This is a genomic window from Polaromonas sp. P1_F2 (assembly GCF_056405735.1).
The window spans coordinates 1-111,368 of sequence record NZ_JBFUBN010000007.1 but is presented as its reverse complement, the minus strand read 5'-3'; the positions used below and the strand labels follow the sequence as shown (position 1 = coordinate 111,368).

The 111,368-nt window shown below is 62.4% G+C and carries 109 protein-coding genes and 1 pseudogene (1 of these 110 running past the window's edge); 71 read left to right on the top strand and 39 right to left on the bottom strand.

The annotated features are described in order from the left end of the window. Window positions 1-344, top strand: partial view of an N-acetyltransferase family protein gene (locus AC1D0O_RS15425; RefSeq protein ID WP_477654386.1) — the 3' portion only. The gene continues 160 nt to the left of window position 1, outside the view; only the last 344 of its 504 coding nucleotides appear in the window; the start codon falls outside the window, past its left edge; its stop codon occupies window positions 342-344. A gap of 266 nt (window positions 345-610) precedes the next feature. Here the strand turns inward: AC1D0O_RS15425 and AC1D0O_RS15420 are convergent, their stop codons facing one another. Beyond that, on the bottom strand, window positions 611-1,147 hold the full coding sequence (locus tag AC1D0O_RS15420) for a thermonuclease family protein (RefSeq protein ID WP_477654385.1): 537 nt from the start codon (window positions 1,145-1,147) through the stop codon (window positions 611-613). Window positions 1,148-1,169: 22 nt separating this feature from the next. After that, window positions 1,170-1,610, bottom strand: a complete 441-nt coding sequence (locus AC1D0O_RS15415) for a hypothetical protein (protein ID WP_477654384.1) — start codon at window positions 1,608-1,610, stop codon at window positions 1,170-1,172. A gap of 36 nt (window positions 1,611-1,646) precedes the next feature. Here AC1D0O_RS15415 and AC1D0O_RS15410 point away from each other — a divergent pair, with 36 nt between their 5' ends. Next, entirely contained in the window at window positions 1,647-1,880 is a 234-nt protein-coding gene (locus tag AC1D0O_RS15410; RefSeq protein ID WP_477654383.1) for a hypothetical protein, read from the top strand. A gap of 894 nt (window positions 1,881-2,774) precedes the next feature. Here AC1D0O_RS15410 and AC1D0O_RS15405 read toward each other — a convergent pair. Then, the gene (locus AC1D0O_RS15405) at window positions 2,775-3,530 is read right to left on the bottom strand and encodes a hypothetical protein (protein ID WP_477654382.1); all 756 of its coding nucleotides are present in this window, start codon (window positions 3,528-3,530) and stop codon (window positions 2,775-2,777) included. 484 nt (window positions 3,531-4,014) lie between these two features. On the opposite strand from AC1D0O_RS15405, the gene AC1D0O_RS15400 reads away from it, so the two are divergent. From AC1D0O_RS15400 to AC1D0O_RS15380, 5 genes are all read left to right on the top strand, one after another. Next, window positions 4,015-8,913: an NACHT domain-containing protein gene (locus AC1D0O_RS15400; protein ID WP_477654381.1), complete on the top strand. Its 4,899-nt coding sequence runs from the start codon at window positions 4,015-4,017 to the stop codon at window positions 8,911-8,913. Between the two features lie 56 nt (window positions 8,914-8,969). Next, on the top strand, window positions 8,970-10,343 hold the full coding sequence (locus AC1D0O_RS15395) for a hypothetical protein (protein WP_477654380.1): 1,374 nt from the start codon (window positions 8,970-8,972) through the stop codon (window positions 10,341-10,343). 122 nt (window positions 10,344-10,465) lie between these two features. Then, the gene (locus AC1D0O_RS15390) at window positions 10,466-11,338 is read left to right on the top strand and encodes a DUF4145 domain-containing protein (RefSeq protein WP_477654379.1); all 873 of its coding nucleotides are present in this window, start codon (window positions 10,466-10,468) and stop codon (window positions 11,336-11,338) included. Between the two features lie 288 nt (window positions 11,339-11,626). After that, complete coding sequence (locus tag AC1D0O_RS15385) at window positions 11,627-14,281, top strand: AAA family ATPase (RefSeq protein ID WP_477654378.1); 2,655 nt, start codon at window positions 11,627-11,629, stop codon at window positions 14,279-14,281. A gap of 27 nt (window positions 14,282-14,308) precedes the next feature. Next, entirely contained in the window at window positions 14,309-15,082 is a 774-nt protein-coding gene (locus tag AC1D0O_RS15380; protein ID WP_477654377.1) for an HNH endonuclease, read from the top strand. Between the two features lie 59 nt (window positions 15,083-15,141). Here the strand turns inward: AC1D0O_RS15380 and AC1D0O_RS15375 are convergent, their stop codons facing one another. Next, the gene (locus AC1D0O_RS15375) at window positions 15,142-15,582 is read right to left on the bottom strand and encodes a hypothetical protein (RefSeq protein ID WP_477654376.1); all 441 of its coding nucleotides are present in this window, start codon (window positions 15,580-15,582) and stop codon (window positions 15,142-15,144) included. 127 nt (window positions 15,583-15,709) lie between these two features. Beyond that, a complete protein-coding gene (locus AC1D0O_RS15370; protein WP_477654375.1) occupies window positions 15,710-16,879 on the bottom strand; it encodes a GIY-YIG nuclease family protein in 1,170 nt (389 codons plus the stop codon). 136 nt (window positions 16,880-17,015) lie between these two features. Between AC1D0O_RS15370 and AC1D0O_RS15365 the strand changes: the two genes are divergently transcribed. After that, window positions 17,016-17,843: a restriction endonuclease gene (locus AC1D0O_RS15365; protein WP_477654374.1), complete on the top strand. Its 828-nt coding sequence runs from the start codon at window positions 17,016-17,018 to the stop codon at window positions 17,841-17,843. Window positions 17,844-17,872: 29 nt separating this feature from the next. On the opposite strand, the gene AC1D0O_RS15360 is transcribed toward AC1D0O_RS15365, so the two are convergent. After that, window positions 17,873-18,304 carry a helix-turn-helix domain-containing protein gene (locus AC1D0O_RS15360; RefSeq protein WP_477654373.1) on the bottom strand — a complete coding sequence of 144 codons (432 nt, stop codon included), beginning with the start codon at window positions 18,302-18,304 and terminating at the stop codon, window positions 17,873-17,875. Between the two features lie 477 nt (window positions 18,305-18,781). Here AC1D0O_RS15360 and gmtY point away from each other — a divergent pair, with 477 nt between their 5' ends. The 3 genes from gmtY to gmtX all read left to right on the top strand — a co-directional run bounded on the left by gmtY (window position 18,782) and on the right by gmtX (window position 24,085). After that, on the top strand, window positions 18,782-20,200 hold the full coding sequence (gene gmtY / locus AC1D0O_RS15355) for a gamma-mobile-trio recombinase GmtY (RefSeq protein WP_477654372.1): 1,419 nt from the start codon (window positions 18,782-18,784) through the stop codon (window positions 20,198-20,200). 221 nt (window positions 20,201-20,421) lie between these two features. Continuing rightward, a complete protein-coding gene (gmtZ, locus tag AC1D0O_RS15350) occupies window positions 20,422-23,463 on the top strand; it encodes a gamma-mobile-trio integrase GmtZ (protein ID WP_477654371.1) in 3,042 nt (1,013 codons plus the stop codon). Continuing rightward, window positions 23,447-24,085 (top strand): gamma-mobile-trio protein GmtX, encoded by a 639-nt coding sequence (gene gmtX, locus AC1D0O_RS15345; protein WP_477654370.1) that lies wholly within the window; start codon window positions 23,447-23,449, stop codon window positions 24,083-24,085. Before gmtZ ends, gmtX begins: the two co-directional genes overlap by 17 nt. A gap of 114 nt (window positions 24,086-24,199) precedes the next feature. On the opposite strand, the pseudogene AC1D0O_RS15340 reads toward gmtX, so the two are convergent. Continuing rightward, window positions 24,200-24,427, bottom strand: a pseudogene (locus tag AC1D0O_RS15340) (magnesium chelatase domain-containing protein); the annotation flags it as partial. Window positions 24,428-24,737: 310 nt separating this feature from the next. Here AC1D0O_RS15340 and glnK point away from each other — a divergent pair. From glnK to AC1D0O_RS15300, 8 genes are all read left to right on the top strand, one after another. Next, complete coding sequence (gene glnK, locus AC1D0O_RS15335; protein ID WP_007873831.1) at window positions 24,738-25,076, top strand: P-II family nitrogen regulator; 339 nt, start codon at window positions 24,738-24,740, stop codon at window positions 25,074-25,076. Between the two features lie 32 nt (window positions 25,077-25,108). Then, on the top strand, window positions 25,109-26,656 hold the full coding sequence (locus tag AC1D0O_RS15330; protein ID WP_477654369.1) for an ammonium transporter: 1,548 nt from the start codon (window positions 25,109-25,111) through the stop codon (window positions 26,654-26,656). 164 nt (window positions 26,657-26,820) lie between these two features. Next, complete coding sequence (locus tag AC1D0O_RS15325) at window positions 26,821-27,747, top strand: SMP-30/gluconolactonase/LRE family protein (RefSeq protein ID WP_477654368.1); 927 nt, start codon at window positions 26,821-26,823, stop codon at window positions 27,745-27,747. A gap of 86 nt (window positions 27,748-27,833) precedes the next feature. Beyond that, entirely contained in the window at window positions 27,834-28,919 is a 1,086-nt protein-coding gene (gene glcE, locus AC1D0O_RS15320; RefSeq protein WP_477654367.1) for a glycolate oxidase subunit GlcE, read from the top strand. Between the two features lie 8 nt (window positions 28,920-28,927). Beyond that, a complete protein-coding gene (locus tag AC1D0O_RS15315; RefSeq protein ID WP_477654366.1) occupies window positions 28,928-29,704 on the top strand; it encodes a YoaK family protein in 777 nt (258 codons plus the stop codon). 4 nt (window positions 29,705-29,708) lie between these two features. Continuing rightward, window positions 29,709-30,938: a glycolate oxidase subunit GlcF gene (gene glcF / locus AC1D0O_RS15310; protein ID WP_477654365.1), complete on the top strand. Its 1,230-nt coding sequence runs from the start codon at window positions 29,709-29,711 to the stop codon at window positions 30,936-30,938. 80 nt (window positions 30,939-31,018) lie between these two features. Then, window positions 31,019-31,393, top strand: a complete 375-nt coding sequence (locus AC1D0O_RS15305; RefSeq protein WP_477654364.1) for a VOC family protein — start codon at window positions 31,019-31,021, stop codon at window positions 31,391-31,393. A gap of 6 nt (window positions 31,394-31,399) precedes the next feature. Beyond that, window positions 31,400-31,909 carry an EVE domain-containing protein gene (locus AC1D0O_RS15300; RefSeq protein ID WP_477654363.1) on the top strand — a complete coding sequence of 170 codons (510 nt, stop codon included), beginning with the start codon at window positions 31,400-31,402 and terminating at the stop codon, window positions 31,907-31,909. 4 nt (window positions 31,910-31,913) lie between these two features. Here the strand turns inward: AC1D0O_RS15300 and AC1D0O_RS15295 are convergent, their stop codons facing one another. The 6 genes from AC1D0O_RS15295 to AC1D0O_RS15270 form a co-directional block, all read right to left on the bottom strand. Further along, entirely contained in the window at window positions 31,914-32,447 is a 534-nt protein-coding gene (locus tag AC1D0O_RS15295) for an N-acetyltransferase family protein (protein ID WP_477654362.1), read from the bottom strand. A gap of 5 nt (window positions 32,448-32,452) precedes the next feature. Next, entirely contained in the window at window positions 32,453-33,037 is a 585-nt protein-coding gene (locus AC1D0O_RS15290) for a helix-turn-helix domain-containing protein (RefSeq protein ID WP_477654361.1), read from the bottom strand. 50 nt (window positions 33,038-33,087) lie between these two features. Continuing rightward, window positions 33,088-33,438, bottom strand: coding sequence for a hypothetical protein (locus AC1D0O_RS15285; RefSeq protein ID WP_477654360.1), 351 nt, complete (start codon window positions 33,436-33,438; stop codon window positions 33,088-33,090). 7 nt (window positions 33,439-33,445) lie between these two features. Next, the gene (locus tag AC1D0O_RS15280) at window positions 33,446-34,024 is read right to left on the bottom strand and encodes a GNAT family N-acetyltransferase (RefSeq protein WP_477654359.1); all 579 of its coding nucleotides are present in this window, start codon (window positions 34,022-34,024) and stop codon (window positions 33,446-33,448) included. A 57-nt stretch (window positions 34,025-34,081) separates the two neighbouring features. Then, entirely contained in the window at window positions 34,082-34,744 is a 663-nt protein-coding gene (locus tag AC1D0O_RS15275; protein ID WP_477654358.1) for a penicillin-insensitive murein endopeptidase, read from the bottom strand. A 559-nt stretch (window positions 34,745-35,303) separates the two neighbouring features. Beyond that, window positions 35,304-35,684: a hypothetical protein gene (locus AC1D0O_RS15270; RefSeq protein ID WP_477654357.1), complete on the bottom strand. Its 381-nt coding sequence runs from the start codon at window positions 35,682-35,684 to the stop codon at window positions 35,304-35,306. Window positions 35,685-35,874: 190 nt separating this feature from the next. Here AC1D0O_RS15270 and AC1D0O_RS15265 point away from each other — a divergent pair, with 190 nt between their 5' ends. Next, complete coding sequence (locus AC1D0O_RS15265) at window positions 35,875-36,570, top strand: helix-turn-helix transcriptional regulator (RefSeq protein WP_477654356.1); 696 nt, start codon at window positions 35,875-35,877, stop codon at window positions 36,568-36,570. Window positions 36,571-36,583: 13 nt separating this feature from the next. On the opposite strand, the gene AC1D0O_RS15260 is transcribed toward AC1D0O_RS15265, so the two are convergent. From AC1D0O_RS15260 to lplT, 3 genes are read right to left on the bottom strand one after another with little or no spacing between them, the layout of a single operon-like run. After that, entirely contained in the window at window positions 36,584-37,078 is a 495-nt protein-coding gene (locus tag AC1D0O_RS15260; protein WP_477654355.1) for a glutathione peroxidase, read from the bottom strand. A gap of 29 nt (window positions 37,079-37,107) precedes the next feature. Beyond that, the gene (locus AC1D0O_RS15255) at window positions 37,108-38,043 is read right to left on the bottom strand and encodes a DMT family transporter (RefSeq protein WP_477654354.1); all 936 of its coding nucleotides are present in this window, start codon (window positions 38,041-38,043) and stop codon (window positions 37,108-37,110) included. After that, window positions 38,043-39,323: a lysophospholipid transporter LplT gene (lplT, locus tag AC1D0O_RS15250; RefSeq protein ID WP_477654352.1), complete on the bottom strand. Its 1,281-nt coding sequence runs from the start codon at window positions 39,321-39,323 to the stop codon at window positions 38,043-38,045. The genes AC1D0O_RS15255 and lplT overlap by 1 nt, the downstream gene beginning before the upstream one ends. A 179-nt stretch (window positions 39,324-39,502) precedes the next feature. On the opposite strand from lplT, the gene alr reads away from it, so the two are divergent. From alr to AC1D0O_RS15230, 4 genes are all read left to right on the top strand, one after another. Further along, window positions 39,503-40,597 carry an alanine racemase gene (gene alr / locus AC1D0O_RS15245; protein WP_477654351.1) on the top strand — a complete coding sequence of 365 codons (1,095 nt, stop codon included), beginning with the start codon at window positions 39,503-39,505 and terminating at the stop codon, window positions 40,595-40,597. Window positions 40,598-40,653: 56 nt separating this feature from the next. Then, complete coding sequence (locus tag AC1D0O_RS15240; RefSeq protein ID WP_477654350.1) at window positions 40,654-41,115, top strand: RDD family protein; 462 nt, start codon at window positions 40,654-40,656, stop codon at window positions 41,113-41,115. A 12-nt stretch (window positions 41,116-41,127) separates the two neighbouring features. After that, a complete protein-coding gene (locus AC1D0O_RS15235; protein WP_477654349.1) occupies window positions 41,128-41,595 on the top strand; it encodes an N-acetyltransferase family protein in 468 nt (155 codons plus the stop codon). A 182-nt stretch (window positions 41,596-41,777) separates the two neighbouring features. Continuing rightward, the gene (locus tag AC1D0O_RS15230) at window positions 41,778-42,191 is read left to right on the top strand and encodes a Cif family virulence factor (RefSeq protein ID WP_477654348.1); all 414 of its coding nucleotides are present in this window, start codon (window positions 41,778-41,780) and stop codon (window positions 42,189-42,191) included. Window positions 42,192-42,197: 6 nt separating this feature from the next. Here the strand turns inward: AC1D0O_RS15230 and AC1D0O_RS15225 are convergent, their stop codons facing one another. From AC1D0O_RS15225 to AC1D0O_RS15210, 4 genes are all read right to left on the bottom strand, one after another. Beyond that, on the bottom strand, window positions 42,198-43,091 hold the full coding sequence (locus tag AC1D0O_RS15225; RefSeq protein WP_477654347.1) for an NAD(P)-dependent oxidoreductase: 894 nt from the start codon (window positions 43,089-43,091) through the stop codon (window positions 42,198-42,200). Between the two features lie 61 nt (window positions 43,092-43,152). After that, a complete protein-coding gene (locus AC1D0O_RS15220; protein ID WP_477654346.1) occupies window positions 43,153-44,127 on the bottom strand; it encodes a 2-dehydropantoate 2-reductase in 975 nt (324 codons plus the stop codon). A 143-nt stretch (window positions 44,128-44,270) separates the two neighbouring features. After that, a complete protein-coding gene (locus tag AC1D0O_RS15215) occupies window positions 44,271-45,257 on the bottom strand; it encodes a Bug family tripartite tricarboxylate transporter substrate binding protein (protein ID WP_477654345.1) in 987 nt (328 codons plus the stop codon). A gap of 79 nt (window positions 45,258-45,336) precedes the next feature. Continuing rightward, window positions 45,337-45,744, bottom strand: coding sequence for a 5-carboxymethyl-2-hydroxymuconate isomerase (locus AC1D0O_RS15210; protein WP_477654344.1), 408 nt, complete (start codon window positions 45,742-45,744; stop codon window positions 45,337-45,339). 86 nt (window positions 45,745-45,830) lie between these two features. On the opposite strand from AC1D0O_RS15210, the gene radA reads away from it, so the two are divergent. The 6 genes from radA (at window position 45,831) to waaF (ending at window position 50,867) form a co-directional block, all read left to right on the top strand. After that, on the top strand, window positions 45,831-47,210 hold the full coding sequence (gene radA / locus AC1D0O_RS15205) for a DNA repair protein RadA (RefSeq protein WP_477654343.1): 1,380 nt from the start codon (window positions 45,831-45,833) through the stop codon (window positions 47,208-47,210). 23 nt (window positions 47,211-47,233) lie between these two features. Beyond that, a complete protein-coding gene (locus tag AC1D0O_RS15200) occupies window positions 47,234-48,031 on the top strand; it encodes a metallophosphoesterase family protein (protein ID WP_477654342.1) in 798 nt (265 codons plus the stop codon). A gap of 69 nt (window positions 48,032-48,100) precedes the next feature. Next, window positions 48,101-48,514, top strand: coding sequence for a glycerate kinase (locus AC1D0O_RS15195; protein ID WP_477654341.1), 414 nt, complete (start codon window positions 48,101-48,103; stop codon window positions 48,512-48,514). Window positions 48,515-48,596: 82 nt separating this feature from the next. Next, entirely contained in the window at window positions 48,597-49,535 is a 939-nt protein-coding gene (locus tag AC1D0O_RS15190; RefSeq protein WP_477654340.1) for a branched-chain amino acid transaminase, read from the top strand. Window positions 49,536-49,544: 9 nt separating this feature from the next. Continuing rightward, entirely contained in the window at window positions 49,545-49,760 is a 216-nt protein-coding gene (locus AC1D0O_RS15185; protein ID WP_477654339.1) for a zinc-finger domain-containing protein, read from the top strand. A gap of 99 nt (window positions 49,761-49,859) precedes the next feature. Next, the gene (gene waaF / locus AC1D0O_RS15180; protein ID WP_477654338.1) at window positions 49,860-50,867 is read left to right on the top strand and encodes a lipopolysaccharide heptosyltransferase II; all 1,008 of its coding nucleotides are present in this window, start codon (window positions 49,860-49,862) and stop codon (window positions 50,865-50,867) included. On the opposite strand, the gene AC1D0O_RS15175 is transcribed toward waaF, so the two are convergent. From AC1D0O_RS15175 to AC1D0O_RS15160, 4 genes are all read right to left on the bottom strand, one after another. Beyond that, the gene (locus AC1D0O_RS15175; RefSeq protein ID WP_477654337.1) at window positions 50,864-51,481 is read right to left on the bottom strand and encodes a carboxymuconolactone decarboxylase family protein; all 618 of its coding nucleotides are present in this window, start codon (window positions 51,479-51,481) and stop codon (window positions 50,864-50,866) included. The two genes, waaF and AC1D0O_RS15175, sit on opposite strands and share 4 nt — an antisense overlap. Window positions 51,482-51,781: 300 nt before the next feature. Further along, the gene (locus tag AC1D0O_RS15170) at window positions 51,782-53,026 is read right to left on the bottom strand and encodes an ATP-binding protein (protein ID WP_477654336.1); all 1,245 of its coding nucleotides are present in this window, start codon (window positions 53,024-53,026) and stop codon (window positions 51,782-51,784) included. A gap of 6 nt (window positions 53,027-53,032) precedes the next feature. Then, entirely contained in the window at window positions 53,033-53,749 is a 717-nt protein-coding gene (locus AC1D0O_RS15165; RefSeq protein WP_477654335.1) for a response regulator, read from the bottom strand. A gap of 196 nt (window positions 53,750-53,945) precedes the next feature. Beyond that, window positions 53,946-55,565: an AmpG family muropeptide MFS transporter gene (locus tag AC1D0O_RS15160; RefSeq protein WP_477654334.1), complete on the bottom strand. Its 1,620-nt coding sequence runs from the start codon at window positions 55,563-55,565 to the stop codon at window positions 53,946-53,948. Window positions 55,566-55,590: 25 nt separating this feature from the next. Between AC1D0O_RS15160 and AC1D0O_RS15155 the strand changes: the two genes are divergently transcribed. From AC1D0O_RS15155 to AC1D0O_RS15135, 5 genes are all read left to right on the top strand, one after another. Next, the gene (locus tag AC1D0O_RS15155; protein WP_477654333.1) at window positions 55,591-56,433 is read left to right on the top strand and encodes a M48 family metallopeptidase; all 843 of its coding nucleotides are present in this window, start codon (window positions 55,591-55,593) and stop codon (window positions 56,431-56,433) included. A 27-nt stretch (window positions 56,434-56,460) separates the two neighbouring features. Continuing rightward, complete coding sequence (locus AC1D0O_RS15150; protein WP_477654530.1) at window positions 56,461-57,618, top strand: HPP family protein; 1,158 nt, start codon at window positions 56,461-56,463, stop codon at window positions 57,616-57,618. Between the two features lie 302 nt (window positions 57,619-57,920). Next, window positions 57,921-58,262: an Hpt domain-containing protein gene (locus AC1D0O_RS15145; protein WP_477654332.1), complete on the top strand. Its 342-nt coding sequence runs from the start codon at window positions 57,921-57,923 to the stop codon at window positions 58,260-58,262. Window positions 58,263-58,283: 21 nt separating this feature from the next. Then, the gene (locus AC1D0O_RS15140; RefSeq protein WP_477654331.1) at window positions 58,284-61,181 is read left to right on the top strand and encodes a PAS domain S-box protein; all 2,898 of its coding nucleotides are present in this window, start codon (window positions 58,284-58,286) and stop codon (window positions 61,179-61,181) included. Window positions 61,182-61,187: 6 nt separating this feature from the next. Further along, window positions 61,188-61,571 (top strand): response regulator, encoded by a 384-nt coding sequence (locus AC1D0O_RS15135; protein WP_477654330.1) that lies wholly within the window; start codon window positions 61,188-61,190, stop codon window positions 61,569-61,571. A 310-nt stretch (window positions 61,572-61,881) separates the two neighbouring features. Here the strand turns inward: AC1D0O_RS15135 and AC1D0O_RS15130 are convergent, their stop codons facing one another. Next, the gene (locus tag AC1D0O_RS15130; protein WP_477654329.1) at window positions 61,882-62,748 is read right to left on the bottom strand and encodes an exodeoxyribonuclease III; all 867 of its coding nucleotides are present in this window, start codon (window positions 62,746-62,748) and stop codon (window positions 61,882-61,884) included. A 10-nt stretch (window positions 62,749-62,758) separates the two neighbouring features. On the opposite strand from AC1D0O_RS15130, the gene pyrE reads away from it, so the two are divergent. Both pyrE and AC1D0O_RS15120 read left to right on the top strand, forming a co-directional pair. After that, window positions 62,759-63,511 (top strand): orotate phosphoribosyltransferase, encoded by a 753-nt coding sequence (pyrE, locus tag AC1D0O_RS15125; protein ID WP_477654328.1) that lies wholly within the window; start codon window positions 62,759-62,761, stop codon window positions 63,509-63,511. A 9-nt stretch (window positions 63,512-63,520) separates the two neighbouring features. After that, complete coding sequence (locus AC1D0O_RS15120) at window positions 63,521-64,177, top strand: DUF4124 domain-containing protein (RefSeq protein ID WP_477654327.1); 657 nt, start codon at window positions 63,521-63,523, stop codon at window positions 64,175-64,177. 36 nt (window positions 64,178-64,213) lie between these two features. On the opposite strand, the gene gatB is transcribed toward AC1D0O_RS15120, so the two are convergent. Genes gatB through gatC form a run of 3 tightly spaced genes read right to left on the bottom strand, consistent with a single transcriptional unit; the run spans window position 64,214 to window position 67,531 of the window. Further along, entirely contained in the window at window positions 64,214-65,674 is a 1,461-nt protein-coding gene (gatB, locus tag AC1D0O_RS15115) for an Asp-tRNA(Asn)/Glu-tRNA(Gln) amidotransferase subunit GatB (protein WP_477654529.1), read from the bottom strand. A gap of 49 nt (window positions 65,675-65,723) precedes the next feature. Beyond that, entirely contained in the window at window positions 65,724-67,235 is a 1,512-nt protein-coding gene (gene gatA / locus AC1D0O_RS15110) for an Asp-tRNA(Asn)/Glu-tRNA(Gln) amidotransferase subunit GatA (RefSeq protein ID WP_477654326.1), read from the bottom strand. After that, entirely contained in the window at window positions 67,232-67,531 is a 300-nt protein-coding gene (gene gatC / locus AC1D0O_RS15105) for an Asp-tRNA(Asn)/Glu-tRNA(Gln) amidotransferase subunit GatC (RefSeq protein ID WP_477654325.1), read from the bottom strand. The genes gatA and gatC overlap by 4 nt, the downstream gene beginning before the upstream one ends. A gap of 283 nt (window positions 67,532-67,814) precedes the next feature. Here gatC and AC1D0O_RS15100 point away from each other — a divergent pair, with 283 nt between their 5' ends. From AC1D0O_RS15100 to AC1D0O_RS15075, 6 genes are all read left to right on the top strand, one after another. Then, window positions 67,815-68,858 (top strand): rod shape-determining protein, encoded by a 1,044-nt coding sequence (locus tag AC1D0O_RS15100; protein WP_007872262.1) that lies wholly within the window; start codon window positions 67,815-67,817, stop codon window positions 68,856-68,858. A 61-nt stretch (window positions 68,859-68,919) separates the two neighbouring features. Then, window positions 68,920-69,843 carry a rod shape-determining protein MreC gene (gene mreC, locus AC1D0O_RS15095; RefSeq protein WP_477654324.1) on the top strand — a complete coding sequence of 308 codons (924 nt, stop codon included), beginning with the start codon at window positions 68,920-68,922 and terminating at the stop codon, window positions 69,841-69,843. Then, window positions 69,840-70,358 carry a rod shape-determining protein MreD gene (gene mreD, locus AC1D0O_RS15090; protein ID WP_477654323.1) on the top strand — a complete coding sequence of 173 codons (519 nt, stop codon included), beginning with the start codon at window positions 69,840-69,842 and terminating at the stop codon, window positions 70,356-70,358. The genes mreC and mreD overlap by 4 nt, the downstream gene beginning before the upstream one ends. A gap of 189 nt (window positions 70,359-70,547) precedes the next feature. Next, a complete protein-coding gene (gene mrdA / locus AC1D0O_RS15085; protein WP_477654322.1) occupies window positions 70,548-72,614 on the top strand; it encodes a penicillin-binding protein 2 in 2,067 nt (688 codons plus the stop codon). Between the two features lie 434 nt (window positions 72,615-73,048). After that, window positions 73,049-74,524, top strand: coding sequence for an ammonium transporter (locus AC1D0O_RS15080; protein ID WP_477654321.1), 1,476 nt, complete (start codon window positions 73,049-73,051; stop codon window positions 74,522-74,524). Between the two features lie 32 nt (window positions 74,525-74,556). Further along, entirely contained in the window at window positions 74,557-75,015 is a 459-nt protein-coding gene (locus AC1D0O_RS15075) for a hypothetical protein (RefSeq protein WP_477654320.1), read from the top strand. 10 nt (window positions 75,016-75,025) lie between these two features. Here AC1D0O_RS15075 and AC1D0O_RS15070 read toward each other — a convergent pair whose 3' ends face one another. Continuing rightward, entirely contained in the window at window positions 75,026-75,412 is a 387-nt protein-coding gene (locus AC1D0O_RS15070; RefSeq protein ID WP_477654319.1) for a hypothetical protein, read from the bottom strand. Window positions 75,413-75,556: 144 nt separating this feature from the next. On the opposite strand from AC1D0O_RS15070, the gene AC1D0O_RS15065 reads away from it, so the two are divergent. The 8 genes from AC1D0O_RS15065 (at window position 75,557) to AC1D0O_RS15030 (ending at window position 83,567) form a co-directional block, all read left to right on the top strand. Continuing rightward, entirely contained in the window at window positions 75,557-76,405 is an 849-nt protein-coding gene (locus tag AC1D0O_RS15065; protein WP_477654318.1) for a phosphate/phosphite/phosphonate ABC transporter substrate-binding protein, read from the top strand. Window positions 76,406-76,639: 234 nt separating this feature from the next. Next, on the top strand, window positions 76,640-77,413 hold the full coding sequence (locus AC1D0O_RS15060) for a crotonase/enoyl-CoA hydratase family protein (RefSeq protein ID WP_477654317.1): 774 nt from the start codon (window positions 76,640-76,642) through the stop codon (window positions 77,411-77,413). A 94-nt stretch (window positions 77,414-77,507) separates the two neighbouring features. Then, window positions 77,508-79,367 (top strand): feruloyl-CoA synthase, encoded by a 1,860-nt coding sequence (locus AC1D0O_RS15055; protein WP_477654316.1) that lies wholly within the window; start codon window positions 77,508-77,510, stop codon window positions 79,365-79,367. A gap of 49 nt (window positions 79,368-79,416) precedes the next feature. Next, entirely contained in the window at window positions 79,417-80,667 is a 1,251-nt protein-coding gene (locus AC1D0O_RS15050) for a thiolase family protein (RefSeq protein ID WP_477654315.1), read from the top strand. Between the two features lie 30 nt (window positions 80,668-80,697). Then, the gene (locus AC1D0O_RS15045) at window positions 80,698-81,483 is read left to right on the top strand and encodes an SDR family NAD(P)-dependent oxidoreductase (RefSeq protein WP_477654314.1); all 786 of its coding nucleotides are present in this window, start codon (window positions 80,698-80,700) and stop codon (window positions 81,481-81,483) included. A 5-nt stretch (window positions 81,484-81,488) separates the two neighbouring features. Then, complete coding sequence (locus AC1D0O_RS15040; protein ID WP_436155774.1) at window positions 81,489-81,908, top strand: acyl-CoA thioesterase; 420 nt, start codon at window positions 81,489-81,491, stop codon at window positions 81,906-81,908. Between the two features lie 92 nt (window positions 81,909-82,000). Beyond that, complete coding sequence (locus tag AC1D0O_RS15035) at window positions 82,001-82,987, top strand: Bug family tripartite tricarboxylate transporter substrate binding protein (RefSeq protein ID WP_477654313.1); 987 nt, start codon at window positions 82,001-82,003, stop codon at window positions 82,985-82,987. A gap of 121 nt (window positions 82,988-83,108) precedes the next feature. Further along, window positions 83,109-83,567, top strand: coding sequence for a MarR family winged helix-turn-helix transcriptional regulator (locus AC1D0O_RS15030; RefSeq protein ID WP_477654312.1), 459 nt, complete (start codon window positions 83,109-83,111; stop codon window positions 83,565-83,567). Window positions 83,568-83,594: 27 nt separating this feature from the next. Here AC1D0O_RS15030 and AC1D0O_RS15025 read toward each other — a convergent pair whose 3' ends face one another. Beyond that, window positions 83,595-85,328 carry a GMC family oxidoreductase gene (locus AC1D0O_RS15025; protein ID WP_477654311.1) on the bottom strand — a complete coding sequence of 578 codons (1,734 nt, stop codon included), beginning with the start codon at window positions 85,326-85,328 and terminating at the stop codon, window positions 83,595-83,597. Window positions 85,329-85,668: 340 nt separating this feature from the next. Between AC1D0O_RS15025 and AC1D0O_RS15020 the strand changes: the two genes are divergently transcribed. The 6 genes from AC1D0O_RS15020 to creD all read left to right on the top strand — a co-directional run bounded on the left by AC1D0O_RS15020 (window position 85,669) and on the right by creD (window position 91,482). Then, window positions 85,669-86,799, top strand: coding sequence for an MlaE family ABC transporter permease (locus AC1D0O_RS15020; protein WP_477654310.1), 1,131 nt, complete (start codon window positions 85,669-85,671; stop codon window positions 86,797-86,799). Window positions 86,800-86,916: 117 nt separating this feature from the next. Beyond that, window positions 86,917-87,705 carry an ABC transporter ATP-binding protein gene (locus tag AC1D0O_RS15015; RefSeq protein ID WP_477654309.1) on the top strand — a complete coding sequence of 263 codons (789 nt, stop codon included), beginning with the start codon at window positions 86,917-86,919 and terminating at the stop codon, window positions 87,703-87,705. A gap of 12 nt (window positions 87,706-87,717) precedes the next feature. After that, entirely contained in the window at window positions 87,718-88,650 is a 933-nt protein-coding gene (locus AC1D0O_RS15010) for an MlaD family protein (RefSeq protein ID WP_477654308.1), read from the top strand. Then, a complete protein-coding gene (locus tag AC1D0O_RS15005) occupies window positions 88,647-89,321 on the top strand; it encodes an ABC-type transport auxiliary lipoprotein family protein (RefSeq protein WP_477654307.1) in 675 nt (224 codons plus the stop codon). The genes AC1D0O_RS15010 and AC1D0O_RS15005 overlap by 4 nt, the downstream gene beginning before the upstream one ends. Window positions 89,322-89,334: 13 nt before the next feature. Then, entirely contained in the window at window positions 89,335-89,901 is a 567-nt protein-coding gene (locus AC1D0O_RS15000; RefSeq protein ID WP_477654306.1) for a Crp/Fnr family transcriptional regulator, read from the top strand. 204 nt (window positions 89,902-90,105) lie between these two features. Then, entirely contained in the window at window positions 90,106-91,482 is a 1,377-nt protein-coding gene (creD, locus tag AC1D0O_RS14995; RefSeq protein WP_477654305.1) for a cell envelope integrity protein CreD, read from the top strand. Between the two features lie 14 nt (window positions 91,483-91,496). On the opposite strand, the gene creC is transcribed toward creD, so the two are convergent. Genes creC through AC1D0O_RS14975 form a run of 4 tightly spaced genes read right to left on the bottom strand, consistent with a single transcriptional unit; the run spans window position 91,497 to window position 95,021 of the window. Further along, window positions 91,497-92,888, bottom strand: a complete 1,392-nt coding sequence (creC, locus tag AC1D0O_RS14990; protein WP_477654304.1) for a two-component system sensor histidine kinase CreC — start codon at window positions 92,886-92,888, stop codon at window positions 91,497-91,499. A 1-nt stretch (window position 92,889) separates the two neighbouring features. After that, window positions 92,890-93,588 carry a two-component system response regulator CreB gene (gene creB / locus AC1D0O_RS14985; protein WP_477654302.1) on the bottom strand — a complete coding sequence of 233 codons (699 nt, stop codon included), beginning with the start codon at window positions 93,586-93,588 and terminating at the stop codon, window positions 92,890-92,892. Between the two features lie 13 nt (window positions 93,589-93,601). After that, complete coding sequence (locus AC1D0O_RS14980) at window positions 93,602-94,234, bottom strand: MarC family protein (protein ID WP_436155785.1); 633 nt, start codon at window positions 94,232-94,234, stop codon at window positions 93,602-93,604. Between the two features lie 40 nt (window positions 94,235-94,274). Next, entirely contained in the window at window positions 94,275-95,021 is a 747-nt protein-coding gene (locus AC1D0O_RS14975; protein ID WP_477654301.1) for an SDR family oxidoreductase, read from the bottom strand. Window positions 95,022-95,160: 139 nt separating this feature from the next. On the opposite strand from AC1D0O_RS14975, the gene AC1D0O_RS14970 reads away from it, so the two are divergent. The 4 genes from AC1D0O_RS14970 to AC1D0O_RS14955 all read left to right on the top strand — a co-directional run bounded on the left by AC1D0O_RS14970 (window position 95,161) and on the right by AC1D0O_RS14955 (window position 98,082). Beyond that, window positions 95,161-95,769 (top strand): DsbA family protein, encoded by a 609-nt coding sequence (locus tag AC1D0O_RS14970; protein ID WP_477654300.1) that lies wholly within the window; start codon window positions 95,161-95,163, stop codon window positions 95,767-95,769. Window positions 95,770-95,829: 60 nt separating this feature from the next. Further along, a complete protein-coding gene (locus AC1D0O_RS14965) occupies window positions 95,830-96,519 on the top strand; it encodes a dienelactone hydrolase family protein (protein ID WP_477654299.1) in 690 nt (229 codons plus the stop codon). 93 nt (window positions 96,520-96,612) lie between these two features. After that, a complete protein-coding gene (locus AC1D0O_RS14960; protein WP_477654298.1) occupies window positions 96,613-97,314 on the top strand; it encodes an SDR family oxidoreductase in 702 nt (233 codons plus the stop codon). Window positions 97,315-97,419: 105 nt separating this feature from the next. Beyond that, window positions 97,420-98,082: a glutathione S-transferase family protein gene (locus AC1D0O_RS14955; protein ID WP_477654297.1), complete on the top strand. Its 663-nt coding sequence runs from the start codon at window positions 97,420-97,422 to the stop codon at window positions 98,080-98,082. Window positions 98,083-98,212: 130 nt separating this feature from the next. Here AC1D0O_RS14955 and AC1D0O_RS14950 read toward each other — a convergent pair whose 3' ends face one another. From AC1D0O_RS14950 to hemB, 5 genes are read right to left on the bottom strand one after another with little or no spacing between them, the layout of a single operon-like run. Beyond that, window positions 98,213-98,755 carry a DUF1003 domain-containing protein gene (locus AC1D0O_RS14950; protein ID WP_477654296.1) on the bottom strand — a complete coding sequence of 181 codons (543 nt, stop codon included), beginning with the start codon at window positions 98,753-98,755 and terminating at the stop codon, window positions 98,213-98,215. Between the two features lie 36 nt (window positions 98,756-98,791). After that, the gene (locus AC1D0O_RS14945; RefSeq protein WP_477654295.1) at window positions 98,792-99,550 is read right to left on the bottom strand and encodes a DUF72 domain-containing protein; all 759 of its coding nucleotides are present in this window, start codon (window positions 99,548-99,550) and stop codon (window positions 98,792-98,794) included. Window positions 99,551-99,564: 14 nt separating this feature from the next. Further along, a complete protein-coding gene (locus AC1D0O_RS14940) occupies window positions 99,565-100,173 on the bottom strand; it encodes a DUF2799 domain-containing protein (RefSeq protein WP_477654294.1) in 609 nt (202 codons plus the stop codon). 40 nt (window positions 100,174-100,213) lie between these two features. Then, complete coding sequence (locus AC1D0O_RS14935) at window positions 100,214-101,332, bottom strand: magnesium transporter CorA family protein (protein WP_477654293.1); 1,119 nt, start codon at window positions 101,330-101,332, stop codon at window positions 100,214-100,216. Window positions 101,333-101,335: 3 nt separating this feature from the next. Next, on the bottom strand, window positions 101,336-102,352 hold the full coding sequence (hemB, locus tag AC1D0O_RS14930; RefSeq protein ID WP_477654292.1) for a porphobilinogen synthase: 1,017 nt from the start codon (window positions 102,350-102,352) through the stop codon (window positions 101,336-101,338). 526 nt (window positions 102,353-102,878) lie between these two features. Between hemB and AC1D0O_RS14925 the strand changes: the two genes are divergently transcribed. The 10 genes from AC1D0O_RS14925 to AC1D0O_RS14880 all read left to right on the top strand — a co-directional run. Further along, window positions 102,879-103,307 carry a CopD family protein gene (locus AC1D0O_RS14925; protein WP_477654291.1) on the top strand — a complete coding sequence of 143 codons (429 nt, stop codon included), beginning with the start codon at window positions 102,879-102,881 and terminating at the stop codon, window positions 103,305-103,307. 192 nt (window positions 103,308-103,499) lie between these two features. Next, window positions 103,500-104,564, top strand: a complete 1,065-nt coding sequence (locus tag AC1D0O_RS14920) for a VanZ family protein (protein WP_477654290.1) — start codon at window positions 103,500-103,502, stop codon at window positions 104,562-104,564. Window positions 104,565-104,738: 174 nt separating this feature from the next. Continuing rightward, on the top strand, window positions 104,739-105,011 hold the full coding sequence (locus tag AC1D0O_RS14915) for a DUF2798 domain-containing protein (RefSeq protein ID WP_477654289.1): 273 nt from the start codon (window positions 104,739-104,741) through the stop codon (window positions 105,009-105,011). Between the two features lie 43 nt (window positions 105,012-105,054). Next, window positions 105,055-105,393 carry a (2Fe-2S) ferredoxin domain-containing protein gene (locus AC1D0O_RS14910; RefSeq protein ID WP_477654288.1) on the top strand — a complete coding sequence of 113 codons (339 nt, stop codon included), beginning with the start codon at window positions 105,055-105,057 and terminating at the stop codon, window positions 105,391-105,393. Window positions 105,394-105,416: 23 nt separating this feature from the next. Then, a complete protein-coding gene (locus tag AC1D0O_RS14905) occupies window positions 105,417-106,058 on the top strand; it encodes an alpha/beta hydrolase (RefSeq protein WP_477654287.1) in 642 nt (213 codons plus the stop codon). Between the two features lie 51 nt (window positions 106,059-106,109). Continuing rightward, the gene (locus tag AC1D0O_RS14900) at window positions 106,110-107,327 is read left to right on the top strand and encodes a D-alanyl-D-alanine carboxypeptidase family protein (RefSeq protein WP_477654286.1); all 1,218 of its coding nucleotides are present in this window, start codon (window positions 106,110-106,112) and stop codon (window positions 107,325-107,327) included. Between the two features lie 250 nt (window positions 107,328-107,577). Next, window positions 107,578-107,955: a 30S ribosomal protein S12 gene (gene rpsL, locus AC1D0O_RS14895; protein WP_092130055.1), complete on the top strand. Its 378-nt coding sequence runs from the start codon at window positions 107,578-107,580 to the stop codon at window positions 107,953-107,955. Between the two features lie 225 nt (window positions 107,956-108,180). Next, window positions 108,181-108,654, top strand: coding sequence for a 30S ribosomal protein S7 (gene rpsG / locus AC1D0O_RS14890; RefSeq protein WP_011481226.1), 474 nt, complete (start codon window positions 108,181-108,183; stop codon window positions 108,652-108,654). Between the two features lie 221 nt (window positions 108,655-108,875). Continuing rightward, entirely contained in the window at window positions 108,876-110,978 is a 2,103-nt protein-coding gene (fusA, locus tag AC1D0O_RS14885; RefSeq protein ID WP_457281667.1) for an elongation factor G, read from the top strand. A 146-nt stretch (window positions 110,979-111,124) separates the two neighbouring features. Then, the coding region (locus AC1D0O_RS14880; protein ID WP_477650650.1) for a GTP-binding protein at window positions 111,125-111,368 on the top strand (244 nt) is incomplete at its 3' end.

Genomic DNA, 111,368 nt, shown 5'->3' with positions numbered 1-111,368 from the left:
GCGCCTTTGTCTCCGACGAGTTGGTTGGATCTGCCTCACTGTGTCGAATGCCAGAAAGTCCGATTGACCCGGAGTTGATAAATTGGTTTGGTCTTTCAGCGGTCATTGTTCATCCAGACTTCCGTGGACAAGGGCTCGGAAGGGCGCTAGTACGCGAGTGCTTGTCGCGTGCCGAACAGCAGGGTGGGAAGGGCATGTTGCTTGAGGTGAATGTTCCAAATCCTGCGAAGGCGCTGTACCATTCTCTCGGCTTCGAGGTGTGGAACGTCTACGAAGGTGTATACCAGCGCAATGGCCAGCGTATTGACCAGGTTTCAATGAAGAAATTGCTAAATGTGGTCTAACCGATCGTTCGAGCTGACGCTCTTCGGCAAGCCTGAGTCCGCAGCTCAACTTCAACGTTATCCCCATGAAGTGCGATCGGCTAGTCGAGGCAGAAGCAAATCATCTGGATTTGTGATTTCTGTTGGAGCCAGGCGCTCAACATACTCGCGAAAAGTACCGGTTGGAGTTTCAGGGTCCGAGTCAGACTTAGCTGTTTCTTTCTTACAGGGAATGTGAGCCTGACACTAGCACGGCCATAAATGGCTGGAAAGTCAGAAAGTAACTGTCAAGACTTCCGCCCTTTGGACGCCAGTGATTTATCTCGCCGAAATTCCCAAGGTGGTGTGGGATCGGCATCGCGCCAGATCCCGATTTTCTGAAAGCGTGCAGCTTCCTCCGCACGGGCATAAGTCAGTCGATCTTCTGGCTGCTGTTCTTTTTCGTAGGCCTTGTAATGCCAAGCCATCCCGGCCTTGACCTGCTCCAGGTTGGCATCGATGCCTCCCACCGTGATTTTCCCCACCAGGCGGCCGTAGCGGTCAGATTTGTTGTATTCGACCTCGACCTCGCGATTAAAAATCCTGGCTGACAGGGATTCTTTGGAGGCGTTGCCAAAAAACTGATGTTTTTCCGGGGCGTCGATGCCGGAAAGTCTGATCTTGTGCTGCGCTTTCGCACTATCGAGCACAGTGACGGTATCGCCATCAGATATGCCCACCACCACGCCACTCAGCGTGGCAGTCCACGCGACGGTAGACGCCAAGAATAAAAAGCCGGCACTCAGGACTTTCTTTAGCGCGGTCATGGTTGTCGAGTTTTGCATGTGAATGACGGAGCCAGGTAGCTCATGGGTCAAGATCGGACAATGGGAGGTCGGGTGCGTCGTCATGGGCCGGATCAAAACCGTTGACGCGGGCGGCATTGAGACGCGCCGCGCTTCGCATCAGTAGCTTTTCGGTGTTCAGTACAGCCTTTGCGCCTGGTGTCTTGCAGAGCCATCTCTGGGTTGTCGATTGCACCTTGGCCCTGGTGGTCTTTCGCTCGCTCCAGGCGATGGTGCCTTCAATGGTCATACCTAGGCTGTTCATGGCCACGATCCGGGCATAACGCAAAGCCTGTAGCAGTTCCTTGTCGGTGCCGGGCTCCAGGAGCATCGCCACGAGATCGGTTTCGGAGCTAGTGACAAACCGCTTTTTGATAATCAGCTCCCCGCGACATGGCCCGGCCCGCAGTGCGTCTACCGGGTCGCCATGCTTTCCATTGAGTACATAAATATCAAAAATCACTGGATAAGCATACAGTGTTTCTGGTACTATTTCTCTATGGAAACGCTTTTACCTACCCAGTGGATTGCGCAGTTTGCTGAACGCCTGCATGGGCGCTGGAAAACCATTGACCAGGCGGTGCTGGAGGAGGTCGCCATGGACCTGTGGAAGCGCACGGAGTACCGCGTCATGTCGCCCAGCGAGGCTGCCGACCTGTGGTTGAACCCGATATCACAGGGCAGGCCAGGCGACGTTGGCAATCAGACAAAACCTGGAGCTTCTTACGTATGAGGCCGACCGTCGCATCCTTAGTAGATGATGGCTCGTGCGCGCAGGAGCTAGATTTCAGCCGTCGGCCATGAGCAAGCTCGAGTCGCATGGCCAACCCTGCCGCAGCCGCTACTGACGCGTCTAGTCAACCTCAGAGTCGAGGTGCGGTGCATCAGAGAACCTCTTTCAATTTCAGGATGCAGTCCTGCCCAATCAGTCTAGTTGAACCATTCAATCTCTTTACACGGTATGACTTGGGCGTCTTCTTGATGCAGGTCACGCCATTCTCATACTCGATCTCATAGGCACCAGCTGAGAAGACGACATCGTAGGTCTTGCCAATTTCCATCTGGACTCTCCATGTTCAGGCTGAAAGTGAGGTGCTCGCGCGGCGCAGGTTCCGGCCTCTGCAGCACAACTCAACCTTATCAACAAACCATTCGTTATTCAATTGATGCCGGTTCCAGATAGTAAAAATTTCCGAGATGAAGACAAATTCTTCCAAGTATGCTTGTGAGAACATTCAAGGCATCAATTTCTAACCCGTGCGTAAAACAGCTGTCCCCGTTATTAGCGCGCTTATGGCAATCGCTGCCGCGCTCCTCTTCAGCACTGCACTTTTAGGCAGGCCCGTTGGAATATGGGAATTGCTCCTATCTGGGACAGGCGGGCTGATCCTCGCGCTCATTGTCTTGAAGTTCCGTCAGCGCCAGGAACGCAAACATTTGGACTCTATCCGCGATTCAGCTCTTTGGTAATACAGCGCCCTCACATGCCCACTCTTCCGAACCGGAGGCTCCCGCTGGAGCGCAATTTTCCGCCGCGGCTCTCAGAAATAACCGGTTAGCTCAAACTCGAACCTATCCGATGGCGATATGCGTTGAAAAGCGATGAACCAACCGCCGTCTGGATGACTCATGCAGGTTGCGAATCTTGAAAATCTTCGTCGTCGCTGGAAAAGACGGGAGTCAACAGAGAGTCCCTGCTCGGTGAATAGCGAAAGCCGTCCGCTTTCATCTGCAAGAGCTGCTCTTCACTGTAGCCCTTTTTTGCCATCTGTCTCATTACCTCAGGCGTCATCTCGACAGTGTCGAACTGGCCAATGGTCTCTGCCATCCTAATGTCAACCGGCTTGACCTTTTCCAAGACTGGACGCAGCTCAGACAACGGATAGCCACCGATTGCCCTGTCTCCGATCTGCTCATGAGGACTGTCAACGTGGAAGAAATCCCCCATCAGCTCGTACCCGCCATGAAAGCCTATCGCCAAATTCGTTGGATCTTCACTGAGGGTTAGGCCCATTCGCTTGTGGTGCAACACCAAGCACATGGCGACCTGGTCTTGCGCGTCCAAAAGCCAAGCGTCTCCAACGCCAGTGGAGAAGAGCACGAACGGGCCGGCTCCAACCTCGGTGCCGGTCATCACAATCTTGATCTGGCCCGCGAGTTCGGCGGAAATGATCGCCTCACACTCGCGCCGCAACACAGCCAAGCCGACAGCGGCCTTGCCTCGGCCGTTGCATTCGACCACGTGGTGCCAATGATCGTAATCCGCCTGCTTGGCGACCTTGTCCAAGAGCTCGGTGTGCTTACCCCCGAGCTTGCGTTGTAGCTTCTTGGCTTGTTTGCGGAGTTGTTCGACTGTATCGTCGGACGTGAATATATAGCGCATGACAGACTCCTTCTGCACGCGAATCACAGGTGCCCACTGCCAGGATTCGCCTGCAAAGGGAATCAGGGATGGAAAGTTTGAATGGGCGTCCCGTGAGGGTTTGCCGAGGTGGGCAGCGGGCGTAGTCCTAGCGCCTGTTCGAATTTTGCGTCTGAGAAACCCTGGCTGTCAAGCCCGCGCTCGACGAGCTTGCAGCGGTCAAGAGTTCTCTGTCACAACGACACCTCGGGGCCGAGATCGGATTTTGTGAAAATTACCAATCCGATAAGGAGCAGGCGGTGAACGGCTTTGCAACTGTAGTTCTTCATCGTGCCTTTCCCCCTCCGTCCGCCATGGCCCGATAGGGCACTCAACCTACTTCAGAATTCATCGGATTAGACCTCTGCCAGTAGATAACCGAAAAGTTTGAGCTAAGAGACATGCGTAATGAGAACGATAATCGCATCTGAGCTTTCCAGGAACGCACATCAATCGAGAGGTAAATATGGCCGGCGGTCACGCGACATTTGGGGGAGTAACCTTCCAAAGCGAAGTTGGCGCATGGATGGCCGCATTGGTTCTCACCGAACGTGCAGCGCCATCAATCGGGCCAGGAGTTCCAGTCTCACTTCAACTCGAAGCAGTCTCTGCCGTTGACGATGTGATTGTTAAAACCGACCTGCTTGGTGGATGGTTCATCAACGTAAAAACTGAAGTGACCGTCTCCAAAGGAGTTGATTCGCAGCTTTCGAGCGTAGTGGATCAATTTGTGAGGCAGTGGATACTCGGATGGCCCGATGACACCAATGAGCAGCGGCAATTTCGACGAGCCGATGCCTCTCGCGACAGACTCGTCTTGGTACTCAAAGAAGGCCGTAGCCGAAATTTCATCGAGTCAATTACACCTGTTCTGCAGCGAATCACGGATAACGCCGACGGTAATCACCTCAATCAAATAGCTCACACCAATACCGAAAGATCTGTTCTTGAAGCACTCCAGTCGCTGATTGAGCATCATTGGCAAAGGCAAGTTGGCAGCCAAATCTCAGCGCAGGAGCTCAGACAGTTCCTCTCGATCATAAAAGTGATTCCTTTCGCATTGGTAAATGCAACAAGGACTTCGCTAGAAGTGCTCCTCTCAGAAGTTGTTCCGTCGGAAAGCTCATCCGCCGCCGTGGATGCTCTCGTCCAGGTGTGCGCCGCTTACGCAACAAATCGTTCAGGTGGAACCGCACCCGCCCTTCGAGCCGAATTGCGTGCAAGGAGTATTCCAACCAAGGGACTGCCGAAATATCAAAGCGACATTGCGAGACTGCAGAGTATCTCTAAGCGAACTCTTGATGACATCGCTCACTATGGCTTTATCAACATAGCCGATGACAATAGCGCAGTTGGGGGATTGATAGTACTAAAGCGAGATTGCATTGAAGCATTAGCAGCAGCCGCCAAGACCAGGTCTTTTTTACTGATTGGCGACCCCGGTTCAGGAAAATCGGGCGCCCTGCAAGCCGCCGCGCGCAAACTGGCCAGCGACGGGCATCCCGTGGTAGTGCTCGCGGTGGATCAGCTTCTCACTAGCTCCTCTTTAGAGCTTCTTCGTGCCGAGTTGGGGTTAACAAATCCCGTGTGTGATGTCCTAGCTGAATGGGAATCAGACATTACACCAATCCTTCTAATTGACGCCTTAGATGCGAGTCGAGGAGGTGGATCGGAAGCCGCGATTAGCCAATTGTTGCGAGAGATTAAAAGGCGCGCGCCACATTGGAACGTAATTGCTTCCATCCGGAAATTCGATCTCCGTTACGGAGCTAAATTTCAAGGAATTTTCGAGGGTGATGCAGTCGATAAGAATTTTGTTGACCCAGAATTCAAGCAGATTTCTCACCTCAATGTGCCTCAGCTTACTGATGCCGAAATATCCCAAGTTTGCCTGGACTGGCCGAAGCTCCAACAAGTACTTAACGCCAGCGGGCAAGCGTTCAGGAGTCTTCTTAGAAGTCCCTTCAATCTCTACTTACTCGCGCAAATTCTTCGAAGCGCCACCGCCGCGGAGAACTCCGCAAAAACGCAACTTGATCTGCTGAGGCAATATTGGCGGCGCAGAGTGGAAGGCTCAGATGCGGAAGGTTCGCTTAGAAATTTTGCTGTTCTGAGTCGCCTCGTCGATGCGATGCTTAGAGATCGGCGCCTCACATCAAATAGATCAGAAGTACCTAGCACCGAGCTTGGCGATCTCGCCAGGATGCTTCATGAAGGTGTGCTCTATCAGCCAACCGGAACACAGCGGGTGGCCTTCGCACACCACATGCTGTTCGATTTCTCGCTTGCGAAGTTAAGACTTCTCTCGGATGGACCAACCTCCATAAATAAGGAGCTTGCTAAAAGCTCGGAGGACATGCTGCTGGTAGCTCCTGCAGCAATACTAGCCTTTCGAATGACCTGGGAAGATGACAACACACGGTCCGTATTTTGGGCAGTTGCCACTGATCTCGCTAACGATCTTAATACCGGTGCGTTTATCCGAGCGTTGCCGGCAAAGGTTGCAGTGGAGTCGGCTCAAACATTACGTGATGTTGAGGTCGTAATAGAGTCGTTGCGAGACGCGTCGAAAGCGCGCGCCGCGACCTTTCTACTCAAGCACATGTTTGGGGTAATACTGGCTCGCATTATTCCGGACGTGCCCAGATACGGAAGCGAGAGCGATCCTTGGGGCCAGATCGCGCAGGCTGTATGTCAATCGGCAATCCAGACGTTTATCTGGCCAATAAATGCGATCATTTCTCAGTGGTCGGAAAACGCACATCTACTCACGCATAGTCAGCTCACCCAACTAAATGTCTGCGCAAGGCTTTTACTAGATCATCAGACAGAAACTATCGATTTCTACAATGAAGGAGCGGTCTCCGCCGCGATCAGCGGAATAGTAGCGAGCTTTTCGACGAACCCTTCTGCATCCTCAACCAGTCTACGAAGATTGCTCGTCCCAGACCGCGTGGCGGCACGCGGTCATAAAGAGCTGTTTTGGCTGGCAAGCAACTTTCGAAAGCTAGCAGTCCAAGACGCTCAGCTGGCAGCGGACTTTCTTATTTCCGCTTACTTAACGCCCCTGCCCTCGGCAGACGAGACGACATCTATTGGCTCTAGCAGAATAATGAGCCTGACTTCCAACAAGCGGCAGGACTTCCAGGGCGTTCTCCACATGCTCCATAAATGCATCGGTTGGTTCCTGCTATCTGCACCTAATGTGGCGGGAAAGGCCTTACGAGATGTCCTCGATACCGTGATTCCTACCGAAAGTGGTATTACCGAGCGACATGTTGAAAGTGCGGCTATCGGTGGTAGATCTGTCAATATTCTTCGCGACCATAGTTGCGTGTGGTGGAATGAAGACGCCCGTCACCATGAGGGACGGGCTGCGCTTCTAGATGAGCTGTCTACCGCATTGAAGGAGTCGCAGGCAAATCCTAATAAGGTAGTGTTTACGACGCTCACAGAAATCTTTCTGAGAGACGACGTCTGGTCAGCTGTGGTTTCAGCTTTTCTAAAAGCACTTCGCTCAGATAAGTTACTTGATTTAGCCCTGACAACCGACCTACTGGCATCGGACGCGGTGCTGACAATGGTGGATACGTCGTACCAAGCGGGCGAGCTTCTCAAAAGCGCATTCCCACAGCTATCACCGCAACAACGAACCCGGATCGAGAGCGCAATACTCCTCGTAGAGGACGATCATCGGAAGACCGTTCTAGCTGGCTGTCTTCAGATATCTCTTTTAGAGAATGCGAAACTTCGGGCATATGTGGCCGAGCGGGCGGCACATGACGAGCTCTCGGTCAATCGCCCTGCGTTCTCCTTGACTACAGGCTGGGGCGCGCCCGAGGACAATTGGTGGCTAAAAAGTGAAGGAGTGGATCTCAACGATCCCATCGTAATAAAACTCCTCAATGCAGCAGAGTTGGTATCAATCAAAGATATCCCGCAAAACGACGATGAAGCACTTGAATGGCTAAAGCCGAGATGGCCTCTGGCGTTGAACTTGATCGAACTCCTAGACGCCAACGTCGAGATTCATCATCAGCTGAGAAACCAGGTTGCAGATGCAGTGGCAGAGACCTGCTTGCAGATCTGCAATCGCTGTGAAAGTTCGGAGCAGATAAACAATTTTCAGAACCTTCGGGCGTCTATAGAAAGATGCCTCCGGGGCGACCTGGCCCCAGCCCTAGAAATTGATGAGGAAACTGAGGAGCAGTTCGCGAAGTCGGCCTCATGGGGTCGCCCCGCCGCGCGCATCCCTGCTGCCGGGGCATTGATGGCATTCATAAGGGCTAATGGGTCTGCGTCACCAAGAGATTTTGAAGAAGTGGTTCGCTTGGCTCGAGACCCGGCAGTTGCCATCAGACACACAATTTTGTCGCGGGCGAATGCAGTTTGCATCGCCTCCCCCGAGCTTGCTCGAGCGCTGGCTTCCATTGCTTTTGATGAAGAGAGGAACGAGGGGGTTTTAACGTTCTTTCTGGGCGCGTTCCAGAAGTACATGGGAAGAGACGTCGAGTGGGAGGCTTCGAAGATTCTAGATCTCGAGGCAAGTCTGCCAGCGAATGCTAAGTTGGGCAGAGACTCACTAATGGCACAACTTGTCGGATTGATTCTTCGGCTTTGGCTTACCTGGGATATTGGTGACGCGGAGAAGCGAATTTTCGTATGGGCCAACAGTCCCCTTGAGTTTAGCTCTCGCGTAACCGAGCTAATTGGTGACTTGAGAAATCTAGTAACTCTTGGTGATATTGAAGCGCCATCGTCTAGAGATAGCATGGCTCGCGCAAAGGGTGTTCGCCTCTTTGAGGCGATCATTTCTAATTTGAGTGCACTTCACCAAGGGATGATTCGCTTGGCAAAAGATGGCGACGAAGTGGGGGCCCCTCTTACCGAGGTAACGAGACTTCTCGATTCGGCTGCGCATCAGCTCTATTTCGGCTCCGGCGCATACGCGCTTTCAAATACGAATGACAAGGACGAGAATGCGACGAGCGTGGAGGTACGAAAGCGCTTCATACGAGAGTATCTTCCCTCTCTCAGAATTCTTGCCCATGTCCCTTATCCCTCGGTAACTCATCCCGTGCTGGAAACCGTTGAGGCTCTTGTGCAAGATGGCCCAGCAGAAGCACTAGAGATATTTTTTCGAGCTACTCGCGTCGGCGGTCAGGACGGTGGTTACGTTTTTGAGAGTCTTGGAGCTGATCTTGTAGTGAAGATGGCACGGCGGTTCCTTGCGGACTATCCCGCCATGCTGAGCAATGATGCGGATAATCGTCGTGGGATGGTCGAGGTTCTAGATCTGTTTGCCGACAAGGGATGGCCTGAGGCGCGAAAACTTGTCTATGAGCTTCCGGAGATGCTCCGATGAGTCGGTCTGGGGCGCTTGCATTTCACAATGAGCTGCGGCGTCTCAACACCCATCTTTTGGGCGATTTTCTTCCGCGATTGACTGCGGACTACGAAGTAGCATCAGGTCTGCCGGCGGGCAGCCTTTCCATGCGCGGCAAAGAGCTAGTTAATGAAGCTCAAGTCCGAAGATATATCCTCGATCCGGTACTTAATTGTTTGGGCTGGGATGTAAACACTCCGACTCGCGCTCTTGTAGAGGCACCCGCCGAGTCAAACGAAGCCGGCGCACATCGGCGTTTTCTGGATTATTTTGGCCGATCAACCGATGAGAGTGCATCGGCATCTTTGCTCATTGTCGAAGCTAAAAGGCTGTCGCTCGATATTCCCTCGCATGATCCAGGAATCAGCTCCAAGGATGCAGTGCTCGCAGCTCTTCGAACCTATAGGAACTCAATCTCGGACGTGTCGGTCGAGTGGAAAAAAATATTTGATGCCGCCACCGACTATGTGAATCGACTCATCGACGCGTCTAGCGCCGGTCCGCCCAAACGATTTATGCTGACCAATGGAAGTTGGTATATCGTTTTTCTGAATCCCGTTCGAACTTTGGCCAACCAGGTGATTGACCAAGGAGATATCCTTGTTGCCAAAGACACCGACGATGCCTGTTCAATGGCACAGGAGCTATACGAGAACTTGTCGTACGAAGCTCTTTGTGAAGTGGTTCCACGGCAGTCCTGCACGGATCTTCTCCGATTTATAAAAACCACTGGTAATCCTCTTTCAGTGTCATTGGCGGTGGAAGTCAGTACAGGAGATGTCGGGGTCAAGCCGATGATGAGTATGACGGTGGTGGCTAACGTACTTGTCCCGAGCGGCAGCTGGGTGCGATTTGGGCAAAACCCCGACACTGAAGATCCGGTCTATTTAATCAAGGAAGCGGAGATGCCGGCACATATGGCAGAACTTAAGCGACGTGCCGATGCTCTGCTTACTAGTCTCGAGGGACAACATCCCATCGCAGTGGTGGATGCCGCAAATTATGAAAGCACAAGAGGCGCCAGGGTGCCGACGTTTCCTGCAACGGTGCTATTGAGCAAGGACGGGATGAACAGGTATGTCCTGCATCTCGGCAACAGCGCGGAACCCTTGCTGCAGTCAACAGATTTCGACTCGTGTCCGTTTCATGCTCACGCAAATTCTCATGCGGCCGGCCTTGCCATCCCCGAGACGCCCATTTTGAGACCTAGCAGCACACCGTCAGCGTACTTCCCGAACGGATCCGTGTACCACTGCTCCCATCGAACGGTGCACTCAATCCGAGAGGACAGGTGCCCAATCAGAGCGCTCGAAGACTTCTTATGTTGCCGAAAATGCTCCTTGCAGACCCGCTGTTGGCCAACGGGATTCGATAGCTTCCCTTGCCAAGCCAATACCGAGAATACGTAGTACGCAAAATCATGCATCAACTCAGCGACGACGACAGAAGACTACTACTGGATCTATTTCAGTTCCAGGGCGTGCTGCGAGACGTCGACCCCTCAAGATTCCGTCTTCGTCATGAGGAGAGCATGGAAATAATCGATTCGCTAATTAACCGCGGATACATACGAGAACAGACGGGGCGATATAGCCTAAGCCTAGTTTCACTTGGAGAGCTAAAGTCACCAGCGGTCACCGAGCTTCTGGACGCTTGCGATGCTCTATGGAATGAACTGCAAACCCACTATCGGAAAAATCTCGGGGCTCAGGTGCCCCTGGGGTGGCTGGCACAAGAGGCCGGACTGACTATCGAAATAGTGCGCAAGGCGATGACCTATATGATTGAGTTTCCGTGGTACGCCGGGTGTTCATCAGGGTTTCCGAACCATGAAGACGCGGCGGTCGGACCGCAGGAGAAAGTTATTAGACTTCCGACATTTCGGCACGCGATCGCTGAACTTCGAAGTTGGAAGATAGCATTTCAACATAGCGGCACTGATCGTGGTCTGCAGTTCCCAATCAATAGACAGCCTGCTGGCACCAATCAACCGAGAAATGAGGAAGTAGCTCAATGGCACGCCACTCTTCAGGAGCCACTGGCGACCATTCTTAAGGAGATTGCTTTTGCCCGATCCGCAGGGCTCCGAACAATCGCAGCAATGGGAGCACGGTCAGTTATCGATCTGGTTTGTACCGACATTGCAGGTGATCGGAACACATTCAAGCAAAAGATAGATGAGATTGAGCGACTTGGCCATCTCAGTGCCGAAGAATGTAAGGCAGTCGCGGCTGCCTTTGACGCCGGCAGCGCCTCCGCACATCGAGGCTATTTGATCGACGATCAGAATCTGAGCAATCTCATCGAAATTATGGAACACCTGTTGCGCAGGAGATTCAGGATCAGCGAAGCTGCACGCAATATCGAGGCCAGTACTCCGCAGCGCATTCGACTCAAGAAATGAGATGAAATCTCGGGGAAGCTTGCTGCAGCTCTACGCGCGCCTGCAGCCCCGTCGGCACTACGAATTGATGGATTTGTCATGCTGTTGACCTACATTTCCATTTTTATTAAAGGCCAGGGAAGATTGCGTGCAAGAGTAAAGGCATTCTCACCGGGAAGGCACAGACCCGTAAAGTTGGCTGAAGCTTCGATTTTGGATAGTGGGTTAGCCTGCGGTCACTTAGAATTGTTCGGCAACAAAAGTGGTCGAGGACATAGACAAGGCCTTTGGCCCAAATAGGGGGGGGCAATGACATCGATTCACGAATTTGAGGCATTTCTCAAAGAGTTGCATGCGCGACCGAACCTCGATTCGGACGTAAAGCGATTGGCAAATGTCGTTCACAAGTATCACGCACGCTTAGAACGGCTTTCGGCGGCTCAATCTCAGCGCAGCCGCGCACTTATTCCGCTGCTTGAAAAGGAGCTGGATGTAATCACCCCCGACGAGCCAAAATTTGCCGACAAGCTGGCAGGACCGGCACGATCATGGGTGAGGCTCCGACGGCTTGAAGTCGGCCCATTTCGGGGCTTTAGGGCTCCTGAAATCTTCAATCTTGATCGGCGCATTATTCTTTTTTACGGACCAAACGGAACCGGCAAAACGAGCTTTTGCGAAGCACTTGAATATTCGCTCTTGGGAAGCGTGGAGGAAGCCAGTTCCAAACGTATTGATGCTCAGGAATACCTCAAGAACATTTACACAAAGAGTTTTTCTCCGCCATCGCTTGCAGGGTCAGACGCGGCMGGGTTACCAGTTGCAGTCAATTCCAACTTGGATGCCTTTCAGTTCTGCTTCATCGAGAAGAATCGTATTGAGGCGTTTTCCCGCATCGCTTCAAAATTACCAGCGCAACGCATACAACTCATTGCGTCGCTCTTTGGTCTGGAGGATTTCAATGATTTCGTCCAAGGGTTCAATGCGGAAATTGACCAGCACTTAAGGCTCACTGACGCCAAGGCCTTGGAGTTGATCCGCAAGAGAGCCGCTTTGGCAGCCGACCAAGCTACCGTGAATAACAAAGAGGCTCGCCAGGCTGAACTTCAAGCAGAGGCTGATGCGCTGGCAGCTGAGTACCAAGAAGGCCTCACCTACCTCCAACTTCGGGGTCTCATCGGAAGTCCAGAAAACCCGGGAAGAATTGACGAAATCCACAGAATTTTTGGCAAACCAATTCCGCCCCAGGTTGGCATTACTCACGCGGCATTGGTGAAGCTTTTAGATGAGGTCAAAGCTGATGCCCTAGTCGAGGCTGGACTAAATGATCAGCTACAGGCAAGACAATCCGATGTGAATTTCAAAAGCATTTACGAAGCTCTTCGAGGCCTGGAGTCGGATGGTCTTGATACTTGCCCTGCTTGTTCCACGCCGTTGGCTGGCGAGTATTGCGTTAAAGAGAACCCTTTTGATAAAGCACGCAGAGGCTTGGCAGACCTCGCAGAACTCGCGATATTGCAGGAGCGCCATACTGAGGCCAAACGCAAATGCCAAAGAGCTTCCGAGGCCCTAATCCAGTACGTCTATCGAACCGCCAAAATTTCAGTTGCACCACAGGAAGTTGTTCTACTTCAACAACTAAACGATCTGACTTTGCCTATGCTAGCTACTGGCGCCTGGTGGAACGATTTAGAGCAGCTTAGCCCATCGGGGGTAAGCCACTGGGCCACTTTGGAAGCGCTAGCTAAGTACTGTCAATCCAATGATGCGAATGCGGCTCTGGCCGAAAGCAACCGGAAAAGCCTCAATGATGAACTAGTTCGCTTGAAAGCTTTCGAGCGACGTGCCCTTTTGCTTGATGGCCAGGTGGGTATTGCGAATCAGAAGCTCATTACCGCCCAAGCAAATATTGACGGGTTCGAAGCGGAGAATAAAAAGCTTCTGGAGGAAGTTGAGGCAGAAAAACCAATTGTTTTACTACACCGCCGAATTAATCTAGCGTACTCAAGATTCTTAAAATACCTTCAAGCCTACAGAGCTAAGTTGCCTGAGCGGCTTACTCAAGATCTGAGCGACACTACGAAAGAGTTGTATAACGCCTTCAATCGACAAGATCCGGATGGTGATCTGCTCGACAAGCTCCAGCTCCCGTCCGGTAATAACTCTAAGATCTTGATCTCTTTCAAGTCACATCCAGAAAATTTTCACGATGCTTTGCACGTTCTAAGTGAAGGTCACATCAGGTGCTTGGGGCTGGCAATCTTGATGGCGAAGAACATCAAGCAGGAATGCCCCGTGCTTATTTTTGATGATGCAGTTAATGCCATCGATCACGATCATCGCATTGGCATTCGAGACACGCTTTTTGACAATCCACTCATTGGCGACAAGCAAATAATTGTCACGTGCCATGGGGAAGAGTTCATAAAGGACATCGAAGTAGCGATCGGCAACCGAAGAGCAAACCGTGAATGCTATTCATATGCCTTTTTGYCACACACCGGGAATCGGGAGATCAATGTAATAGCGGCCGATTCACACAATTACGTACTGGACGCTCTAACCGAATTCCAAGACGGGAAAATTCGCAAATCGATTGCCTCAAGTCGCAGAGCCATGGAGACGATTACAAATCGCACATGGACGATGCTTGAGAAACGCGGACTGGGAGAAATCCGCCCCAAGATGAATCGGCGCAGCTCACCACTAGAGCAGCATGATCTGGCAAGCCAACTTAAAGCTGTGATGGCTAAAGCAGCTTTCACTCACCCTCATAAAGAATACTTGCTTCAGGGCTACGAGGCGTTACTAGCCCAACGTAACTGGGGGTTCTTCAATACAGGTACTCATGAGCAAGACGGTATTGAGGACTTTCCGCGCGAGTCGATTAAGGAGGTAATCGAGAATCTAGTGATGCTGGACGACGTCTTGTCCGGCAACGCGCCAGCGGCTAAAGCCGCAGCATAAGATGTCCAAAACAATTTCAACTAACAGATGATTCCGTCTTCCCAGTTAGATGCGGCGGGTCAACAGCTTCTTGCACTTCTCGTCTCGAAACTGCCAGAGGTCATTCCAAATGATCCCCGCACATTTATTGGTTACAAAAGCGCGCATGCGGAGCTTGGCTTACTACAGGTGCGAGAGACGTTCGGAGAAAGCTTAAAGGCACAGGGCCTCACTTCACTTGCGAACTGGACTGCCGAAACCGCAAAACCAGGAATAACCGGCCTCATCATCGATCAAGGGCTCCTGATGCCAGGTAGAGGCTATTTCACACTGTTCGGCAAGAGAGAGGACGACTTCGAGTGGTGGGTGGCTGAGATTGCACGATCTAAGGCTTTTGATTGGTCTCCTTTCCTTCCGGTCGTCATGCCTCCTGCACCTCCAGTCGCGGTAGACATCGAGACCCCACCAGGAAGATACGAAACCACAACCTATCGCATCATCCGCGATAGCTTCATTGCTCGTCGCGTCAAGCAACTCCACAACTACGAATGCCAGCTGTGTGGACAGACCATCCTGTTATCAGATGGCCTGCGTTACGCAGAAGCGCATCATATTAAGCCTTTGGGTGAGCCTCACAACGGCCCTGATCATGCAGGGAACATTGTGTGCGTTTGTCCAAATCATCATGCTGAACTTGACTTTGGTGCCCGTCCCTTGGATTTGAGTACGCTGCGTCGAGTCGCGGGGCACCTAGTTGAAGAAAGATACGTGGCTTATCATAATCAGAGAGTTTGGAAAGCAGTCGAACAGCCAAGCAAGTGAAGTTCTTGCATTAGGAGCTATGAACCCTGGAACTCTTCCGTACTCAGACCTACCTGTACTTAAAGCAATTTCGCAGACTGGGTGGCAATCACGGTTACTACCGTTAGCACAATCCCAGCGCCAAAAGTCATAAGCTGCCAGATGAATCCCAACCAGGTTCGATCACCAAGTTTTTTAGATGCATCGCGCATCTTGCTTATTTCTGTTGAATCCACTTCTTGCTCTCGGCTTCTGGAAATTTTTGCAGTTAAGCGGAAATCTCTCAACCGATTGATCACTACAAAAATGCCTAAGCATGCCGACAGACAAAGTAGTACTAATGATGATGAGAACACACATTTCTGCCACGCCATCGGAGTAAATTCCTTATTTAGAAGGAGAGTCATCTGAAAACCGAGGGCAGCTACTGTGGAACCAAAGATTAGGTTTACCGCATATGTGAGTTGGTCAATGGTTACTTTTTGCCATCGAATAAAACCATCTTTCTTTTCGGGCTCCATCAGATACTCCCTTTTATGTTTGGCTTTTCAGTACTAAACAACGCCATTTCGACTCATCTCCGATCAGGAATCCGAGAGTACTCAAGAGACGTTACGCTGTCTATCATCAGATTGGAGGGGGCGTTAGTTACCTAACGCGGCCGTAAGTCGTTCCGCCCATCACGCGCTGAACCTGAAGCACATTCTTTGCACCAATCTGCACCGAAATAGCCGCTGCGGTTAAACCCCCTTCAGCCAGAACTCTGATTTGCAGGACTTGATCAATGCTAAGTCGCCCTTCGGGGCCACAAATGATTTTGAGAGCAAAGTCCTCGTCTTCCCAATTTTTTGCCACCCAAGGTGCCGGCAAACCCTTGCGCGGATGATGCCGCAACCAGCCCTCCAGCGCCGCCTCGACATGCTCAGGCATTGATGCTGCCTTGCGTGCCAGCATCACATGTTCATGCAGGTACTTTATGCCTGCTTTACCTCCTGGGATCATATTAAGTAGCCGAGCGTCGTCCCAGTGACCCGCGACGATGGCCTCCTCCAAATCCTGTACTTGGTCTAGCGCCGTGAACACGCCCATGACTTTGTGATGAACAAACGTAAGGCGCTTTTGGAGAAGACGATCGCCATAGGCTCGATGAAACTTTAATCGTGAGCCGCGCATAATCGCAGCCCTATGCTCCGCCCAGCGGCGTTTCCATTCACGTGAAGTGATACCTATATAGAACAGGCCATCATCCGGATATTCAAATCCATCGCCTAGGATATGCTGATACAGCGTGAACCGGTGAAGCCTAAATCGCTCCGCCGTTCCATTCTTCATTATGGCTAACGGTGCCGAGAACACCACGGCTGGATGCAGGGTAGTTTTTGCAATTTCGCTGAGTCGCTCCATCTCGGTCCTGCTATCGCTCTCGTTTGATCCAAGCAATTTCTTTGCACTGCTGACGTCAAACGCAGCTACCAAGGAAGGATCTGACACGACCTCAAGCCGCAGAAGGGGCTGCATTCCTTCCAGGCTGTCGCCGCCATCTTGACTCACAAAGCGATGGCCTTCCCTCCGCTTGTAAACCGAACTGCGACCGCTACTAAAGTAGTGCCACCGACCCGCGTTGCGTAATGCGGTGACGTGTACGATGGGAAAGACTTCTTGAGCGGGAAACAGAGCAAAAGGATTCTCAATTAAGTTTTTGACTGATGCATCCTTCTCTTTTAAATGAGAGAGGTAGTCATCAAAGTCCTTGATGTGCTCGTGCATCTCCTTCGGGGTGAATCGACGGAAGGCTTCCTTATCAAGAATCTTTGTCATAACTGAGACCGTTCTTCATTTCAGCGATTGTTCCGGATTGAAGAGCTTGCAGCAACAGTCGAGCTGAGGGCGTGCAACGCTGCATTCAGCTCCCACATTCAAAATAACAAGCAGAATAGCTCTAACTTCACGGCATATGACAACTATTTCTACCGCCTACGAAAATTTAGTAAAGCAGATTCATGAAGGTCTGCTAGTCGCCGATGGGGTGGATTCCATCGATGTGAGGCACAACGTTAAGATCATCGGGCGCAGCGGAGCAAGTCATCAAGTCGACGTGTATTGGGAATTTCGCCTTGCAGGCGTTACTTACAAAACCTGCATCGAATGCAAACACTACAGTGCCAAGGTAAAAAAATCTCACATTGCTGCTTTTGCAGCCATCCTGGACGACATTGGAAATGCCACGGGAATCTTTGCCACGACAGTAGGGTTTCAAGAAGGCGCTCTTCTATTTGCCAAGTCGAAAGGCGTCCGTCTTCTTTTAGTAAATCACCTGCTTAAGACAGTCGCAATAACGTCGCACATCACCGCTCCATCGACAGATATAACTTCAATTCGCTACAACAAGGCACAAGCATCAAAGTGCCTAGTCGCACTCGGACTTCAGAGCTTTAGTCTGCTCACAAGCTGGGATCCGAACACGCAGTTCTTCGATGAGGGAGGGAATCCGAAGATCACCTTTAGACAGCTTTTCAAAGATAAAGCACAAAGCGAGGGGAAGTTCACTCTAGTCAAACCCGGCATCTTTGATCTTACAGAGATCGGTTTGATCGAGGTCGAGGAAATTGAGTACCAGGTCCACATCTTCAGAGATGTGAGCACAATGGAATTTAGCGTCAACGAAACGCAGAAGGCGATTGTGGAGGATGTACTTCAGAACACCTCTTGCTATCTGAATGACGATGGCACCGTCACAAAGTTTGTTCCTGGAGGTATGGCCGAGCCACATCCGGAGGCATAACTTCGCCGCGAATCACCTGCATGCGACTGCTATGCCAACGTCTCGAGCTTTGCGAGAGCTTCTTTCTTACTCAACTTTCTGGCGACCGCAATAGCTGGCAGCTGTGAGGCTCTAGGCCTCGCCTTCCCCTGCTCCCATTTGTATACCGACTGTCCGGAAACGCCGAGCAGCGCTCCCATCTCGTTCGCAGAAAAGCCAAAGCGCCTCCTCAAAGTCGCGAACCCATCGGCTCTAAAGCGCAAACCTGATTCGCCGCCCTCGACCTCCGATGGATTAGCCTTTTGTGAAACACCTTTAGACATACGAGACAGCAACCTTTCAAGCTCTAGAACCCGGCGTTTTAGGGCTGCTATATCTGATCGGTACTGTGACGACGCCTTCTTCAGCGCCAAGCTTTCGCCTCTGAGCTCCTTGCGAGCGATTCGTGTAATTTCTGACTTCAGAGCAACAGCAATGTTCATGTCGACTTTCATGTTTTTAGAGAGGCTGGAGTAGCTCGCTTAGTCGCGCACCAATCCTTGATCCTTCAGACGCTGGAATTCAGCGTGGCTAATGTCAATAATCCGACCTGGAGGTCTTATCGATACGCCAGTACTCTGGTCCATCGTGAGATGCCTTCCCGCCGGTATTGTGGCCTGAGTGTTGGCAACCGTTGCGACTTCACATTGGTCGTATAGAAAATGTCCGTTCGGCATAAACCCTCTAGTTCTTGGGTGTTAAAAGTTCCTTTTTCAAGGTCATCGTACATCGCTCAAGATGCCGACGTGGCTATGCCTTGATCTCGCACGTTTTACAGGTTACCCATAAAAACCCAATGCTCGCACGATTAAGGCCCGCGTTCGTCTACCGCCTCTGTGGAATGTCATTTTTAGAGTGACATAGCGACTTGACAATAGGCGCCAGCCGCCTAGTATTGACACCCCACTTAGGCGTGCAAAATGGAAATTTCCTCTCTCACCCAGTGTGCCGGTCAGCCAATAGCACTTACGAAAGTGCGCGCAAAGGTCCTGACCGATCAGACGGGAGTTTTCACTGAAATCCCTGTTTTACTGACGCCTTATGGCGTGCTTGAACCGCTGCTGCAATACTGCATAGATCAGTCGCATGTCAGAAGTTTCGCCTGGATGAATAAACTCGTCAGGGCAGTCAAGCTCTTCCTTCAATACGCATCTGTACATCCGACTGACGTTGATAAACGTGCGCTATTTCGTGGATTCTCGCAGCGGCTCTACACCGGCACATTCGAAGGCGGAGTAGACCGCAGTAGTTTGTGCTGGCGACCTGCAAGCTACCAGGTGGCCAGCTACGCCATTCAACTTCTGTCGGAATTCTTCGAGTACCTGGGGACTGGGAATAAATTAAACCCGAGAACCACTGCAAGTAGTTGCGACCGTTTAATCGATGCATGCGCTTATCAGTATCGGCGGGACAGGGCATTCCTCGGTCATACCTGGGCAATCCGGGAAGAAGAACCGGCATCACGGGCGATACGTCCGGAGCGGCCACCTTCCACCGAACCTTCCGATCCCCCTGCGTTCCCAGAAGATCGCCTGGTGGACCTGCTGCTCATAGGCTTCAAGGTGGGCTCGCGGTATGACTACCGCAACATGCTCATTACGCTTTTGTTAAATGGCGCTGGCTTTCGGGAGTCGGAGCCATTTCACTTATATACGTCCGACGTCGTCGCGGATCCTGCAAACAGAGAGAGGGCTCTGGTATTTATCCACCATCCCTCGAGAGGAGCTGCACCGAGTCAGGTGAAAACAGTTCTAGAGCAGAAACCACCCAATCGAGCTACATATCTTCAGGGACGTTGGAATTTAATCCCCCGCGATCAGGTACTGGGCACTACTCATGCCGGATGGAAAGGGGGCGCACATGAGCAGGACTTCGAGAGCCTATTTTTTCGTAGTTATTGGTTTACACCGCAAATCGGTGAGCTATTCTTAAAACTGTGGCGACGGTATTTGGAACAAATCGTTCATTTGGAACGCCAGCATCCGTTTGCTTTCATCAATATGCAAGCAGGACTAATCGGCAGTCCTTACAAGCTGGGAGAGTTCAATAAAGCCCACGCGCGAGCGTGCAAGCGCATCGGATTGGAAGTTTCTAAGGCGATGGGAACTACGCCTCACGGGCACCGACATGCGTATGGTCAAAGGCTGGTTGAAGCAGAAATTAAGCCCGAAATTCGCCGGCGAATGATGCATCACGCTTCGCTTCAAAGTCAGGAAGTCTACACACAACCTTCGCGTGCGAAGATTCAAAGTGAGCTGACTGAAGCAGCTGAACGCTTGGCCTCCCAGAGAGCTCCACTATGGATCTCTCAACTCAGTTCTGAAGTGGACGCGCTATAGAGCGCAGGCGTATGGTCGACAGGAACTATAGATCATTCACGCCCGAGCTTAGAAAAGAGGCTGTGAGCTTAGCTAGCGAAATCGGAGCATTGTCCGCGTCGATCAGACTGGGGCTGTCCGAATCCTCCGTCAGGGTGTGGTGCCGTAAAGCGGGAGTCGGTTTACCTACGCGCGTGAGGCAGCGATACTCCGCAGAGGAAAAGACAAAGGCGTTGCAACGAATGTCAGAAGTCGGTACTGGCGCCGCAGCTGTAGAGCTGGATATTCCTACAACTGTTTTGGCAAAGTGGCACCTAAAGACATTTGGTGCCAGCAAGACAAATCCAAAATATACCGCCGAGCAAAAATCTCGAGCGTTAGATCTTTTGAGAGAGAGCGGCGGCAATGTTCACCTTGCAGCCGAGCAGTCCGGCATCAGCGTGGGCAAGGTGAGAGCTATTTGGACGGCTAACCGCGGCGATTCAGGCAGGGTCCGCCCAAAACGCTTCACGACGTATACGGCGGAGCAGCGCGAAGTTGCAGTTGAGCTTGCACTGAAAGTTGGGTCGAACAAAGCCGCCCGAGAGTTGAAGATTGGCAGGACGACTGTTTCCTGTTGGCTCCAAGAGGCCAAAAGGAACGGCGCTGTTTCTAAAGTAAAACGTACTACGACCGATCACGCAGATACTCGCCTTGAATGGGTTGCAAGAAATCACCCAGAGCTAGAGGTGTGGCGCGGTCACGCTTTGATATGGCTCAGCGGATGCCTGTCGAGTATGGGCCTACGTCTTCATGCCATTCGAAATTTCTTCAGGGACTATTTACTGGGCCCAGTGAAAGCGCAGATGGGACTCGTTACCCCTGCTAAGTTTCTTTCGCGTGACCTCGTCCTGCCAAGCTTCTTCGACTTGTGTTGTTCGCGATCCAACTACGGGCGTGGTCTGAACAATGTAGTTCACGAATTTTTGCAATGGCTTCTTATCGAAGAATTCAGTATCGAAGATGACTATGGTCGACCCGTCGTAAGCCCAGCCTTTCACAACCCAATTCCCCGTATTGGGGGCTTTAGAGACTTGCGAGAGGAGAGCGTGTACTCACCGCTTCCCTATGGGTATATCGATGAGTTGCGCAATATGCTTGCTGAAGGTCCCCATTTTAGGGATTGGAAACTGGCGCAAAGCTTTTTCACCAAGAATCCGCTAACTCGACATAGAGGTTCTGATGGCACTGATTGGTTTTCAGTCACCGAAGAGCAAATCGATTATTCAGATCCGGATTGTGTTTGGAGAATCCGAAAGCGCAACACGGATACGGCAGCGTTGGAGATGTGGTCACCCGTACGCTGGGTGGGATTGCTTACCAAGCTCATCCTTCCACTACGGACATTCCAGGTGCGTATGTTGGACTCGGGAGAGGCTGACACTTGGAGATATTCAAATGGCCAGTGGGATATCAATACCAACAAACTAAAAGAGGGAACTGAACGAAAGCCGCTTGAGCAAGGCGTATTTCGCCGTTTGTATTCCAACACGTCAGCACGTGTGGATTCGAAACATATTGCGCAACTCTACATAAATACCAACAAGACAAATGATTTGAACAAGAGTGGAGCAGCAAAGGGCTACATCATGCCTTGGGTAACGTTAGGGTCAATGGCCTCGGATATCTATTATTGGCTTGAAAAGCTACGAAACTGGCAAGAAAAATACAACCCGGTGAGCCGTAGAGCGCCTTGGACTGAACTCGTCCCTGGGCGACATCTGCACCCGAAGAGTGCAGTGCAACTAGCAACATATCCGGACGCTTGTTTCTTATTCAGGCTTGCAGAGGCCAAGGACGATGCGCGCCACCTTCCACCCGCGTCTTTCATACTCGAGGTACCGTGGTACTACCTGCTTCGTGCGTTTCAGGACCGTTTGGCCAAGCGCGGGGAATCTCACGCCGATGGCAGTCCAATCACTCTGGTGTACTTGCATGATTCATTTGCAAGCGAAGAGAGTAGTGAGGGGGCGCGACTCATACGGAAAAATGTGAAGAGAACCCATTTCCCGCTGCATAGCTTACGAGTATCAATCATCACCGCGTTAGCAGTAGACGGTGATTTGCCTTTTCTCATTCTGCAGAAACTAGTAGGTCACAGCCGGTTGCTGATGACCCTCTACTACACAAAAATCAATGGCTTGAAGATTCAGACGGAAATTGACGCTGCGACAGCAAGGATGGAAGAGAACAAGCAGCGCAGCATCATAGATTTCTTGCGTCACACCGAGTATCAAGATTTATTGCGTCAGGCAATCTGTAACAACGAGGCCGCGCTCGGTGTCGCTATCCCAGAGCACCCGGCGGCACGAAATCCTGCGGGATGGATGCTCTTTCATCATGGTGCCTGTTTAGTGGGTGGCAATACTAGTCCCTTGGAAGAGAACAATGGTATTGGTGGCTGCTATAACGGCGGCCCAAGCGTGAGGAATGCTGGGGGTAGCTCGACCTATGCACCCGTGCCAGGTGGGTGCCGTAATTGCATTCGTTGCCGGTGGTTCGTCACTGCTCCTCAGCATCTTGCAGCGCTCGTTGCTCATGGAAATGTCATTGCCTATCACCTAGACGAGGCTAGAAATAGCTGCGCAAAGCTCGAACGACTTCTTGCTGATCTGCTTGCTGAGCGAGTAGATGCCGAATCGAATGGGTGGCCTTTTGAAAAGGCTTCTGAGATATCCGATACGGAGAGGCGCTTAGAGTCTGCTGCCGCACGTTTTAGCGATCGCATCGACGATTTTGCAGCCTGCTGGCGCCTGATTCAGCGGTGCAGAGATGTACTTAACCAGCGACACGAGGGATCTTCGGCAGCACTGGTTCTTGGGGGGAGCATCGGAGACTTTGAAGTTGCAATTCAAGACACAGACTCTGAGCTTCTTCAACTATGCATAGTGTGTGAAACGGTTGAACTGTATCCCGATCATGCTAGCGAAGACGCGGCGGTTATTCATCGCGGCCAACTGCTTGATGCCGCTCTTCTCGGAGAGAATATTCCTCCAGTGTTCCTCACTCTCGGCAAAGAGGAACAGCTTAGGGTCGGGAATGAATTTATACGCAACTTGGCGCACATTTGTAATCCGCAGTCCTGGCACCAAGGCCGCGAAGCTGTCGTCGCAGCCATAGATGGAAAAATCAAACTTTCGACTCTTCTTGGGGTCAACGTTGGCGAGGTACTTGCAGCATCTTTGAGTCACAAAACTGTTCAATTGACTACCTTAAGGCGAGTCACCGATGCCTCCAAAAATTGATCCCAAAACTGTTTTGGAGCGACTGCTTGCACGGAAACCTCGGCCAGAGCGCATAAAAAACCTCCGATTGCTGTACGAGGTTTGTGAGGTCCAAGCTAAAACCAGTCGCGATTTCAGCCAAGCGACGATTGGTAAGTTATCTGAGGTTCGGGGCGGTATTTCGTACCGCGCGCTATACAACGCATCTTCTGCGGATTACTGGGCGTTAATCGCCGCGTGGCAGGAGTGGTGCGAACAATCCGGCTTGAAGCCGAAGCACATAGAAGTTCGCACGACGGACGCTTTTCTTCTGCGAATTGACGATCCAGCAGCTAGAGGACTGGTCCAGGGAGTTATCAGTGAACGAGATCGCCTCCGAGCTGAACTTAACTTGCTGAAGTCTGCCACCCAATTAACACTTGACCGGCGCGAGGCGCCTCAATCCCTACCGCAACCCCAGACGGCTTCAGTTTTTACTGAATCAGAACGGGAGGCTCTAAAAAGAGCCATATCTCCTAAATTTTTCACGGATCAAGGATGGTCCGAGGGTTCAAGGGGAGAAGTGAACGCGAGTTCGGGGCGTCTGGTCTATTGGCACGGCTACGTCACCGCGATCAAGAAGATATTAGGCCAAAAGTCGTAATTTCTGACGAGGCACTATACATAGCTACTTTTCATAGTTGCCTAGAGCACTTTGCCTCTAGAGAGCGCACTTTTTTGGGTGATCGATGGAAGTATTGGGGTCAAGAGCACAATTGGGCAGGTCGGCCGGTGCGAGGTTGACGGTGATTCTCTTATTGGCCGGAAACTCCAGGCCGGTGTTCTGGATGGCCGAGCGCACGCGCTCCCGGGCCTCCTTGACCTCGGTTTCCGCCAGGCCGACCAGCGTGAAGCTGGGCAGGCCGTTGGCCAGGTGGACCTCGACGCAGACCGGCCGCGCCTCCAGCCCCAACAAGGCGCGGCTGTGCACTAAAGACAAGCTCATGAAGCAACTCCCCTGTTTTGCCCCAAAGTTGTGCGCGACATGCGCCCCAATTTGGTGCTCATTGTTTGCCTGGATTCTAGAACGCCCAATGCCTCGGGTGGAAAAACAGGCGGGCTTACGGTCCATAAGGCCGGCTGCTTTGGCACGGTACGTGCTATTGAACCCTGCGGAATCTGAAGACCTGTTGTGGCAACCCTCGGAATCCCTGAACCGGAGCGCTCCGATCTTCATGCGCCCAGAAAACCTGTAGAGCAGCCGGGGCGGTGCACCGAGGGGCCGCTTCCTTATTCATCCTTGGAGGAAACCTGAAATGAAACTCGTAACGGCCATCATCAAACCGTTCAAGCTGGACGAAGTGCGCGAGGCGCTGTCCGGCATTGGCGTGCAAGGCATCACCGTGACTGAAGTCAAGGGCTTCGGGCGCCAGAAGGGACACACCGAGCTGTACCGCGGCGCGGAATATGTCGTCGACTTCCTGCCCAAGGTCAAGATCGAGGCGGCTGTGTCCGACGACCTGGTTGACCGCGTGATCGAGGCGGTGGAGGGCGCCGCCCGCACCGGCAAGATCGGCGACGGCAAGGTCTTCGTCTACAACCTCGAGCAGGTCGTGCGCATCCGCACCGGTGAAACCGGCAAGGAAGCGCTGTAAGCGCTCAACCCAAATATAAAGAGAACATAGACATGAAAAAACTACTTGCCTCCCTTGTACTGGGACTGAGCCTGCTCACAACCGGCGCCGTGATGGCCCAAGCCCCGGCAGCCGCGCCCGCCGCCTCGGCCGCGGAAGCCAAACCGGCTGAAGCCGCGGCGCCTGCAGCGCCCGCAGCCGCGGCTGCGGCCGCCCCGGCAGCCGCAGCTCCGGCAGCCGCCGCAGCGGCCTCCGCGCCCGCACCCGTTCCCAACAAAGGCGACACCGCCTGGATGATGGTTTCCACGCTGCTGGTCATCATGATGACCGTGCCCGGCCTGGCGCTGTTCTACGGCGGCCTGGTCCGCAGCAAGAACATGCTGTCGGTGTTGATGCAGGTCATGGTGACCTTCTCGATGATCGTCGTGCTGTGGTTCATCTACGGCTACAGCCTGGCTTTCACTGAAGGCAACGCCTTCTTTGGCGGCTTCGACCGGCTCTTCATGAAGGGCATCTGGGACAACGTCGCGGGCACCTTCGCCAACGGCGCGACCTTCAGCAAGGGTGTCGTGATCCCCGAGATCGTGTTCGCCGCCTTCCAGGCCACCTTCGCCGGTATCACCTGCGCGCTGATCGTCGGCGCCTTCGCCGAACGCATCAAGTTCTCCGCCGTGCTGCTGTTCATGGCCATCTGGTTCACCTTCAGCTACGCACCGATTGCCCACATGGTCTGGTTCTGGATGGGCCCTGACGCCTACACCGGCAAGGAAGTCGCCGACGCCATGAGCGCCAAGGGCGGCTACATCTGGCAAATGGGCGCCCTGGACTTCGCGGGCGGCACCGTGGTGCACATCAACGCCGCTGTCGCCGGCCTGGTCGGCGCCTTCTGCATCGGCAAACGCATCGGCTACGGCAAGGAAGCCATGGCGCCTCACAGCCTGACCCTGACCATGGTCGGCGCCGCACTGCTGTGGGTCGGCTGGTTCGGCTTCAACGCCGGCTCCGCCCTGGAAGCCAACGGTTTCGCCGCCCTGGCCTTCATCAACACCCTCGGTGCAACGGCAGCCGCCGTGCTGGCCTGGTGCGTCGGTGAAGCGCTGATGCGCGGCAAGGCCTCCATGCTGGGCGCTGCATCCGGCGCCGTCGCCGGCCTGGTGGCCATCACCCCCGCAGCCGGCAACGTCGGCATCGGCGGCGGCCTGATCATCGGCCTGGTCGCCGGCTTCGCCTGCCTCTGGGGCGTGAACGGCCTGAAGAAGCTGCTGGGCGCCGACGACTCGCTGGACGTGTTCGGCGTGCACGGCGTGGGCGGTATCCTGGGCGCGCTGCTGACCGGCGTGTTCAACTCGCCGGCCCTGGGCGGCCCGAGCTTTGTGGGCGACTGGGTCACCGCCACGGCCGTGACGCCTGACGCTTACACCATCGCCGGCCAGGTCTGGATCCAGGCCAAGGCTGTGCTGATCACCATCGTCTGGTCCGGTGTGGTCTCCTTCATCGCCTACAAGGTGGTTGACCTGACCATCGGCCTGCGTGTCAGCGAAGAAGACGAGCGCGAAGGCCTGGACATCACGTCCCACGGCGAAACGGCTTACAACCGCTGATGATGCGGCGGTCAGGGCAGCCCTCAGGGGCAGCCTTGTTCCTTCCGATATTGAATTTTTACTGAGAGTCTCCTTTGGATGTTCAGCCCGCCGGCGCAAGCCGGTGGGCTGTTTTTTTTGGGGCGTTAAAGTGGCGGCTGTTCACACAAAACGAAGGCACCGTCATGACCTGGCAAACCCTTGTTGCACCGCCCAGCGGGCTCGGCGAGTCGCCGTTCTGGCATCCCGACGAGCAGATGCTCTACTGGATCGACATCCCCGGCCGGCAGATCCACCGCTGCAACGTTTTTATGGGCACGGTCGAGAGCTGGGCCATGCCCTCGGAGCCCGGCAGCATCGCGCCAGCGCGCACGAAGGGCAGCAACAGCGGCCTGGTGGTCGCGCTGCGCGACGGCATCTACCGCGCCAGGGAATGGGGCGGCGAACTGCGTCAGCTGATGCAAGCCGACCACGACACGGCGACCACGCGCTTCAATGACGGCAAGGCCGACCCGCTGGGCCGCTTCTGGGCCGGCACCATGTACGAGCCGCGCGACAAAGCCACGGCCGCGCTGTTCTCGCTGGACTGCCGCGGCGGCCGCGCGCCGATGCTCGAGCGCAAGGCCGGTGACGCCGTCATCGCCAACGGCCTGGCCTGGTCGCCCGATGCCGCCACCGTCTACTGGTCCGATACGCCGCGCCACATCATCCGAGCCTGGAATTGGGACAGCGCCAGCAACGCGATGACGCAGCCCCGCGTGTTCGCGCAGTGGCCCGGCAAGCCCGAAGGCTGGTTGCCCGGCATGGCCGGCTACGGCGGCCGGCCCGACGGCGCGGCGGTCGATGCCGAGGGCAATTACTACGTCGCCATGTTTGAAGGCGGGCGGGTACTCAAGCTGTCCCCCGCCGGTACGTTGCTGGCCGAGATTGCCGTGCCAGCGCGCTGCCCCACCATGCCCTGCTTCGGCGGCGACGACCTCAAGACCCTGTACCTCACCACCGCGCGCTACAACCGGCCCGCGCAGGAATTGCAGGACTTTCCCGATTCGGGCTGCGTGTTTTCCATGCAGGTCGACGTTCCCGGCCTGCCCGTGAACTTCTTCCAGGACTGATTCCCTGCCGGCGGCCGAAAAATCCGAACAAGCCGCGTTMAAAAAAATCAAACCGCCACCTGCGGCCGCCGCTTACCATCGTGGCCATGGCTCCAGATAACGACATCAGCGCCGCGCTGGCCGAGCGCGTGCGCGCCGCCGCTGCCGCGCGCACACCGCTGTGCCTGCGCGGCGGCGGCAGCAAGGACTTTTACGGCCAGGCCCTGGCAGGCGACATCCTCGACATCCGGCCGCACAAGGGCGTCACCAGTTATGAACCCAGCGAGCTTGTGGTCACCGCGCGCGCCGGGACCCCGCTGGCCGAACTTGAAGCCCTGCTGGCCGCGCAAGGGCAGTGCCTGCCTTTCGAGCCGCCGCATTTCGACGGCGCACAAGCCAAAGCCACCGTGGGCGGCATGGTCGCCAGCGGCCTGAGCGGCCCGGCCCGCGCCAGCGCGGGCGCCGTGCGCGACTACATGCTGGGCGTGGTGCTGCTCAACGGCAAGGGCGAGCGCCTGGTTTTCGGCGGCCAGGTCATGAAGAACGTGGCCGGCTACGACGTCTCGCGCCTGATGGCCGGCTCGCTGGGCACGCTGGGCGTCTTGCTCGAGGTGTCCCTCAAGGTATTGCCTGTTGCGCCCATGGAAGCCACACTGGTCTTCGACATGGATGAAGCCGCCGCCTTGCAACAACTCAATCGCTGGGGCGCCATGCCCTTGCCCGTCAACGCCTCCTGCTGGCGGGGCGGGCGGCTGTGGGTGCGGCTGCGCGGGGCGAAAGCGGCTGTCGCCGCCGCGCAAACCTCCATGGGCGGGGAAGTTCTGGACAGTGACGCGGCCCGCCATTGGATGGCCTTGCGTGAGCAGGCCCAGCCCTTCTTTGCTTTGCAAGGCGACGAATCGTTGTGGCGGCTCAGCCTGCCCGACACCGCGCCGCCGCTTGATCTCGGCGAGACCTTGGTGGAATGGGGCGGCGCGCAGCGCTGGCTCAAGCGGCCCGACAGCGACGCGGCGCTGGTCCGCCAGGCGGCGGCCCAGGCCCATGGCCACGCCACGCTGTTCCGCTCGGCCGGCAAATCTGTGCCGGTGTTCTCCCCGCTCAAACCGCCGCTGGACCGCATACACCGCGAACTCAAGAAGCAGTTCGACCCCGCAGGGATTTTCAACCCCGGCCGCCTGTACGCGGACTGGTAGGGCAGGACATGCGACGCCTTCGCCACTTGACCGGGCAGCACCGGACACCCTCCATCAATCGCCTGCTGGGTGGCTTGCTGGCCTTTAACGCCGGCGCCATCAATGCGGGCGGCTTTCTGGTGGTCGGCATGTACACCTCGCACATGACGGGATTTGCCTCCCTGCTGGCCGACAACCTTGTCCTGGGCCATATGACATTGGCACTGGGCGCCGTCGGCGCACTGCTGGCCTTTGTCACCGGCGCCGCCGTGACGGCCGTGCTGGTGAACTGGGCGCGCCAGCATCATCTGCGCAGCGAATACGCCTTGCCTCTGCTGCTGGAAGCCGTGCTGATGCTGTTGTTCGGGCTGCTGGGCGCGACGCTGAACCGCCAGACCCCGTTTGCCGTGCCGCTGACCGTGCTGGTGCTGGCCTTCACCATGGGCCTGCAGAACGCCCTGGTCAGCAAAATCTCTTCCTCGCAGATCCGCACCACCCACATGACCGGCGTGATCACCGACCTGGGCATCGAGTTCGGCAAGATGTTTTACTGGAACCGCACCGGCAGCCCGCCCGAGTCGCGTGTGCGCGCCAACCGCATCAAGCTGCGGCTTTTCGGTACCCTGCTGGCGATGTTCGTCACCGGCGGTGTGGTCGGCGCGGCCGGGTTCAAGTACGTCGGCTTTGTCTGGGTTGTGCCGCTGGCGCTCATGCTGCTGGCCTTGTCCTTGCCGCCCCTGTATGCGGACTTCCGGCGCGCCGCCCGGCGCAAGGCCCTTGCCGTGGCCCTGAAAGAGGCGCCCTGACTTTATGCAAACCCATCTCGCCCCCGAATTCAAGAACAGCGCCGAAGGCCGCGAAGCCGAAGCCATCTTGCGCAAATGCGTGCACTGCGGCTTTTGCACCGCGACCTGCCCGACCTACCAGCTGCTGGGCGATGAGCTCGACGGCCCGCGCGGCCGCATCTACCTGATCAAGCAGGTGCTCGAAGGCGAAGCGCCCACACGCAAAACGCAGCTGCACCTGGACCGCTGCCTGACCTGCCGCAACTGCGAATCGACCTGCCCCAGCGGCGTCGAATACGGCCACCTGGTCGACATAGGCCGCAAGCTGGTCGACGAGCGCGTGCCACGCCCCGCCGGCGAGAAGGCATTGCGCTGGGCGCTGAAGGAAGGCCTGCCTTCGCCGCTGTTCGCGCCCGCCATGAAAGCCGGCCAGGCCGTGCGCGGCCTGCTGCCCGCGGCCCTCAAGAACAAAGTGCCGCCAAAGCAGGACGCCGGCGCCTGGCCGCGGCGCACGCATGCGCGCAAGATGCTGATGCTGGAAGGCTGCGTGCAGCCGGCCATGATGCCCAACATCAATGCCGCGACCGCGCGTGTGCTGGACGCGGCCGGCATAGAAACCGTGCTGGCGCCCAAGGCCGGATGCTGCGGCGCGGTGAAGTTTCACCTCAACGACCACGAAGGCGGCAAGGACCAGATGCGGCGCAACATCGACGCCTGGTGGCCGCATATCTCTGAAGGTGGCGGCGTGGAAGCCATTGTCATGAACGCCTCGGGCTGCGGCGTCACCGTCAAGGAATACGGCCACATGCTCAAGGACGACCCGGCCTACGCCGGCAAGGCCGCGCGCATCAGCGAACTCACGCGCGACCTCAGCGAACTGATGCCCGAACTGGTCGGTGAGCTGCAGGGCAAGGTCAAGGCCCAGGCCGGCGCGCTGGTGTTCCACCCGCCCTGCACCCTGCAGCACGGCCAGCAGTTGCGCGGCGGGGTCGAGACGTTGATGGGCGCGCTGGGTTTCACGGTGACGCTGGCCGCCGCCGAATCGCACCTGTGCTGCGGCTCGGCCGGCACCTACTCGGTGCTCAACCCGGACATCGCCTACCAGCTGCGCGACCGCAAGCTCGGCAACCTGCACGTCTCGGCGCCCGAGACCATCATCTCCGCCAATATCGGTTGCATTACGCACCTGCAAAGCGGTACGGCGACGCCGGTGCGGCATTGGGTCGAAGTGCTGGATGAGGCGCTGACCCGGTAACGATTCCGGACAAGGCTACTGACATGACGTTGTCAGTAGCAGGTCCGCATCATCGAGGCTTCATCACTAAGGAGCCTCTAATGAAAAACGCTATCAGCTGGTTTGAAATCCCCAGCACCGAATTGAACAAGGCCCAGGCCTTTTACGAAGTCGTGCTCGAGTGCAAGATGCGCCGCGAGCCCATGGGCCCGTCCCAAGGCGCGGTGTTTCCCTATGACGCTGAGGAGGGCGTGGGTGGCGCGATCCTGGCCGGCCCCACAGCGCCTGCGCCGGCGTCCGGCGGCACCTTGATCTACCTCGATGCCTCGCCTTCGCTGGATGCCGCCCTGGCACGCGCCGTCAAGGCCGGCGGCAAGATTGCCTTGCCGCGCCAGGCGCTGCCGCCCGGCCTGGGATTCTTTGCGCACATCACCGACCTGGACGGCAACCGCGTCGGCCTGCACGCGCTGGCCTGAGCCGTGATGGGCCGCAAGAACTGGATCGCCGTTGCGAGCGCCGAGCATGCGCGGCGTGGCTGCGAGACGCCGGGTGCCGGCTACATGCAGGTGTGCCACGGCAAGTGTGGGCCGCTGAAAAAGGTGCTGGCCGGAGACCGCGTGGCCTATTATTCGCCCGCGCTGACCATGGGCGGCAAAGACAAATTCCAGCGCTTTGTTTCCATCGGCGTGGTGCAGGCCGGCGAGCCCTATGCCTTGGACATGGGCGGCGGCTTTGTGCCCTTCCGCCGCGACGTGGCTTATGTGGCCACTCGCGAGGTGTCCATACTGCCCTGGCTTGACGAGTTCGAGTTTGTGGAAAACCGCCAGCACTGGGGCTACAAGTTCCGTTTCGGCCTGTTCGAGGTCAGCGAGCACGACATGCGCCTGGTCGCCAGGGCCATGCGGGCCGACCTGGCGGCGCTGGGCTTTGAGGGAGCTGGCACAGCCACAGTCGCGCCTCCGCGCCCCATGGCGCTGTTCCCGGACTTGTAGGTAACTACCAGGCCAGTTCGCGGTAGAACACCGTCGTGCCCACCAGCCCGCCGCGCGGCAACAGCGCGTAGCCGGGAATCACGCCCACGCGCTGCCAGCCCAGGCGCTGGTACAGGCGTTCGCCGTTGTCGCCGGTCACCGTGTCCAGCACCAGCAGCGTCTTGCCGCAGTCCCGCGCCATGCTTTCGGCGGTGCGCATCAAGGCCTCGCCCAGGCCCTGGCGCCGGCAGCGGCGGTGCACCAGCATCTTGGCTAGGTCGGCGCGGTGCGGCTGGTTCTCGGCCTGGGCCAGCACCAGCTGCACCGTGCCGCAAATGCCTTGGGCGTCCTCGGCGACCAGCAGCGCGCGCTCGCCCGCAGCCACACCCTGCGCCACGCCGCGCCAGAATGCCACGGCGCGTTCGTGCGACAGCGGGTGCATAAAACTCACCGAGGCGTCGCCTTCGACGCAATCGATGAGCACATCGGCGAGTCCGGCGATCTGGGTGTCAGTGACGGCGGGCAGGCGCCGCAGCGACCAGGGTGTGCTGTTCATCATGGTGTTCAAGCCGGTTCGGTGGCGATCACCACCGCATAGCGCGCGGGCTTTCGCGTGGGGTTGTGGAACATCGTGGGGCGGTCCAGCTGCATGGCCAGGCAGTCGCCCTCGCGCAGCGCGTGGCGCGCGTCGCCCAGCGTGATGTCGATGGCGCCTTCGAGCACCCAGACCTGCTGGTGCACACGCGCATCGCGCGCGCCGGTTTCAAAGGCCACCCGCCCGCCCGGCGGGAAATGCACTTCAACGATCTGCATGGGCTGCGGCACGCCGGGCGGTGAGATGTTGCGCCGAAGGTAGCCCGAAGCCGGGTCTTGCCACTGCAGCTGCTCCGCGTGGCGCGCCACCGGGCTGGCGGGCGCCTGGGCGGTGGGCGCGTCAAACAGCGACGCCAGCATCACGCCCAGGCCGGTGGCCAGCCGCTCCAGCACCACGGCTGTGGGGCTGCTCTCGCCACGCTCGATCAGCGAAATCATGGAGCGGCTCACGCCGCTTCTGGCGGCCAGCGCGTCGAGCGACAGGCTTTTGGCGGCGCGCAGCTCGCGCACGCGCTCGGCGATGCGCTGGTTAAGGTCGGAGGAGGGTTCTGTCATGGTGGAATTTATTTTCCACCATATTGGAGACTGTGTCCAGCGCCTGATCGTTAGGCAGGCATGGGCGGCTGGCCGGGCTGAAAACACATGGGCTGCTCGTCGAATGCCAGCCAGCCTGACTGGTCGCACAGACTTTGCACCAGGGCCGAATAGTCGGCCCGCAGCGAGCAGCGCATGCTCAAGGTGTCCTCCGAGGCCGGCAACTGGAATTCGATCCAGCCTTCGTCGGCCTGCATGCGGCCGGTCTGCTCGTCATCATCCCAGGCGATCGCGGGAAGCATGCGCGAGAGTGCGGCCCGCACCGCGACAGCATCGTCCAGCGGGCGCACCGTGCTGTCGTTGAGTTCCTCCGGGGTCAGCGGCAACCGCGCGGGTTCGAAGAAAAGGTAGCTATAGGCCATACAGGACTCAGACAGGCTTGAGCCGCACGACAGGCCGCTGCGGCTTGCGGCGCGCGACCTCCTGGAAGCCGGCGTCGTCGTACATGGATTTGGCGCCGAACCACATGGCGTCGTCATGGGAGCGGCCGGGTTTGTCCACGGGATAGGCCTCGAGCAGCGTGGCACCCTGCTTTTTGGCGTAGGTGATGGCCCCTTCCAGCAGTGCCCGCGCGACACCCTGGCCGCGATATTCAGATGGCACGACAAAACAGATGACAGACCAGACGGGCTGCTCGTCAACCGGTTTCATCACCGGTGAGCGCTTGAGCTTGGCGTAGTCTTCACGCGGCCCCAGCGACACCCAGCCGACCGGGACCTTGCCGCGATAGCCGATCAGGCCGGGCGGAGTGTCGCCGTGGGTGAGTTTCTTGAGGTCTGCGCGATTGGCCTGGGCAGCCGTGGTGCCCGCAGGTAGCGGTTCGCGTGCGCCGCTGCGCCGGTAATACATGCACCAGCAGCCGCGCGCCACCGAACAGCCTTTGGCCGAAAACAGCGCTTCAAGATCGGGCCAGCGCTCGGGCGTGAGGGGGCGGACGGTGAGCTTCATGGGGCTGAGGGTGAACCGGTAGAGGCACTATAGCCAAAGCGCCGCCAGCCGCAAGCGCTAGCCCGTGTTGGCTTTGCAGGGGACGGCGAAGTCCACGTGGTAGTGCTCGTCATGCCGGATCCAGGGCTTGCCTTTCATGAAGTTCAGGTTCTGCTTCAGGTAGGCGCCGTGCGGCGTGGCGAACAGTCGAGGCAAAAATGGTGCATCAAGAATGACCAGGGCGATGCCGACGCCACGCGCCTTCGCGGCCAGGTCCAATTGGTACAGGTGCTCGGCGATCGCGGGGAAGTCGATGCTGTACTCGCCGTACCGGGCATCGGCGTTGAATTCAAGGTCGTAGCCAAAGCGGTTGCCGATGCTGGTCGGCAAGGGAACGGACGCTCCCCGCGCATCGCGGACCGGCACAAAGAAGTCCACGGACAGGCCGTTCTGATGCGTGCGGTGCGGCCGGAAACGTCCACCCGAAGGCCAGCCTGTCTCGCCGTAGACATAAATGGTGGAAGGGCTTGCCGCGTTTAGCGCGGCATAGGATGCGATGACGATGTCCGCGACCTTGGCATGCACATGCGTGCGGCCTGCCGTGGCCGCCAGGCTGCTGTAGGCCGTGAAGTTGGGGCCGCTGGCGGGTAGCTTGACGCTGCCTTCGATGCGGCCCTTGCTGACCGTGCCGAAGCATTGGCTATCGGCTGCAACAGCTTGGGCGGACAGGGCGATCGTCACTACGGCGACTAGCGATGCGAGTTTTGTCGTAGTACCAATGAGATGAAGAGTCCTCCGGATGGAAGGGTTGTGCGTCATCTTGTACCCGCAAGAGCGCAAAGCCCAAAAGGTTGAGGCCTTGCCATTGTTAGAACGCATGCCCGAAAAGTCCCAACACAAAGATGACACCAACGATAGCAAGCGCGATTCGCCGATTGCGCGAGACAAGCCCGGTTGACGTCACCTGCAATGGCCAGGAAGCGAGAACTAGGTAGAGAAAGCCAAAAGCAGTCCCAAAGGCAATAGCCGTGCTGAGATAGCCATGAAGAGAAAGCATGTCCAGGACCTTCGATGGTGCGAAGACTATCAGCCCGTACAAGCTCCACCGCCAGGCCGACGGTACAGGGATCAATAGAGCCGCGCAATGAGGGCAGGTAACCGGCCGCGTCCACCAGACACTTAAGCGGGACAACGGACCGAGCGAGCGGGTTTGACAGTTGGGACAGGCTGTATTCGTCACTTGCGTTCTAAGGTTTGACGTAAGCAGTGGGCCGTGGAAGCGCCCCCCTTGATGGGGGGGTTAGGTCTCATACGCGTACGGCTCGACTTTGAAGTATGGGTCAGCCCAGACCCGGAAGCCGTAAGGGGCGGGAGTTGTGAGGTCGAAGCGTCCTGAAAAAAGGTTTGCTGCAGCGAACTCTATGAACTTTCCTCTCTTGTCGTTCACGACCCTTGCTCCGGGTGTGCCGATGAGCCTGAGGTGAATGAGAGCTTCGTCTTGGCTGGCCATGTGCATGCTCAGCTGAACTTCCAGGTCCAATGGCCAGATGGTGATCGTCAGCCGAAGCGCGCCTCGTTGAACGACGTATTCGGAGGAGATGCCATATTCGTCATCGACCTCCGGCGCGCACCCAAGAAGCTCCAGGAAGTCGAGTGTGTCCCATTGAAATTCAGCAGCCATCCTGAGACCTAACGTTATTTAGACCGCAAAACCGGCGATTTAACCCAGACATATCAATCTCCCAAATGCCTCTTTTTTCCGCGATGTCCTCATCAGCTTGTCGCAGGGCCATGCGCGTGCAATAGTGCCTGCACTATAGCCGTGCACGGCGACGCGGTAAGCTGCAAACTTTCACATCACCCAGCCCACCATGCGCCGCGCCGACCGCCTCTTCCACCTCGTCCAGCTGATCCGCGGCCGCCGCCTGAGCACCGCTGAATTCCTCGCCAAACGGTTGGAGGTGTCCGAGCGCACGATTTACCGCGACGTGGCCGATCTGCAGCACCAAGGCGTGCCTATCGAGGGCGAGGCCGGTGTGGGTTACCGGCTGGGCGCGGGTTTTGATTTGCCGCCGCTGATGTTCACGCAAAAGGAGGCCAATGCGCTGGCCGCTTCGGTGCGCCTGGCGCAGGCCTGGCTGGACCCGGCCATGGCGGGTGATGCGGAGGCCGCCTGGGGCAAGATTTTTTCGGTGCTGCCGCCCGCGGCGCGTACGGCGGCCGAAGGCGTGCCGCTGTATGCGGTGGTGATCAACCCCGATGAGGCCACGCAGCGCAGCCTGCAGCGCTTACGCGAGGCGGTGCATGCGCGATGCAAGGTGGATGTGCGCTACCTTGATGGGGCAGGGCGGGAAAGCCGGCGCGTGCTCTGGCCGCTGGGCTGCTTTTATTGGGGCAGTGTCTGGACGCTGGGCGCGTGGTGTGAAGCCCGGCAGGACTTTCGCAGCTTTCGCGTGGACCGCATGGCCGAGGTCGACGTACTGGACGAGCGCGTGGGCCATGAGGCCGGCCGCACGCTGGCGGATTACCTGCGCTCGGTGAAGAAGGCCAACACCAAGCCGGCCTGATTCGCCAAGCGCCTTAAGCGGCGAGCGCGGCCTCGATGTCTTTACCCAGATCTGATGGCTTGTCGCTGGGCGCATAACGCCTTATGACTTTCCCGTCCTTGCCGACCAGGAACTTGGTGAAGTTCCATTTGATGGCCTTGATGCCAAGCAGGCCGGGCGCCTCGGCCGACAGCCACTGGTACAGCGGGTGGGCGGCGGGGCCGTTGACGTCGATCTTGGACATCATGGGGAAACTCACGCCGTAGTTGACCTGGCAGAACTCGGCGATCTGGTCGTCGCTGCCGGGGTCTTGCGAGAGAAACTGGTTGCTGGGAAAACCCAGGACCGCCAGGCCTTTGCCGGAGTATTGTTTGTACAGCTCTTCCAGCCCCGCGAACTGCGGCGTGAAGCCGCATTTGCTGGCGGTGTTGACGATGAGCATGACCTTGCCCTTGAAAGACTCCAACGGGACGTCTTTGCCGGTGATGTCTTTGGCCTGGAAGTCGTAAACCGTTTTTGCTGTGCTCATGGTTGTCTCCTGTTGAATCGGCTATTGCTCTAATGCGATTCTGCACCGCCGGGTGCGGTTTGGGGTGTCGCCGAGGGTGCCATGGCCGCCAATATGGCGGCCAGCACGATCAGGCTGCCGCCCAGTAGCACGCGCGGCGTGAGCTCGGCGGCGCCAAGCGCGGCCGATGACAGGCTGGCGAACAGGATTTCGGTCAGCATCACGATGGCCGTGGTGCCGGCGGCCAGGCGTGCCGCGCCGTACTGCAGGCCGGCATTGCTGGCCATGAAAGCCAGTGCGAGCCCCAGCACCACCGGGACGCCGGCCAACGCCAGCGCCGGCGCGGGCACCAGGGCCTGCGACATGCCCAGCAGCGCGGCGCAGGCGGCCATCAGCCCGCTGCCGCCGAACATCGCCAGCATGCGCGATTCGCTGGGCGTGTGTTTGTATTTGCGCAGCACCGCATTGGTCACCGCGAAGCTGAAGCCGCCCATGATGGCCAGCCAGTCGGCGCCGCTGTGCGGCACGGGCCAGGGAGATTCGGGCGTCTTGAGCACGATGAGCACGCCCGCCATGGCCAGCAGCAGGCGCAGCAGCGAGGCCGGCGTGGGTTTTTCGCCCAGCATCACCCAGGCCACCAGCACCGACCACGCGGGCATCATGTAAAACAGCAGCACCACGCGCACCACGTCGCCCACGGTGACGGCCCAGTTGAAGCCGACGTTGGTGAGGCCCGAGGCGGCCGCCAGGAACCACAACTGGGGGTGGGCCAGGAAGCTGCGCCAGGCTTGTGGGCGCAAAGTCAGCAGGCCGGCCACCACGACCGCGTAGACCAGTGCCGTGGTCCACAGCGGGTGCAGGCCGTGGCCCTGCAGCTGGCGCAGAGGCCACCAGGACACGCCCCAGATGAAGGCGTTGAGTGTCAATGCCAGAACGGCTTTGGACGTGCCGCCAGGCGCGGCGGCCCGTGTTGCGTCAATCTCCATCAGTGCGATTTATCGCTGCGGGCGATGCTCAGCAGGTGGTCGACCTGCTCTTTGTATTTGACGGTGTTGCTTTTGTGCCAGCGCTGGATCAGCCACATGAAGCCGGCCACCACGACGCCGAAGGCGGTGATGGCGCCGAAGGCCGACAGGCCCAGGCCGGTGGACAGGCTGTAGAAGGCGCCCAGGCTCAGGATGCAGGCCTGCTCGTTGAAGTTCTGCACCGCGATGGAGCGGCCCGCGCCCATGAGGTTGTGGCCGCGGTGCTGCAGCAACGCGTTCATGGGCACCACCAGGAAGCCGCCCAGGCCGCCCAGCAGGATCAGGAAGGGCGCGGCCACCCAGACGTTGCCGATGAAGTTCATCAGGATGACCAGCAGGCCCATGGCGATGCCCAGCGGCATCACGCTGGTGGCCTGGTCCAGCCGCATGCGCATGGAGGCCAGCACGGCGCCCACGGCCGTGCCGATGGCCACCACGCCGACCAGCGAGGAGGCCTGCGAGGTGCTGTAGCCCAGGGCGGCGGCGCTCCAGGCCAGCACGATGTAGCGCAGGTTGCCCGATACGCCCCAGAACAGGGTGGTGGTGGACAGGGAGATCTGGCCCAGCTTGTCGCGCCACAGCGCCGAGTTGCAGTTCCAGAAGTCGGGCAGCAGCTCGAGCTTGTTGCGCGGCATGGGCCGCATCTCGACACCGGTGTCGGGGATGCGGGTGTTGAACCAGGCCGCGATGGCGTACAGCAGGATCAGCACGGAGATCGCCGCTTCGGGCGCGGTGTCTATGCCGGTCTCGAAAACCGGGAAGTCAAAGGACAGCAGCAGGGTGGACACCGTGTGGCCGACGAGCTGGCCGCCCAGCAGCACGCCCAGGATGATGGAGGAAATCGTCAATCCTTCGATCCAGCCGTTGGCCTTGACCAGCTGCGAAGCCGGAAGCAGTTCGGTCAGGATGCCGTATTTGGCGGGCGAATAAGCCGCGGCGCCCAGCCCGACGATGGCATAGGCCAGCAGCGGGTGCGAGCCGAACAGCATCATGAGGCAGCCGATCACCTTGATCGCGTTGCTCACGAACATGACGTTGCCCTTGGGCCGCGCGTCGGCGAAAGCCCCCACAAAAGGGGCCAGCACGACGTAAAACAGGGCAAACATGGGAACCAGCGCCGCCGGCTGCCACTTGGGCGCCCCGCTGGTCTTGAGCAGCTCCACGGCGGCCACAAACAGCGCGTTATCAGCCAGCGAGCTGAAGAACTGGGCCGCCATGATGGTGTAAAAACCGCGCTTCATTAAACTGTTGTGGTCATTGCGGCACTGCATCAGCCGATCTGATGCTGCAAGATAAGGGTGAATGTCTCCAGACGATTCCGGTTTATAGCATGGGGGGCGGTGCCAGAATGAGAAAAGCCCTCGAATACGTTCCGGCCCGCCGATCCCGCTATCCCACACCAACCACACATCACCGCGCCATGCCACGTCCCATTCTCGCCACCATCCACACCGCCGCACTGGCCCACAACCTGGGCCGCGCGCGCGAGGCCGCGCCCGACGCCAAGGTCTGGGCCGTCGTCAAGGCCAATGCCTACGGCCACGGCATCGAGCGTGTTTTTGACGCGCTGCGCAGCGCCGACGGCTTCGCGTTGCTGGACCTGGCCGAGGCGCAGCGCCTGCGCGCGCTCGACTGGCGCGGCCCCATCCTGCTGCTTGAGGGCTGTTTTGACGCGCGCGACCTGGAGCTGTGCTCGCGCCTGGGCCTGTGGCATGCCATCCATTGCAACGAGCAGATCGACATGCTGGCCGCCCACAAGACGCAGCTGCCGCACCGCGTGTTTCTCAAAATGAACTCGGGCATGAACCGCCTGGGCTTTCCGCCCGAGCGCTTCCGCGCCGCCTGGACGCGCCTGAACGCGCTGCCGCAGGTCGAGGAGATCACGCTGATGACGCACTTCTCCGACGCCGATGGCCCCAAAGGCATAGCCGCGGCGCTGCAGGCCTTCGACGCCGTCACGCACGACCTGCCCGGCGAGCGCACCTTGAGCAACAGCGCCGCCACGTTGCGCCACGGCGACGCGCTGGCTGGGCGTTCCGACTGGGTGCGGCCGGGCATTCTGGTCTACGGTAGCGCGCCCGACTTTCCCGAACACACGGCCGCCGGCTGGGGCTTGCAGCCGACGATGACGCTGTCGTCCAGAATCATCGGCGTGCAGGAACTCAAGGCCGGCGACACCGTGGGCTACGGCTCCAGCTTCACGGCCGACGGCCCGCTGCGCATAGGCATCGTGGCCTGCGGTTATGCCGACGGTTACCCGCGCCACTGCAGCACCGGCACACCCATGCTGGTGGACGGCGTGCGCACCCGCATGGTGGGCCGTGTCAGCATGGACATGATCACGGTGGACCTCACGCCCGTGCCCGGCGCCGGCATGGGCAGCGAGGTGATCTTGTGGGGCCGCGCGGCCAAGGGCGCTGAGCTGCCGATCGACGAAGTGGCGCAGGCCGGCGGCACGGTGGGCTATGAACTGATGTGCGCACTCGCTCAGCGTGTGCCGGTCGCTGTGGAGTAGAGCCGCTCTTGATGGAATGGTGCATTGCGCGCTCAATCACGGAAGGGACGGATTTCATGGATACATCGGAACTGGAATACGCAGGCTTCTGGATTCGCGTCTGGGCGTCCATCATCGACACCCTGCTTATCTGTGTGCTGGTCTACCCGCTGCTGACGGCGATTTACGGCGACGCCTATTGGGAAGGCACGAGTTTTGTCCACGGTCCCCTGGATTTCCTCATTTCCTGGGTGCTGCCCGCCGTCGTGGTGCTGCTGTTCTGGATGGCGCGGCAGGCCACGCCCGGCAAGATGGCGATTGCTGCCCGTATCGTGAATGCCAGGACCGGAAACCACCCCAGCACCGGCCAGCTGCTGATCCGCTACCTCGGCTATTTTGTTTCCTCCATCCCTTTCGGCCTGGGCCTCTTCTGGGTGGCCTTTGATTCGCGCAAACAGGGCTGGCACGACAAGATGGCCGGCACGGTGGTGGTGCGCAAAAAATCCGGCACCACCCGACCCGTGGAATTTACTGCCTGAGATCCCGCCTTCATGACGAATACTTCTTCCCTCACCGTCCGCCCCATCCAGAAATCGGACCTCGCCGCCTGGCTCCCGCTCTGGGCCGGCTACAACCGTTTTTACGGCCGTTCCGGCCCCACGGCGCTGGCGGAGGAGGTCACCGCCATGACCTGGTCGCGTTTCTTTGATGCCTATGAGCCGATTCACGCGCTGGTTGCCGAAGCCGGCGGCGAATTGGTGGGCCTCACGCACTACCTGTTCCATCGCAGCAGCACCCGCATCGTTCCGGTCTGCTACCTGCAGGATTTGTTCACGGCCGAATCGGTGCGCGGCCGTGGCGTCGGCAAGGCGCTGATCGAGGCCGTCTATGAACAGGCCCGGGCGGCCGGTTGCGACCGGGTGTACTGGCAAACCCACGAAACCAATGCCACGGCCATGCGGCTGTACGACCAGGTGGCGGAGAAATCCGGTTTTGTGGTTTACGCCAAGGCGCTGTAACCCTCATCTCTTTCGAGACCTTCGCGCCGGCCCACACGCGGTGTAGGTTTTGGCGGACGCCAGCCCTTGTCGCGACCCGCTAATTTTTAATCAGGGCCGCTCGAAACCCACGCGCCGCCCGCTGTGATGCCATGCCGGTGAAGCCTTGCAGCCGTTCGGGATGCCGGCGCCAAGGAGTGCCCATGAGCCAGTCTGAAACCAAAAAAGAGCAGGACCTGCAGTCCATGCTCGAAACATTCGCCAAAGCTTTTACCCGCGGCGACGGCAAGACCGCCGCGACTTGCTGGGAAGTCCCCGCGCTGATCGTCGCGGACCAGGGCACCAAGGCCGTCGCCACGCTGCGGGAGGTGGAAGAGTTCTATGGCGGCGCCGCCAAACAATACAAGGACATGGGCATCACCGACACGCGGCCCGAAGTCCAGTCGGTCACCTGGCTGACGGACAAGCTGGCCTCCGTCCATGTGCGTTGGCCTTACCTCGACGCCAAGGGCCAGGCGCGGCCGGAGTCGGAGGCCTCGACCTATGTCATGCGCATCGGCGACGACGGCCGGCCGAGGATCAACGTCGTCGTCATGATGGGATTCAAAAAAGGCTGAGCGGATTTATTGCGGCGCGATCTTTGCGCCGGTCAGCTTTTCCTGCGCCTTCACGAGCGCCGGAACGAACTCCTTGCCGTGGCCCAGCGCGCTGGCCGTCACCAGGCTCTGGTGCACGGCTTCGCCGACGAAGGACGGCACTTTCACCATCTCGGCCAGGTGGGTGTAGTAGCGCAAATCCTTGCGCGCGTTGTCGAGTTCGAACTTGATGCCGGCGAAGTCGCCGCCCAGGGTCTTGGCCATGGCCTGGAACAGGCCGGAGTTGACCGCGCCGGCCGACACCACGTCGACCAGCTTTTGCGGTTCAATGCCGGCCAGCGCGCCCACGGCGAAGGCTTCGGCCGTGGCCGTGCAGACGGCCTGGCCGATGAAGTTGTTGAGCAGCTTGACGACGTGGCCGGCGCTGGGGCCGCCGACGTGGAAGATGTTTTCGCAATAGGCCGCCAGCACCGGGCGGATCTTGTCGAACACCGCCTGCTCGGCGCCCACCATGGTGTTGAGCTTGCCGAGCTCGGCCTCCACCGGCGTGCGCGCCAGCGGTGCATCGACCAGCGTAGCGCCGCGCTCGGCGCACAAGGTGGCCAGGCGGCGCGTGGATTCGGGCTCGCTGGTTGAGGTGTCGATCACGATGAGGCCGGCCTTGGCTTTGGAGAGCACACCGTTCGCGCCCAGCAGGGTTTCTTCGACCTGCGGCGAGCCGGTCACGCAGATCACCACGGCGTCGCAGGTGCCGAGTTCGGCAGGGCTGGCGGCCTGTTTCGCGCCGGCGGCCAGCAGGTCGGCCACACGCTCGGTGTTGCGGTGAACGGTGAGGCTCAGGGTGAAGCCCTTGGCCAGCAGGTTGCGCGCGATGCCGTGGCCCATCAGGCCTGATGCGCCTATGACGCCTATATGTTTCATGCTGTCTCCTGAAAAAGTGGTGGTGAAAGAATTGAGTAGAGAGGAATAGAAAGGCGGGGATTCAGTACAGGCCCTTGACGCGCGCCTGCAGCCGCGCCAGGCCCAGCAAGGCGTCGGTGCAGGGCGTGGGCACGGCCGTCAGCTGGCCCAGTTCGCGCACAGCCGTCACCAGCGCGTCGAGCTCAACCGGTTTGCCGGCCTCCACGTCTTGCAGCATGGAAGTTTTGAAGGCGCCCAGCTTGCGCGTGATGACGTGGCGCTCTTCGGGAGTCTGGTTGATGGGGATGCCGATACGCGCGCCGATTTCCTTGGCTTCCAGCATGATGCTATGGGTAAAGGCGGTCACCAGCTCATCGTCGAGGACGCGGTCCATGGTCGCGCCGGTCAGCGCGCTGATGGGGTTGGCGGTCATATTGCCCCAGAGCTTGAACCAGATGTCTTTCTGGATCTGGTCGGACACCGGGGCTTCGAAGCCGGCTTTTTCGAGCAGCGTGGCGAGCTGCAGCACGCGCGCCGTCTTGTCGCCCGAAGGCTCGCCGATGATGAGTTTGTTGCCGAAATGGTGGTGCACCTGGCCGGGTTCGTCGAGTGAGCAGCTCGCATGCACCACGCAGCCGACGATGTGGCGGGCGGGGATGGCTTTGGCCAGTTCACCGCTGGGGTCGACCGAACTTAAACGCTGGCCCGCGAGCGCGCCGCCAAAGCCCTGCAAAAACCACCAGGGCACGCCGTTCATGGCGGTCAGCACCAGTGTGTCGGGGCCCAGCAACGGTGCGATGTGGCGCGCAACCTCGGGCAGCGAAGGCGCCTTGACGGCCAGCACGACGATGTCCTGCACGCCAAGTTCGGCCGGCACGGCACTGGAGGCCACGGCCTGCGAGGTGATCTGCCCGCCCTGGTTGAGGCGAAGGCCGTGCAGTTGCAGGGCCTGCAGGGTGGCGCCGCGCGCCACCACGCTGACGCTGCAGCCGGCGCGCGCCAGTCCCATGCCTATCCAGCCGCCTATGGCGCCTGCGCCGTAAATACATACCTTCATCGTTTTATGTCTCCATTTCCAAGTCCCAAAGGCGAAAGGCCAGCCGGGGCCGCGGAACCGGCTTTGCCGGGCCGCAGGCGCAGCGCCCCCTCGGGGGGCAGTGCATTACACGCAGCCGAAGGCGAAGTGAAAAGCGTGGGGGCTCAACCTTCCGGCGTGAAGCCCACGGCCTTGACCAGCGGGCCCCACAGCTCGGTATCAGCCTTGAGCATGGCGGCCAGCTGGGCCGGCGAGGTGGGCGCCGGCTCCAGGAAGGACACGGCCAGCCCATCGATCACCTCTTGCGAGGCCAGCGCGCTGCGTATGCCGGCGTTCAGGCGCTGCACCACATCCTGGGGTGCTTTTGCGGGCAGGAAGAAGCCGAACCATTCGGTGAAGGCCATTTCCTTGAAACCCTGCTCCACGAGGGTGGGCGTGTTGGGCGTGAAGCGGCTGCGTTTGGGGCCGCTGGTGCCCAGCAAACGGCATTTACCGGCCGCCACGTGCTGGGTGAATTCGCCGGTGGGGCCGGACACGGCGGCGATCTGCCCGCCCACCATGTCCAGCACCGCGGGCTGGGTGCCGCGGAAGGCGACGTGGCGCAGGTCCACGTTACCGGCGCGGCCCAGCAGCGCGCCTATGAAGTGCGGCGAGGAGCCAGCCGCCGGCGAGCCGAAGTTGGCCTGGCCGGGGTTGGCCTTGCACCAGGCGAGGAAGTCGGGCACGTTCTTCACGCTGGCCGGCACCATGGGGCCGACGGCGAAGCCATAGTCAAAAATCGCCGCAGCCGATACCGGGGTCAGGTCGGCCACCGGGTCGTAGGGCAGCTTCTTATAGGTGTGGGGGTAGATGCCCAGCATGGACATGGGTGTGAGCAGCACGGTCGCGCCGTCGGGCGCGGCCGTCTTGACGAACTGCACGGCGATCTGCCCGCCCGCGCCGGTCTTGTTCTCGACCACCGCGCTTTTGGCATAGCCAGGGTGCAGCTTGTCGGCCACGCGGCGCGAGACGATGTCGGCGGTGCCGCCGGGCGCGAAGCCGGCGATGACCTTGGTGCTGTCAAGGGCCTGGGCCCAGGCTTGCCGGCCTACGCCGGCCAGCAGGGCGGCGGCGCTGGAAGACTGGATGAGCTGGCGGCGCGAGATGTTCATGGTGTGTCCTCGGGAGGGCTGGGGGAGTCGGTGGGAGTGCGGAAAAGCTATTGTCTGTAAAAGCGCGCTGTCGTGCACATCAGGTGGGATTCAGGTGCGCGGCCAGGTTGTTGCGCTTGCCTTCATAGGCCGGCGCGGCCTCGTCGATGTGCAAGGTCAGGCCGACGGCGTGCTGGGCGAACACCGGGTCCAGGTGCGCGCTTGCGGCGGCCAGCAGGGCATCGCCGGCGCGCTTTTTGAGCGCTTCGCTTCGGCCCGGCGTGATCAACAGATTCATATAGATAAAGGCTCGGCCGGGCTGGCCGTCAGCCACCGCGAAGTGCGGCGCCGGCCAGGCCATGACCCGCGTGCCGGCGACCGGGAACAGCGGCGAGGCGCCGTCTTCAGCGCGCAGCGCCACCAGGGTGGCGGCCAGGGTGTTGCAGAGCTGGCCCATGTCGGTGAGGGCGTCGAGGTTGGCGGTGTATTGAATGTTCAGGTGCGGCATGGCAAGGTGTGGGAATGCGGGGATGGCGGAATTCCCGCATCATGACCAAAACCCAAAGCCTGGTTATTTGTACAGTAACATCACGCATGGCCAAAGACAAAACGATATATACCTGCACCGAATGCGGCGGCACCAGCCCCAAATGGCTGGGCAAGTGCCCGCACTGCAATGCCTGGAACACGCTGATCGAATCGGCCGCCGAGAGCAACGCGCCGGCAAAGAACCGCTACAGCAGCCAGTTCCAGTCGCTGGCCAAGGCCTCCGGCGTGACCGCGCTGGCCGACATCGAAGCCACCGATATGGAGCGCACGCCCACCGGCCATGAGGAGCTCGACCGTGTGCTGGGCGGCGGCATCGTCGAGGGCGGCGTGGTGCTGATAGGCGGCGACCCGGGCATCGGCAAGTCCACCTTGCTGCTGCAGGCGCTGGATTCGCTGCAGCGCGCGGGACTCAACACGCTTTACGTCACCGGCGAGGAAAGCGGCGCCCAGGTCGCGCTGCGCTCGCGCCGCCTGGGGCTCGACGGTTCGCAGGTCAAGGTGCTGGCCGAAATCCAGCTTGAAAAAATCCTCGCCACGCTGGAAGCCACGCAGCCCGCGATCGCCGTGATCGATTCCATCCAGACCGTGTATTCCGACCAGCTCACCTCGGCGCCCGGCTCGGTCGCGCAGGTGCGCGAGTGCGCGGCCCACCTCACGCGCGCGGCCAAGTCCAGCGGCGTGTGCATCGTGCTGGTGGGCCACGTGACCAAAGAGGGTGCGCTGGCCGGCCCGCGCGTGCTGGAGCACATGGTGGACACCGTGCTCTATTTCGAAGGCGACACACATTCGAGCTTCCGCCTGGTGCGCGCCATCAAGAACCGTTTCGGCGCGGTCAACGAGATTGGCGTGTTCGCCATGACGGAAAAAGGCCTCAAGGGCGTGGCCAATCCCAGCGCCATCTTTTTGAGCCAGCACAGCGAGCCGGTGCCCGGCAGCTGCGTGCTGGTGACGCTGGAAGGCACGCGCCCCATGCTGGTGGAAATCCAGGCGCTGGTCGACAACGGCGGGCCCAGCCCGCGGCGCCTCTCGGTGGGCCTGGACCGCGACCGCCTGGCCATGTTGCTGGCCGTGCTGCACCGCCATGCGGGCGTGGCCTGCATGGACCAGGACGTGTTCGTCAACGCCGTGGGCGGTGTGCGCATCAGCGAGCCGGCCGCCGACCTGGCCGTGATGCTGGCCATTACCTCGTCCTTGCGCGGCAAGCCGCTGCCCAAGGGCTTTATCGCGTTTGGCGAAGTCGGCCTGGCCGGTGAGGTGCGCCCGGCGCCGCGCGGGCAGGAGCGCCTCAAGGAAGCGGCCAAGCTGGGCTTCAGCGTGGCCGTGGTGCCCAAGGCCAACGCGCCCAAAAAGCCCATCGAGGGCCTGGCCATCCACGCCGTCGAGCGGGTGGAAGAGGCCATGGAAGTGGTGCGCAGCCTGAGTTAAAAATCGACTCCAAGGACAAACCCATGAAACTCGCCGCCATCTCCGACATCCACGGCAACCTGCCGGCGCTTGAGGCCGTGCTGGCCGACATCGAACAGCAGGGTGTGGACCAGACCGTGAACCTCGGCGACATCCTGAGCGGGCCGCTGCAGCCGGCCGAAACCGCCGACCTGCTGATGGCGCGCGGCCTCACCACGATTCGCGGCAACCACGAGCGTCAGGTGCTGGAACTCATCGACCAGGGCCAGTACCTGGATCCGCTCGGCACCGACGGCTACACGGCCGCCCAGTTGACGGCGGCGCATGTGGCCTGGATACGCGGGCTGCCCGAAAGCCTGGACCTTGCGGGCGGCGACATCCTGCTGTGCCACGGCACGCCCGGCAGCGACCTGGTCTATTGGCTGGAAACCACGGTTCCGGGGTTCGGCAGTGGAGGCGCGGGCCACCCCACCGGCATACGGCCGGCCACGGAGGATGAAGTGATGGAGCGGCTGGGCGCGGCGGCCCAGGGCGGGCATTCGCTGGTCCTGTGCGGCCACACCCATGTGCCGCGCCTGGTGCAGTGCGGCAAGATGCTCATCGTGAACCCCGGCAGTGTCGGCCTGCAGGCCTATGACGACGAACACCCGCATCCCCATGTGGTGGAAAACGGTGCGCCGCACGCGCGCTACGCCATCGCCGAAAAAACCGCCGCGGGCTGGCGGGTCGATTTGCGCGCCGTGCCCTACGGCCATGAAGCGCAATCACGGGTGGCGGCGGGCCGTGGACGCGCCGACTGGGCGCATGCGCTGGCCACGGGCTGGGCCGCGCGGGCAGGCTGAAAAGCGAGTTTCAACGGCCTACGCACTCCCCGCAGTCCGGCGGCCCGCCGGGGCTGCGAAAATAGCGCCATGAACTTCCAGAAAATCCTTGTTCCCGTGGCCGGCGTCGCAGCTGTTGTGCTGGGCTATCGCTTTTACGGCTGGGCCGGTGTGGCCGCGGTCGCCGGCGGCGCGGTCATGTGGGTGCTGCTGCATTTCACCCGCATGATGCAGGTCTTGAAGCGCGCGGCCAACCGCCCCATCGGCTATGTCGACAGCGCGGTCATGCTCAATGCCAAGCTCAAGCCCGGCATGACGCTGCTGCATGTGGTGGCCATGACGCGGGCCCTGGGCGAGCGGGTTTCCGCCGAGGACGCGCAGCCTGAGATCTTCCGCTGGACCGACGCCGGCGAGTCGCATGTCACCTGTACCTTCGTGGGCGGCAAACTGGCGCACCACGAGCTTTTCAGGCCCGCGCAGGACGAGGCGCCGCCCGCCCCGTAAAATCCGTAATTCAGGTTTTCCGGGCGCGCCACCGCGGTGCACCCGGGGCCCGCATCACCCCACTCAGAACAAGGATCCCATCATGTCCCCAGTAGCACCCTCCATGGCAGACCGCGACGGCAAAATCTGGATGGACGGCCAGATGGTCGACTGGCGCGACGCCAAGATCCACGTGCTGAGCCACACCCTGCACTACGGCTGCGGCGCCTTTGAAGGCGTGCGCGCCTACAACGCGGCCGGCGGCACGGCGGTCTTCCGCCTCGAGGAGCACACCGAGCGCCTCTTCAACAGCGCCAAGATCCTGCGCATGAAGATTCCCTTCACCCAGGCTGAAGTCAATGAAGCCACGAAAGCCGTGGTTCGCGAGAACAAGCTGGAGTCCTGCTACATCCGCCCGCTGACCTGGATTGGTTCGCAGAAACTGGGCGTCAGCCCCAAGGGCAACCAGATTCACCTGATGGTCGCGGCCTGGGCCTGGGGCGCCTACCTCGGTGAAGAGGGCATGAAGCGCGGCATCCGCGTCAAGACTTCCAGCTACACGCGCCATCACGTCAACATCACGATGACGCAGGCCAAGGCGGTCAGCAACTACACCAACTCCATCCTGGCCAATATGGAAGCGCTGGACGACGGCTACGACGAGGCGCTGCTGCTGGACGCCTCGGGCTTCGTCAGCGAAGGCGCGGGTGAAAACATCTTCGTGGTCAAGGGCGGCGTGGTCTACACGCCCGACCTGTCGGCCGGCGCGCTCAACGGCATCACGCGCAACACCATCCTGCACATCTGCAAGGACCTGGGCCTGGACCTCGTGCAAAAGCGCATCACGCGCGACGAGGTGTATATCTCCGACGAAGCCTTCTTCACCGGCACGGCCGCTGAAGTCACGCCCATCCGCGAACTCGACCGCATCGAAATCGGCGCCGGCTCGCGCGGCCCCATCACCGAAAAAATCCAGAGCGCCTTCTTTGACATCGTCAACGGCCGCAATCCCAAGTACGCCCACTGGCTCGCCAAGGTTTGAGTCCGCACCATGACCACCACTACCTCTTCTTCCGTTGAACTGCTGGCTTCGGACCTCAATGCGCAAGGCGGCGTCTACTGCCCCAGCCCCAAGGCCGACATGAAAATCTGGAACAGCCACCCCAAGGTCTACCTGGACGTGGCGCGCACCGGTAGTGCCAAGTGCCCTTACTGCGGCACCGTTTACGCGCTGAAGGCCGGCGAACACTTCGGTGGTGGACATTGACCCACCCCCGAAGCGGCCTGCGGCCGCTTCCCCCTCAAGGGGGCGCCACCTGCGGCCCGGCAAAGCCGGTTCCGCGATGGCCCTTGAAGGGAAAATCTGATGCCTGAAGCGCTTGTCATTGCACCTCAATGGATAGGCGACGCGGTGATGACGGAGCCTTTGTTGCGCCGCTTGCAGGCACGCGGCGAGCGCCTCACGGTGGGCGCCTTGCCCTGGGTGGCGCCGGTGTATCGCGCCATGCCGCAGGTGGCCGAGGTCATCGAATTTCCTTTTGCGCACGGCGGCCTGCAGTTCCGCGAACGCCGCGCGATCGCCAAGCGCATTGAAGGCCGTTTCGACAAGGCCTATGTGTTGCCGAATTCGCTGAAAAGCGCGCTGCTGCCCTTCTTGGCCAGCATTCCCGAGCGCATCGGTTATTTCGGCGAGGCGCGCGTGGGCCTGCTCACGCACCGGCTCAAGAACCCCAAGAACAAACCGCCGATGGTGGCGTTTTATTCGGCCTTGAGCGGTGGCGCCGACCTGGAGAAAGACCGGCCGCAACTACAGATGGCGCCCGCTGATATCGACCAGGCGCTGGCGGAACTCGGCTTGCAACGCGGCGGCTTCCATGTGTTCGCGCCCGGCGCCGAATACGGGCCCGCCAAGCGCTGGCCGGCCCGCCATTTCTCGGAATTGGCCGCGCGGCTGGACCTGCCGGTGGTGTTGCTGGGTTCGGGCAAGGAGGCGGCGCTGTGCGAGGAAATCGCCGCGCCCGTGAACGCGGTGCAGCCCGGCAAATGCCTGAACTTCGCGGGCAAGACCTCGCTGGTGCAGGCCCTGTGCCTGATCGCTGCCTGCAAATCCGCCATCAGCAACGATTCGGGCCTGATGCATGTGGCTGCGGCCTTCGGCGTGCCGCAGGTCGCGATTTTCGGCTCGTCCAGCCCGCTGCACACGCCGCCGTTGAGCGACAAGGCGGCAGTGCTTTGGCTCAAGGCCGACGCGGATTACCAGCCGCCGCTGGACTGCGCGCCCTGCTTTGAGCGTGAATGCCCGCTGGGCCATACGCGCTGCCTGAACGACATCGGCGCCGACCGCGTGCTGGCGGCGCTGGTGCCAAAGCCCTAAGCAGGGAAAGGTGACAGGGGCTCGACGCCCGGCTTGCCCTGCGCCGGCGTGCGCGCCACGTTCATCACCCAGCACACCATCACAAAGTAACCAACCAGGCTCACGAGCTCGACCACTCCCTGTTCGCCAAAGGTCTTGACGGCCGCGGCATAGGTGGCGTCGCAGCAGCCGTGCTGCCGGAGCACCTCAAAAACCAGGTCCAGCGCAACCGCTTCATCGGCGGCCATGCCCGTGGGCTGCCTGCCGTCGGCGATGGCGTCCACGGTGGCCTGGGCCACGCCCGCGGCCACTGCCAGCGGCGCGTGCATCAGCCACTCGAACTGGTTGGCGGTATGGCGCGCGGCGACGCAGGTCGCCAGTTCGCGGATGCGCGCGTCCAGCATGCTTTCAAAGCGCAGGTAAGCCCCCACGTCGCCGACGCGGCCCATGAGTTGCGGGCTGCGCAGCAGGGGGATGAAGGGGCCGAACACGGCCTTGCGCGGCCCGGCGATGATGGCATCGGCGGCTTCGCGCTGCGCTGGCGACATGGCCTCGCGCGGCATCAGCGGCATGCGGTCCGCGGTCGAGGGGAAAAAGCCCTGGGGAATGTTGGCGGGCTGGGGGGAGGTGCTCATGGCTTGGCGTCCTGTGGTGGGAGAGATTCCCTAGGGTATCAAAGCCCGCGCTGCCCGGTGCCGGGACAAAAAAAAGGCCACCTCGCGGTGGCCTTTTGAAGGTTCTCCTGGGTGGGAGAACGTCGTTGGGAGATCAATAAATGCTTCACCGACGTCTGTTTTATTTCCCTGTTTCCCTCAATTGCGGGTGTTGTGACAGCAACGCCGGGAACTGTCGCCGATTGCACCCGCTTTGACCATTCTCCAAATAGAGGAGGACGTGGGTTTTTTGCTGAATCGGCCGGGATTTCGTGACTTATTTCACACTGCCGCTGGGACCAACGCATGGGCCACGGGCAGTTCCACGATGAAGGAGGCGCCGCCGCCGGGGCGTGCCTCGCAGCGCACGCTGCCGCCATGCCGCTGGCTGATGGACTTGACCAGCGCCAGGCCCAGGCCCACGCCGCCTTCGCGCTCGCTGGCACCGGGCAGGCGGTAAAAGGGCTCGAAGATGCGTTCGCGCTGGCCGGCAGGGACACCCGGGCCGCGGTCGTGCACCTTGACCACGGCCAGCTGCCTGGCGCCGACGCGGGTCTGCGCCAGTTCGAGGTTGATGTCGCCGGTGCTGTAACGTCGCGCGTTTTCCAGCAGGTTGCGGATGAGCCGGCGCAGCAGGCGCGGCGAACCCTGCACGGTCAGGCTGTGGCTGGTGGCGTCCAGTCCCAGCCCGGCGTTGGGTGCCTTGTCCAGTTCGGCGCTCAGTTCGGCATTGACACGCGCGCATTCCTCGGCCGCCAGGCCCGTGAGGTCCAGGGTTTCAAAGGGCTCGGCGTCGGCCTGCTTGGCGTCCAGGCGGCTGGCCAGCAGGATTTCGTCGATCAGCTGGTCGAGTTCGGTGATGCTGCGCGAGATCTCCTTGCGCTGCGGCGAGGCGGCGTCGGTGCCCATGAGCTCCAGCCCCATGCGGATGCGCGCCAACGGCGAGCGCAGTTCATGCGAGGCATTGGCCAGCAGCGACTTGTGCGATTCCATCAGGGTCTCGATGCGCTCGGCCGCGTGGTTGAAGCGCCGGGCCAGGAAGGCCACTTCGTCCGTGCCTTCGGCATTGACGCGGGCCGACAGGTCGCCGGCGCCCCAGCGTTCCACGCCGCGCTGCAGGGCTTCGAGCCGCTGCGTCAGCCGGCGCATGACGGGGTAGGCCCCCAGCGCCACGGCCAGGCCGACCAGGCCCAGCATCCAGCCGAAGCCGAAGCCGAAAGGCGGGCGCATCCAGGGATTGCTGCCGGGCGGGCGCTTGGGCCGGGGCAGCAGCAGGTTCAGCGTCTGGCCGTCTTTGGTTGTGACGTCAAACTCCAGGTCGTCGCCGAGCTTGCGGTCGGGACGGGTCTGCGCCGTGCCTATGACTTCGCCCTTGTCGTTGTGCACCAGCACTTCGCGTATCGGCAGCTGAGGCGGGTCGGCGCTCAGGCGCCAGGCCGCGCCGACCAGGAAGGTCAATACGACCACGGTGGCGACCACCGCCAGCCAGATCCGAACATACAGATGCGAAGTAAACCTGGTCCACATAAAAACTCAGTCTTGCTGTTTGGCGAACACATAACCCACACCGCGCACGGTGAGTATGCGTTTGGGGTCCTTGGCGTCGGCCTCGATGGCGCTGCGGATGCGGCCCATGTGCACGTCGATGGAGCGGTCGAAGGCTTCGAGTTCGCGGCCGCGCACGGCTTCCATGATCTGGTCGCGGCTCAGCACGCGGCCGGCGCGTTCGGCCAGCGCCACCAGCAGGTCGAACTGGTAAGAGGTGAGTTCGCAGGGGGTGCCCGACACCGAGACGGTGCGCGCATCGCGGTCGATTTCCAGCGAGCCGAAGCGCATGACCTTGTGGCTGCCGTTGGCCGCGGCATTGCCGGTTTCGCCGCCGCGGCGCAGCACGGCGCGTATGCGCGCCAGCAGCTCGCGGGGTTCAAAGGGCTTGGGCAGGTAGTCGTCGGCGCCGATTTCCAGGCCGACGATGCGGTCCATGGGGTCGCCCTTGGCGGTGAGCATCAGCACGGCAGTGTTGGCGGTTTCGCTGCCCTGGCCCTTGATGCGCCGGCACACTTCCAGGCCGTCCATGTCGGGCAGCATCAGGTCCAGGATGACCAGGTCGGGCGTGTTGCCTTCCAGCGCGGCCAGCCCGCTCGCGCCGTCGGCCGCGTGGGTGAAGCCATAGCCCGACTGGCGCAGGTACTCGCCCACCATGTTGGCCAGGCGGGCGTCGTCTTCGATCATCAGGAGTTGTTGGGTCATGGATGGGTCCTCGGTTGCAGGGTGTGTCCCCCGGGGTGGATCACAATGGGTTTATGCTGCGCCGCACGCAACAATCGCACTTGAAGCCATCGTAAAGTTACGGTAAACCGGGCGGCGGCCCACCAGCATACTCCGCCGCGCGTACGTCCGGTAGCTGTTTTAGAGCTATCGATTTGATAGCGCCAGGTCGCTGTCCCTATTGGGATTTCGGGATCTGCATCCGCGAGGCCAGCGCGACCAGTACGAGTACCGGCAGGCCCAGCAAGGCGGTCGCGGTGAAGAAATGGCTGTAACCGAAGGCATCCACGTATTTGCCCGAATAGCCGGCCAGGAACTTGGGCAACAGCAGCATCATGGAACTGAAAAGTGCGTACTGGGTAGCCGAGTAGTTGACGTTGGTCAGGCTGGACAGGTAGGCGATGAAGGCCGCCGAGGCGATGCCGCTGGAGAGGTTGTCGGCCGAAATCACGAAGACCAGCGCATTGACGTCATGGCCGCGCGTGCCCAGCCAGGCGAACAGCAGGTTGCTGCCGGCGCTCAGCACGGCGCCCAGCATCAGCACGCGCATCACGCCCAGGCGCATGGCCATGGCACCGCCGATGAAGGCGCCCACCAGCGTCATGATGACGCCGTAGATTTTGGTGACGGCGGCGACCTCGTCCTTGGTGTAGCCCATGTCCACGTAAAACGGGTTGGCCATGATGCCCATGACAACGTCGCTGATGCGGTAGATGGCAATCAGCGCGAGGATCACGATGGCCTGCTTGCCGTAGCGCTTGAGGAACTCGGCGAACGGCAGGTAAAAGGCATGGTCGAACCAGACGGCGGCCGGCACCAGCCGCGCCGGCAGCGCGACACGAATACCGGTTCTGGCCAGGCCGATGATGGCCAGCACGTAGATGAGCGCCGGCAACAGGTAGGCACTGAGGGCCAGGTAGTAGCCCAGCAAGACCATGCCGGGTGCGATCAGCAGCAACAGCACGAGAAGCGCGAGCGTCGCGAACAGCACCGCGCCATACAGGGGAATGCCGGTGGCGGCAAAGCGTGCGCGGGTCGCCGCGGTTTCAGCGTCGCTTTCGGCGCGGGCGCGCTCGGCAGGTTCCGCTGAAAACAGCACGGTGATGATTCCCGGCAGCATGGAGAAGGCCATCACCAGGTAGGCGGCTTGCCACGCTCCAGGCTGGTAGGCCGCGGCGTTGGGGACTTCGGCGCGCGCGGCGATCCACAGCACGCCGGCGCCGGCCCAGATCATCGCGATGCGGTAGCCGGTCTGGTAGGCCGCCGCCAGCGCCGCCTGGCGTTTGGCATCCGCGGACTCGATACGGAAGGCATCAAGCGCGATGTCCTGCGTCGCTGACGCAAACGCCACGGCCAGCGCGCACCACACCATGGGCTGGAGGGACAGCTTCGGGTCGTTCAGCGCCATGCCGCACAATGCGCCGATGATGGTGAACTGCGCCAGCAGCAACCAGCTGCGGCGGCGGCCCAGCAGGCGGGTGAGCACCGGTATCGGCAGGCGATCCACCAGCGGCGCCCACACCCATTTGAAGCCGTAGGCCAGGCCGATCCAGCTTAAAAACCCGATGGTGGTGCGGTCGATGCCCGCTTCGCGCAGCCAGAAGCTCAGCGTGCCGAAAACCAGCAGCAGCGGCAGGCCCGCCGAGAACCCGAGCAGCAGCATGCGCAGCGTGGCGCGCTCTGCGTACACGCGCCAGACGCTGGCCCACGATACCGGTGCGGTGCTGGTGGATTCGGGGAGGGAGGAGGAGGCGCCCGGTGCCAGGGCGGATGAGGGGGTTTTGTCTGACATGGCCATTTCGATTTGTGACTATTATTCACCCATGTGCTTTTTATGCGACGCCAAACATTCCGCCTGGCCCGGCCGCCGGGCATTCCTGCTGGCCGCCGCCGGCACCGCGGCGACGGCTGCCACCCTGCCGCTGCGCGCGCAGGTGGATGTCGGGCCCTCATCCCAGCTGCGCAACCTTGTGCCCGCCGACGAGATTGAAACCGCCGCCACCCAGGAATACAGCAAGCTGCTTGCCGAGGCCCGCGCCAAGGGCGCGCTGGCGCCGCAAGGCAACGCGCAGCTGCAGCGGCTGCGCACCATCGCCGCGAAGCTGGTGCCGCAGACCGCCCAATGGAACGACCGTGCCAAGCAGTGGCGCTGGGAAGTCAACCTGCTGGGCAGCAAGGAGATCAACGCGTTCTGCATGCCAGGCGGCAAGATCGCCTTCTATACCGGTATCCTCGACCAGCTCAAGCTGACCGACGACGAGGCGGCCATGATCATGGGCCATGAGATGGCCCACGCGCTACGCGAGCACGCCCGCGCGCGCATCGCCAAAAGCCAGGGCACCGGCACCCTGCTGTCGCTGGGCGCCCAACTGCTGGGTTGGGGTCAGATGGGCGACCTGGCCGCCAGCATAGGCACGCAGCTGCTGACGCTGCGCTTCAGCCGTGAGGACGAAACCGACGCCGACCTGGTGGGCCTGGAGCTGGCCGCGCGCGGCGGCTACAACCCGCAGGCGGCGGTCAGCCTCTGGGAAAAAATGGGGCAGGCCGGCGGCGGTGCCGGTGGCCCCAACTTTCTGTCCACCCACCCTTCAGGGCCCGAGCGCATCCAGCAACTGCAGGCCAACGTGCCGAAGGTCCAGGGTCTATACCAGCGCGCCCGCGGCTAAGCTGGCTGGCCGCCCCTGGTGACCGGTTTGACGCAGCGCGCCGCATTCTTCTCGCGCGCCTGGTGGCGGTCCTTTCGCCCCGCGCGCACCCGCATCAACACTCGCGAGCGCCTGCGCCTGGTGGCGGGCTCGCTTCTGGGCATCTTCCTGACGGGCTTGTTATGCCACCTGGCCGGTCGGGTAGTGCCCGGCCTGCCCTGGCTGGTGGCGCCGCTGGGGGCCAGCGCGGTGCTGGTCTTCGCCGTGCCGGCGAGCCCGATGGCGCAGCCCTGGCCGGTGGTGGGCGGCAACACGCTGTCGGCGCTGGCCGGCATCGCCGGGGTGTACGGCGTGCACTTGCTGGGCTCGCCTGAGCTGGCCGCGGCCCTGGCGGTGGCCACCGCCATCGCGCTGATGCTGGCTTTGCGTTGCCTGCACCCGCCGGGCGGCGCTACGGCGCTGATGATGGTGCTGGGCGGCATTTCCAGTCCGGTGTTCGCCTTTTATCCGGTGATGCTCAACTCGGTGCTGCTGGTGGCTGTCGGCATCCTCTACAACAACGCGACGCGCCGGACCTACCCGCACACTCAGCTGCCGCTTCCGGGCGCCGCGCCCTCGGCTGAAGACCGGCAGCTCGACGCCGACCTGGACGCGGTGCTGGCACGCTACAACCAGGTGCTGGACGTGAGCCGCGACGACCTCAAGGCCCTGCTGGCGGAAACGCGGCTGCGCGCCTACGACCGCAAGCTGGCCGAGGTGCGCTGTGAAGACATCATGTCGCGCGACCTGGTGACGGTGGAATTCGGCACGCCGCTGGAGGATGCCTGGGCCCTGCTGAGGGAGCGCCGCATCAAGGCGCTGCCGGTGGTGGACCGCGGCTTTCGCATCGCGGGCATCATCACGGTCGCCGATTTCATGCGGGCCGCCGACCTGGACCTGTACGACGGCTTTGACGCCAAGCTCAGGCAGCTGGTGCGCAGCACGCGCAGCGTGTATTCGGAAAAGCCGGAGGTCGTGGGGCAGATCATGACCCGCAACGTGCGCGTGGCGGGCCGGCAGCGCCGGCTGGTGGAACTGGTGCCGCTGTTCGGCAGCACGGGCCACCACCACATTCCCATCATCGGAGAGGGCGAGCGGCTGGTCGGAATTATTACCCAGTCGGATCTGGTCGCCGCGCTGGGCCGCGCCGCCGACCCGGCTACCTGACACGCGGCGGGATGCTTCAAGCATGAGGTCAAAGGTACTCATGTGTCGGATGATTTTTCGCATTCTTCGTTTCGAATCAAGTCATAAGACCTAACAAGAAAGACGAAAGCAAATTTCCCGTCCGGTGGCGTGCGCCGAAGCAGCGTGCGGCATCGCGACTACTCGTACTTGTCCTACGCTGTTTTTTGATACTTGCGCCTTAAGATGGGCCGCATGAGCCTTCCCTATCCTCCAGGACAAGCTGCCCTTTCCTCGCGGCCGCGGGGTACGGTTCCAGGGCGGGCGCCCTCCATCCCGAAGCCATGAAGAGCACCGACCCGGCCCTGCTCGCATTCCTGGAGGAGCAGCGCGCCGATTACACCCGTTCCCTGCCGCGCCGCCTGGAACAGGTCGGCTTGCTCTGGCAGCAGATCCTGAGGGGCGAGGACCTGGCCCAGGCCCTGCCGATCCTGGAGCGCCACGCACACAGCCTGGCGGGTTCCGCGGCCACCTTCGGCTGGGCGGAACTCGGGCTGGCCGCGCAGGCACTGGAGCTGGCCCTGGAACCCCATGTCGGCAAGGACCAGGCGCTGGCGCCCGAGGCCCGTGCCGAGCTCGGCACGGCCGTCGAAGAACTGCAGCAGCGCTTTCACGGCGCAAGCTGACACCGCCCGAACGGATTGCCCATGCCTGCCTCCGCCGCCTTCCTGTCCAAGATCAAACTCGCGGTGGCGGCCGGCGTGGTGCTGATGACAGTGGTGGGCGCTGCGTCTTACCTGACCATCAGCCGCCTGCTTGAAACAGCCCAGTCCCGTGTGCGCACCGAAGACACGCTGGTCATGCTGGAGCGCGTGGATTCCAGCCTGCGGTCGACCGAATCGGCGCTGCGGCAGTACCTGCTGAGCGGCAACGCCGACGACCTGGAAGCCTTCCAGGCCGCCCGGGTCGAGCTGCGGGGCATCCGGGCCCGCACGCGCAGCGCCAATGTGCTGCAGGAGTCGGCGGAGTTCGACGAATTGATCAACCACCGTGCCCTGATCGCCAACCAGTCCATCGCGGCGCGCAAGGCAGGCGGCCCGGAAGCGGCGGCGGCCGTTCTCGGCAGCGACGCCAGCCGGCAATTGAGGCTGCGCACCAATGGCCTGCTGGAAAATGCGCGCAACCGCGAGGTCTACAGGTGGCGCGACGCGCAGGCCGTGGCCGAGCGCAGCGCCCAGTGGGCGCAGGGCTTCATCGTCGCCGGCAGCCTGCTGTTTTTCGCCATGCTGGGCTGGGTGGGCTATGTGGTCAAGCATTACGAGGAGGTGCGAAAACGCGGCGAGGCCCAGCTGCGCGACAGCGAGGCCATGAGCCGCAGCATCACCGAAGGCATGGTGGAGGCCGTGATCACCACCTCCTCCGACGATATCGTCCTGGAGGCCAATACCGCCGCCTTGCAGCTCTTTGGCTATGCACGCGACGAACTGGTGGGGCGCGATGTTTCGGAACTGGTGCCGGAACGCCTGCGCCGCCAGTACAAGGAATTCACCGGCATGATGCGCGCTCGGCCTGAAGCCTTCCGGATCGCCGGGCGGGAGGTGCGCGCCCTGCGCAGGGACGGCAGCGAATTCCTGGTCAGCGTGTCCTTCGGCGACGTGGAGGTGGGCGGCAGGCGCCTGTTCACCGCCGTGATGCATGACATCACCGAAAGCAAACGCACCACCGAAGCCTTGCGGGCCAGCGAGTCGCAACTGCGCCAGGTCACCGACACCGTGCCGGCCCTGATCGCCTATCTGGACACCGACCAGCGCTTTCGCTTCCACAACCGGGCCTATGAGGACAACTTCGGCCTGAGCTACGAGCAGATCGACGGAAAGCCGCTGGCCGACGTGCTGGGCCCGCAGGTCTATGAAACGGTGCGGGAAAAGGTGGATGAGGTCCTGAGCGGGCATATGGTGCGTTATGAGCGGACGCAGATCACGCCCCAGGGCGAGCGCAGGCACTACGCGATGCAGTACTTTCCGCGTTACGGCGAAGGCGCCAGCGCGGACAAGGTGATCGGCTTTTTCTCGCTGGGCACCGACATCACCGAGCTCAAGCGCATAGACCGCATGAAGACCGAGTTCGTCTCCACCGTCAGCCACGAGCTGCGCACGCCGCTGACCTCGATACGCGGCTCGCTGGGGCTGATTTCGGGCGGTGTGGCCGGCCAGTTGCCCGAAGCCGTCAAGAGCCTGGTGGGTATTGCGCAAAACAACTGTGAGCGCCTGATCCGGCTGATCAACGACATCCTGGACAGCGAAAAAATCGAGTCCGGCAAGCTGCGCCTGGACCTGCAGGTGGTAGACCTCAAGCAGCTGGTGCAGCAGGCGCTCGTCTCCAATGAGGGCTTTGCCGCCCAGCACGGCGTGAGCCTGGTGATGCGGGCGCCCGACACGGCGCTGCACGTGCGCATCGACAGCGATCGCATGACCCAGGTGCTGACCAACCTGCTGTCCAACGCCGTGAAGTTTTCGCCCAAGGGCAGCCCGGTGGAAGTCAGGCTCTCGCGCACGGGGCAAAAGGTGCGGACCGAGGTGGTCGACGTCGGCCCCGGCATTCCGGAGGAATTCAGCAGCCGCATCTTCCAGAAGTTCTCGCAGGCCGATTCGTCCGACACCCGCCAGAAAGGCGGAACCGGCCTGGGCTTGAATATTTCCCGCGCCCTGGTCGAAAAAATGGGCGGCACCATCGGCTTTTCCAGCAAGCTCGGTGCGGGCACGACCTTCTTTTTTGAAATGCCCGAATGGACCAACCCGGTGCCGCTGCTCAAGCCGCTGAGGCCGCCCGCGATTTCCTCGCGCCCGCGCATCCTGATCTGCGAAGGCGACCCCGACGTGGCCAAGCTGATCAGCATGATGCTGGGCAAGGCCGGCTTTGATTCCGACATGACCTTCAGCGCCGAGCAGGCACTGGCCTGCCTGGCCTCCAATACCTACGATGCGGTGACGGTGGACCTCAAGCTCCCCGGCCAGAACGGCGTGTCCTTCATCGGCCAGCTGCGCGAGGACGAGGGGACGCGCAACCTGCCCGTCGTGGTCATCTCGGCCATGGCCGAGCAGGGCCAGCTGCAGTTCAACCGCAAGCCGCACACGGTGTCGGACTGGCTTAAAAAGCCCATCGACGAAAACCTGCTGGTGCACAGCCTGCGCCGCGCCGTCGCCAGCCTGGACTCCGGCAAGCCGCGCATCCTGCATGTGGAGGACGACCTGGACATCCAGCGCATCACCGCCGCCATCGCCCAGGACTTCGCAAGCTTTGAATTCGCCGCCACGCTGGACGAAGCCCGCGACCGCCTGCGCGAGCATCCCTTTGACCTGGTGCTGCTGGATCTGGCGCTGGGCAGCCATTCGGGCTGGGACCTGTTCGAGGACATCGACGCGCTGGACCCGCGTCCGCCGGTGATCGTATTCTCGGCCGGCGACGTGGATCCGGCGGACGGCAGGCAGGCCGACGCGGTCCTGGTCAAGGCCCATACCTCAAACACCGAACTGCTCAATACAATCCAGCGAGTCCTGCAGATTCCCGGCGACCCGGGCCCCACCCGTTCCCAAACCTTGAACTGAACCATCATGACCACACCACTGAACCGCATCCTCTATGTTGAAGACGAGCCCGATATCCGCATGGTGGCGCAGATGGCGCTGCAAGCCGTGGGCGGCTTCACGGTGATCGCCTGCGCCTCCGGCCAGGAGGCGCTGGACGCCGCGCCGGGCGCTGGCGCCGACCTGCTGCTGCTGGACGTCATGATGCCCGGCATGGACGGGCCGACCACGCTCAAGGGCCTGCGCCAGCTGCCGGCCACCGCCGACACCCCGGTGATCTTCATGACCGCCAAAGTGCAGGCCGCCGAGGTGGCGGTGTACAAGGGGCTGGGCGCGCTGGAAGTGATTCCCAAGCCCTTTGACCCGATGGAGCTGTCCACGCAGATCCAGCGGATCTGGGCGCAGAGATAAAGCCCCCACGCTCCCCCACTTCGTGTGGGTCGCTGCCCCCCGAGGGGGCCGCCCGCCCTGCGGCCCGGCAAAGCCGGTTCCGCGGCTCATGCTGGCTTGAAGAGCCCACCTCAACCGTCGCACCCAGTTCCACACCAGTAGGGGCCGCGGGACTGGCTTTGCCAGACCGCAGGCGCCGTCCCCTGCAAGGGGAAAAGGGCTACACGAAGTGAGCCCGATAGGGGTGTGTCATTTCTCGGCTTTGCCGGCCCCAGGCGCCGCCCCCTGGGGGGAACGGGCTACACGCAGTGAGCCCGGACGGGGGTGGTTGTCAGATCTCGAATTCATAGTCCACGCTCATGGGTGCATGGTCTGAGAAGCGCTGGTCCTTGTAGATGTGCTCGCTGCGGGCCAGTGCCGCGAAGGCCGGCGTGGCCAGGTGGTAGTCCAGGCGCCAGCCCACGTTTTTCGCATAGGCCTGGCCGCGGTTGCTCCACCAGGTGTAGGCCGCGTCGGTCGCCGTGGGCTGCAGCTTGCGGTAGACGTCGACCATGCCGCCGCCCCTGGCCGAGGGGCCGGTGCGTTCCGTCAGCTCATCTGCCGCTTCATTGGCGAGTTCCGCGTCGCGCAGCAACTCCGTCATCCAGGCGCGCTCCTCCGGCAGAAAGCCGCTGTTCTTCCGGTTGCCCTTGAAATTCTTCAGGTCGATCTCCTGGTGCGCGATGTTGACGTCGCCGCACAACACGAAGTCGCGCGTTTCCTTCAGGGCCAGCAGGCGCGGGTAGAACTCGGCCAGAAAGCGGAACTTGGCGGCCTGGCGCTCCTCGCCCGAGGAGCCGCTGGGAAAGTAGCAGCTGATGATGGAGAGTCTGGGGCTTTGCTTGCGGCCGGGCCTGTCGAAGCGCAGCTCCACGTAGCGCCCTTCGGCGTCGAATTCGGTCGAACCGTAGCCCACGATCACGTCGCTGGGTTCATGGCGCGTATAGACGCCCACGCCGGAATAGCCTTTTTTCTCGGCAAAATGAAAATGGCCTTTGAGGCCGGCGATTTCCTCGAAGCGGCCGCTCATGTCGGCTGCCTGGGCTTTAAGTTCCTGCACGCAAATACAATCCGGCATGGACTGCAAAACCCAGTCCTGCAGGCCTTTGCTGGCCGCGGAGCGGATACCGTTGAGGTTGAGGCTGGTCAATTTAAACATGGGACTTTCAATGAGCACGGCAGGGCAACAACAGGACAACAGGGACGGGGCGGCTTCCGCGGACGGCGCGCTGGCACAGGAATTCGTGCAGTTTGCCGTGGAGTCGGGCGTGCTGCGCTTCGGGCAATTCAAGACCAAGGCCGGGCGCATGAGCCCGTATTTTTTCAACGCCGGCCTGTTCGACGACGGGGCCAAGCTGGGGCGGTTGGCGCAATTCTATGCGCGCCACCTGCTGGCCGAGGAAAAGCGCACGGGTCTGGCTTTCGACATGATTTTCGGGCCGGCCTACAAGGGCATTCCGCTGGCCGCGGCGGTGGCCATCGAACTCGCGCGGCTGGGGCGCAACTACCCCTTCGCCTACAACCGCAAGGAAGCCAAGGATCACGGTGAAGGCGGCACGTTGGTCGGCGCGCCCGTCAAGGGCCGCGTGCTCATCATCGACGACGTGATGTCCGCCGGCACTGCGGCGCGCGAGTCGATCGCCATCATCCAGGCCGCGGGCGCCGTTCCCCACGCGGTGGCACTGGCCCTGGACCGCCAGGAGAAGGCCACGGAAAACGGCGTGGATGTGAGCCATAGTGCCGTGCAATATGTTACGAAACATCTGGGCTTGCAGGTTTGCGCGATTGCGCGGCTGACCGACTTGCTGCAATATCTCTCGACACAAGGCGATACGCTGGGGGCCAACGGGGCCGATGCGATGTCACTGAAAACGCACTACCAAGCCGTGCTGGCCTACCGGGACCGCTACGGCGTGGATTAAGGAGTCGATTTGCTCTTGCGAACAGCACTTACGGTCATCGCGATGTCGGCCGCTTTTGCGGCGAACCATGCCGCGGCCCAGAACATCTACACCTGTGTCGACGGCAAAGGCCGCAAGCTCACGGCCGACCGTCCCATCGCCGAGTGCACGGACCGCACCCAGCAGGAACTGAACCGCTCGGGTACGGTCAGGCGCGTGGTGGGGCCTTCCCTGACCGCACAGGAGCGTGCGGTGCAGGAAGAGAAGGACAAGCTTGCCGCCGAAGCGCGCGCACGCGAGGCCGAGGACAAGCGCCGGGACCGCGCCCTGCTGTTGCGTTACCCCAGCCGTGCCGTGCACGACCAGGAGCGCGTCACCGCGCTGGCCCAGGTCGATGAGGTCATCAAGGCTTCCAACAAGCGGACGGCGGAACTGGCCGAGCAGCGCAAAGCCATCCAGGCCGAATTCGAGTTCTACGCCAAAGACCCCGGCAAGGCCCCGCCTTCGCTCAAGCGCAAGCTCGAGGAAAATGACCACAGTTCGGCCGTTCAGAAAAAATTCATCCAGGACCAGGAACAGGAAAAAAAGCGCGTGAACCAGCGCTTTGACGAAGAACTGGTCAAGCTCAAGCAGGTGTGGGCCATGAGAGAAGCCCCCGCGAGCTCGGCGCCCACGGCCAAAAACTGAGCGGCCGGGCGTGCTGCCCGGCTTTGCCTCAAACCATCAACCCAGTTTTTTCTTCAGCAACTCGTTGACCTGCGCCGGGTTGGCCTTGCCCTTGGTGGCTTTCATGGCCTGGCCGACCAGCGCGTTCATGGCCTTGGCGTTGCCGCCGCGCACCTCTTCGACGTTTTTGGCGTTGGCGGCCAGCACGTCGTCGATGATCTTCTCAAGCTCGCCGGTGTCGCTCATCTGCTTGAGGCCCTTGGCCTCGATGACGGCGTCGACGTCCGAGCTTTCGCCGGTCCATAGTGCATCGAACACCTGTTTCGCGGCGTTGTTGGAAATCGTGCCGTCGGCGATGCGTCCTATCAGTGCGGCCAGCTGACCAGCGCTGACAGTTGACGCCTCAATCGATTTTTCCTCGATGTTCAGGCGCCGCGACAGCTCACCCATGACCCAGTTGCTGGCCAGCTTGGCTTGCTGGCTGGCCTCGGCCACCGCTTCAAAAAACGCGGCGGTCGCCTTGCTTTGCGTGAGCTGGCCGGCGTCGTATTCGGACAGCCCGTAGTCCTTGACGAAACGCGCCGCCATCACGCGAGGCAGCTCGGACATTTCCGAACGTGTTTTTTCCACCCAGTCGCGCGCGATCACCAGCGGCGGTAGATCGGGGTCGGGGAAATAGCGGTAGTCGGCCGCGTCTTCCTTGGTGCGCATGCTGCGCGTCTCGCCGGTATCCGGGTCGAACAGCACGGTGGCCTGCTGGATGGCGTGGCCGTCCTCCAGCTGCGCGATTTGCCAGCGCACCTCGTAGTCGATGGCCTGCTGCATGAAGCGAAAGCTGTTCAGGTTCTTGATTTCGCGGCGCGTGCCCAGCGGCTCGCCCGGCTTGCGCACTGACACGTTGGCGTCGCAGCGGAAGCTGCCTTCCTGCATGTTGCCGTCGCAGATGCCGATCCAGGTGACGATCTTGTGCAGTTCTTTGGCATAGGCCACGGCCTCGGCCGTGGAGCGCATATCGGGCTCGGTCACGATCTCCAGCAGCGGCGTGCCGGCGCGGTTCAGGTCTATGCCGCTCATGCCGATGAAATCCTCGTGCAGCGACTTGCCTGCGTCTTCCTCGAGGTGGGCGCGCACCAGGCGCACCGAGCGTTTTTCACCGTCCAGGAAAAACTCGACCGTGCCGCCTTGCACCACGGGGATTTCGAACTGGCTGATCTGGTAGCCCTTGGGCAGGTCGGGGTAAAAATAATTTTTGCGCGCGAACACGCTGTGCTCGGCGATGTGCGCGTTGACGGCCAGGCCGAACTCGATGGCGCGTTGCACCGCGGCCTTGTTCATCACCGGTAGCGCGCCGGGCAGGGCGAAGTCCACGGCGGAGGCCTGCGTGTTCGGCTCGGCGCCGAAGGCGGTGGAGGCGCGGCTGAAAATTTTCGATTGTGTGGTGAGCTGCGTGTGGGTCTCAAAGCCGATGATGACTTCGTAGCCCTGCACCAGCGGCCCCGTGGGGCGGCCGGCCTGCATTTCGGCGAAGGGGTTGACGGTGGGTTGGGTCTGGCTCATGTCAAATCACTTAAAGGCTTGGGGGCTGGCGCAGGTGCCAGTCGGTCGCGAGCTGGAACTGGTGGGCCGCGCCCAGCAGTTGCGCTTCCTTGAAGTAGTTGCCGATCAGCTGCAGGCCCACGGGCATGCCGCCGGCGCCAAAGCCCGCCGGCACGCTCATGCCGGGCAGGCCGGCCAGGCTGGACGACAGGGTGTAGATGTCGGCCAGGTAGTTGGCCACCGGGTCGTCGGATTTCTCGCCGATTTTCCAGGCGACGGTGGGCGACACCGGGCCGGCAATGATGTCGCACTGCGTGAAGGCGGTCTGGAAATCCTGCGCGATCAGGCGGCGGATTTTCTGCGCCTTGAGGTAATAGGCGTCGTAGTAGCCGTGCGACAGCACATAGGTGCCTATCATGATGCGGCGCGTGGCTTCGTCGCCGAAGCCTTCGCTGCGCGACTTTTTGTACATGTCGTCGAGGTTGGTGTAGTGCGCCGCGCGGTGTCCGTAGCGCACACCGTCAAAGCGGCTCAGGTTGCTGCTGGCCTCGGCCGGCGCGATGACGTAATACACCGGGATCGACAGCTCGGTCAGCGGCAGGCTCACGTCCACCAGCGTGGCGCCCAGCTTTTCATACTCGGCCAGCGCGCCGCGCACGGCGGCCAGCACGTCGGGCGCGCAGCCGGCGCCGAAGAACTGTGTGGGCAGGCCGATGCGCAGGCCCTTGAGCGGCTTGTCGCCGGCGGCGGCAGGGCGCGCGGCCAGCAGGTCCGTAGCGTAGTCGGCGGCGGGCAGGTCCAGCGAGGTCGAATCGCGGTCGGGGTCGGGCCCGGCCATGGCCGACAGCAACAGGGCGCAGTCGAGCGCGCTGCGCGCCATCGGGCCGGCCTGGTCCAGGCTGGAGGCGAAGGCCACCATGCCGTAGCGTGAGCAGCGGCCGTAAGTGGGCTTGATGCCGGTGATGCCGGTCAGCGAGGCCGGCTGGCGTATCGAGCCGCCGGTGTCGGTGCCGGTGGCGGCGGGCACCAGGCGCGCGGCGACAGCGGCGGCCGAGCCGCCCGAGGAGCCGCCGGGAATGCGGCTGCTGTCCCAGGGGTTTTTCACGGGCTTGTAGGCGCTGTTGTCGTTGCCCGAACCCATGGCGAACTCATCGCAGTTGAGCTTGCCCAGCGTGACCATGCCGGCGCCCTGCGGCCCCAGCTTGCCCACCACCGTGGCGTCAAACGGGCTGCGGTAGTTTTCCAGGATCTTCGAGCCGGCCGTCGTGGGAAAGTCGCGCGTGACGAACACGTCCTTGTGCGCCAGCGGCACGCCCAGCAGCGGCGTGCGTTCGCCGGCGGCCAGGCGCGCGTCGGCGGCCCTGGCCTGGGCCAGCGAGACGTCCGTGTCGGTGGCCAGGAAGGCGCCCAGGTTTTCGTTCTGGATGCGGGCCAGGAAGTGCTGCGTGGCTTCAACGCTGGAGACTTCGCGCGCGGCCAGTTTCGCGGCCAGCTGCGCGACGCCCAGGTCGTGCAGGGCGGTGTTGTTCGTGGCCGTGCTCATTCGATCACCTTGGGGACGAGAAACAGTCCGTTTTCCACGGCGGGCGCGCTCACCTGGCTGGCCTCGCGCTGGTTGGGTTCGCTGGCGACGTCCTCGCGCAGGCGCAGGGCCACTTCGCCGATCACGGCCGCCGGGTGGGCCAGCGGCTCCACCCCGTCGGTATTGATGGCTTCCATCTGCTCGACCAAGGCGAAAAAGCCGTTGAGTTGGGCCAGGGTGTGCTCGGTTTCGTCGGGACGCAATTCCAGCCGCGCCAGGTTGGCGACGCGGGCGATGTCTTGGGGTGTCAATGCCATGGGGTAGGGATGAAGGAAATACGGGAGAAAATAAACCAGAAAACAGGGGCTGAAACGAGGTGTAAAGCTGAAAAAACGGGCTTGCTAAAGCTATTGATCTATAGGGGATGCGTTATTATCCCGCCTTTGGTGTGAAATCAGGGTTGGATGCGGGCTTTAGGTGCTTTTTAGGTGCCAGAAGCAGATTTCAGAGCGCCTCTGGCCCAACTTCCCCATAATTGCTGATCAATAAAAAGGCGATGGAGCAACGAAGTTCGCTCATGCCCCAACTGGACCCCTGCATATGTTTGAAGCATTCCGTCGGTATTTTTCCACCGACCTGGCCATTGACCTTGGCACCGCCAACACCCTGATTTTCGTACGCGACCGCGGCATTGTGCTCGATGAGCCCTCCGTCGTCGCCATCCGCCACGAAGGCGGCCCCCAAGGCAAGAAGACCATCCAGGCCGTCGGCCATGAAGCCAAGGCCATGCTCGGCAAGGTGCCCGGCAACATCGAAGCCATTCGACCGATGAAAGACGGCGTGATCGCCGACTTCACCGTGACCGAGCAGATGCTCAAGCAGTTCATCAAGATGGTGCACCCGCGCAGCCTGCTCAAGCCCAGCCCGCGCATCATCATCTGCGTGCCTTGCGGCTCCACCCAGGTTGAGCGGCGCGCGATCCGCGAAAGCGCCCTGGGCGCCGGCGCCAGCGACGTCTACCTGATTGAAGAGCCGATGGCTGCCGCGATCGGCGCCGGCCTGCCGGTGTCGGAGGCCAGCGGCTCCATGGTCGTCGACATCGGCGGCGGCACCACCGAAGTCGGCGTGATCTCGCTGGGCGGCATGGTCTACAAGGGCAGCGTGCGCGTCGGCGGTGACCGCTTCGACGAAGCCATCATCAACTACATCCGCCGCAACTACGGCATGCTGATCGGCGAACCGACGGCCGAGGCCATCAAGAAGAGCATAGGCTCGGCTTTCCCCGGCTCGGAAGTCAAGGAAATGGAAGTCAAGGGCCGCAACCTCTCCGAAGGCGTGCCGCGCAGCTTCACGATCTCCAGCAACGAAATCCTCGAAGCCCTGACCGACCCGCTCAACAACATCGTCAGCGCCGTGAAGAACGCGCTCGAGCAGACGCCCCCCGAACTGGGCGCGGACATCGCCGAGCGCGGCATGATGCTGACCGGCGGCGGCGCCTTGCTGCGCGACCTGGACCGCCTGCTGGCTGAGGAAACCGGCCTGCCTGTGCTGGTGGCCGAGGACCCGCTGACCTGCGTCGTGCGCGGTTGCGGCATTGCGCTGGAGCGCATGGATCGCCTGGGTTCCATCTTCACTTCGGAATAAGCGCAACGCCGTATCTCATGCCGCGCGCCGGCATGAAGCGGGGCCAGCTTGACAGCGAACCATGCCCTTAGGAACCCTTGACAGATCCCCGCCGCCCTTTTTCAAGCAGGGGCCGTCGGCGCTGTCCAAGCTGATGTTCTTCAGCGCCTTGTCGCTGTTCCTGATGGTCGCTGACACCCGTTTTCGCATCACCCAGCCGGTGCGCGCCGTGCTGGCCACCGCGCTGTACCCGGTGCAATGGCTGGCGCTGCAGCCGGTGCGCGCCGTCCGCGGCAGCGGCGAGTACTTCACCACCCTGAACCAGGCCAAAACCGCCAGCGACGAAGCCGGCAAGAAGCTGGCGCTTCAGTCGCTGCGCGCCGGCCAGGTCGAGCAGCTCCTCCAGGAAAACAACCGCCTGCGCAAGCTGCTGGGCCTGCGCGAGCAGCTCAACACACCGGTCATGGCCGCCGAGGTGCTGTACGACGCGGCCGACCCCTACACGCGCAAGGTGATCATCGACAAAGGCATGGCGCAGGGCGTGGACCTGGGCTCGCCGGTGCTGGACGAGTCCGGCGTGCTGGGGCAGGTCACGCGCGTGCACCCTCTGGTCAGCGAAGTCACCCTGCTGGTGGACCGCGACCTGGCCATTCCCGTGCTCAACGTGCGCACCGGCGCGCGCAGCGTGGCCTATGGCGACCCCACGGTTTCCGGCAGCGGCCTGGAGCTGCGTTTCATGGGCAGCAATTCGGACGTGCAGCAGGGCGACCTGCTGACCACCAGCGGCGTGGACGGCGTCTACCCGGCCGGCCTGCCGGTGGCCAAGATCAGCCGCATCGAACGGCGCGCCGAGTCGGCTTTCGCCAAGATTTTCTGCACGCCCCAAGCGCTGGTGACCGGCGCGCGGCACGTCATGGTGGTCAAGCCCGGCACGGGCCTGATCCCGCCGCGGCCTGAGCCCGACGCGCCTGAAGCCGCACCGAAGAAGAAAGGGGCCGCTAAATGATCATGCGCTCCGGCCAGCAGCTGCTGCTGCCCGCCAACCCGGTGTTCATCTGGTGCAGCCTCATCGCGGCGCTGCTGCTGGACATGCTGCCCCTGGGCCGCGTGCCCTGGATGCCCGACTTCCTGGCGCTGGTGCTGGTGTTCTGGAACGTGCACCAGCCGCTGCGTGTGGGCATAGGCGTGGCCTTCATGTTCGGCCTGGGCATGGACGTGCACCAGTCCTCGCTGCTGGGCCAGCATGCGCTGTCGTACACGGCGCTGAGCTTTTTCGCCACCATGATCCACCGCCGCCTGCTCTGGTTCACCGTGCCTTCGCAGGCCCTGCAGGTGCTGCCGCTGTTCGCCATGGCACATGGCGTGGAGCTCATAATCCGCATGATAGGCGGCGGAATTTTCCCCGGATGGGTCATGCTGCTGGCGCCCTTGATCGAGGCGCTGCTGTGGCCCGTCGTCAGTGTGCTGCTGCTGGTGCCGCAGCGGCGCGCGCCCGACCCTGATCAGAACAGACCACTGTAGGTATGGCCCCCACGGTCGCTCACTTCGTGTGCTCCCTGCCCCCCGAGGGGGCCGCCCGCCTGCGGCCCGGCAAAGCCGGTTCCGCGGCTCATGCTGGCCTTGAACGGCTCGCTTCGCATCGCCTCTTCTTTCGTGGGGGAAATGGCGCGCCTTGCGGGCACTTTGTGCTGCCTGTAGAGTCGTACGGCCATGACTGAACTCCGCAACGTCGAAGCCGACCTGTCGCGTTTCCGCGCGCGGGTGCTGGTGGCCAGCTTGGTGGTGTTGTGCGCGTTTGCCTTGCTGGCGGCGCGGCTGGTGTACCTGCAGGTGTACCGCCATGCCGACCTGAACGAGCAGGCTGAAAGCAACCGCACGGCCATCGTGCCCATCGTGCCGAATCGCGGCCTGATCCTGGACCGCAACGGCATTGTGCTGGCGACCAATTATTCGGCCTACACGCTGGAGATCACGCCGTCCAAGGTCGAGAACCTCGAAGAAACCATTGCCGCGCTAGAAAAGGTGGTCGATATCCAGCTGCGCGACAAGCGGCGCTTCAAGCGCCTGCGCGAGGAGTCCAAGAATTTCGAGTCCCTGCCGATACGCACCCGCCTGACGGACGAGGAAGTGGCGCGTTTCGCGGCGCAGCGCTTTCGCTTTCCAGGCGTCGACATCAAGGCCAGGCTGTTCCGCAGCTATCCCTACGGCGAACTCGGCAGCCATGTGGTCGGCTACATAGGCCGCATCAACCAGGCCGAAAAGGAAAACATCGAGGGCAGCGACGACGAGGGCAACTACCGCGGCACCGACTACATCGGCAAGCTCGGTGTCGAGCAGAGCTTCGAGCAGCAGCTGCACGGCACCACCGGCGTCGAACAGGTGGAGACCTCGGCCGGCGGGCGCGCCGTGCGCAAGCTGGCCAGCAACCCGGCCACGCCCGGTAACACGGTGATGCTGTCGCTCGATATCCGCCTGCAGAAGCTGGTGGAAGACATGTTCGGCGACCGGCGCGGCGCGCTGGTGGCGCTGGACCCGAAAACCGGCGACGTCCTGGCTTTTGTCAGCAAGCCGACCTTCGATCCCAACCTTTTCGTCGACGGCATAGACACCGAGAGCTGGCAGGCGCTCAACGAGTCCATCGACAAGCCGCTGCTCAACCGCGCGCTGCGCGGCACCTACCCGCCTGGCTCGACCTACAAGCCCTTCATGGCCATGGCCGCGCTGCAGACCGGCAAGCGCTCGCCGACCTTCATCGTCAACGACAACGCCTCCTGGACTTTCGGCGGCCACACCTTCCGCAGCCACGGTGACATCGCATTGGGCGCGGTCGACATGTACCGATCCATCGTCAAGTCCAGCAATGTGTATTACTACTCGCTGGCCAATGAGCTCGGTGTGGACGCCATGCACGACTTCATGAAGCCGCTGGGCTTCGGCCAGATCACCGGCATCGACATCAACGGCGAGGTGCGTGGCGTGCTGCCCAGCCAGGAATGGAAGCGCAAGGCCTACAAGCGGCCCGAGCAGCAAAGGTGGTATCCCGGTGAAACGATTTCCCTGGGCATAGGCCAGGGCTACAACACCTTCACCATGCTGCAGCTGGCGCAGGCCACGGCGGCGCTGGCCAACGGCGGCGTCAAGCACAAGCCGCGCCTGGTCATCGGCACGCAGGACCCGGTCACGCGGGTGATGCACCCGCTGCAGGCCAGCCCGCCCGAGGACCTGGGCTACAAGCCGGAGAACGTGGCCATCGTGCGCAAGGCGCTGGTCGGCGTCACGCAGGAGGGCACCTCGGCGCGGGTGTTTGCCGGCGCGGGCTACCTCTCGGGCGGCAAGACCGGCACCGCCCAGGCCGTGACCATAGGCCAGAAAGACAAGTACAACGGCGCCAAGATGGAAGAACACCAGCGCGACCACGCGGTGTACATGGCCTTCGCGCCGGCCGAGGACCCCAAGATCGCGCTGGCCGTGATCGTGGAAAACGCCGGCTGGGGCGCCGGCGTGGCCGCGCCCATCGCGCGCCGGGTGTTTGACTACGTGCTGCTGGGCCAGTACCCCAGCGAAGAAGACATGGTGGCGGTGCAAAAGGGCTTGGCCGCCGCGCCCGTCGGCAAGCCGCGCCAGGCGGCCGAGATGGCCAGCCTGCTTTCAGCCCCGACCTCCGGGCCCACCACCGCCGCCGCAGCGGCGGCAGCCAAGGCCAAGGCGGCGGCCATCGCCGAAGCGCTCAGCAAGCTGGCCCCGCCCATGGCCGCGGCCGGCATCAATCCCGACTGAGCCCCCGGCTGTCGGGCGCCCCGGAAAACGACAGGCATAAAAAAAGCGCTGGGGTTACCAGCGCTTTTTGCAGCAGGGCATCTTGTGGAATGCCTTGTTGCCTGTGTGTACTTCTAATGGCTCTCTCGTGTCTCCTCGGCTCCTCGCGTTGCGAGCAGCAAGGCTCGTCAGCAAGTCGTCCAATGTAGCCCGCGCACTGACATAGTGCATTGGGGGTTTCCCGCCCCCGGGATTTTGCGGATGGGCGGCTGCAGCCCCTGGTGCGGCGTGCCACAGCATGGCGCCGGCGTGCACCGCGTGTACGCATTTGCACCGAAAACCGTCCAAATCTTCCCTATAAAGCGCTGGCATGACTTATGCCTGCTGCCTTCCGGTTGTTACCAATTGTTGGCTGACTGCAAGAAAGGCGGGCATGTATGCACCTGAAGAGCGTTATGGCGTGGGGCTTGTCGATCTGGATGGGCATAGCCTGCCAGCAGGCCATGGCGCAGGCTCCTGCCGCGCCGGCTGCCGCTCCCTCGGCGGCGGCTTCCGGCGTCGTTACCGAAGTTGCGGCGCCCGTCGCCGCTCCCGCGCCACCGCCGGCGGCTCTCGCGTCTGTGGCCGCAGCACTCGCCCCTGCTGTGCCGGCATCCGCGCCGCCGCCCGCAGCCTTGACCCGTCCCGGCCTGGTGGGGGCAGAGACCGTCAACGGCGCCGACACCGCCTGGATGATGACCTCCACCGCACTGGTGCTGCTCATGACGCTGCCGGGCATCGCCCTCTTTTACGGCGGCATGGTGCGCAAGAAAAGCGTGCTCAACGTCATGGCCTGCGTCGTTGCCATCTGCGCGGTGGTGAGCCTCCTGTGGTTCGCTGTAGGGTATTCGATCGCCTTTACGCCCGGCAGCAGTGCCTGGGGCCACTACTTCGGCGGCACCGAGCGCTTCTGGTTCGCCGGGCTGGATTACGTGAAGGACGCGCAGAAGGTCGCGGTCAGCCACGTCGCGCCCAACATCCCGGAATCGGTCTATGCGATGTTCCAGCTGACCTTTGCCATCATCACGGCGGCGCTGGTGGTCGGCTCCTTTGTCGAACGCATGCGCTTTTCCGCCATGCTGATCTTCATGTCGCTGTGGACGGTCGTTGTGTATGCCCCCATCGCCCACTGGGTCTGGGAGCCCAACGGCTGGCTGGCCCGCATGGGCGCGCTGGATTTCGCCGGCGGCTCCGTGGTGCACATCAATGCCGGCATCGCCGGGCTGGTCTGCGCCTACGTGCTCGGCCCGCGCCACGGCTACGGCCGTGAGCCCTTCACGCCCTTCAACCTGGGCTTGACCATGGCCGGCGCCGGCATGCTGTGGGTGGGCTGGTTCGGCTTCAACGCCGGTTCCGCGGTGGCTTCCGACGGCCGGGCGGGCCTGGCCATGGCGGTCACGCACATCGCGGCCGCGGCCGGCGCGCTGTCGTGGATGGCGGCCGAGTGGGCGGTGCGCGGCCGGCCCTCGCTGCTGGGCCTGTGCTCGGGCCTGGTGGCCGGCCTGGTTGCGATCACGCCGGCGGCCGGTTTTGTCTCGCCGCGCGCGGCGCTGGTCTTCGGCGTGGCCGCGGGGCTGGCCTGCTACTGGGGCGCCACCGGCCTGAAGCGCCTGCTGAACGCCGACGACTCGCTGGACGTGTTCGGCGTGCACGGGGTGGGCGGCATCGTGGGCTCGCTGCTCACGGGCGTGTTCGCCAGCAAGGCGATTTCGGGCGCGGAAGGCAGTGTGCTGACGCAGGCCATAGGCGCGGGCGCGGTCATGCTGTACAGCCTGTTCATGACGGCGCTGGCCTTGTGGGTCACCTCGCTGGTCGTCAGCCTGCGCGTCAGCGAAGCCTCGGAGAGCGACGGCCTGGACATCACCCAGCATGCCGAACGCCTTGGCACCTGATGTGCCGGCATTCACTTTGAAGGACACACACCATGCCTTCCAGCGAAAAAATCGCCATCGCCGCCCATCTCCACGTGTTGCTGCGCCGAAAGACCGGGCGGGTGACCGACACCGAGTGGATGGCCGGCAACCTTGAATACGCGGCCGAGATCGCGCGCTTTGCGCGCGAAAAGGCGGCCGAGGAGGGGCACCCCGACCTGGCCGTCTGGGCCGACAGGCTTGAAGAGATCATGGCCGTGCCCGACCCCAAGCCGCGCGTGCCGCTGGTCCAGATGGTGTCGGAGGCGGTGAAGGAGCGCGCCGCGCCCGTCATGGCGCCGCCGCCCCAGCCGGACCGCCAGAGCGCGCGCTCGATAGACACCGAGGAAGAGGTCTACCCGGAGTCCGGTTTTATCGAGTCGACCTTTGGCGCGATCTTCGGCGAAGAGGGCCAGCGCGAGCGCAGGCATCGCGACCCGAACGCGCCGCGTTATGTGAAGGGCCTGCGCTGAACTTGCCGGCTTACTGGGGCGGCCGAGCTTCCCGTGCGCGGTTCAGGCTGTGCGCCAGCATGTTGCGGGTGCGCCCGCGGATATTGGCGCTGGCCTCGTCCGCGAAGGCCGCCACATAGGGGTGGCCGGCGTTGTCCGCCAGGATGCTGCGCCGCACCTGCTCCAGGCCGGCATCGCAGGCGGCCAGGGCCATGTCGGCGAGCACAAAGACGGACCGGGCCGCATCGTCCTTCAGCGGCATCAGGGCCTTGTCCGCGCAGCGCTGGTACTCGTTGATGGCGGCCGCCACCGGCGCGCGGGCGATCGACAGCGGGTCATGGCTGGCCCTGGGCGCCGGGCTGCAGCCGGCCAGGGCCAGGAGCAGGGCGGCGACCAGGGGAAGGGGGAGAAGCTTCATGCGCCGCATTGTGTCATCGGCGCATGAACCCAGGCGGCTGGCGCCGTGCGGCAAGGATGTAAGGAAAATCGATTAAGGGTAAGCACAGCTGGCCTGCTGCAAACGCAAGCCTTAGCATGCAACTCAATAAACAAGGGGGAGCTTATGGCGCGTATTGCAATGACATCCACGGCATTGACCTTGGCCTTGGCGGCAAGCCTGCTGGGATCCAGTCCCGCGCAAGCCCAGGCCCCGGCTCCGGCCCAGCAACTGGTGCTGGGCATCAGCGAAGGCACTTCGGGTGGCCTGGACCATGCCCAGGTGATTGCCAAATACCAGGGCCTGGCCGAGGTGATAGGCCGGGCCATGAAAGCCAAGGTCAGCGTGGTGTTCGCGCGCGAATTCAAGCAGCTTGAAGAAGGCATGCAGACCGGCCGTTTCGACCTGGTGATGGCCCGCCCCAGCGATTACCCGGCGCGCGGCATGCGCGACTACGGCTACAGCTACATCGCCAGCACCAAGCCCGACGGGCAGTGCTTCATCATCGCCCCCAAGGGATCCGAGCTGAAGACGATCAACGACGTCAAGGGCAAGCGCATCGCCCTGCCCGAGCAGATCGCCTATATGTCGCGCTTCTGCGCCGCCGAGCTGCGTGACAAGGGCATCCTGGTGGACAAGGAAAACGTGCAGTTCGTGCGCGAACAGGCCGCTGTCGGCTTCTATCTGGACAACAAGTTCGCCGACGTAGGCGGCGTGGCCTCTTATTCGGGCATCGCCAAGAAATGGGAAAAGGACGGCGGCCGCATCCTGCACAAGAGCGTGGCGCAGCCCTACTTTCCGATGGTGGCGCACAAGCGCATCAAGCCAGAGCAACTCAAGGCCATCCAGGAAGAGTTGCTGGCCCTGCCCGGCAGCGATGCCGGCAAGGACGTGCTCAAACGCATCGGCATCGAACAATTCGACACCACGTCGGAGGCCCGCATGCGCGAGCTGCTCAAGTGGCTGAACATTTAGCCTAGCCAGGTCCAGGTCCAGTTTCCGGCGCGGCACCCAGCTGCCGCTGCTGTCTTCCTGGCCCGGCACGGGCCGCCGCCTTCCCTCGTCAACACCCTGCGCCGCGCGCCGGCGCCAGCCGTGCCGCTGGCCGAGCCCGCTCAAACCCTAGGGTTTTCACTGAAAAAAAGCGGCCTCGCTTCGTTGCATTAGTTATCATTCATAACCATAATCGACCTCACTGAAAATCTCCAAATGACCCAAAAACACCTCCAACTCGAAATGCGCGGCGACGTTGCCGTGATCCGCCTGGCCCGCCCCGCCAAACGCAATGCGCTGGGCGACGCCCAGGTGCTGGCCCTGCGCGACCTGTTTGAAAACCTGCCCGCCGGCGTCCGCGCCGCCGTGCTGCACGGCGAGGGAGACCACTTCTGCGCGGGGCTGGACCTCGGTGAACTCCAGGAGCGCGACGCCAGCCAGGGCCTGCACCATTCGCGCATGTGGCACGCGGCGCTGGACCGCCTGCAGTACGGGCCCGTGCCCGTGATTGCCGCCTTGCACGGGGCAGTGGTCGGCGGCGGCCTGGAACTGGCGAGCGCCTGCCACATCCGGGTGGCCGACGAGAGCACGTTTTACGCCCTGCCCGAAGGCTCGCGCGGCATCTTCGTCGGCGGCGGCGGCGCGGTGCGCATCCCCCGGCTGATAGGCGCGGCGCGCATGACCGACATGATGCTGACCGGCCGTGTCTACAACGCCCAGGACGGCGAACGCATAGGCCTGGCGCAGTACCTGGTGCCGCAGGGGCAGGCGTTCGACAAGGCGCTCGAACTGGCGACCCGCGTGGCGACCAATGCGCCCTTGACCAACTATGCCCTGATGCATGCCTTGCCGCGCATTGCGGAGCAGCCCGCCGACCAGGGCTACTTCACCGAAGCGTTGATGGCGGCGATCGCGCAAAGCGCGCCCGAGGCCAAGGGCCGCGTGAGGGACTTCCTGGACGGCAAGGCCGCCAAGGTGCAAAAAAGCTGAGCGGTGCCGGCGGGCCCGCATGAGGGCCCGGTGGGAAAGAGACGAAAAAGCCAAAGAGCCGAAAAGACAAAGAGACAGAAGAGACAACACCATCATGAGCGCCCTCAAATTCCGCCCCCTGCGCTTTGGCGTGACCCGTGCCGTCCTGCGCGAAGGCGCACCCGGCGTCGGCTACCTGCGTGCCGACCAGGACCTGAAAGACTACCCCGCCCGTATCACCGACCGGCTGCAGCATTGGGCGCAGGCCGCGCCCGAACGCAGCTTCATGGCGCGGCGCGAAAAACTCCCGGACGGCACGACGGGCGATTGGCGTCACCTCAGCTACGCCCAGGCCTGGGCGGCGGCCCGCGGCATCGCCCAGGGCTTGCTGGACCGCGGCCTGAGCGCCGAGCGGCCGGTGGTGATACTTTCCGAGAACGGCCTGGAGCATGCGCAGCTGGCCCTGGGTTGCCTGGTAGCCGGCGTGCCTTACGTATCGGTTTCGCCGCCGTATTCCCTGGTCAGCCAGGACTACGACAAGCTGCGCCATGTGCTCAAGACCGTGACGCCGGGCCTGGTGTTTGCCGCCGACGCCGAACGTTATGCCAAGGCCATCCAGGCCACGGTGGAGGCCGGGGTCGAGGTGGTACTGGCCGCCGGGCAGATGGAGGGGCGCGCCAGCACGCGCTTCGCCGACCTGGCCGCGACACCGGCGACGGCCGCGGTGGACCGCGCCATGCAGGGCACCGGGCCGGACACCATCGTGAAGTTCCTGTTCACCAGCGGCTCGACCAAGATGCCCAAGGCGGTGATCAACACCCAGCGCATGTGGTGCGCCAACCAGCAGCAGATGGCGCAGTCCATGCCGGTGCTGCAGGAGGAGCCGCTGGTGCTGGTCGACTGGCTGCCGTGGAACCACACCTTCGGCGGCAACCACAACTTCGGCATGGTGCTGTTCCACGGCGGAACGCTTTACATCGACGACGGAAAACCCACGCCAGCGCTGATGCACGAGACCCTGCGCAACCTGCGCGAGATCGCCCCCACGGTGTACTTCAACGTGCCGACCGGCTTTGAGGCGATCGCCTTGGCCATGAAGACGGACGCGCAGCTGCGGCGCCAGCTGCTGTCGCGCGTGAAGATGTTCTTCTACGCCGGCGCCGCGCTGGCCCAATCCGTCTGGGACAGCCTCTACGAGTCGCAGGAAAAGGAAATCGGGGAGCGCATCGTCATGGTGACCGGCCTGGGCATGACCGAGTCCGCGCCCTTTGCCATCTTCGTGACCAGCCCCGAGGTGAAGTCCGGCGACCTGGGCGTGCCCACACCCGGCATGGAACTCAAGCTGGTCGACATGCAGGGCAAAACCGAGGTGCGCTACAAGGGCCCCAACGTGTCCCCCGGCTACTGGCGCGCGCCGCAGGACACGGTGCAGGCCTACGATGAAGAGGGTTTCTTTTGCACCGGCGACGCCGTGAAGTGGATAGACGACGCGGACATCCACCGCGGCCTCCAGTTCGACGGCCGCATCGCCGAGGACTTCAAGCTCGCCACCGGAACCTTTGTCAGCGTCGGGCCCCTGCGCGCGAAGATTGTCGCGGCCGGTACCCCTTATGTGCAGGATGCGGTGCTCACTGGCATCAACCTCAAGGAGGTGGGCGCGCTGGTATTCCCCACACAGGCCGTGCGCGCGCTGGCCGGGTTGCCGCCGGACGCGCCCTGGCGGGAAGTGCTCGACAGCGCGCCGGTGCTGGCGCATTTCCAGGAGGTGCTGGACCAGCTCGCGCTCTGCGCTACCGGCAGCGCCAGCTGCATCGCGCGCCTGCACCTGATGCATGAGCCGCCCTCCTTCGACAAGGGCGAGGTCACCGACAAAGGCTCCATCAACCAGCGGGCCGTCCTCACGCAGCGCGCGGCGCTGGTGGAGGCCCTGCACGGCGACACCGCCCATCCCGTCCTGAAGCCGCGCGCGAGCTGAAGCCAGGCCCGCGGACACCCCACACCTCTCTAGACACAGCAGGATTTGCATGCAGCACAAAGGATTTTTCTCCGCCTTCCAGGACGTCTGGATGCTTGACGGCGTCAGAACGCCCATGGTCGACTACTGCGGCGCCATCGGCCACGTGTCGCCCACCGACCTCGGCATCAAGGCCGCGCGCGCCGTGCTGCAGCGCTCGGGCGTCAGCGCCGGCCATATCGACTCGGTGATCGCCGGCAACATGGCCCCGGGCGACTTTGAACAATTCATGCTGCCGCGCCACATCGGCCTGTATGCCGGGGTGCCCGTGGAGGTGCCGGCCATCATGGTGCAACGCATCTGCGGCACCGGTTTCGAGCTGTTCAGGCAAGCCGGCGAGCAGATCCAGAGCGGCGCGGCCAGCGTGGCGTTGGTCGTCGGCGCCGAAAGCATGACGCGCAACCCGATCGCTGCCTTCGAGCACCGCACCGGCTTCAAGCTGGGCGCGCCGGTCGGCTTCAAGGACTTCATGTGGGAGGCCCTCAAAGACTCGGCCGCCGGCATCGACATGATCCAGACCGCGGAAAACCTCGCCAAAAAATACGGCATCACGCGTGAAGCGGTCGACGAATTTGCCTCCAGCTCGTTCGCGAAAGCGGTGGCCGCACGTGAGGCGGGGTTTCATGCCGGTGAAATCGTGCCAGTGGTCACCGAGGCGTTCGAGCTTCCCGGCTACGCCGCGCGCGGCATACGCCTGCAGGGCAAGGTCATGGAAGTCGCGCAGGACACTCACGCGCGGCTGTCCCCCGTCGAGGTGCTGGCCAAACTCAGGGCGGTCCATGCCGGCGGGGTGCAGACCGGCGGCAACAGCGCGGCGCTGGTGGACGCGGCCGCGGCGGCCGTGGTGGCCTCCGGCGCCTACGTGAAAGCCCAGGGCGGCAAACCGCTGGCGCGTGTGGTGGCCGCAGCGGTGGTCGGTGTGCCGCCCGAGATCATGGGCATAGGCCCGGCCCCTGCGATCCGCCTGCTGCTGGAGCGCTGCGGCCTGACGCTGGACCAGATCGGCCGTTTTGAAATCAACGAGGCCCAGGGCGCGCAGACGCTGGCGGTGGCCCGCGAGCTGGAACTGGACCTGGGCAAGCTCAACGTCAACGGCGGCGCCATCGCCATGGGCCATCCGCTGGCGGTCACCGGTGTGCGCCTCACCATCACCGTCGCGCGGGAAATGCGGCGGGCGGGCGTGCGCTACGGCATCGCATCCGCCTGCGTGGGCGGCGGCCAGGGTATTGCCCTGCTGCTTGAAAACCCGGAGGCGGCATGAGCCTTCCCCAACAGACTCTGGAACACTGACATGAACATTCAAGGACTCGCGGCATTGGTGACAGGCGGCGGCTCGGGACTGGGCGAAGCCACGGCCCGGGAACTGGCGCGCCTGGGCGGCAAGATCGCCGTGCTGGACATCAACCTGGCCAACGCGGAAAAAGTCGCCGACAGCATACGCGCGGCCCATGGCGCCGACGCTGCGCTCGCTTGCCACTGCGACATCACCGACAGCGCCAGCATGCAGGCAGCGCTGGACAAGGCCGCCGCCGCGCACGGCCCGGCGCGCATCCTGATGAACATTGCCGGCATCGGTTCGGCAAAACGTGTTGTGGCCAAAGACGGCAGCCCCGCGCCGCTCGAAGACTTTGCCAAGGTCATCACCATCAACCTGGTGGGCACCTACAACGCGAGCCGCCTGTTTGCAGCCGCCTGCGCCAAACTGCCCCCGCTGGAGGACGGCCAGCGCGGCGTGATGATGTTTACCGCGTCGGTCGCCGCCTTCGACGGCCAGGTCGGGCAGCAGGCCTACAGCGCCTCCAAGGCCGGGCTGGCCGGCATGACGCTGCCCATGGCGCGCGACCTCGCGCAGCACGGCATCCGCGTCTGCACGGTGGCGCCCGGCCTGTTCGCCACGCCCTTGATGGCGCAATTGCCCGAAGCGGTGCAGGCTTCGCTGGCCGCCAGCATTCCCTTTCCGCCGCGCCTGGGCAAGCCCGAAGAGTTCGCGCAGCTGGCTGCGCACATCGTCAACAACGACCACCTGAACGGCGAAGTGATCCGCCTGGACGGTGCGCTGCGCATGGCGCCAAGGTGAGCCGCATGGAAAAAACCGTGGTCTATGAAGTGAAGGTCGCGTTCGGCGACTGCGATCCCGCGGGGATCGTGTTTTTCCCCAACTTCTCGCGCTGGATGGACGCCGCCTCGCTGAATTTTTTCGCCGCCTGCGGCGTCCCGCCCTGGCGGGAGCTGGTCAAGACCACCGGCATCATCGGCACGCCCCTGCTGGAGATCAACACCCGCTTCAGCCTGCCCGCCACCTACGGCGAAACCCTGAGCATCCACACCAGCGTGCAGGAGTGGCGGGACAAGGTCTTTTTGCAGAAACACGTGATCCGGCGCGGTGAGGACCTGATCTGCGAGGGCCTGGAAACCCGCGCTTTCTGCATACGCCACCCAGACAAACCCGAACGCATGAAGGCCATTGCCGTGCCCCCCGACATCCGCAGCCAATGCAGTTGAGCGGGCGCAGCTGACGCGCCCGGGCTGCCCGGCGCTTTTTCGCGGATTTTGCTTTTCGACCCGTGGACTTAACTACTACAAGGAGACATCTCATGCAAACACGTCGTCATTTTGTGCAGAGCGCCGCGGCGCTCTCGGCGGCCGCCCTCGCGCCGTTTCCGGCGCTGGCGCGGGCGCTCGAACAGGTCAAGATCCTTTACGGCTTTCCGGCCGGCAGCGCCGGCGACATCTGCGCGCGCCGCGTGGGCGACCGTTTCGGCGGTACCGCCTATTCCAAAAACAACGGCATCGTCGAAACCAAGACCGGCGCCGGCGGGCGTATCGCGCTGGAGTTGCTCAAGACGGCGCCGGCGGACGGCTCCGTGCTGGCGATGACGCCGTTCTCCTGCCTGTCGCTGTACCCGCACATCTACAAAAAATTGTCCTACGACCCCGCGGATTTCGTCGCGGTGGGGACCGCTTCCATGATTCACCATGGGCTGGCCGTCGGCCCGCTGGTGCCGGCCTCGGTCAAGACCGTGCATGACTTTCTCGGCTGGGCCCGGGCCAACCCGAAGGATGCCAGCTACGGCTCGCCGGCCGCCGGGTCGACCCCGCACTTCATAGGCGCCTTGCTGGGCCTGAACAACCAGGTGGAGCTCAAGCACGTGCCCTACCGCGGCTCGGTGCCCGGCGTGACCGACGTGGTCGGCGGCCAGCTCGCCGCGATGGTGACGCCTCACGGCGATTTCATCCCCAATCACAAGGCCGGCAAGCTGCGCATCCTGGCCACATCGGGAAAGCAGCGCTCGCCCTTCGTGCCTGAAGTGCCGACCTTCGCCGAGCAGGGTTTTGCCGACCTGACGGTGGAGGAGTGGTTCGGTTTTTACGCACCCGCGAAAACGCCCGCCGACATGGTGGCCGCGGCCAACGCCGCCATCAATGCCGCCATCCGGGACAAATCCGTCATCGATTCGCTCACGGTGGTCGGGCTGATTCCCTACGGCGGCACCGCGGACGACATGGCGTTCAGCCAGAAGCGCGAGTTCGATCGCTGGGGCCCGCTGATCAAAAAAGTCGGCTTCACCGCGGAATCCTGATGCAGAGATGGAGGGCCGGCCCTCGCGGGCCGGTCCGGGCGGCATTGGCATAATCGGGGTTAGCCTGGCCGCATGCCTGTGCCAGCAGCGTTGCCAGATAACGAAAGCGCCCTGATCCCCTATGCCCGCGTCGCCCAAACCCGCTCCCGCGGTAGAGGAGGTTGATACCTCCTATCTCGAAACCTTGATGGGCTACAACGCCACGCGTGCCTCCCTCAAGGTCATTGAGTTGTTCAGCAAACGCATGGCGGTCTACGACCTCAGGCATGTGGATTTCTCCATCTTGTCGCTGATCATGCACAACCCCGGCATCACCTCGCGCCAGCTGTGCGGCGCGCTGAGCATCCTGCCGCCCAACCTCGTCGGGAAAATCGTCGCGCTGGAAAAGCGCGAGCTGGTGCACCGCAGGCCGCACCCACAGGACGGCCGCGCCGTGGGGCTTTACCTGACCGATGCGGGCCAGGCCTTGATGCGGGATGCGGAAGGCACCGCCGTCAGCCTTGAAACAGAGGCGACCCAGCGCCTGAGCCCGGCGGAAAAGAAGACGCTGATGCGCCTTCTGCAAAAAATCTACCGCTGAACCGCATCGGGCACCGGCAGCCCTTGCTCAGATTCCGGCCTGGATCCAGGCCGCCGCTTTCTCGGCGATCATCAGCGTCGGCGAGTTGGTGTTGCCGCTGGTGATCAGCGGCATCACGCCGGCATCGACCACGCGCAGGCCGCGAATGCCGCGCACCCTGAGGTGCGAATCCACCACCGCCATCGGGTCATCGTCGCGTCCCATCTTCGTCGTGCCCACCGGGTGGAAGATGGTGGTGGCGATGTCGCCGGCCAGCCGCGTGAGTTCCTCGTCGGTCTGGAACTGCACACCGGGTTTGTACTCCTCGGGCTGGTATTTGGCCAGTGCGCTCTGGCCCACGATCTTGCGCGTCACGCGCAGCGAATCGGCCGCCACCTTGCGGTCTTCCGCCGTGCTCAGGTAGTTGGGCGCAATCGCCGGCGCATCCTCGAAGCGGCCGCTCTTGATGTGCACCGTGCCCCGGCTGGTCGGGTTGAGGTTGCAGACGCTGGCGGTGAAGGCGTTGAAACCGTGCAGCGGTTCGCCGAAAGCTTCCAGCGACAGCGGCTGCACGTGGTATTCGATGTTGGGATAGGGCTGGTCGGGTGAGCTTCGCGTGAACGCGCCCAGCTGGGAGGGCGCCATGCTCATGGGCCCGGTCTGGCGCAGTGCGTACTCCAGCCCGATGCGAGCCTTGCCCCAGAGCGAATTGGCCATGGTGTTGAGCGACAGGCCCCAGCGTTTGTCGCCCTGCACCTTGTAGACCGAGCGGATCTGCAGGTGGTCCTGCAGGTTGGCGCCCACGCCGGGCAGGTCCTGCAGCACCGGGATGCCGTGCTGCTGCAGCAGGGCGGCCGGGCCTATGCCCGAGAGCTGCAGGATTTGCGGCGAGCCTATGCTGCCCGCGCACAGGATGACCTCGCCCATGTGGCCGGAGTCGCGCGTCGAATGCGCGGTTACGCGCTCATCGCCCGCCCACACTTCAACGCCTGTGCAGCGCTGGCTGCCGTCCGGCTGCGGCGTGACCACCAGCTTGCAGACCTGGGCGTTGTTCCAGAGTTCAAAGTTGGGGCGTGCATAACAGGCGGGCCGCAAAAAGGCTTTGGCGGTGTTCCAGCGCCAGCCGTTCTTCTGGTTGACTTCAAAGTAGCCCACGCCTTCGTTGTCGCCGCGGTTGAAGTCGCTGGTGGCCGGTATGCCGGCCTGCTGCGCGGCTTCGGCGAATGCGTCCAGGATGTCCCAGCGCAGGCGCTGCTTTTCCACGCGCCACTCGCCGCCGGAGTTGTGATGGCGCAGCAGCTTCTGGTAGGGCTGGCTCTTGTCCTGCATCAGCTCGGGCGCCGTTCCGCGCGCGCCGTGCATCGCGTCGGCGCCCTTGTGGTGGTCTTCGTGCAGCTTGAAATGCGGCAGGGAGTTTTCCCAGCGCCAGGCCATGTCTCCGGTCAGCTGCGCCCACTGGTCGTAGTCGCGCGCTTGGCCGCGCATGTAGATCATGCCGTTGATGCTGGAGCAGCCGCCCAGGGTCTTGCCGCGCGGGTAGCGCAGCGCCCGGCCGTTGAGGCCGGCGTCGGGCTCGGTGTTGTAAAGCCAGTCGGTGCGCGGGTTGCCTATGCAGTACAGGTAGCCCACCGGGATGTGAATCCAGTGGTAGTCGTCCTTGCGGCCTGCCTCGATCAGCAGCACCCGCTTGGACGCGTCGGCACTCAGGCGGTTGGCTAGCAGGCAGCCCGCCGTGCCGGCGCCGATGATGATGTAGTCAAAAACCTGGCTTTCGTCTTGCATGGGTGTCTTGTCTCTTTGTTCTAGGCGGTGTTTTTCGCGGAAGCCGGGTTGGCGGCAGCAGCCGAAACACGCTGCGTGGCCCCATCCTGCCAGCCCAGCCTAACGCGGGGCTGACCGCCGCAGCATGGCCGATTGTGGCAAAAGCCGGGCTGCGGCGCGGAGGGGATTACCCGCTGCAGGCCGCGCGGCGTGGGATTCTGGCCGCCCTCCAGGTCTGGTGTAGGACCAGGGCGACAGCGCAAGGAGCGCGGTCGGCAATGGTGTTTTCAGCAGTTACCATGCAACTTTGTGTTTCGTACATTGCAAACTGCCGGTTCGCGCCTGGCTTGACTGAATGCTTATGGAAGACTCCACGCCCCGCATCGAACAGCAGGACACGCCGCAAGGCCGGCTGTTTGTCGTGCAAGGTGCGTGGACGGCCGCCGGCCTTACCGGTGAGCACGTGTGGGAAGCGCTGACCGTGCAGCTCCAGGGATTCGGCGACGCCTCCTCTTCTCAGGCCGGCTGGAATCTTGAACAGGTCGGCAAACTCGACCACCTGGGCGCGCAAGTGCTGTGGAACCACTGGGGCCGCAACTGGCCGGCGCAGCTGCAGGTTGAGCCCAACCAGCGAGCTGTGCTGGAGACGGTCGCCAAATTCAGCACCGACCCGCCCAGCCCCCGAAAAACCGACTGGAGCGAACCCTTCATCCTGCTGGGCACCCGCGTGCTGCGGCTGCTGGACCATCTCAAGGGTCTGGTGCGCCTGATCGGGCAGCTGCTGCTGGACATCATTCGCCTGGTGCGGCGCCCGCATGAAGGCCCCTGGCGCGACCTCTCGGGCCACTTGTTCCATATCGGCGCCACCGCGCTGCCGATCACCGCGCTGGTGGGCTTCCTGATTGGTGTGGTGCTGGCCTACCTGATCTCGCAGCAATTGCGCCAGTTCGGCGCCGACGCCTTCATCGTCAACATCCTGGGCATTTCGCTGATCCGCGAACTCGGTCCGGTGCTGGCCGCCATCCTGATCGCCGGGCGCAGCGGCTCGGCCATCACCGCGCAGATCGGCGTGATGCGCGTCACCGAGGAGCTCGATGCCATGCGCGTCATGGGCATCCCGCGCGGCTTTCGCCTGGTCATGCCGCGCGCGTTGGCGCTGGCGGTGGTGATGCCGCTGATCAGCGTCTGGACCACCATCGCCGCCTTGCTGGGCGGCATGCTGGCGGCCGACATTTCGATGGATGTCACACCGGCCTACTTCATCAATTCGCTGCCGGCCGCGGTCGAAGTGGCCAACCTCTCGCTGGCCACGGCCAAGTCGGTGGTGTTCGGCGTGCTGATCGCGCTGATCGGCTGCCACTACGGCCTGCGCGTCAAGCCCAACACTGAAAGCCTGGGGCAGGGGACGACGGCCTCGGTGGTGACCTCGATCACAGTGGTCATCCTGGTCGATGCCTTGTTCGCCGTTCTCTTTAAGAGTGTCGGCATATGACTACGGCCCCCACGTTCGCCCACTGCGTGTGGCTCACTGCCCCCCAAGGGGGCTCATTTTCCTTGGGGCGGCCCGGCGGAAAACTTCATTCTTCAAAACACCTTCGGCGTTTTCCCAATGAGTGATCCCATCGTCGACATCAAAAAACTCTGGACCGTGTTCCCCAACGGCGAGAAAAAGGCCGTGGTGCACAAGGACCTGGACCTCAGCGTGCAGCGCGGCGAGGTGCTGTCCCTGGTCGGCGGTTCGGGCACCGGCAAGACCGTGTTGCTGCGCCAGATGCTGGGGCTGGAGAAGCCGACCCAAGGCGAGATCACCGTGCTGGGCCGGCCGGCGGCCGAGCTCGGCAAGCAGGGCGCGGCCAGCCGCGTCGGCATGCTGTTCCAGCAGGGGGCGCTGTTCTCGGCCTTCACCGTGCTGGAGAACATCGCCTTTCCGCTGCGCGAACTCAAGATTTTGCCGCGCGCGCTGGTCCACGAGGCGGCCATGGTCAAGCTGCAGATGGTGGGCCTGGGCCCCGACGCGGCCGACAAGATGCCCAGCGACCTCTCGGGTGGCATGGTCAAGCGGGTGGCGCTGGCGCGCGCCCTGATCATGGACCCGCCGCTGCTGCTGCTCGACGAGCCCACCGCCGGCCTGGACCCGGAAAGCTCCGACAGCTTCGTCTCGCTGCTGCGCTCGCTGCACCGCGATATGGAGCTCACGGTGGTGATGGTGACGCACGACCTGGACACGCTGTTCGAGCTCAGCACGCGCATCGCGGTGCTGGCCGAGCAGAAGGTCATCGTCAACGACGTACCCAAGGAGGTGGTGGCTTTCCCACACCCCTTCATCCACGAATTTTTCCTCGGTGAAAGGGGACAGCGCGCAATGGAGCTATTACGCGAGTACCCTTTTACGGTATAGAAAGGCATCACTATGGAAAACAAAGCCCATGCCATGGCCGCCGGCGCGTTTGTACTGGTGGTCACCGCCCTGCTGGCCCTGCTGGCTGTCTGGCTCACGCGCGACAACACCCAGCGCGACCTCTACGATATGAGCACCGGCGAAACCGTCTCCGGCCTGCAGCCGCAGGCGGCGGTGCGGTTTCGCGGCGTGCCGGTGGGCAAGGTCGAGCTCATAGGCTTCGATACCAAGGTCAAGGGCAATGTGCTGATCCGCGTCTCCATAGACCGCAGCGCGCCCGTCACCAAGTCCACTTTCGCCACCGTGGCCTCGCAGGGCGTCACCGGGCTGGGTTTCATCCAGCTCGATGACGACGGCAAGTCGGCCGAACGGCTGGCGGTCAACGACGACGACCCGCCGCGCATCCCGCTCAAACCCGGCGGCCTCGACAAGCTGCTCAAGCAAAGCGAGGTGATCTTCAACCAGGTCGAGGAAGCCAGCACGCGGCTGAACAAGCTGCTGTCCGACGAAAACCAGCAGGCCCTGACGGCGGCCGTCAAGCAGCTCGGCGATGCCGCCGGCAGCATAGACCGTGTCGCCAAAGGCCTGGAGCCGACGGTGGCGTCCTTGCCGGCCCTGTCCCGCAACACCACGGCCACGCTGAACTCCGTCAAGACCGCCGCGGACGACATCAGTGTGACTGCCACCCGCCTCAATGAAAAAGGCGGGCCGCTCGACAAGCTGTCCGAAGGCGGCACCGCCCTGGCCACCGGTGTGGAAACCTTCAGCGCCGGCACGCTGCCCAAGCTCGGGGAGGTCGCCGACGAAACCGCGCGCGCCATGCGCCAGCTGCGCCGCACCGTGAGCGCGGTCGACGACAACCCGCAGTCGCTGATCTTCGGCAACGGCCCGCCTGTGCCCGGGCCGGGCGAACCCGGCTTTTCCGCTTCTGGAGTGAAAAAATGATGAGCGCTTTTTCCCAACCATCATCGCGGGCCGCCGGCCTGGTGTGTGCGCTGCTGGCCGCCCTGGCGCTGGGCGCCTGCTCGGGCCTGCCCGACAAACCCACGCGCGCCACCATGTACGACTTCGGGCCGGGTCCGCTCGCGACACCTCCCACGACGCGCCAGGCGCCGCTGCCCGCATTGGCCCTGGACGACATCTCGACCCCGGGCGGCGCACTGGACAACATGGCCGTGCTGTACCGCCTGGGCTATGCCGATGCGCAGCAGCTGCGCCCCTACTCGCAGGCGCGCTGGAGCATGCCGCCCGCGCAACTGGTGCGCCAGCGCGTGCGCCTGCAACTGGGCCAGCGCCGCGCCGTGTTCGACGCCGGGGCCAGCGTGGCGCTGAACCGCAGCCAGAACGCAGTGCTGCCGCTGATGCTGCGCCTGGACCTGGAAGAATTCAGCCACGTGTTCACCGCGCCCGATACCAGCGTCGGGTTGATCCGGCTGCGCGCCACGCTGGTGGAGGTCACGCCGGCCGGCGACAAGCTGATCGGCCAGCGCAACGTCATCGTGCAGCGGCCCGCGCCCAGCAGCGACGCGCCCGGCGGTGTCCGTGCCCTGACGGCCGCCACCGACGCGGCCATCGAGGAGATCGATCAGTGGCTGCAGCAAACTCCCGCACGCTGACGCGCGCCGCGCCATGAAAACGCTGCAGGAACAGCTGGACGCCGCCGGGCTGCAGGTCTTCGGTTGCTGCGAACGCCTGAGCGCTTACGGCCCGGACCTGCTGCAGACCTCGCAACTGCTGCAGGACTTCACGCCCGCAGAGGCCGACGTCCTGGGCGCGTCCATGCTGCTGGTGCGCGCCGAGCCGGGCCAGGTGATGATCCGCGAGGGCGAATCCGGTGACTGGATGATGCTGATCCTCAAAGGCACGGTCGACGTCACCAAGCGCCTGGAGTCTGCGGCCGATGCAGCCCAGGCCGAAGCCGATGGCGGCGCCGAAGCGCTGGTGTCGCGCGTGGCCGTGGTGCGCGGCGGCGCGGCGATCGGCGATATGTCCATGCTCGACAGCGAACCGCGCTACGCCACCTGCACCGCCATCGAGGCGGTCGAAGCCGGTGTCTGGGGCCGCCATGAAATAGCCCTGCTGATCCGCGACCATCCCGGCGTGGGCGCCAAGCTGCTGGTCAAGATCACGCAGATGATGGCGCAGCGCCTGCGCAATACCAGCAACCAGCTGGTCAAACTGATAAGAAAAAAATGACCCCCGTCCGGGCTCACTTCGTGTAGCCCGTTCCCCCCCTTCAAGGGGGCGGCGCCTGGGGCCGGCAAAGCCGGACCCTCGGCCCCCACTGGTGAAATACCCGCTGGGGTGACTTCACCCTCGCTTCACAGAGGCGGCCGGATCTCATCCTGACCTCACACACGCTTTGCACACTTCCCTTCGTTGTTCAAACGAAAGGAAGCCATGAAACAAAAACTCCTCGCGCTGGCCCTGGTGCTGGTCCTGCTGGTCCTCGCCCTGTTCCAGATCAGCGGCGTGGTGCACGACCGCCAGACCTACCGGCAGATCGCCATCCAGAGCGTGGCCCAAAGCCTGGCCGGCCCGCAGACCTTGACGGGCCCGCTGATCCATCGGGCTTGTACCGAAGAATGGGACGTCAAGTATGAGGGCAAGAAGGTGCAGACCGAGCGCCGTGAATTCCTGCTGGTGGCTGCACCGGCCTCCCTCACGCTCAAGGGCGGCAGCAAGCTCGAGGCGCGCGCCCGCGGCCTGCATGCGACGCAGGTGTTTAACCTCAAAGCCGACATCGTGGCCGAATGGACCGACACCGAAGCGCTCAAGCCCGTGTCCGAGCATGCCGGCTCGCGCATGAATTGCGGCCAGCCGCTGTTGATGATGGCTGTGTCCGACTCGCGCGGCATCCGGCATGCCAGCGTGAAAATCGGCGAGCAGGTGTTGGCGCTCAAGCCCGGTACTTTTTACGGCAGCTACCCGCGCGGCGTGCACGCGCCGCTGCCCATCACCATGGTGGGCGCGGCGCCGCTGCAGGCACAACTGACGCTGGAGTTGATGGGCACCGAAAGCATTTCAGTCGTGCCGCTGGGCGGCGACACCCGGGTGCAGCTCAGCTCCAACTGGCCGCACCCGAGTTTTGGCGGGCAGTTTTTGCCGGTGGACCGCAAGATCACGGACGACGGCTTTGAGGCCAGTTGGCGCGTCAGCTCCCTGGCCAGCACCGCGCAGCAGGACGTGACGCAAGCGGATGCGGGCAAGCGCAAGGCCGTTTGCCCGTCTTACAGCGACGGCTCGGCCACCAACGGCTGCGTCGAGGCTTTCAACGTGACCTTTGTCGATCCTTCCAACACCTATGCGCTCAGTGACCGGGCCACCAAGTACGGCCTGTTGTTCATCGGCCTCACCTTTTTAGCGGTGGGGCTGTTCGAGTTCATGAAGTCGCTGCGCGTGCACCCGATCCAGTACCTGCTGGTCGGCGCCGCAATGAGCATGTTTTTCCTGCTGCTGGTGAGCCTCTCGGAGCACATGCCCTTTGAATCCGCCTACGCCATGGCCTCAACCGCCTGCGTGCTGCTCCTCACCTTTTACGCCAGCCACATGCTGGGCCATTGGTCGCGCGGCCTGCCTTTCGGCCTGGGCATTGCCACGCTGTACGGCATGCTGTTTGTCTTGCTGCGGATGGAGCAGACCGCCTTGCTGCTGGGCGCCGTGGCCTTGTTCGCCGTGCTCGCCGCCATCATGATGCTGACGCGCCGCGTGGACTGGTATGCACGCTTCAAGCAGGCCGAACCGGCCAAACCTGGGCCTGCGAAGGTGGCAGGGTGATGGGCGCGGCCAGGCTAGAAATACAGCTCGACCCGCAAGCCGGGCCGGGTGTTGCGCACTACCATGCGGCCGCCATGCAGCTGCATGATCTGCCGCACGATGGCCAGCCCCAGGCCCGAGCCCTTGGTGTGGCCGTCGGGGCGTACCGTCGAGAAGAAGCGTTCGCCCAGCCGGGGCAGGGCGTAGTCGGCCACGCCAGGGCCGTTGTCCTGCACGGCGATACGGTCCGGCCCGGCCTCCAGCGTGATGGTCGAGCCCTGGGGCGCGAACGAGCGCGCGTTTTCGAGCAGGTTGCTCAGCGCCAGGCCCAGCAGGCCGGGCTCCGCATGCACGCCGGCATGTTCCGGGCTGATTACGATTTTGATGACATGCTGGGCCCGGCCGCCCGCCGTCTCAAAGGGCTTGAGGACGCCGGCCCACAAAAGGCGCTCGCGCTCTACCTGTGCATGGCGCTGCTCCAGCTTCGTCAGCTCGAGCATGCGGTCCACCAGCGCCTGCATGCGGGCGGACTGGGCCAGTACCTGCCCCGAAAACTCGCGGCGCGCGTCTTCGGGAAGCTCGTCCTGCAGCAGCTCGCCCGCGCCGCGAATCGCGGCGATCGGGCTCTTGAGCTCGTGCGTCAGCGCGCGCACGTAATCTTCTATGTACTCGTGGCCCTCGAGCTTCAGGCGCATGGCATCGACTGCCATGGCCAGCTCGCCAAGCTCGCCCGATATCTGCGGAACCGCGGGTTTGCCGCCCTGGCCGACGGCGTTGGCATAGCGGCGCAGCTTGCGAATGCTCCACACCACCCACAGCGTCACGGCCACGCCGATGGCCAGCGACAGCACCAGCAACAGCGCGCCGCTTAGCAGGATTTTCCGCTCAGCCCGGTCTATGAAGGCCTGGATGGTGGACATCGGCTTGGCGACGGTCAGCACGCCGATGATCTTTCCGTCCCGCTGCACCGGCGCGGCCACGTACATCACCGAGGTGCGGTCGTCCTGCTGCACCTCGCGGGTTGCGCGCGCGCCGTATTCGCCGCGCAGGGTCAGGGCCACGTCGCGCCAGCGTGAATAGTCCTGGCCGGTCGCCAGGTTCTCCGAGTCGAACACCACCTTGCCGCCCGCGTCGGTGATGTAGACGCGGAAGTCCAGCGACTGCTTGGCCAGGCCCCAGATCTGCGCGTCGATCGGGCGCTTGGCGTAGTTGCGTACATGGCCGGCAAAGCGGCCTTCGGCAATGGCGCCGGCCGCCAGGTCGTCGCCGGCCAGCTCGGCCAGGATGTTGGCGGTGTCCACCATCATGTCTTCCATGACTTCGCGGACGCTGGGTTTCACTTCAGCCACAAAGACGCGCAGCGTGAAAACCGCGGCCAGCCCGGTGACCAGGAAAAATCCGAACAGCAGGCGTATGCCCAGGCGCATGTCAGCCGCCTTTGACGCGGTTTAGATCGAGGCAGTAGCCCATACCCCGGTGAGTCACGATGTAGTCGTGCTCTGGCGCTATTTCCTGCAGTTTGGCGCGCAAGGTCTTGATGTGGGTGTCCACCGTGCGGTCCGTGCTGTCCGAGTCCGTTCCCCAGACCGCGCCCAGCAAGTCGTCGCGCGAGCGGATGCGGTCGCGATGCCGCAGCAGGTCGGCCAGCAGGCCGAACTCGCGGCGCGTCAGGTTAAGCGGGCGGCCGTGCAGGCTCACGCGCTGGCCCGCGGGGTCGATCTCGAAAGGGTTGCCCGCAAGCGCTGGCGCGGGGGCCGGCATGCGCGCGCGCCGCAGCAGGCTGCGCACGCGCGCCAGCAGTTCGCGCGGGCTGAAGGGCTTGCTCACGTAGTCGTCGGCGCCCAGCTCCAGCCCCAGCACGCGATCGATCTCCTCGCCCTGGGCGCTGAGCATCAGCACCGGCAGGCTGCCGGCGGCGCGCAGCTCGCGGCACAAGTCCAGGCCGCTGCCGTCGGGCAGGCCCACGTCGAGGATCACGGCGTCGGGCGGCTGCCGGCTGATCTGGGCGCGGGCATCGCCCAGCAGCAGGCTGTGGGTCACACTGAGACCGTCGCGCTCCAGCGTGTAAATGATGGAGCGGGCAATCGCCGGGTCGTCTTCCACCAGCAGGATGCGCGCGCCAGCCATCTGTGCGAGCCGTTCAGGAGCGCAGGATGGGGAATAACTTCCCGAGGCCGTCGGCCATCACCTCGACGGACAGCGCGGCCAGGATCAGGCCCATCAACCGCGTCATCACGTTGATGCCGGTTTTGCCCAGCACGCGGGCAATCGGCTCGGCTAGCGAAAAGCAGATCGCGGTGGCCAGGGCGATCACGATACCGTAACCGACCAGCATGGACAGCTGCAGGGCGGTCTTGGCTTTTTCAGCATAGATTACGACCGTGGACATGGTGGCCGGCCCCGTCAGCAGCGGGATCGTCAGCGGCACCACGGCGATGCTGGCGCCGCGCGCCGCCTTGGCCGCGCCGTCTTCCATTTCGTTGGTTTGGGGCTTGGCTTCGGCCGGCTGCGCGTTCAGCATGTTCATGGAGCTGATCAGCAGCAGCATGCCGCCGCCCACCTGGAAACTCGCCAGCGAGATGCTGAAGAAGTCGAGGATCTGCAAGCCCAGCAGCGCGCTGATCGCAATCACGACAAAGGCCGTGAAAGAGGCCACCAGCACGGTGCGGCGGCGCTGCTCGTCGGAAAAATCCTGCGTGTAGTGGATGAAAAAAGGCACGATGGCTAGCGGGTTGACGATGGCCAGCAGCGTGACGAGCGGTTTGAAATCCATCGTTCTTCCTTAAGAGTAGCTAAGCATGCAGGCGCGAAAGTTACCTGCCGCCTGCTACATCGAGCAGCGCGCCTGTTGTGTAGCTTGCATTGTCGCCGAGCAGCCAGACTATGGACTCCGCTACCTCTTCGGCGGTGCCGGGCCGCTGCATGGGCACCTGCGGCGCCAGGTCGCGGGCGCGGTCGGGCAGGCCGCCCGAGGCGTGGATGTCGGTGTCAATGATGCCGGGGCGCACGGCGTTCACGCGTATGCCCTCGGTGGCGACTTCCTTGGCCAGCCCGACGGTGAAGGTGTCGATGGCGCCCTTGGCGGACGCGTAGTCCACATACTGGCCGGGGGCGCCCAGCCGCGCCGCCGCGCTGGAGACATTGACGATGGCGCCGCCCGCGCCGCCGTGGCGGGTGCTCATGCGCTTGACGGCTTCGCGCGCGCAGAGGAAGGAGCCGAACACATTGATCTCGAACATACGCCGCAGCCGCGCCAGGGTCATGGCGTCGACGCGAGTGGTGCGGTCCACCACGCCGGCGTTGTTGACCAGGCCGTCCAGCCGGCCGAGCTTGGCATCCACTTTCTCGAACATCGCCAGCACCTGCGCCTCATCGGCCACGTCGGCCTGGACCGTGATGGCCTGGCCGCCGGCCTGGCGGATCAGCCGCACCACTTCGTCGGCCGCCAGCGAATTGCTGGCGTAATTGACGGCCACCGCCCAGCCCTGGCGCGCCGCCAGCAGGGCCGATGCCGCGCCGATGCCGCGCGAACCGCCCGTGATCAGAAGAACTTTTGACAAACCGCACCTCCTGCAGAAAATGGCAATCCCGGGTAAAAACGGGGACTTGGCGGATCAATGTACCCTAAGCCGTAGCTTGCGCAATGCCCGGCCGCCCGGCGGCGCGGAGCCCCATCCAGAGACCCTGACGGAGACAAACTTGAGCACCACCATTGATTACTATTTCACCCCGCAAAGCCCCTGGACCTACCTGGGACACGAGCGCTTTGCGCAAATTGCCCGGGCGGCGGGCGCCATCGTACGGGTGTTGCCCATAGACCTGGGCGGCAAGGTGTTCCCGATCTCCGGCGGGCTGCCGCTGGGCCAGCGCGCGCCGCAGCGGCAGGCCTACCGGCTGCTGGAGTTGCAGCGCTATTCGGACCACCTGCATGCGCCGCTGAACCTCAAGCCCAAGTACTTCCCGGTCTCCGGCGACGACGCGTCGCGCCTCATCATCGCGGTGGACATGCATGACGGCAGCGAGGCCGCGATGAAAATCGGCGGCGCGATCTTCAGCGCCGTATGGGTGCGTGAACGCCACATCGCCGACGAAAAGGTGCTGGCCGAGTTGCTGGCCGAATGCGGCATGCCCGCCGAGCGGCTGGAGCAGTCCTTCAGCCAGGCCGTGCAGGAGCGATATGAGGCCAATACCCAGCAGGCAATTGACGCCGGTGTGTTCGGCGCGCCCAGCTATGTCGTGAACGGGGAGCTGTTCTGGGGCCAGGACCGGCTTGATTTCGTCGAACGCAAGCTGATGGCGGGCGCCTAGGCGGTTCGCCGGTTGATTCATCCATCTATCGCACATCCATTCTTGAAGGAGCATCACACCATGGGCCAATTCATCCAACTCACCGCGGCCGACGGTTTTTCCGTGCCGGCCTACGTCGCCAAACCCGAAGGCAAGCCGCGTGGCGGCGTCGTGGTGGTGCAGGAAATCTTCGGCGTCAATTCGCATATCCGCGCCGTCACCGACCGTTTCGCGGAACAGGGCTACCTGGCGGTGGCGCCGGCCACCTTTGAACGCGTCAAGCCCGGCGTCGACATGGGCTACAGCGAAGAAGACATGAAAGCCGGCTTCGAACTCAAAACCGCCGTCAGCGCCTTGCCCGGCGCCGGCGTGCTGCAAGACCTGCAGGCGGCGATAGACCATGCGGCCAAGGCCGGCGGCGGCAAGGTCGGCATCATCGGCTTTTGCTGGGGCGGCCTGCTGACCTGGCGCGCGGCCTGCCTGCTGGACGGGCTCTCAGCGGCGATCCCCTATTACGGCGGCGGCATCACGGCCGAGGAAGAAATCGAGCGCCAGCCCAAGTGTCCCGTCATGGCCCACTTCGGCGACCAGGACCACTGGATTCCCATGGAAGGCATTGAGGCTTTCACCAAGGCGCACCCCGAGGTCGAGGTGCATATCTACCCGGCCAACCACGGCTTTAACTGCGACCAGCGCGGATCCTATAGCGAGGCGGCGGCCAAGCTGGCGCGTGAGCGTTCGCTGGCCTTCTTCGCCGCGAAGCTGGGCTGAAGAGGTGGTTTATCGGCGTGGTTGGGCTGCCTGTAAATTTCATGGAAATGTGCGCGGCAACGAACTGCTGCGCTAGCCCGCAGGGAGAGTGGAATGAAATACATCGTTGTAGGCGGTACTTCGGGCATCGGCCTGGCGACCGCGAAGCTGGCGCTGGACGACGGTCATGAAGTGGTGGTGGCTGGGCGCGACCCGGCCAAATTTTTCGCCGCGCAGGCCTTGGGTGTCCAGGCGCGGCAACTTGATGCCGGTGATGCGGCAGCCTGCGCCGTGTTCTTCAAGGCAGAAGGCGGTTTTGACCATCTGGTGCTGAGCGTCTCCGGCTCCTCAGGCGCGGGCTTGTTCCGTGAGTTGAACCTGTCCGAGCTGCGCAAGGGCTTTGAAGGCAAATTCTGGCCGCAGCTGCAGTGCGCCCAGGCTGCCCTGCCGACCCTGAAAGCGGATGGATCCATCACCTTCGTTGGCGCCATTTCTTCGCGTGCCTTGCAGCCTGGCACTTCGGGCCTGGCTGCGATCAATGCGGCGTTGGAAGCAATGGTGCCTGTGCTCGCCTCCGAGCTCAGGCCCTTGCGCGTCAATGCCCTGGTGCCCGGCGTGGTCGATACCCCCTGGTGGTCGCGCGTGCCAGAGGCCGCACGAGCCAAATTGTTTGAAGAGCTGGCCAGCAAGGTGCCCGTCGGCCGTGTTGGCAAGCCCGAAGACCTGGCGGCAGCGCTGATGCTGCTGACCACCAACACCTTCATCACCGGCACCATCCTCGACTGCGACGGCGGCTGGAAATTAAAGAGCCCCTGAGGGCTCCAGCCAAGCGGGGTCGGGGCTCTGCCGGGCCGCAGGCGGGCGACCCTTCGGGGGTAGGGCGCTGCACGAAGTGAGCGACCGCAGGGGCACAATATGTTTATGTACCAACTCCACTTCTCTCCAAGTTCCGCGGCCATGGCGCCCCACATCCTGCTCCAGGAACTGGGTGTTCCCTTTGAAAAAATCCTGGTCGACACCAGCACGGGCGCCCACCGCTCGGAGGCTTACCGCAAGCTCAACCCCAACGGCCTGATCCCGACGCTGGTCGACGGCGATCTGGTGCTTTACGAAACCGCCGCGATCTGCATGCATCTGTGCGACAGGCATCCCGAGGCCGGCCTGGCCCCGGCGCTGGGCACGGCGGAGCGCGCGCATTTCTACAAATGGCTGGTCTGGCTGACCAATACCGTGCAGTCCACTCTGATCATTTATTTCTACACCGACCGCTGGATGGATGCGGGCAACAGCGCGGGCGTGGCCGAACTGAAATCGCATGCCGAGGCCAAGGTCGGCCTGATGCTGGACCAGCTGGACGCGGAGCTCGCCCGGCTGGAAAAAACGCAGGACCAGCCCTGGCTGCTGGGCGCGAACTATTCGGCGGTGGACATCTACACGCTGACGCTGTGCCGCTGGACGCGCAATTTCGCCTCCAAGCCGGCGCGTGACCGCGCACATCTCGGCGCCTATTTGAAGCGTGCGCTGGCACGCCCCGCGGTGATCAGAGCTTTTGAGGCCGAAGGGCTGGCCCAGCCCTGGGTCTGAGGCGGAGCCACTCACAAAACCCTCCTGGCGTTGTTGCGCCGCCTTGCCGTACTGGTGTACTGTCTGCGGCGACGCGCCTAGCCAGGACCGCTTCGCTGGATTTTGTAAGCGGCTCTTGGGAGTGGGGAGTCTACTTCGGCGGGTTCTCGTTCTGCGCCTGCTCGATCTGGGCCACCAGCTTTTCCGGGTCGGTGTCTTCCTTGAGGATGCGAACGTCCGGGTCGGGGCTGTCGGCCCCCACTTTTTTGGCGATGCGTTCCAGCATCTGGATCATCTTGGTGTTTTCCTGCTCAGTCAGCAGGTTGATCTGCAAATCGAGCTGGTTGCGCCTGTCGCTGACGCGCAGCTCGTAGTTCTGGCTGATCAGGATGAAGGACGACAGAAAAATCGCTTCGAGCGACACCACCAGCGTGAGAAAGGTGAAGGGGTAGGGGTCCCAATGCGCCAGCCCCGGCCACGTGTTGAAGGCAATCCAGCACGCGAAGGCGGCCACATGCAACCATACAAAAGGCATGGAGCCGCAGAAGCCGGCGATGAAGGCGGCCATGCGGTCGGCGCGGCTGCGGTTGGCCATCGCCATTTCCTCCACGCGCCGCATGGACTGAACGTTTTCGCGGGTGAGGTCGTCCGCGCAGACCTTGGGCGGGGTCTTCCCGCTGAAGCGGTTTTTCATGTGTCCTCCTTTCGCAGGCGGGGCAGGCCGGCGGAATCAGCGCCGCGCCAGTCCCCGCGCGAGGTACAGGGCGTCAGGCACCGCGGCGCCGCTGGCTGTATTGTCGAAGACGCACCAGGCCGAGGCGTCAGACGCCGCCGCACGTTTGAGCCGGACAAGCAGCGCATCGAGCACGTCCGGCGCATAGGCCGAGTAATACATGCGCGGTGAGCCGTGCAAGCGCACATAGACCAGCGCCGGGTCGCCGCCGGGCGCACGGCCCGCGTCGAACAGCACCGGGTCGGCCAGCACGCGGCCGATCTTCAGTTCTTTCAGCAGGTCGTCGGCCGGCGCCGTGAACCAGCTCGCATGGCGCGGCTCCAGCGCGACGTCGCCGGCATGGCGCCGGCGCAGCCCGGCCAGAAAATCGCCGGCCGAGGCCGCGTCGAACGCCAGGCTGGGCGGCAGTTGCACCAGCAGGCAGCCGAGCTTTTCGCCGAGGCAATTGACCTGCTTGAGGAAGGCGTCCAGCAGGCTTTCGCCGCCGCGCAGGCGTTTTTCGTGGGTGAGGGTCTTGGGCAGCTTGACGGAAAAGCGGAAATCCGCGGGAACGCTGCCGGCCCAGCGCGCGTAGGTGGCCGGCTGGTGCGGGCGGTAAAAGGAGGAGTTGATCTCTACCGCGTTGAAGCGCGCGGCATAGCGCTGCAGGTGGCTGCCGTCCTCGGGAAATTCCGGCCAGCTTTCGCGCGGCAGGCTCCAGCCGGCGCAGCCCACCCGCAGGCCCGCGATTGCGCTGGGCTGGGTACCGGGCTGCATGGGGGACTCTTGTGTCAGTACTGGCTGCGCTGGCGCATGTCGCTGCGCAGGCGGTCGAGCTGGTAGCCGGCGTCGCGCACCGCGTAGCGGGCTTCTTCAATGCGGCGGTCCGAGCGCGAGAGCTGCTCGCGCAGCGTGCGCTTGCGGTCATCGGCGGTTTTGCTGTCACGCAGCTCCGCCTCCATCTGGTCCTGTTCGCGCTGCAGCCGCGCCAGGTTCTTGCGGGCCTCCTGGTCGCGCCAGGCAATGCCATGGATATTGCGGAAGTTCTGGTCCATGGGGGCCGGGCACACGCCTTCGTAACTGTTGCCGGCCAGGCCTTCGTTAAGGGCATTGGCCGGCTGGCAGTAGCTTTGCAGGCCCTGTGTGCGGCCCGCGCGGTAGACCGCCACATTCACGGGCACGCCGGCCTTGCTGCAGGACTCGTAGTAGTCGGCGGCGCGGTCGGCGCTGCCGCGGCTGCCGTCCTGCACGCCCAGCTGGCGCCAGTCGGCGGTGGCGCATTCGGCGGGGCTCAGGCTTTCGCAGCCGGCCAGCAACGCCGAGACCGCCAGCATGACCGGCCAGGTCGCTCGCGGCAGGGAAGCGCCAGCGACGAAGAGGCGGGTGAAGGCAGCGGGCATGGCGGTGTCTCCTGCGAATGGACTGGGGATTGCGGCGCGCCTAGCCGCGGGTGCGGGCGATATATTGCTTGCGCCAGAATACCGTCCCGACCACGGCGACGATCAGGACCATGAAGCCGAAGGTCCACCAGAAGCCCTTGCTGGTGTGGAGAAAGGGCATGAACTCGAAATTCATGCCGAAGAAACCGGTGATCAGGTTCAGCGGCAGGAAGATGGCGGTCAGCGCCGTGAGCGTGCGCATGATGTCGTTGGTGCGGTTGCTTTGCGCCGAAAAATGCATCTGCACGGCGGTCTCGGCGCTCTGCTCCATGCGGCGCACGTGGTGGACCACGCGCTCGATGTGCTCCAGAACGTCGCGCGAGCGCACTTTCAGCAGTTCGCGTTCGCGCACCGCGGCGGGCGTCACACCCTCGGGCCAGGTTTCCACGGAGTCGATCCAGTCCTGCACGGCCGAGCGCTGGTCTTCACAGATTTCGTCCAGCTGGTGCATGGCCAGCCGCGCGTCGAGCACCGAGCTCCAGTTGGTAAAGCGCGTGCCGGGCCGGAGCAGTTCGGACTGCCAGTGGTCGAGCTGGCGCGTGAGTTCGCGCCGGAGCTCCAGGTAGCCGTCGACGATCTGGTTGACGATGCGCAGCATCATGTCGGCGGGGCTGGCGGGCAGCTTGACGCCGCTGGAGCGGGACTCGGCCGTGGTGGCGTTCAGCAGCCGTGACGCGTAGGCATCGCGTACCGCGCAATCGGCGGGATGCACCGTCAGCAGCAACTTGTCGAACACGGCGAAGCCGACCGGACTGGTGTCTATGCGCTTGAGCACCGGCGGCCCGCCGCGTTTCATGCGTTCCTGCAGCGGTTCGCCGGGCCGGCCGGGGGCGGTCTCGGTCTGGCCGGCCGCCAGGCGGCGGAACACCAGGATGTCGTATTGCGAGGTGTAGTCGTAGTGCGAGGGCAACTGGTTGTTCAGCAGGTCGGAGACATGCAGGTCCACCAGCTGGGTGCCGCACAGCAGTTGCAGGCTGGTCTGGATCTGGGCCTGCAGCGCCTCGAACTCGCGGCGGGCGCAGGCGACCCAGACAAAGCCCTGGGCGGGCAGCTGGGTCGGCAGGGCGTCGGTTTCGGTGACGCCTGGGCTGCCGCCGGCGCTGATGGTGAAAACGCGCACCGCTCAGCCTTGCCGCAGCTTGCGGGCGGCGTCGATGGCGAAATAGGTCAGCACGCCGTCGGCGCCGGCGCGCTTGAAAGCCAGCAGGCTTTCCATCATGACGGCGTCGTGGTCCAGCCAGCCGTTCTGCGCGGCGGCTTTCATCATGGCGTATTCGCCGCTGACCTGGTAGGCGAAGGTGGGCACCTTGAACTCGTCCTTCACGCGGCGCACGATGTCCAGGTAGGGCATGCCGGGCTTGACCATCACCATGTCGGCGCCTTCGGCGATGTCCAGGGCCACTTCGCGCAAGGCTTCGTCGCTGTTGCCCGGGTCCATCTGGTAGACCTTTTTGTCGGCCTTGCCGAGGTTGCCGGCCGAGCCCACCGCATCGCGAAAGGGACCGTAGAAGGCGCTCGCGTATTTGGCGCTGTAGGCCATGATGCGGGTGTGGATCAGCTTTTTCGCCTCCAATGCCTGGCGGATGGCGCCGATGCGGCCGTCCATCATGTCGCTGGGCGCGACCATGTCGACGCCGGCCTCGGCCTGGCACATCGCCTGCCTCACCAGCATCGCCACCGTCTCTTCATTCAGGATGTAACCGTTTTCGTCCGGCAGTCCGTCCTGGCCGTGCGTGGTGAAAGGGTCCAGTGCGACATCGGTCATCACGCCCAGGCCGGGGAAATTCTTCTTGAGTTCGCGCACCACGCGTGGAATCAGGCCGTCCGGGTTGGTGGCTTCCTTGCCGTCGTAAGTTTTGAGCGAGGCCTCCACCACGGGGAACAGCGCCATCACCGGGATACCCAGCTTCACGCACTCTTCGGCCACCGGCAACAGCAAGTCCAGGCTCAGGCGTTCAACCCCGGGCATGGAGGCCACCGGCTGGCGCTGCTGTTTTCCGTCCACCACAAATACCGGATAAATCAGGTCGCTTGAGGTAAGTGTGTGCTCGCGCACCAGATTGCGGGTAAAGGCATCGCGACGCAGGCGACGGGGGCGGCCCGCCGGAAAGGGGGCGAAGTTGGAGGCGTGGAAAGTCATGGGCAAATTGTGCCAAAGCTTTAGCAAGCTGTTCACTGTTTAAACGCGGCCCGTTGAAACCGGGAAGGGCTTTCACGAGCGCCATGAAGTACCTGGCGCGCGGTCCCTGCCTGGGTTGCGCTTGCCCAGCTTTACATGAAAGTTTCTTAGGTTACTTATTAAATCATTGCCAAGGGCCGACGGCGGTGGTTAGAATTAATACGTGTGGTTACCAATTTGGCAGCTACATCCCGCTTTTCCTCCCTGAGCGGGGCCTTTGCGTGTGACAGCAAAAAGGCTTGCCAGCCCGGTGGCCCAGCGCCCCGGGCATTTTTTTGCCCGGCGCATTCATAAATCCGTTTGCCGGGCGAATCGCTGCGTTGCCGCGGTGCTCGCAATCCTCATGGACTTGAGTCCATTCCGGTTGCTGTGCTCCGGGCGCCTTGCGCTTCATCCCGGTAAACGGATTTCTGAACGCGCCGTAGCGTCCTTCGCCAATCCTGCAGCGAGACCGGGGGCTGACGGGCATGCGGACTAAACTAGCTCCATGCTTTGGGTCAAATCACTCCACATCGTTTTTATCGCCAGCTGGTTTGCCGGGCTGTTTTATTTGCCGCGCATTTTTGTGAACCTGGCGATGGTCCCGCCGGAAAGTGTGGCTGAGCGTGAGCGGCTGGTCCTGATGGCACGAAAGCTAATGCGATTCACGGCCATCCTGGCCGTGCCGGCGCTGGTTTTTGGCCTGTGGCTGTACCTGGGTTACGGCATAGGCCGCGGGCCGGGCAACGGCTGGATGCATGCCAAGCTGGCTGTGGTGGCGCTGGTGATCGGCTACCACCACGCCTGCGGCCGCCTGCTGGCAAAGTTCGTCGCCAACCGCAATACGCGCAGCCACAAGTGGTTTCGCTGGTTCAATGAAGTGCCGGTGCTGTTGTTATTAGCGGCAGTCATCCTGGTCGTTGTGAAGCCCTTTTAGGATCACCAACCGGGCATCACAGTGAAGAAGGCCCCCCCCAACCCAGCAGACGCGGGCGAACCGGCTTCGCCGGGCGCCTTGCGTCGCCCCCTGCAAGGGGGGAAGGAACTACACGAAGCGCAGCGAAGTGAGAACGACGGGGGTGCGCCACATCCAGGGGGTGCGCACAGAACAGCTGCCTGGCCGCTCGCATTGGCCGCCATCTGCCTGATTGTTTACGCCAGCCTGTACCCCTTCGCCGACTGGCGCGACCAGGGCATCTCCCCTTTTCGCTTCCTGACGGCGCCGCTGCCGCAGTACTGGACGGGGTTTGACGTGGGCGCCAACCTGCTGGGTTACGCGCCGCTGGGGTTTTTATTGGCGCTGTCGGCGCTGCGCAGCCGGCGCGTGTCCTGGGCCGTGACGGTGGCGGTGCTGGCCAGCGGCCTGCTGTCCCTGGCGATGGAAACGCTGCAAAGCTATCTGCCGTCGCGCATTCCCTCCAATGTCGACCTGCTGCTCAATACGCTGGGCGCCTGGCTGGGCGCGTGTTTTGCCTGGGCCCTGGAAAAAACCGGCGTGGTGGACCGCTGGGGCCGCTTTCGGGCGCGCTGGTTTGCCTACGACGCGCGGGGTGCGCTGGTGCTGCTGCTGCTCTGGCCGCTGGCCCTGCTGTTTCCGGCGTCCGTGCCCATGGGCCTGGGGCAGGTGTTCGAGCGGCTGGAGGCGGCCCTGGCCGATGTTCTGACGGACACGCCTTTCCTGCAGTGGATGCCGGTGCGCGATGTGGAGCTGCAGCCCCTGGTGCCTATCGCCGAGCTGATCTGCGTGGCGCTGGGCGCGTTGATTCCCTGCCTGCTCGGCTATTGCGTGATTCGCACGCTCTGGCAACGGGCGGCGTTCTCGGCGGCGGCGATCGCGGCGGGTATTGGCGCGTCGGCGTTGTCCGCCGCCCTGAGTTACGGTCCCGACCACGCCTGGGCCTGGCTGGACATCCCGGTGCAGGCCGGCATAGGCCTGGCGGCCGTTTTGGCGCTGCTGCTGCTGGCGGTGCCGCGCCGCGCCGCGGCGGCGCTCGCGCTGCTGGCGCTGGCCATCCATCTGGGGCTGCTCAACCAGGCGCCTGCGGACCCCTACTTCGCACAGACGCTGCAGACCTGGGAGCAAGGCCGCTTCATCCGCTTTCATGGGGTGGTGCAGTGGCTGGGCTGGCTCTGGCCGTATGCGGCCTTGCTCTACGTGCTGGTGCGGCTGTCGGGCCGCGAACCGCGGGCTTGATGCCGCAATCGCCGTCTTCTGCTACTATCGCAGCGCGATCTCCCTCAAGAGTTGCCGTAAGCGTTTACGTCAATCAACGCGCCTACCACCGCCGGCCATGCCGGGCGTGTGTTTTCCCTTCGGCCTTCCGGCCGCGGGAAAGGCGCCTTGACTGGACGGCTTATGGAAACATATATGAACTCTTCGAAATCTTCGTCGCGCACCCTTTTCGGTTTTGCCAAACTCCCCGCACGCAGCGCGCGCTGGGTAATCCCCTTGCTGCTGTCGCTTTTCATGACTTGCATCGTCTCCCTTATCAGCACGCTCAAGGGCGTGGGGATCACGCCCGGCGTCCTGCGCACCTGGCTGGGCGCCTGGGCTATTTCCTGGGTCATTGCCTTTCCGACCTTGCTGCTGCTTCTGCCGCTGGTGAGGAAGGCGACGGCCTTCGTCGTCGAGGCCGCCTGAGCCTGCGGAACATATCGAACACAACATCCTCTAAAGTCACTGCATGCCTGAACAAAATTCCTATTACGAACGCCATATCTTCTTTTGCCTGAACCAGCGCGCCAACGGTGAAGACTGCTGCGCCGACCATCGCGCGCAGGAAGGCTTTGATCGCTGCAAGTCGCAGGTCAAGGCCGCCGGGCTCGCCGGGCCGGGCAAGGTGCGGGTCAACAAGGCCGGCTGCCTGGACCGCTGCGCCGCCGGCCCGGTGGCCGTGGTCTACCCGGAAGCGGTCTGGTACACCTATGTGGATGCCAGCGACATCGATGAAATCGTCGAGTCGCATCTCAAGAACGGCAAGGTGGTTGAGCGCCTGCTCACACCCGCGCACCTGGGGCGCTAGGCCCCTCGATTGAAAGTGTTTCCGTGAACTCCCAAACCCAAAAATCCCTCATCGAGGGCCCGGCGGGCGCGCTTGAGGTCGCACTGGACCTTCCCGCCGGCGCTTCGCGCGGCGTGGCGGTCATCGCACATCCGCATCCGCTGTTTGCCGGCACCATGGACAACAAGGTGGTGCAGACGCTGGCGCGGGCCTTTGTGCACTGCGGATGGACGGCGGTGCGCTTTAACTTTCGCGGCGTGGGCGGCAGCGCCGGCAGCCACGACGAAGGGCGGGGCGAGCTCGAGGATTTGCTGGCGGTGGTGGAGCACGCCGCGCCGGCAAGCGCCGCGCAGCCGCTGGCGCTTGCCGGATTTTCCTTCGGCGCCTTCGTCACCACGCATGCATTCCAGCGCCTGGCCGCCAGCCGCGACATCGAAAAACTGGTGCTGGTCGGCACCAGCGTGACCCGTGCGCCGGCCGCGCCGATCGAGGAGGCTGCGCATCTCAAGACCTTGGTCGTGCATGGAGAGCAGGACGACACCGTTTTGCTCTCCGCCGTGCTCGACTGGGCGCGCCCGCAGGCGCTGCCTGTTACGGTTGTCCCCGGGGGCGGCCATTTCTTTCATGGACAATTGCCCCTGTTGAAAAATCTTGTGGTTCGCCACCTGTCTTCGCCCTCGGCCTGACCCGTGCCGCCAGACCTTTCGTTCAATTCCTACTTTTCAGCGATACCCCCAATGCAAGCTTCCCTCAAGGCTCCCCGACCCATCCAGGGCCTGCGCGCCTTCACCGCCGCCGTTTTCCTGGTTTTCTCCGCGGTGCTACCGCTGGCGCACGCCCAGGTGCCGCAAGCGCCGGAAATCGCCGCGCGCTCCTATTTGCTGCTGGACGTGACCGCCAACCAGATACTGGCCGCCAAGGACGTCGACTCCCCGGTCGAACCGGCCTCGCTGACCAAGCTGATGACCGAATACCTGGTGTTCGACGCGCTCAAGTCCAAGAAGATCAACCTCAAGCAGACCTTCGGCGTCAGCGAGCGCGCCTGGAAAATGCCGGGCTCGCGCATGTTCATCGACCCGAAAATGCAGGTGCCCGTCGAGGACCTCATCAAGGGCATGGTGGTGCAGTCGGGCAACGACGCCACCATGGCGCTGGCTGAAGGCGTGGGCGGGACGGCCGAGCATTTCGTGCAGCTCATGAACGAGCAGGCCAAGGCCCTGGGCATGAAATCGACTTCCTACAAGAACCCCGAAGGCCTGACAGAACCCGGCCACACCACCACGGCGCGCGACCTGAGCATCCTGGCCACGCGTCTGATGACGGATTTCCCCGACTACATCGGCTACTCGGCCATCAAGAAATACCGCTATCCCGGCACGCCGGCGGCCAACGACACCAACCGCAATACCCTGCTGTTCCGCGACCCGACCGTGGACGGCCTCAAAACCGGCCATACCGACGCCGCCGGCTACTGCATGATCGCCACGGCCAAGCGCGACTTTCCCAATCTGGGCGCGGCCGGCGCGCCGGGCGGCCGGCGCCTGCTGGCCATCGTGCTGGGTACGTCCAGCGACAGCGCGCGCGCCAACGAATCGCAGAAACTGCTGAACTGGGGCTATACCGCCTATGAAGCCGTGAAGCTGTTTGACGCCGGTCAGGCCGTAGTGACGCCGTCCGTCTGGAAGGGCAAGTCGTCCACCGTGAAGCTGGGCCGCCCCCAGGCCATCGTGGTAGCGGTCGCCGCCGGTAGCGCGCCCAAAGTCAAAACCCAGGTGGCCCGACCCGACCCGCTGGTAGCGCCTTTCACCAAAGGGCAGGCACTCGGCACACTCAAGGTGATGCTGGGCGACAACCCGGCGCCGGTGGCCGAAGTGCCGCTGGTCGCGCTGGAAACGGTCGAAGAGGCCGGCATTCTGGGCCGCGCCTGGGATGCCATCCGGCTCTGGATTAAATAGCTTCCGCGGCAACCTATACGGAGTGTGCGCTAACATTCGCTGAGGTTGAGCTCGTAAGGGGCCGCAAAGCCGGGGAAAGCGTTGGTTTTGCGAGGGCCTGTTTGTGGACGGGCCTGGCACCCGTCGCCTTTTGCTTGAGCGTTTTCCCTAACCGGTTTATACTAGAAGGCTTTTCCGCTTTCACGGCGGGAAATATTTGTGGCCGTATCAACACGGTAAATCAGTTTTCAGACGTTTAGGGACGTTTTCAATGCCAACCATTAATCAGTTAGTCCGTCAGGGGCGCGAGGTCGAAAAGATCAAGTCCAAGAGCCCTGCGATGGAGAATTCTCCGCAGCGCCGCGGTGTGTGCACCCGTGTGTACACCACGACGCCTAAAAAGCCCAATTCCGCTCTGCGTAAGGTCGCCAAAGTGCGCCTGACCAACGGTTTTGAAATCATTTCCTACATCGGCGGCGAAGGCCACAACCTGCAGGAACACAGCGTGGTGCTGGTTCGTGGCGGTCGTGTCAAGGACTTGCCCGGTGTGCGTTACCACATCGTCCGTGGTTCGCTCGACTTGCAAGGCGTGAAAGACCGCAAGCAGTCGCGCTCCAAGTACGGTGCGAAGAAGCCAAAGGCCAAATAAGCCAGACCGGCTCGGGTTTTTCTCTTCACTGAGAGCTCGCGCCAGAAGAAGTTGTCACGGAAGTCTGTGATAGTTCTTCAAAAACAGGTGTTTCACTCGCCCTGGCAGGTGTTTGAAACGAAGTGACCCAAGCGCAAATAGTTGTGCCGGTCGAGTAAGTGAGGGTTTTGATAACTCTCGCGGTGTTGCCAAAGGCAATGCCAACTGAAGCAAAGAGGTGAAAAAATGCCACGTCGTCGCGAAGTCCCTAAACGTGAAATTCTTCCTGATCCGAAATTTGGTGATGTTGATCTCGCCAAGTTCATGAACGTGATCATGCAAGGCGGCAAAAAGGCCGTCGCAGAGCGCATCATTTATGGCGCGCTCGACTTTATCGAGAAAAAGAACCCTGGCAAAGATCCGCTCGAGGCCTTCCACATGGCCATCGGCAACATCAAGCCCATGGTTGAAGTGAAGTCCCGCCGTGTCGGCGGCGCGAACTACCAGGTGCCGGTTGAAGTGCGTCCTGTTCGCCGTATGGCCCTGGCTATGCGCTGGTTGAAGGAAGCCGCCAAGAAGCGTGGCGAGAAGTCCATGTCCCTGCGCCTGGCCAACGAGCTGATGGAGGCGACCGAAGGCCGCGGCGGTGCCATGAAAAAGCGTGACGAAGTTCACCGCATGGCAGAAGCCAACAAGGCATTCAGCCACTTCCGCTTCTAATTTTCGATTGCAGTATTTGCTGCGCTGAATTGACGGGTTGCCGGGCGGTTTCAAGGTGATGTCACCTTGATTGCCGACGGTTCAACCCCAATTTCTGCCAGCCGGGTGTCGTGCACAACATCACTTCCGGCCGGCAGACGCGTAGAAAAAATGAAGGATGCCCGGGTGCCGGGCAGTCTTTCAACGAGTCTTTGTTCGTAACCCCGAACTGAAAGTAATTTATGTCCCGCGCTACCCCCATTTCACAATACCGCAACATCGGCATTTCCGCGCACATTGATGCCGGCAAGACCACTACCACCGAGCGGATCCTTTTTTACACTGGCGTGAACCACAAGATTGGTGAAGTTCACGACGGCGCGGCCACCATGGACTGGATGGAGCAAGAGCAGGAGCGCGGCATCACGATCACCTCCGCTGCTACCACCTGCTTTTGGAAAGGCATGGATACGTCCCTGCCCGAGCACCGCATCAACATCATCGACACCCCGGGCCACGTGGACTTCACCATCGAGGTGGAGCGTTCCATGCGCGTGCTTGACGGCGCCTGCATGGTGTACTGCGCCGTGGGCGGCGTTCAGCCCCAGTCCGAAACCGTCTGGCGCCAGGCCAACAAGTACAAGGTTCCCCGCCTCGCGTTCGTCAACAAGATGGACCGCACCGGCGCGAACTTCTTCAAGGTCGTCGAGCAGATGAAGCTGCGCCTGAAGGCCAGCCCCGTGCCCATGGTGATCCCCATCGGCGCCGAAGAAAGCTTCACCGGCGTGGTTGACCTGCTGAAAATGAAGGCCATCATCTGGGACGAAGCTTCGCAAGGCATGAAGTTCACCTACAGCGACATTCCCGCTGAGCTCGTCGAGCTGGCCAAGGAGTGGCGCGAGAAGATGGTCGAAGCCGCCGCCGAGTCGTCCGAAGAACTCATGAACAAGTACCTTGAAGAAGGCGACCTGACCGAAGCCGAAATCAAGCTGGGCATCCGCACGCGTACCATCGCCAGCGAAATCCAGCCGATGTACTGCGGCTCCGCGTTCAAGAACAAGGGCGTGCAGCGCATGCTGGACGCCGTGATTGAATTCATGCCGTCGCCTATCGACATTCCACCCGTCAAGGGCATGGACGAAGATGAAGCGCCCGTCACCCGCAAGGCTGACGACGAAGAGAAGTTCTCTGCGCTGGCGTTCAAGCTGATGACCGACCCGTTTGTGGGTCAGCTGACTTTCGTGCGCGTTTACTCTGGCGTCCTGAAAAAGGGTGACAGCGTTTACAACCCGATCAAGGGCAAGAAAGAGCGTATCGGCCGTATCGTGCAGATGCACGCCAACAACCGTGAAGAAGTCAGCGAAATCCGCGCCGGCGACATCGCCGCCTGCGTGGGCCTCAAAGACGTGACCACCGGCGAAACTCTGTGCGATCCCGATGCCATCGTCATGCTCGAGCGCATGGTGTTCCCTGAGCCTGTGATTACCCAGGCCGTGGAACCCAAGACCAAGGCCGACCAGGAAAAAATGGGCATCGCACTGCAACGTCTGGCACAGGAAGATCCTTCTTTCCGCGTCAAGACCGACGAAGAGTCCGGCCAGACCCTGATCGCCGGTATGGGCGAGCTGCATCTGGAAATTATTGTCGACCGCATGAAGCGCGAATTCGGCGTGGAGGCCAACGTGGGCAAGCCGCAAGTGGCTTACCGCGAAACCATCCGCAAAACGGTGGAAGACGCTGAAGGCAAGTTCGTGCGCCAGTCCGGCGGCAAGGGCCAGTACGGCCACGTCGTGCTGAAGATTGAGCCCAACGAAGCCGGCAAGGGTATTGAATTTGTCGACGCCATCAAGGGCGGTGTGGTTCCTCGCGAATACATCCCCGCGGTGGAAAAGGGCATCAACGAAGCCGTCACGTCCGGCGTGCTGGCCGGCTACCCTGTGGTCGACGTCAAGGTCACGCTGCACTTCGGTTCGTACCACGATGTGGACTCGAACGAACTCGCGTTCAAGATGGCTGCCATCTTCGGTTTCAAGGAAGGCTGCCGCAAGGCCAGCCCCGTGATCCTGGAGCCCATGATGGCCGTTGAGGTGGAAACACCTGAAGACTACGCCGGCAACGTGATGGGCGATCTGTCCTCACGCCGCGGCATGGTGCAGGGCATGGAAGACATGGTCGGTGGCGGCAAGGCCATCAAGGCAGAAGTGCCCCTGTCCGAAATGTTCGGTTATTCGACGACGCTGCGTTCGATGTCGCAGGGCCGTGCAACGTACTCCATGGAGTTCAAGCACTACTCTGAAGCCCCGCGCAACGTGTCGGAAGCCATCATGGCTTCGCGCGCCAAGTAAAAAAGTCAGCTGCCGGTCCCGTATGGGGCCGGCAGCTTTTTTCCTTGTCTGCGATTGTGTGCCACTTTGTACCCGTGCGAAGTGAATCAGCAACACAGTGCAGACGTTAAACCGTACACGGGCATGTTCTTTATCTGGAGAGAAAAATGGCAAAAGGCAAATTTGAGCGGACCAAGCCGCACGTCAACGTAGGCACGATCGGCCACGTGGACCATGGCAAGACGACGCTGACGGCGGCGATCACGACCGTTCTGGCGTCCAAGTTCGGCGGCGAAGCCAAGGGCTACGACCAAATTGACGCGGCGCCCGAAGAAAAAGCGCGCGGTATTACGATTAATACCGCCCACGTTGAATACGAAACCGCGAACCGCCACTACGCCCACGTGGACT

What these genes read in the sequence shown, in the direction of transcription:
- rpsL (WP_092130055.1), top strand. Translation starts at nt 107,578, where the DNA reads ATGCCAACCATTAATCAGTTAGTCCGTCAGGGGCGCGAGGTCGAAAAG.
- AC1D0O_RS14950 (WP_477654296.1), bottom strand. Translation starts at nt 98,755, where the DNA reads ATGAAAAACCGCTTCAGCGGGAAGACCCCGCCCAAGGTCTGCGCGGAC.
- mreD (WP_477654323.1), top strand. Translation starts at nt 69,840, where the DNA reads ATGATCATGCGCTCCGGCCAGCAGCTGCTGCTGCCCGCCAACCCGGTG.
- AC1D0O_RS15190 (WP_477654340.1), top strand. Translation starts at nt 48,597, where the DNA reads ATGTCCCCAGTAGCACCCTCCATGGCAGACCGCGACGGCAAAATCTGG.
- AC1D0O_RS15060 (WP_477654317.1), top strand. Translation starts at nt 76,640, where the DNA reads ATGACCCAAAAACACCTCCAACTCGAAATGCGCGGCGACGTTGCCGTG.
- AC1D0O_RS15070 (WP_477654319.1), bottom strand. Translation starts at nt 75,412, where the DNA reads ATGAAGCTTCTCCCCCTTCCCCTGGTCGCCGCCCTGCTCCTGGCCCTG.
- AC1D0O_RS15200 (WP_477654342.1), top strand. Translation starts at nt 47,234, where the DNA reads ATGAAACTCGCCGCCATCTCCGACATCCACGGCAACCTGCCGGCGCTT.
- AC1D0O_RS15080 (WP_477654321.1), top strand. Translation starts at nt 73,049, where the DNA reads ATGGCGTGGGGCTTGTCGATCTGGATGGGCATAGCCTGCCAGCAGGCC.
- creD (WP_477654305.1), top strand. Translation starts at nt 90,106, where the DNA reads ATGAAACAAAAACTCCTCGCGCTGGCCCTGGTGCTGGTCCTGCTGGTC.
- AC1D0O_RS15375 (WP_477654376.1), bottom strand. Translation starts at nt 15,582, where the DNA reads ATGGAGCCCGAAAAGAAAGATGGTTTTATTCGATGGCAAAAAGTAACC.
- gmtY (WP_477654372.1), top strand. Translation starts at nt 18,782, where the DNA reads ATGGAAATTTCCTCTCTCACCCAGTGTGCCGGTCAGCCAATAGCACTT.
- AC1D0O_RS14955 (WP_477654297.1), top strand. Translation starts at nt 97,420, where the DNA reads ATGTACCAACTCCACTTCTCTCCAAGTTCCGCGGCCATGGCGCCCCAC.
- AC1D0O_RS15220 (WP_477654346.1), bottom strand. Translation starts at nt 44,127, where the DNA reads ATGAAGGTATGTATTTACGGCGCAGGCGCCATAGGCGGCTGGATAGGC.
- AC1D0O_RS15290 (WP_477654361.1), bottom strand. Translation starts at nt 33,037, where the DNA reads ATGACAGAACCCTCCTCCGACCTTAACCAGCGCATCGCCGAGCGCGTG.
- fusA (WP_457281667.1), top strand. Translation starts at nt 108,876, where the DNA reads ATGTCCCGCGCTACCCCCATTTCACAATACCGCAACATCGGCATTTCC.
- AC1D0O_RS15235 (WP_477654349.1), top strand. Translation starts at nt 41,128, where the DNA reads ATGACGAATACTTCTTCCCTCACCGTCCGCCCCATCCAGAAATCGGAC.
- radA (WP_477654343.1), top strand. Translation starts at nt 45,831, where the DNA reads ATGGCCAAAGACAAAACGATATATACCTGCACCGAATGCGGCGGCACC.
- AC1D0O_RS15175 (WP_477654337.1), bottom strand. Translation starts at nt 51,481, where the DNA reads ATGAGCACCTCCCCCCAGCCCGCCAACATTCCCCAGGGCTTTTTCCCC.
- AC1D0O_RS15300 (WP_477654363.1), top strand. Translation starts at nt 31,400, where the DNA reads ATGGGCCGCAAGAACTGGATCGCCGTTGCGAGCGCCGAGCATGCGCGG.
- AC1D0O_RS15145 (WP_477654332.1), top strand. Translation starts at nt 57,921, where the DNA reads ATGAAGAGCACCGACCCGGCCCTGCTCGCATTCCTGGAGGAGCAGCGC.
- AC1D0O_RS15020 (WP_477654310.1), top strand. Translation starts at nt 85,669, where the DNA reads ATGGAAGACTCCACGCCCCGCATCGAACAGCAGGACACGCCGCAAGGC.
- AC1D0O_RS14965 (WP_477654299.1), top strand. Translation starts at nt 95,830, where the DNA reads ATGGGCCAATTCATCCAACTCACCGCGGCCGACGGTTTTTCCGTGCCG.
- AC1D0O_RS15015 (WP_477654309.1), top strand. Translation starts at nt 86,917, where the DNA reads ATGAGTGATCCCATCGTCGACATCAAAAAACTCTGGACCGTGTTCCCC.
- mreC (WP_477654324.1), top strand. Translation starts at nt 68,920, where the DNA reads ATGCCCTTAGGAACCCTTGACAGATCCCCGCCGCCCTTTTTCAAGCAG.
- lplT (WP_477654352.1), bottom strand. Translation starts at nt 39,323, where the DNA reads ATGAAGCGCGGTTTTTACACCATCATGGCGGCCCAGTTCTTCAGCTCG.
- creC (WP_477654304.1), bottom strand. Translation starts at nt 92,888, where the DNA reads ATGCGCCTGGGCATACGCCTGCTGTTCGGATTTTTCCTGGTCACCGGG.
- AC1D0O_RS15165 (WP_477654335.1), bottom strand. Translation starts at nt 53,749, where the DNA reads ATGACCCAACAACTCCTGATGATCGAAGACGACGCCCGCCTGGCCAAC.
- pyrE (WP_477654328.1), top strand. Translation starts at nt 62,759, where the DNA reads ATGAGCACGGCAGGGCAACAACAGGACAACAGGGACGGGGCGGCTTCC.
- AC1D0O_RS15365 (WP_477654374.1), top strand. Translation starts at nt 17,016, where the DNA reads ATGACAACTATTTCTACCGCCTACGAAAATTTAGTAAAGCAGATTCAT.
- AC1D0O_RS15255 (WP_477654354.1), bottom strand. Translation starts at nt 38,043, where the DNA reads ATGGAGATTGACGCAACACGGGCCGCCGCGCCTGGCGGCACGTCCAAA.
- AC1D0O_RS15160 (WP_477654334.1), bottom strand. Translation starts at nt 55,565, where the DNA reads ATGGCCATGTCAGACAAAACCCCCTCATCCGCCCTGGCACCGGGCGCC.
- AC1D0O_RS15390 (WP_477654379.1), top strand. Translation starts at nt 10,466, where the DNA reads ATGGAAATAATCGATTCGCTAATTAACCGCGGATACATACGAGAACAG.
- mrdA (WP_477654322.1), top strand. Translation starts at nt 70,548, where the DNA reads ATGACTGAACTCCGCAACGTCGAAGCCGACCTGTCGCGTTTCCGCGCG.
- AC1D0O_RS15420 (WP_477654385.1), bottom strand. Translation starts at nt 1,147, where the DNA reads ATGCAAAACTCGACAACCATGACCGCGCTAAAGAAAGTCCTGAGTGCC.
- AC1D0O_RS15280 (WP_477654359.1), bottom strand. Translation starts at nt 34,024, where the DNA reads ATGAAGCTCACCGTCCGCCCCCTCACGCCCGAGCGCTGGCCCGATCTT.
- AC1D0O_RS15305 (WP_477654364.1), top strand. Translation starts at nt 31,019, where the DNA reads ATGAAAAACGCTATCAGCTGGTTTGAAATCCCCAGCACCGAATTGAAC.
- AC1D0O_RS15285 (WP_477654360.1), bottom strand. Translation starts at nt 33,438, where the DNA reads ATGGCCTATAGCTACCTTTTCTTCGAACCCGCGCGGTTGCCGCTGACC.
- AC1D0O_RS15040 (WP_436155774.1), top strand. Translation starts at nt 81,489, where the DNA reads ATGGAAAAAACCGTGGTCTATGAAGTGAAGGTCGCGTTCGGCGACTGC.
- AC1D0O_RS15325 (WP_477654368.1), top strand. Translation starts at nt 26,821, where the DNA reads ATGACCTGGCAAACCCTTGTTGCACCGCCCAGCGGGCTCGGCGAGTCG.
- AC1D0O_RS15130 (WP_477654329.1), bottom strand. Translation starts at nt 62,748, where the DNA reads ATGTTTAAATTGACCAGCCTCAACCTCAACGGTATCCGCTCCGCGGCC.
- AC1D0O_RS15170 (WP_477654336.1), bottom strand. Translation starts at nt 53,026, where the DNA reads ATGTGGACCAGGTTTACTTCGCATCTGTATGTTCGGATCTGGCTGGCG.
- AC1D0O_RS15010 (WP_477654308.1), top strand. Translation starts at nt 87,718, where the DNA reads ATGGAAAACAAAGCCCATGCCATGGCCGCCGGCGCGTTTGTACTGGTG.
- gmtZ (WP_477654371.1), top strand. Translation starts at nt 20,422, where the DNA reads ATGTCAGAAGTCGGTACTGGCGCCGCAGCTGTAGAGCTGGATATTCCT.
- AC1D0O_RS14900 (WP_477654286.1), top strand. Translation starts at nt 106,110, where the DNA reads ATGCAAGCTTCCCTCAAGGCTCCCCGACCCATCCAGGGCCTGCGCGCC.
- AC1D0O_RS14980 (WP_436155785.1), bottom strand. Translation starts at nt 94,234, where the DNA reads ATGGATTTCAAACCGCTCGTCACGCTGCTGGCCATCGTCAACCCGCTA.
- gatC (WP_477654325.1), bottom strand. Translation starts at nt 67,531, where the DNA reads ATGGCATTGACACCCCAAGACATCGCCCGCGTCGCCAACCTGGCGCGG.
- AC1D0O_RS15055 (WP_477654316.1), top strand. Translation starts at nt 77,508, where the DNA reads ATGAGCGCCCTCAAATTCCGCCCCCTGCGCTTTGGCGTGACCCGTGCC.
- gatA (WP_477654326.1), bottom strand. Translation starts at nt 67,235, where the DNA reads ATGAGCACGGCCACGAACAACACCGCCCTGCACGACCTGGGCGTCGCG.
- AC1D0O_RS15265 (WP_477654356.1), top strand. Translation starts at nt 35,875, where the DNA reads ATGCGCCGCGCCGACCGCCTCTTCCACCTCGTCCAGCTGATCCGCGGC.
- glcE (WP_477654367.1), top strand. Translation starts at nt 27,834, where the DNA reads ATGGCTCCAGATAACGACATCAGCGCCGCGCTGGCCGAGCGCGTGCGC.
- AC1D0O_RS15075 (WP_477654320.1), top strand. Translation starts at nt 74,557, where the DNA reads ATGCCTTCCAGCGAAAAAATCGCCATCGCCGCCCATCTCCACGTGTTG.
- gatB (WP_477654529.1), bottom strand. Translation starts at nt 65,674, where the DNA reads ATGCAGGCCGGCCGCCCCACGGGGCCGCTGGTGCAGGGCTACGAAGTC.
- AC1D0O_RS15225 (WP_477654347.1), bottom strand. Translation starts at nt 43,091, where the DNA reads ATGAAACATATAGGCGTCATAGGCGCATCAGGCCTGATGGGCCACGGC.
- AC1D0O_RS15295 (WP_477654362.1), bottom strand. Translation starts at nt 32,447, where the DNA reads ATGATGAACAGCACACCCTGGTCGCTGCGGCGCCTGCCCGCCGTCACT.
- AC1D0O_RS15195 (WP_477654341.1), top strand. Translation starts at nt 48,101, where the DNA reads ATGAACTTCCAGAAAATCCTTGTTCCCGTGGCCGGCGTCGCAGCTGTT.
- AC1D0O_RS15035 (WP_477654313.1), top strand. Translation starts at nt 82,001, where the DNA reads ATGCAAACACGTCGTCATTTTGTGCAGAGCGCCGCGGCGCTCTCGGCG.
- AC1D0O_RS15140 (WP_477654331.1), top strand. Translation starts at nt 58,284, where the DNA reads ATGCCTGCCTCCGCCGCCTTCCTGTCCAAGATCAAACTCGCGGTGGCG.
- AC1D0O_RS15065 (WP_477654318.1), top strand. Translation starts at nt 75,557, where the DNA reads ATGGCGCGTATTGCAATGACATCCACGGCATTGACCTTGGCCTTGGCG.
- AC1D0O_RS15315 (WP_477654366.1), top strand. Translation starts at nt 28,928, where the DNA reads ATGCGACGCCTTCGCCACTTGACCGGGCAGCACCGGACACCCTCCATC.
- hemB (WP_477654292.1), bottom strand. Translation starts at nt 102,352, where the DNA reads ATGACTTTCCACGCCTCCAACTTCGCCCCCTTTCCGGCGGGCCGCCCC.
- AC1D0O_RS15380 (WP_477654377.1), top strand. Translation starts at nt 14,309, where the DNA reads ATGATTCCGTCTTCCCAGTTAGATGCGGCGGGTCAACAGCTTCTTGCA.
- AC1D0O_RS15230 (WP_477654348.1), top strand. Translation starts at nt 41,778, where the DNA reads ATGAGCCAGTCTGAAACCAAAAAAGAGCAGGACCTGCAGTCCATGCTC.
- AC1D0O_RS15410 (WP_477654383.1), top strand. Translation starts at nt 1,647, where the DNA reads ATGGAAACGCTTTTACCTACCCAGTGGATTGCGCAGTTTGCTGAACGC.
- AC1D0O_RS14945 (WP_477654295.1), bottom strand. Translation starts at nt 99,550, where the DNA reads ATGCAGCCCGGTACCCAGCCCAGCGCAATCGCGGGCCTGCGGGTGGGC.
- AC1D0O_RS15000 (WP_477654306.1), top strand. Translation starts at nt 89,335, where the DNA reads ATGAAAACGCTGCAGGAACAGCTGGACGCCGCCGGGCTGCAGGTCTTC.
- AC1D0O_RS15100 (WP_007872262.1), top strand. Translation starts at nt 67,815, where the DNA reads ATGTTTGAAGCATTCCGTCGGTATTTTTCCACCGACCTGGCCATTGAC.
- AC1D0O_RS15370 (WP_477654375.1), bottom strand. Translation starts at nt 16,879, where the DNA reads ATGACAAAGATTCTTGATAAGGAAGCCTTCCGTCGATTCACCCCGAAG.
- glcF (WP_477654365.1), top strand. Translation starts at nt 29,709, where the DNA reads ATGCAAACCCATCTCGCCCCCGAATTCAAGAACAGCGCCGAAGGCCGC.
- AC1D0O_RS14910 (WP_477654288.1), top strand. Translation starts at nt 105,055, where the DNA reads ATGCCTGAACAAAATTCCTATTACGAACGCCATATCTTCTTTTGCCTG.
- creB (WP_477654302.1), bottom strand. Translation starts at nt 93,588, where the DNA reads ATGGCTGGCGCGCGCATCCTGCTGGTGGAAGACGACCCGGCGATTGCC.
- gmtX (WP_477654370.1), top strand. Translation starts at nt 23,447, where the DNA reads ATGCCTCCAAAAATTGATCCCAAAACTGTTTTGGAGCGACTGCTTGCA.
- AC1D0O_RS14915 (WP_477654289.1), top strand. Translation starts at nt 104,739, where the DNA reads ATGAACTCTTCGAAATCTTCGTCGCGCACCCTTTTCGGTTTTGCCAAA.
- AC1D0O_RS15405 (WP_477654382.1), bottom strand. Translation starts at nt 3,530, where the DNA reads ATGCGCTATATATTCACGTCCGACGATACAGTCGAACAACTCCGCAAA.
- AC1D0O_RS15030 (WP_477654312.1), top strand. Translation starts at nt 83,109, where the DNA reads ATGCCCGCGTCGCCCAAACCCGCTCCCGCGGTAGAGGAGGTTGATACC.
- AC1D0O_RS14940 (WP_477654294.1), bottom strand. Translation starts at nt 100,173, where the DNA reads ATGCCCGCTGCCTTCACCCGCCTCTTCGTCGCTGGCGCTTCCCTGCCG.
- AC1D0O_RS15025 (WP_477654311.1), bottom strand. Translation starts at nt 85,328, where the DNA reads ATGCAAGACGAAAGCCAGGTTTTTGACTACATCATCATCGGCGCCGGC.
- glnK (WP_007873831.1), top strand. Translation starts at nt 24,738, where the DNA reads ATGAAACTCGTAACGGCCATCATCAAACCGTTCAAGCTGGACGAAGTG.
- AC1D0O_RS15270 (WP_477654357.1), bottom strand. Translation starts at nt 35,684, where the DNA reads ATGGCTGCTGAATTTCAATGGGACACACTCGACTTCCTGGAGCTTCTT.
- alr (WP_477654351.1), top strand. Translation starts at nt 39,503, where the DNA reads ATGCCACGTCCCATTCTCGCCACCATCCACACCGCCGCACTGGCCCAC.
- AC1D0O_RS15260 (WP_477654355.1), bottom strand. Translation starts at nt 37,078, where the DNA reads ATGAGCACAGCAAAAACGGTTTACGACTTCCAGGCCAAAGACATCACC.
- AC1D0O_RS15045 (WP_477654314.1), top strand. Translation starts at nt 80,698, where the DNA reads ATGAACATTCAAGGACTCGCGGCATTGGTGACAGGCGGCGGCTCGGGA.
- AC1D0O_RS15155 (WP_477654333.1), top strand. Translation starts at nt 55,591, where the DNA reads ATGTGCTTTTTATGCGACGCCAAACATTCCGCCTGGCCCGGCCGCCGG.
- AC1D0O_RS15330 (WP_477654369.1), top strand. Translation starts at nt 25,109, where the DNA reads ATGAAAAAACTACTTGCCTCCCTTGTACTGGGACTGAGCCTGCTCACA.
- AC1D0O_RS15135 (WP_477654330.1), top strand. Translation starts at nt 61,188, where the DNA reads ATGACCACACCACTGAACCGCATCCTCTATGTTGAAGACGAGCCCGAT.
- AC1D0O_RS15005 (WP_477654307.1), top strand. Translation starts at nt 88,647, where the DNA reads ATGATGAGCGCTTTTTCCCAACCATCATCGCGGGCCGCCGGCCTGGTG.
- AC1D0O_RS15400 (WP_477654381.1), top strand. Translation starts at nt 4,015, where the DNA reads ATGGCCGGCGGTCACGCGACATTTGGGGGAGTAACCTTCCAAAGCGAA.
- AC1D0O_RS14925 (WP_477654291.1), top strand. Translation starts at nt 102,879, where the DNA reads ATGCTTTGGGTCAAATCACTCCACATCGTTTTTATCGCCAGCTGGTTT.
- waaF (WP_477654338.1), top strand. Translation starts at nt 49,860, where the DNA reads ATGCCTGAAGCGCTTGTCATTGCACCTCAATGGATAGGCGACGCGGTG.
- AC1D0O_RS14960 (WP_477654298.1), top strand. Translation starts at nt 96,613, where the DNA reads ATGAAATACATCGTTGTAGGCGGTACTTCGGGCATCGGCCTGGCGACC.
- AC1D0O_RS15240 (WP_477654350.1), top strand. Translation starts at nt 40,654, where the DNA reads ATGGATACATCGGAACTGGAATACGCAGGCTTCTGGATTCGCGTCTGG.
- rpsG (WP_011481226.1), top strand. Translation starts at nt 108,181, where the DNA reads ATGCCACGTCGTCGCGAAGTCCCTAAACGTGAAATTCTTCCTGATCCG.
- AC1D0O_RS15210 (WP_477654344.1), bottom strand. Translation starts at nt 45,744, where the DNA reads ATGCCGCACCTGAACATTCAATACACCGCCAACCTCGACGCCCTCACC.
- AC1D0O_RS15050 (WP_477654315.1), top strand. Translation starts at nt 79,417, where the DNA reads ATGCAGCACAAAGGATTTTTCTCCGCCTTCCAGGACGTCTGGATGCTT.
- AC1D0O_RS15360 (WP_477654373.1), bottom strand. Translation starts at nt 18,304, where the DNA reads ATGAACATTGCTGTTGCTCTGAAGTCAGAAATTACACGAATCGCTCGC.
- AC1D0O_RS15185 (WP_477654339.1), top strand. Translation starts at nt 49,545, where the DNA reads ATGACCACCACTACCTCTTCTTCCGTTGAACTGCTGGCTTCGGACCTC.
- AC1D0O_RS15215 (WP_477654345.1), bottom strand. Translation starts at nt 45,257, where the DNA reads ATGAACATCTCGCGCCGCCAGCTCATCCAGTCTTCCAGCGCCGCCGCC.